The following is a 113,853-nucleotide window of genomic DNA, read 5'->3' as shown; positions in this document are numbered from 1 at the left end:
CCGCCCTGGCGCTGATGGCCAGTGGCAGTGACTCGGTGAGCGCCAGCAGCAGCTGGCCGCTTGCCATGAGCGCCGCTCCCGCAACGATCAGCACCCGCGAGCCGTACCGGTCGAGCAGGATCCCGGCAGGCACCTGGGCGCCGGCATAGACGACGACCTGGAGGACGACGAACGTCGAGAGGAGGCTGGGGCTGGCGTCGAACCGATCGGCCGCGGCCAGGCCGGAAACTCCTAGCGTCGTGCGGTCGAGTACCGCGACGACGTAGGCCAGCAGCCCCGTCGCCCACACCATCCATGCACGCACTCGGTCAATCGTCGCGTACCGACGCACCCGGTGGCCAATCGAAATCAAAACATGACATCGGCGTGCAATTCTCGCAAACTTCTGAGAGGGTCTACAGTAGTTCCATGTTCCGTCGTGCACACGTGGTGATCATGGCTTTGACCGGCAGCTTGGGGGATGTTCCACGTGGTTGAGTATCGGCTCGGCGAGTTGTCCGAACTCTCGGGAGTCAGTGTCCGCAACATTCGCGCCTATCGCGAGCGAGGTCTGCTCGACCCGCCGCGCAGGGAGGGCCGCTCGGCCTACTACGACGACCGTCACCTGACTCAGCTGGGGACCATCAACGAGCTGCTGCGCAAGGGCTACACCTCGGCGCACATCGCGGAATTCCTCTCCAGCATGCGGCAGGGGCACGATCTGGCGGACATCCTCGGCTTGCAGCAGGCGGTCTTCGGTCCGCCCGGTCCGACGCCGACGACCACCGTCGACATCGACGCCGACGGTGACGAGGCGCAGCGGCTGGTGTACTACGGGCTGGCCGAGGTCGTGGACGGACGGCTGACGTTGGTCGACCCGAACATCGCCAAGGTGGTCGGCGGTGCCGATGAGCAACTGCGGTACGTGCAGACCATTCTGCGGGTGGCCGACGGTGTCTCCGATCAGCTCGACCAGCTGGCGAAGTCGGTGGTCGAGTCGTTGGAGCAGAGCCTGCTCGACGGCGACACCGGCCGGGTGACACCCCGCGGCGGCCGCGACGAGCAGCGCCGCGTCGCCACCGACTACCGGACCTTGGGGCGACGGGTCGTCACCGACCGGCTCGAGAACGCCCTCCAGCGGTACCTGACGGTGGCCGAGACGAGCTAAGCCCCCGTCACACCCTGGTGGTGGCCGGGTCGCCGCCGAACCGCTGTGCCAGCCACACCGGGATGACGGCCAACACGGTGAGGGCCGCTGCGACGACGTTGATCACGGGTGCCTGGTTGGGGCGGAACAGGTTTCCGAAGATCCAGATCGGTAGCGTCTGGACGGCCGGTCCTGCCGTGAAGGTGGTCACCACGATCTCGTCGAAGCTGAGCGCGAAGGCCAGGATCGCGCCTGCGACGAGTGCCCCGCGCATCATCGGGAACGTCACGAAGCGAAACGTCTGCCACGACGACGCCCCGAGATCGGACGAGGCGTCCTCGAGATCGGTTCCCAACCGGCGCAATCGGGCCTGGGTGTTGTTGAACACGATGACGATGCAGAAGGTGGCGTGGCCGACGATCACCGTGGCCAGGCCCAGCGTCACTCCGAGCGCGGAGGTGAACGTGGCGTTGAGCGCAATGCCGGTGACGATGCCGGGCAGCGTGATCGGCAGGACGACGAGGAAGCTGATCGTGTTGCGGCCGAAGAACTGATGCCGTTGAACGGCGAACGCGATCATGGTGCCAAGCACCAGCGCGACCGTCGTGGCGCCGAGCCCGACGACGACGGAATTGGCCAGTGACGTCCACATGCCGTCGCTGTTCCAGGCGTCGGCCCACCACCGCAGGGTGAAGCCGCTCGGTGGGAAGGCGAAGGTGCGTGACGCGTTGAACGCGTTGACGACGACGAGAAGCAGTGGTGCATACAGGAATACCAACACCAGCACGGTCCACGTCCGGACCGCCGTGCGAGCCCCACCCGACAACATCAGACGTTCTCCAGGGCACCGGTGCGTCGCATGGCGAGCAGATACAGAATCACCGCGGCGAGCGGGATGATCGACAGCGCGGCGGCCAACGGTTGATTGTTGGCCGTGACGAGCTGCCCGTAGATGATGTTGCCGAGCATCTGCGTCTTTCCGCCGACGATGGTGACGGCGATGTAGTCACCGAGGGACAGCGAGAACGTGAAGATCGATCCGGCGGCGATGCCGGGAAACACCAACGGCGCGACGACCATTCGGAGGGTCGATAGGTCGGAGGCGCCCAGATCCGAGCTCGCGTCGACGAGGTGGTTGGGGACGCGTTCGAACGCCGCGAACACCGGGATGATCATGTACGGCAACCAGAGATAGGTCAGCGTGATGACGGTCGCGACGAGGCCGTAACCGGGCGTGTAGCCGGTGGCCCACGACATCGGACCCTCGGGGGACAGCATCACGCGCCAGGCGTAGGCCTTGACGAGGTAGCTGGCCCACAGCGGCGTCGTCACCGCCACCACCAACGCGAGTCTCGTTCGCGGCGAGGCGACCTTGGCCATGTACAGACCCAGTGGCACCGCCAGCACCGCGCAGAGCACGGTCACCAGCAGCGCCACCCCCACCGTGCGGATGGTCACGGTGCGGAAGACCTCGTCGGTCACCGCGCGGATGACGTTGTCGCCCGTGACGGTGTGTACCACCGCGCCGGTGAACGAGTTGGTGGTCCAGAAGGCCGAAACCAGCAGCACCGCAAGCGAACCGAGGTACGCCACCACCAGCCACGCCATGGGCGGCACCAGCAGGAAGGCCAAACTCAACCGACCGTGCCGGAGCCGCGCCTGCGGTGCCGGGGTTTCGGTGGTCGCCGCCGGCTCCGCCGTCACCCCTTGATCTGCTGCCACTTGCTGACCCACTCGTCGTAGGCCGTGCAGTTGTCGCCGCTACCATCGACGCACTGCTTCTGCGGGGTCGTCCAGTAGTGCAGTTGGGACGCGTAGGCCTCGTCGGTGGCGTGGTAGATGTCGCAGAAGTCCTTCTCCGAGGTGAACTCGCACGCCTTGGTCTGCGCAGGCGCCTCGCCGAAGTACTCGGCCACCTGGGCGTTCACCTTCGGTGAGGTGATCCAGTCCATCCACTTGTACATGCAGTTGGGGTGGGCGGCCTTCGAGGCGACCATCCAGGTGTCCGACCAACCGGTGGCGCCCTCCTTGGGTAGCACCGTGTTGACCTGCACCTTGTTCTCGGCCCCGATGGTGTTGGCGATGACCTGCCACGTGGTGCCGATCACCGACGTGCCCGACTCGAACGCCTGCACTTCCTTGGTGTAGTCCGACCAGTATTCGCTGACGTTTTCGCGCTGCTTGGTCAGCAGGTCGACCGCGGCGTCGAGTTGTTCGGTGGTCAGCGAGTAGGGGTCCTTGATGCCGAGTTCCGGCTTGGTCTTCATCAGGTACAGCGCCGCGTCGGCGATGTAGATCGGCGAGTCGTAGGCGGTCACCTTGCCCTTGTACTTGTCGGAGTCGGTGAACACCGCGCCCCACGAGTCAGGGGCGTCGGTGACCTGAGAAACGTTGTACATCAACAGGTTCGCGCCCCAGCCGTGCGGAATGCCGTACATCTGACCGTCGACCGCATTCCACGGCTTGTCCTTGAGGAACGTCGAGATGGTCGAGTAGTTCGGCACCAGGGCGGTGTTCACGGGTGCGACGTCGCCCGCGTAGATCAGTCGCAGCGTGGCGTCACCCGAGGCGGACACGCCGTCGTACTGACCGGTGCGCATCAGCTGCACCATCTCGTCGGAGGTGTTGCCGACCTTGACGTTGACCTTGCACCCGGATTCCTGCTCGAACGGGGTCACCCAGTCGACCGTCTTGTCGTTGGAACCGTTCTCGGCGTAGCCGGCCCAGGCGATCAGGTTGAGCTGGCCCTCGCCGTTGCCAAGGGAGCCCAGTGCTTCCATCTTGGGCGGTGCGGTTCCGGCGTCTCCACCGCCGGACGGCGAGCTGGAGCAGCCGGCGACGAGGGTGGCGCATGCGGCAAGGGCGAAGCCGGTCCGCAATGCGGTGAGTTTCATGTGTCTCCTCGGGTGTTGGCGTTGGTGTGCTTCAGGTGGAGAGATCGTGGACGGCGCCGTCGGCCCAGGCCAGGGTGATCTGGGTGCCGTGGCCGAGGTCCTCGGGCAATGAGGCTGCGGCGTTGAGCACGGTCGCGGTGAGTGTGACGCCGGGTTGGCCGCCGACCTGGGCCACGGCGGCCACCCGGGTCGTGGGTCCGGCGTAGATGACCTCAGCGACGGTGGCGTCGACGGTGCGGCTGCCCGGCGTCGGGGTTGCCCCCGTCGGCAGTACCGCGATGCGCTCGGGCCGGACGGCGAAAAGGCCGCGTCGGCCGACGAGCGCCTCGGCGGCGTCGCCGTCGAGCACGTTGGAGGTGCCGACGAAGTCGGCGACGAACCGGTTGACCGGGTTTTCGTAGACGTCGCGCGCCTTGCCGATCTGCTCGATGCGTCCGTCGTTGAACACCGCGAGTCGGTCGCACAGTGTCAGCGCCTCGTCTTGGTCGTGCGTGACGATGACGAAGGTGATGCCGACTTCGCGTTGAATTGCCTTGAGCTCCACCTGCATCTGCTCACGCAGCTTGAGGTCCAGCGCGCCGAGTGGCTCGTCGAGGAGCAGCACCTTGGGGCGCCCCACGAGCGCACGGGCCAATGCGACGCGTTGGCGTTGGCCGCCGGAGAGCTGAGCGGGCTTGCGCGGTCCGTAGTCGGCGAGCCGCACCATGTCGAGCGCCTCGGCCGCCCTTGAGCGTCGCTCGCCCTTGGGAACGCCGCGGACCCGCATCCCGTACTCGACGTTCTGCGCCACGGTCATGTGGGGGAAGAGGGCGTACTCCTGGAAGACGGTGTTGACGTCGCGCCGCCGGGCGGGCAGCGCCGTCACGTCGACGCCACCGAGCTTGATGGTGCCTCCGGTGGGCTGTTCGAACCCGGCGATCATCCGGAGCACGGTGGTCTTGCCCGAGCCGGAGGGCCCGAGGATGGCGAACAGTTCGCCGTCGTCGACGGTCAGGTCGGCGCCCGCGACCGCCACGATCGAGTCGCCGAACACCTTGCGAACGCCTGTGAGTTCGATCTGAGGTTCGCCGGGGCCCGATGGCATGGGCTGAATCGTATGGATTGGTCTCTACGGCCGCAGCGCAACGTATGGATTTCGTAGAAGACGACCTTCTGGTCGACGTATTTCGTCGCCACGGCTGCTTCGTCGTCTCGGTGGGGAGTGAAGGCTCGGCAAGCCCATCCAGCTACCCGAGGCCAGGGAGTTATACCAGGATGGCCTGAAAATGATGTCCGCCATCAGTACGGCACGCACGACACCGCCGACTGACTCGGCGGGCAGGCCGCGGGGGGCCGGCACGCCGAGCGGTGCTGGCAACCACACGTCGCGCGGATGGGTCGTGCGGCGCCCCGATCCATGCCTCGATCGTCGCCGACTTCACCCCTGAGCAGTACAAACAGCTGGTGGCGCTCCATCTGCGCGGGTGGGAGGCGGTGCTGGGCCACCGGCGCGTGGGGTCTACGCGAACACCAAGACCGTCGACGGGGCCCTGCCGGACGGCTTCGGTACGTCCTTTTGGCAACCCAACCGGGGTTCGACGAAGGGTTTCACCACCCCGCAGCGCACTTGCGTCAGGTCGAGATGGACGAGCGAAGCGGGGGTGACGTCGGCGTGGATCTCGACTACGTGCCGAAGCCGGGCTCCGGTCAATAGGCCTAACATTACCCATCGGTAAGTTTTGCCAGCTAACTCTTTCGGTGATCGTTCGTTCACCGGTAGACATCGAGCCCGCTCGTGTCGACTTTTCCGGCGATGTCGCCGGAAGGGCGTACGCGTCGAAATTCAACATAACGATTCGGTAACAATACTGCTTTGATCTGCGCTGTTGTAGCTACTGGACCGTAACCACCTGCATGCAGGACGTTTGTCCCGGGAACGGCTTGGGCGGGTGTGGGCCCGTGATATCCAACCCATGGTTACCCGTGCGTAGAACTCGCCAGTAACCATTTAGGGGCCAAAAATGGGCCTAGCTCTTATGACACTCTTAGTACGGCTGGCCTGTGCGCTACGGCCGCCCAGAAGTGACTTGAGCCCGCCCGGCTAGATCCCCGGGCACAGGACCGCGGAACCCGCCGGGCGCGGGGCCTCACCGCCGAGGACGCAGTAGACGCACACCGTAGTACGAGACGTGCAGACGTAGAGAAGCGATACGCGCGAAAGCGCACCGAGGAGATGGCAAGACGTGACGATCAACGAACACGACAGAGTTACCACCGGACGCACGGGTGGTTCGGCCACCACGTCCTCCGGCGCGCACGCGCTCGTCGACCTCCTCAACGCGGGTGAACCGTACGCCGTGGCCTTCGGTGGACAGGGCGGCAACTGGCTCGAGAACCTCGAGGAACTGATCAGCTCCGCCGGCATCGAGTCCGAGCTGAGCGAGGTCATCGGAGAGGCCGCGCTGCTGCTGCAGCCCGTCGCCCGGGAACTCGTCGTCGTCCGTCCGATCGGCTTCGAGCCGATGCAGTGGGTACGCGCGCTGGCCGCCGACGAGCCGCTGCCGACCGCCAAGCAGCTGACCACCGCTGCGATCTCCGGTCCCGGCATCCTGCTGACCCAGCTGGCCGCCATCCGCGCCTCCATGCGCCAGGGTCTCGACCTCTACGGCACGCCGCCCGTGGCGACGGCCGGACACAGCCAGGGCATCGTCGCGTGCGAGGCGCTCAAGGCCAAGGGCACGCGCGACGCCGAACTGCTCGCCATGCTCCAGCTGATCGGTGCGGCCGGCTCTCTGGTCTCGCGTCGGCGCGGCATGGTCGGCCGCGGCGACAAGTCGCCGATGGTGTCGGTCACCAACGTCGACCCCGCCCGCATCGCCGAACTCCTCGAAGAGTTCTCCACCGACGTTCGCACCGTGCTGCCGCCCGTGCTGTCCATCCGCAACGGCCGACGCTCGGTCGTCATCACCGGCACCCCCGAACAGCTCTCCCGCTTCGAGCTGTACTGCAGCAAGATCACCGAGAAGGAAGAGGCGGAGCGCAAGAACAAGCTCCGCGGCGGCGCGGTCTTCAGCCCCGTCTTCAACGGCATCCAGGTCGAGGTCGGCTTCCACACGCCGCGACTGGCCGACGCGGTCGACGTCGTCGACGGCTGGGGCGAGAAGCTCGCCATCGACTCCGAACTGCTGCACCACTTCGCCAAGGCGATCTTCACCGATCCGTTCGACTGGGTCGACGAGGTCGAGCGCCTGCACGACTCCGGCGCCCGCTGGATCGTCGACCTCGGTCCCAGCGACACCATCACCCGCGTCACCGCGCCGGTCATCCGCGGCCTCGGCGTCGGCATCGTGCCCGCGGCCACCAGGGCCGGGCAGCGCAACCTGTTCACCGTCGGGGCCGCCCCCGAGGTCGTCCCGGCGTGGTCGAGTTATGCGCCGTCGGTCATCTCACTGCCGGACGGCTCGGTCAAGCTTTCCACCAAGTTCACCAGGCTCACGGGCCGCTCGCCGATGCTCCTTGCGGGCATGACCCCGACCACGGTCGACGCCAAGATCGTCGCCGCGGCGGCCAACGCCGGTCACTGGGCCGAGCTGGCCGGTGGCGGCCAGGTCACCGAGCCCATCTTCGACAGGCGGGTCGCCGAGCTCACCGAGCTCCTCGAGCCGGGCCGCGCCGTCCAGTTCAACACCCTGTTCCTCGACCCGTACCTGTGGAAGCTGCAGGTGGGCGGCAAGCGCCTGGTGCAGAAGGCCCGTCAGTCCGGCGCCCCCTTCGACGGCGTGGTCGTCAGTGCCGGCATCCCCGAACTCGACGAGGCCGTCGCCATCATCGAGGAGCTCAACGAGGTCGGCCTCGCCTACGTGTGCTTCAAGCCGGGCACGGTCGAGCAGATCAAGTCGGTCATCAAGATTGCCGCCGAGGTCCCCGACCGTGAGGTCATCGTCCACGTCGAGGGCGGCCGCGCGGGCGGTCACCACTCGTGGGAGGACCTCGACGACCTGCTGATCTCCACCTACGGAGACCTCCGCAAGCTGTCCAACATCACGCTGTGCGTCGGTGGCGGCATCGGCACGCCCGAGCGGGCCGCCGAGTACCTGTCCGGTCAGTGGGCGCAGGCCTACGGCTTCCCGATCATGCCGGTCGACGGCATCCTGGTCGGCACCGCCACGATGGCCGCTCTGGAGGCCACCACCTCGCCTGCGGTCAAGCAGCTGCTGGTCGACACCACCGGAACCGAGCAGTGGGTCGGCGCCGGAAAGGCGCAGGGCGGCATGGCATCCGGGCGCAGCCAGCTCGGTGCCGACATCCACGAGATCGACAACGCGGCGTCGCGCTGCGGTCGCCTGCTCGACGACGTCGCCGGTGACGTCGACGCCGTCGCGGAGCGCCGCGACGAGATCATCGCCGCGATGGCGCTCACCGCCAAGCCGTACTTCGGCGACGTGGCGGACATGACCTACCTGCAGTGGCTGCGACGCTACGTCGAGCTCGCCATCGGCGACGGCGACAGCACCGCGGACACCAAGCGCCCCGATTCGCCGTGGCTGGACGGCAGCTGGCGGGATCGCTTCGAGGGAATGCTCAAGCGCGCCGAGGCGCGACTGCACCCGCTGGACTCCGGTCCGATCGAGACCCTCTTCACCACCGACGCGGAAGGTGAAGCGCTGCTTGAGGATCCGGAGCGCGCCCTGACCTCGCTGCTGGCGCGGTACCCCGACGCCGAAGACGTCAAGCTGCACCCGGCCGACGTGCCGTTCTTCATCACCCTCTGCAAGACGCTTGGCAAGCCGGTCAACTTCGTACCGGTCATCGACAAGGACGTCCGGCGCTGGTGGCGCAGCGACTCGCTGTGGCAGGCGCACGACGCTCGGTACTCCGCCGACCAGGTGTGCGTCATCCCCGGCACCGAAGCCGTCTTGGGCATCACCCGCGTCGACGAGCCCGTCGGCGACTTGCTCGACCGGTTCGAGAAGGCCTCGGTCGACGAGGTGCTCGCCTCCGGTGCGGAGCCGACGTCCGTCGTGTCACGCCGTCAGGCTCGCGCCGACGTCACCGGCCCGCTCGCCGTGGTCCTCGACTCGCCCGACGTTCTGTGGGCAGGTCGCGCCGCAATCAACCCGGTGCATCGCATTGGTGCACCAAATGAGTGGCAGGTCAACGAGAATCGGGCCGCGACGCATGCGTCGACCGGCTCGCGCCTCGAACTCAGCGGTGAGCACGTCGTGTTGAGCGTGCCGCTGTCCGACATCTGGATCACCATCCGCTTCACGCTGCCTGCCACCACGGTCGACGGCGGGATGCCCGTCGTCACGACCGACGACGCCTCGGCCGCCATGCGCGCCGTGCTGGCCATCGCGGCCGGCGTCGACGGGGTCGACACCCTGCCGGTCGTGGTCGACGACAGCACCACGGTCACCGTCTCGTGGGATCCCGAGGAGGTCGCCGACCACACCGGTGTCACCGCGACGTTCGGCGCCCCGTTGGCGCCCGGCCTGACGTTGGTGCCCGACGCACTGGTCGGCCGCTGCTGGCCCGCCGTGTTCTCCGTCATCGGCGCGGCGGTCACCGAGACCGGCTTCCCGGTCGTCGAGGGTCTGCTCAGCTTGGTGCACCTCGACCATGCGGCGCACCTGTTGGCGCCCATGCCGACGGCGAAGAGCGAATTGACCGTCACCGCAACGGCTTCCGCTGCGGTCGACACCGAGGTCGGTCGCGTCGTCCCCGTGTCGGTGACGATCCGCGACTCCGAGGGAACCGAACTCGCCACGCTCGAAGAGCGTTTCGCGATCCGTGGCCGCACCGGTGCCGTTGCACTGACCGATCCGGCCCAGGCCGGTGGCGCCATTACCGACAACGCGACCGACACCCCGCGTCGCCGCCGTCGTGACGTGACCGTCACCGCGCCGACGGACATGAGTGCGTTCGCCGTCGTCTCCGGCGATCACAACCCGATCCACACCGACCGCGCTGCCGCTCTGCTCGCCGGGCTGAAATCGCCCATCGTGCACGGCATGTGGCTGTCGGCCGCCGCGCAGCACGTCGTCACCGCCACCGACGGCCGGGCGACCCCGCCCGCCCGTCTGGTCGGCTGGACCTCGCGCTTCCTCGGCATGGTCATGCCCGGCGACGAGATCGACTTCCGTGTCGACCGCGTCGGCATCGACCGCGGCGCCGAGATCATCGAGGTCACCGCGAAGGTCGGCACCGACCTGGTGATGTCGGCGACGGCCCAGTTGGCCGCGCCGAAGACCGTCTACGCCTTCCCCGGCCAGGGCATCCAGTCCAAGGGAATGGGCATGGAGGTCCGCGCCCGGTCCAAGGCCGCCCGCAAGGTGTGGGACATCGCCGACAAGTTTACCCGCGAGACGCTGGGCTTCTCGGTGCTGCACGTGGTGCGGGACAACCCGACCAGCCTGATCGCCAGCGGTGTGCACTACCACCACCCCGAGGGCGTGCTCTACCTGACGCAGTTTACCCAGGTGGCCATGGCCACCGTCGCCGCGGCCCAGGTCGCGGAGATGCGTGAGCAGGGTGCGTTCGTCGAGGGTGCGATCGCGTGCGGTCACTCCGTCGGCGAGTACACCGCGCTGGCCTGCGTGTCCGGCGTGTACCCGCTCGAAGCGCTGCTCGAGGTGGTCTTCCACCGCGGCAGCAAGATGCACGACATCGTGCCGCGCGACGAGAACGGCCGCTCCAACTACCGGCTGGCCGCGATCCGCCCGAGCCAAATCGACCTCGACGACGACGACGTCACCGACTGGGTCGCCGAAATCGCCGAACGCACAGGCGAATTCCTGCAGATCGTGAACTACAACCTCCGTGGTTCGCAGTACGCGATCGCCGGCACGGTGCGCGGTCTCGAGGTCCTCGAGGAAGAGGTCGACAAGCGCCGCGAGATCTCCGGCGGCAAGCGCTCGTTCATCCTGGTGCCCGGCATCGACGTGCCGTTCCACTCCGAGGTGTTGCGCGTCGGCGTCGCCGACTTCCGTCGTTCCCTGGAGCGGGTCATGCCGCGTGACGCGGACCCCGCGCTGCTGGTCGGCAAATACATCCCCAACCTGGTGCCGCGGCCGTTCACCATGGACCGCGACTTCATCCAGGAGATCCGCGACCTGGTGCCCGCCGAGCCGCTCGACGAGATCCTCGCCGACTACGACACCTGGGTCACCGAGCGGCCGCGCGAGCTGTGCCGCAAGGTCGTCATCGAGCTGCTCGCATGGCAGTTCGCCAGCCCGGTGCGCTGGATCGAGACCCAGGACCTCCTGTTCATCGAGGAGGCCGCAGGCGGTCTCGGCATCGAGCGCTTCGTCGAGATCGGCGTCAAGAACGCGCCGACGGTCGCCGGTTTGGCCACCAACACGCTGAAGCTGCCGGAGTACTCGCACAACACGACCGAGGTGCTCAACACCGAGCGCGACGCCGCGGTCCTGTTCGCGACCGACACCGACCCGGAGCCGGATCTGGAGGAGGACACCGCGCCTGCTGCCGCCGCCACCGAATCGGCGCCTGCCGCAGCCGCTCCCGCCGCACCCGTGGCGGCGCCATCGGCCCCGTCCGGTGGCCCGCGACCCGACGACATCTCGTTCGGCGCCGACGACGCGACCCTGTCGCTGATCGCGCTGTCGGCCAAGATGCACGTCGACCAGATCGAGCCGCTCGACTCCATCGAGTCGATCACCGACGGTGCGTCCTCACGACGCAACCAGCTGCTCGTCGACCTCGGCTCCGAGCTCAACCTCGGCGCGATCGACGGTGCGGCCGAAGCCGACCTGGCCGGCCTCAAGGCTCAGGTCACCAAGCTGGCCCGTACCTACAAGCCCTTCGGCCCAGTGCTTTCCGATGCGGTCAACGATCAGCTGCGCACGGTGCTCGGGCCCTCGGGCAAGCGCCCCGCCGCGATCGCCGAACGCGTCAAGAAGGATTGGGAGCTCGGCGACGGCTGGGTCAAGCACGTCACCATGGAACTGGTCCTTGGCACTCGTGAGGGCACCAGCGTCCGCGGCGGCAACCTCGGCCACCTGCACGACGGCGCACTGCCCGACGCGGCCACCGTGGACCGGGTCGTCGACGCGGCCGTCGCCGCCGTCGCCGCCCGTCGTGGCATCGCGGTGTCCCTGCCCTCGGCAGGAGGCGCCGGGGGAGGCGTCGTGGACTCCGCGGCACTGACCGAGTTCGCCGAGAAGGTCACCGGCCGGGACGGCGTGCTCGCCTCGGCGGCCAGGCTGATCCTTGGTCAGCTGGGCGTCGACGCGCCGGTGAACGCCGACGAGAAGGTCAGCGACGCCGAGCTCGTCGACCTGGTGACCGCCGAACTCGGTTCGGACTGGCCACGTTTGGTCGCACCGACGTTCGACGGCCGCAAGGCGGTGCTGTTCGACGATCGCTGGGCGAGTGCCCGCGAGGATCTGGCCCGGCTCTGGCTCAAGGGCGAGGACGAGATCGACGCGGACTGGTCGCGGCTCTCCGAGCGCTTCGAGGCCGCCGGTCACGTCGTTGCCAGCCAAGCGAATTGGTGGCAGGGCAAGGCGTTGGCCGCAGGCCGCAACGTGCACGCGTCGCTCTACGGGCGCGCTGCCGCCGGTGCGGAGAACCCCGGCACCGGTCGCTACAGCGACGACATCGCCGTCGTCACCGGTGCCTCGAAGGGCTCCATCGCGGCGTCGATCGTGGCGCAGCTGCTCGACGGCGGCGCCTCGGTCATCGTGACCACCTCGAAGCTGGACGACGACCGGTTGTCCTTCTACAAGAAGCTCTACCGCGACAACGCCCGCTTCGGCGCGACGCTGTGGGTGGTGCCGGCGAACATGGCCTCCTACACCGACATCGACGCGCTCGTCAGCTGGATTGGCAGCGAGCAGTCGGAGAACCTCGGGCCGAAGTCGGTGCACCTCAAGGACGCCCTGACCCCGACGCTGCTGTTCCCGTTCGCGGCGCCACGGGTCGCCGGTGACCTCTCCGACGCGGGTTCGCGTTCGGAGATGGAGATGAAGGTTCTGCTGTGGGCCGTGCAGCGGCTCATCGGTGGGCTCTCGCACATCGGGTCCGAGCGCGACATCGCGTCGCGGTTGCACGTGGTCCTGCCCGGTTCGCCGAACCGCGGCATGTTCGGTGGCGACGGTGCCTACGGCGAAGCCAAGTCCGCATTGGACGCACTGGTGACGCGCTGGAAGGCCGAGACCTCCTGGTCGCAGCGAGTGTCGTTGGCACATGCCCTGATTGGGTGGACCAAGGGCACCGGGCTGATGGGTCACAACGACGCCATCGTCGGCGCGGTCGAAGAGGCCGGCGTCACGACGTACACGACCGAGCAGATGGCTTCCATGCTGCTCGACCTGTGCGACGTCGAGTCGAAGGTGGCCGCGGCCCGCGAGCCGATCCTCAAGGATCTGACCGGTGGGCTCGGCGAAATCGACATCGACATGGGCGAACTGGCCGCCAAGGCCCGTGAGGACATGGCCGCCGAGAGCAGCGCGAGCCGCTCCGAGGAGGACGACGAGTCGAGCACCATCAAGGCTCTACCGTCGCCCCCGCGCGGTTACGCGTCAGCGCCGCCGCCGGAGTGGGCCGACCTCGACGTCGACCCCGCCGACATGGTCGTCATCGTGGGTGGCGCCGAACTCGGACCGTACGGTTCGTCGCGCACCCGCTTCGAGGCCGAGGTGTCCGGAGAGCTCTCCGCCGCAGGCGTTCTCGAGCTCGCCTGGACCACCGGGCTGGTCAAGTGGGAAGACGATCCGAAGCCGGGCTGGTACGACACCGCCTCGGGCGACCTGATCGACGAGGGCGAGTTGGTGGAGCGCTACCACGACGCCGTCATCGAGCGGGTCGGCATCCGCGAGTTCGTACCGGACGGTGTCATCGACGCGGATCTGTCTGCGCCGCTGCTGGTTTCGGTCTTCCTCGACAAGGACTTCACCTTCGCGGTGTCGTCCGAGGCCGACGCTCGCGCGTTCGTCGGGTTCGACCCGGAGCACACCGTCATCTCACCGGTCCCCGGCAGCGGTGACTGGCAGGTGACCCGCAAGGCGGGCACCGAGATTCGGGTGCCCCGAAAGGTCAAGCTGTCGCGGACCGTCGGCGCCCAGATCCCGACCGGGTTCGATCCCACCGTCTACGGCGTCAGCCAGGACATGGTGAACTCGATCGACCGACTGGCGCTGTGGAACCTCGTCACCACCGTCGACGCGTTCCTGTCGTCCGGCTTCACCCCGACCGAGTTGATGCGGTGGGTGCACCCGAGCCTGGTGGCGAGCACGCAGGGCACCGGCATGGGCGGCATGACGTCGATGCAGACGATGTACCACGGCAACTTGCTCGGCAAGAACAAGCCGAACGACATCCTGCAGGAGGTCCTGCCGAACGTCATGGCAGGCCACGTCGTTCAGTCCTACATCGGCAGCTACGGCGCGATGATCCACCCCGTTGGCGCGTGCGCCACGACGGCGGTCTCCGTCGAAGAGGGCGTGGACAAGATCCGGCTCGGCAAGGCGGAGTTCGTGGTCGCGGGTGGTTACGACGACCTGACGCTGGAGGCCATCATCGGCTTCGGCGACATGTCTGCGACCGCCGACACCGAGGCCATGCGCGCCAAGGGCATCAGCGACTCGAAGTTCTCCCGCGGCAACGACCGTCGTCGCTTGGGCTTCGTCGAGGGCCAGGGTGGCGGAACGATCCTGCTGGCCCGCGGCGATCTCGCCCTGGAGATGGGGTTGCCCGTCCTGTCGGTCGTCGGCTACGTGTCGTCGTTCGGCGACGGCGTCCACACGTCGATCCCGGCACCGGGACTTGGCGCACTCGGCGCAGGCCGTGGCGGCAAGAAGTCGGAACTGGTCAAGTCGCTGGCGAAGCTCGGGGTGAGTGCGGACGACGTCGCGGTGATCTCCAAGCACGACACGTCCACTCTGGCAAACGATCCCAACGAGACCGAGTTGCACGAACGGTTGGCAGGGGCGATGGGTCGCTCACCGGGCAACCCGCTGTTCATCGTCAGCCAGAAGAGCCTTACGGGTCACTCGAAGGGCGGCGCTGCGGCGTTCCAGATCATGGGCATGTGCCAGATGCTGCGCGACGGCGTCATCCCGCCGAACCGGAGCCTGGACTGCGTCGACGAGGAAATGGCGCACGCCTCGCACTTCGTGTGGGTGCGCGAAACCTTGCAGATGCGAGACGAATTCCCGATGAAGGCGGGTTTGATCACCAGCCTTGGCTTCGGCCACGTGTCGGGTCTCGTTGCCCTGGTTCACCCGCAGGCCTTCCTGGCTGCGCTGAGCCCCGAGCAGCGCGAGGACTACAAGGCGCGCGCCAACAATCGGGTTCTCGAGGGTCAGCGGCGGCTTGCGTCGGCGATCGCCGGCGGACCTGCCATGTACGAGAAGCCGGCCGACCGCCGCTTCAACCACGACTCGCCGGAGAAGCGTCAGGAAGCGAACATGTTGCTCGATCCCGCGTCGCGTCTCGGCAAGGATGGTTGGTATGGGGAGTGAGGCCCTGCGGGAGGCTGCTGCGGACTCTCTGCTGCGCTCGGCTAGCGTTCCTGGCATGAGCATCGTCGGGGTCGGCATCGACCTGGTCTCCATATCGGAATTCGCCGAGCAGGTCGACCAGCCGGGCACGGTGTTCGCCGAGACGTTCACTCCCGGTGAGCGGCGTGACGCCGCCGACAAGAGTTCGTCGGCGGCGCGGCACCTGGCGGCCCGGTGGGCGGCCAAGGAGGCCGTGATCAAGGCGTGGTCGGGGTCGCGCTTCTCCAAGCGGCCCGTGCTGCCCGAGGACATCCACCGCGACATCGAGGTGGTCACCGACATGTGGGGTCGGCCGAAGGTGCGGTTGTCCGGCGACATCGCCGAGCACCTGAAGGACATCACCATCCACGTGTCGCTGACCCACGACGGTGACACCGCCGCGGCGGTGGCGATCCTGGAGTCCGCTACTTAGCCATCCCGCGAGCAGACGTAAATGGCCCTCATTCCCAGCGAATGAGGGCCATTTGCGTCTGCTCGCGCAGAGGTGTGGGCACTACGCTCGACGCATGAGCGATATCGTCTCCCGCGTCCAGTCGGTGCTGCCCTCGGTGCGTGCCGACCTCGAAGACCTCGTCCGCGTCGAGTCGGTCTGGGCCGACCACGGCCGCCGCGACGAGGTGCACCGTACGGCCGAGATGGTCTCGAAGTTGTTGTCGGAGGCCGGTTTCGACGACGTCCGCACCGTCAGCGAGGGCGGTGCTCCTGCGGTCATCGCGCGCCGGCCGGCACCCGAGGGAGCGCCGACGGTTCTGCTGTACGCCCACCACGACGTGCAGCCCGAGGGCGACGTGTCCAAGTGGGCCTCGGCGCCGTTCGAACCCACCGAGCGCGACGGCCGGCTCTACGGCCGCGGCACCGCCGACGACAAGGCGGGCATCGCCACCCACCTCGCCGCCATCCGCGCCTTCGGCGACGACCTGCCGGTGGGCGTCACGGTGTTCGTGGAGGGGGAGGAGGAGTCGGGATCGCCGTCCCTGGCCGCCTTGCTCGCCGCGCACCGAGATCTGCTGGCCGCCGACGTCATCGTCATCGCCGACTCGATGAACTGGACGACCGAGGTTCCATCGCTCACGGTGTCACTGCGCGGGCTTGCCGACTGCATCGTCGAGGTCGCCACGCTCGACCACGGTCTTCACTCGGGGATGTGGGGAGGCGTCGTCCCCGACGCGTTGAGCGTTCTGGTGCGCCTGCTGGCCAGCCTGCACGACGACGACGGCAACGTCGCGGTCGAGGGCTTGCACGCGGGTTCGGCCGCCGACGTCGAGTATTCGGACGAGCAGGTGCGCGAGGAGACCGGCATGCTCGACGGCGTCACCCCGATTGGGACGGGTTCGGTCGCCGACCGGTTGTGGGCCAAGCCGGCGATCACGGTCATCGGCCTCGACACCACGTCCATCGAGAAGTCGTCGAACACCTTGATCCCCAGCGCCCGCGCCAAGGTCAGCATGCGCGTCGCCCCCGGCGGTGACGCCCGGCGTCATCTCGAGGCACTGACCCGCCACCTCGAGCAGAACGCGCCGTGGGGCGCCACGGTCACCGTGACGCCCGGCGACATGGGGCAGCCGTACGCCATCGACGCGACGGGTCCGGTCTACGACGCGGCCCGTGCGGCGTTCCGGCAGGCCTGGGGCGCCGATCCCGTCGACATGGGCGTCGGTGGGTCGATTCCCTTCATCGCCGAGTTCGCGGCCGCCTTCCCCGAGGCGAAGATCCTCGTCACCGGCGTCGAAGATCCGGCGACGCAGGCGCACAGCGTCGACGAGAGCCTTGATCTCGGGGTGCTGGAGCGGGCGGCGACGTCGGAGGCGCTGCTGCTGGAGGCGCTCGGGTCGTTGGGTCGCTAGACCGATATGTCGCGGCGCAGCTTCGCGACGTGACCGGTGGCCTTCACGTTGTACTGGGCCACTTCGATCTTGCCCTTCTCGTCGACGACGAACGTCGACCGGATGACGCCCTGAACGGTCTTGCCGTACATGGACTTCTCGCCGAAGGCGCCCCACGCGGTGAGCACGGTGCGGTCGGGATCGGACAGCAGCGGGAACGTCAGCCCCTCGGCGTCGCGGAACTTGGCGAGCTTCTCGGGCTTGTCGGGGGAGATGCCGACGACGTCGAGTCCTGCCTCGTTCAGTTCGGCAAGGCTGTCGCGGAAGTCGCACGCCTGCTTGGTGCAGCCGGGCGTGGACGCGGCGGGGTAGAAGTACACGACGAGCTTGCGTCCGGCGAAGTCACCGAGCGAGATGGTGTTGCCGTCGGCGTCGGGCAGGCTGAAGGCGGGGGCCTCGTCGCCCACCGCGAGGCGTGGGGTGGGTGGCATGTGTCATGTCCCTTCGGTCGGCCGGTGCACGCCGTGGTCGCGTGGCTGCTCTAGGGTAATTCCCCAAGACCGCAACGCGATTGAAGGGGCTGACGTGGCCGACCGGGATCCCGACAAGATCAAGCAGGACATCGACGTGGCACGCGAACAACTCGCCCACACCGTCGATGCCCTTGCCGAGCGGGCGAACCCGGCTCGGATCGCCGACGACGTCAAGACGGGTGTGGTGCAGTTCGCGAAGAAGCCTGCGGTCGCGATGACGCTGGCGGCATTTGGCACCATCTTCGTGGTGCTGACGATCCGGCGGATCACCAACCGCTGAGAGGCGTCAGCGACGGCGGAAGCGGCCGATCCGAAAGAGGTCCAGGAACGAGAATCCTGGCGGATTGGCGGTACGGCCCAGTCGGCTGCAGGTGTAGACCGCGACGACCCGCTCGTCGCCGTCGTCCACCTGGACGGCCGACGGGGCGATGGGTGGGGCCGCACTTGCGGTCGACATCAGCTAAGACCTCGTAACTTTCTCGGAAATCGGGGCGATCGCCCGCCCGTCCGGATGCAGCTAACAGGATCGTAGCAGGTGTGCCATGCGGCGCGCAGGTCGTATCCGATCTGTTTGTGCAGGTTGGGGCGGTCAGTGCGACAAGTTTCGATTAATCCGGTCCCAAAATTTGATCATGGCCGGTGAATTCAGCACACGCCAGACGCTTGATCGGAGTAGCTCCCAGTTAATTCAATATTGCGTTCCTCGCTATCGGGGCTCGGGGGAGGCGTGCGGCGAACGATTTCCGTGCGCCCGTCCCGTCCGCTGACCTGCTGGTCAGCGGACGGTCGGCATTCGGCTGACCGCACCAGGTATTCGTCGGCTGGAGACGAAACTGCGTCACCGCAATGGCGGCGGCATTTCTCCGGCGGTCCACGGTGGGTGTTGAAATTGCGTGTACCGGATTCCCATTCTTGGGAATTGTGATCGGCGGACGAGGGCCGCGCGGGGACTCGTCGGTCTGCGGTGCGGCATCGGCGACATGGCCCTGAAACCAAAGAATCGGGCCGTTGCCGACCCGATTCGTGTGGTGCGCCGTCAGGGTTTCGAACCCCGGACCCGCTGATTAAGAGTCAGCTGCTCTACCAACTGAGCTAACGGCGCGCGTGGAAGACGATAACAGCCCCGGGGCGCAGGATGAAATCGGAATGTCCGACGAGCGTCGACCCGTTGCGACGATCACCCCCGTGTCGCCCGCCTCCCCTAGACTGCTGGCAGATCGGTGGGAATACCTCGTGAATCGTGTTGGAAGGTGTATGAGCATGTCGCAGGCCAAATCGGCGACCCGCCCGCGTCGGATGAGCAGCTGGCTGGTGGCCCTGCTGATGGTTCCCGCGGTCGTATTCGGCGTCAGCGCCTGCAACGGCACGCCCGCGCCTCCTCCGCAGCCCCAGACGATCGACGACAAGGGGACGCCGTTTGGTGATCTCCTGGTGCCCAAGCTCAGCGCCTCGGTGAAGGACGGCGCGGTCGGGGTGACGGTCGACTCTCCGGTGACGGTCAGCGCTGAGGACGGCGTTCTGGGCTCGGTCACGATGACCAACGACGCCGGTGCCACCGTCTCGGGCCGACTGAGCCCCGACGGCCTGCGGTGGATCACCACCGAGCCCCTCGGCTACAACAAGAAGTACACCTTGAGCGCGCAGTCGCTGGGGCTCGGCGGCGTGACGAGCCGGTCGATGACGTTCCAGACGCACTCGCCCGAAAACCTGACGCGGCCCTACCTGCTGCCCAATGACGGCGACGTCGTCGGCGTCGGCCAGCCCATCGCCATCCGGTTCGACGAGAACGTGCCGAACCGTCTCGCCGCGGAGAAGGCCATCACGGTCACGACCAATCCTCCGGTGGAGGGTGCGTTCTACTGGCTGAGCAATCGCGAGGTGCGCTGGCGTCCAGAGGCGTACTGGAAGCCGGGCACGGCGGTCGACGTGGCGGTGAACACCTACGGCGTGAACCTCGGCGACGGACTGTTCGGTCAGGAGAACGTCGCGTCCCGTTTCACGATCGGCGACGAGGTAATCGCCACCGCGGACGACGCCACCAAGACGCTGACGGTGCGTCGCAACGGCGAGGTCGTGAAGACCATGCCGATCTCGATGGGCAAGAGCAGCACCCCGACGGACAACGGGACCTACATCATCGGCGACCGGCTCTCGCACATGGTGATGGATTCCTCGACCTACGGCGTGCCGTCGAACTCGCCGAACGGCTACCGCACGGAGGTCGACTACGCCACGCAGATGTCCTACAGCGGGATCTACGTGCACGCGGCACCGTGGTCGGTTGGCAGCCAGGGCTACAGCAACGTCAGCCACGGCTGCCTCAACGTCAGCACCAGTAACGCCAAGTGGTTCTACGAGAACACCAAGCGGGGTGATCTCGTGCTGGTCTCCAACACCGTCGGGAGCACCCTGCCGGGCAACGACGGCCTCGGCGACTGGAACGTGCCGTGGGAGCAGTGGAAGGCCGGCAACGCCAACGTCTAGGCGCGGGCGTTGGCTGCTAAGTGAAGTCAATTGAGCCCGTTGACTTCACTTAGGTGCCCAAGTGAAGTTGGCACGTGCGGGCGGCCAAGCGATCACTAGAGTCGGTGCAATGGCGCAGCAGAGTAAACCAGGCTTCTCGGACAACGCGTTCGTCCGCACCGTCAACAAGGTGGCGGTGGCCACGATGAAGCTGCCCATCCTGGGCGGGCTGGTGCGTCGCGGACTCGTCGAGATCCGCTACGTCGGGCGCAAGTCCGGCAAGACGTTCGAGATCCCGGTCAACTACCGCCGCTCCGGCGATTCGATCACCATCTGGGTCGGGATGCCCGACAAGAAGAGTTGGTGGCGCAACTTCCTCGGAGAGGGCGGCGCGGTCACCCTCGTCGGGCTCGACGGGCGCGATCGCACCGGCCATGCGGTGGCCACCCGAAGCGACCGCGGTGCGGTGTCGGTGCGGGTCCAGCTGGACGGGTGATCAGCGCGGCTTCACCCACCGCCACTGCCGGGTAGAGCACTCCTGGGCATCGGGCAGCCGATCTCCCACGGCCGCAACCACTCCCGGCCACCACTGCTCGTCGTAGTCGTCACCGGACAACCAGCCTCCCGGCGCCACCTTCGGTAGCCAACCGTCGATGTCGGCGAGCACGCTGTCGTACTCGTGGCGGGCGTCGAGGTGCACCCAGGCCAACGACCCGTCGGCGAACAGGTTCGCAGCCGACGGAGACGGGCTGACCACGAGGTGCACCCGGTCGGCGAAACCACACGCGATGACGTTGCGGTGCAACTGCCCGGCGAAGGTGCCGCCACCTTCGGCCACGGCGGCGGCATGGGAGTCCTTGTCCGCGGTGCCCTCACGCCCGCTGCCTTGGCAATAGTCGACGCCGACGACGGTGAAGTCGCGTTCCGACTCTCCGACCACCTCGGCGAGTGAGCACAAACTGCGGCCGAGGTAGGAACCCACCTCGACGAAGGTGCTGCCGTCGGCGAAGGTCGCCGCGGCCTCCTCCTGCAGGTCGCGCCAGCCAAACCAGCCGTGGATCTGCGACCAGTGCATCACTGCGCGTCCGCGCTGATCTGGCCGTGGTCGCTGACCGCGTCGGTCCAGCGGGTGCCGTCCCACCACCGCAGCTCGTGCCGCCCCGACGGGTCGGGATGCCAGGCGCCGGCGGGCGGTCGGCAGACGACGCCGAACAGCGTTTCGATGTTCTGGCGGTTCTTGCCCCAGTCGACGAGGCCGAATTTCAGGGCCGACGACAGGGTGACCTCCACTCCCGTGGGCAACGGCCGCAGGTGCGCGGTGAGATTCTCGCCCCACGTCGCCAGGCCCATGCTGGTGGACATCTGGATCACCCCGGCAGCCGGGTCGGCGAGTGTCACGGTCATTCCGCTGGACGTGGCGGCATGGCAGACGGCGTGAAACACGCCGTCGTAGGCGCCGGGGACGAGGCGGGTTTCGGAGGTCGAGGCGGGCACGGGAGCATTATCGCGCGACATCGGTTGGCCGGCGTGCGACGAGGGCTACGGTCGAGTGCATGGCCGAGCCCGACGGTTTTCATCCCGACTTCCCGAACGACGCCGCGCAGCGCCCGCCGCGAAACCGGGTGCGCCACATCAAGTCAACCGAACTCGACGCGACCACGGCACAGACGGACGGCATGCGGCGCTTCGCGGCGCTCAGCGCGTCCACCGTCGGCAGCGAGAAGCTGTGGATGGGGGAGACGCTGGCGATGCCGGGCACGGTCTCGGCCAACCACCATCACGGCGATTCCGAGACCATGATCTTCATCCGCAGCGGACACCCCGAATTCGTGTTCTTGGACGGAGAAGACGAGGTTCGGGTGCGCACCAACCCCGGCGACTACGTCTTCGTCCCGCCGCACCTGCCGCACCGTGAGGAGAACCCGGACCCGACCACGCCGGCAGAACTGGTGATTGCGCGTAGCAGCCAGGAGGCGATCGTCGTGAACCTGCCGGCGTTGTACGCGCTCTAGGTCGGACGAAACACCCCGGAAAGCAGAAAGTCGGAGGGCGTAAACGCCCTCCGACCTGCTGGGTGACTGACGGGACTCGAACCCGCGACAGCCAGGATCACAACCTGGTGCTCTACCAACTGAACTACAGCCACCATGTCCGCCTCGCCCGAAGGCTCCGCGGTGTTGTCGATCTTAGCCGGTCGGGTGCGCTGTGTCCGAATCGGTTGTCTGCGCGTCGCCGGTGGGGGGCCCGAGTTCGGCGGCGACGGCGGCAATGTCGCTGGTCGACGGACCAGGAGCGGGCACGAAGGCGGTGCTGCGGTAGTACTTCAACTCGCGAATCGACTCGTGGATGTCGGCGAGCGCGCGGTGCGCGAGGCCCTTTTCCGGCTGTCCGAAGTAGATGCGCGGGTACCAGCGTCGGCACAGTTCCTTGATCGAGCTGACGTCGATCATGCGGTAGTGCAGGAAGTCGTCCAGCGCAGGCATGTCCCTGGCGATGAAGCCGCGGTCGGTGCCGATCGAGTTGCCCGCCAGCGGGGCGGTGTTCGGCTGCTTGACGTGCCCCCGGATGTAATCCAGGACCATCTTCTCGGCGGTGGGCACGTCGACGGTGGACGCACGCACCTCCTCGGTGAGCCCCGACTTGCGGTGCATTGTCGCCACGACCTCGACCATGCCGTCCAGCGCCTCGTCGTCGGCGTGGATGACCACGTCGAGCCCGTCGCCGAGGAGGTTGAGCTCGCCGTCGGTCACCAACACCGCGATTTCGATGAGACGGTCGGCCTTGAGGTCGAGCCCCGTCATCTCGCAGTCAATCCACACCAATTCGTCACGCACAGCGGTCAACAGTATTCGCACAGTCCGACGGTGGCTGCCCAGGCCCGTTTAGAACCCTCCCGATCGGTCCTCGGCCAGTAGTGTCGCCGACATGAGCGACGATGCGACCGCCACGCCCGCACAGAGCATCGCCGCTGGTTATGCCGTCGCCGGGCCAGCTCTGGAGCTCGGCTCCGTGGTGGTGGACGGTGTCGCCGACCCGGCCGCGCTGGTGCGCATCCCGCTGTCGACCGTCAACCGGCATGGTCTGGTCGCGGGGGCGACGGGCACCGGCAAGACGAAGTCGCTGCAGCTCATGGCCGAACAGCTCTCCGCGGCCGGGGTGCCGGTGGTGATGGCCGACGTCAAGGGAGACCTCTCGGGGTTGTCTCGCCCCGGTGCGCCGGGGGACAAGGTCGCCCAGCGGGGCACCGACACCGGCGACAGCTGGACGCCGACCGCGTTTCCCGTCGAGTTCCTGTCGTTGGGCTCCGCTGGGGTCGGGGTTCCCGTCCGGGCCACCATCACCAGCTTCGGTCCGATTCTGCTGTCGAAGGTGTTGGGGCTCAACACAACCCAAGAGTCGACGCTCGGGTTGATCTTCCACTGGGCCGACCAGAAGGGCATGTTGCTGCTCGACGTCAAGGACCTGCGTTCGGTTATCCAGTTCCTCACCAGCGACGAGGGCAAGCCCGAACTGAAGGCACTCGGTGCGGTGTCGACGACTACCGCGGGGGTCATCCTGCGCGCCCTGGTCAACATCGAGGCCGAGGGTGCCGACACCTTCTTTGGCGAGCCCGAACTGGAGCCCGACGACCTGATGCGCATCGACGACCAGGGGCGCGGCGTCATAACCCTGCTCGAGTTGGGTGCGCAGGCGGCCAGGCCGGTGATGTTCTCCACGTTCCTGATGTGGGTGCTCGCCGATCTGTTCACCTCGTTGCCGGAGGTCGGTGACGTCGAGAAGCCGAAGCTGGTGTTCTTCTTCGACGAGGCGCATCTGCTGTTCGACGACGCGTCCAAGGCGTTTCTCGCCCAAGTCGAGCAGACCGTGAAGCTCATCCGCTCCAAGGGCGTCGGGGTGTTCTTCTGCACCCAGCTGCCGACAGACGTGCCCAACGACGTCTTGTCTCAGCTCGGCGCCCGCGTTCAGCACGCGCTGCGCGCGTTCACCCCCGACGACCAGAAGGCGCTGTCGAAGACGGTGCGCACCTACCCTAAGACGGACGTCTACGACCTCGAGGAGGCGTTGACGTCGCTGGGCACGGGGGAGGCGATCGTCACCGTGTTGTCCGAGAACGGCGCGCCGACCCCGGTCGCGTGGACCAGGATGCGGGCGCCCCGTTCGTTGATGGACACCATCGGTCCCGACGCCATCAGCGCCGCGGCCAAGGCGTCGCCGCTGCAGGCCGAGTACGGGCTGACCGTCGACCGTGAGTCCGCCTACGAGCGGCTCAACGCCAAGCTGGCCCCGGCTCCGCTACCCGAGACGCCACAGCCGCTTCCACCCGCCCTGCCGCCGCCCCTCGACGGCGGGCTGGGCTGGGACCCGGGCCCGATTGGCTCACCCCCGCCGGAAGGTCCGAGCTTCGTCGACGAAGTGATCCACAGCTCCGCGTTCAAGAGCTTCATCCGGTCGGCGGCCACGGTCGCCGGACGGGAGATCACCCGCAGCATGTTCGGTACCGGCACCCGCAGACGCCGGCGTCGCTGAGCGAGCTACTCGCCGCCGAGCTTCTTGTAGACCGCACCGACGATCGGCGTGACGATGGACCGCGGGGCGTAGCCGCTTGCCACCGACATCGCCTTGGACGTCACACCGGGGACGACGCGCATCTTGTTGCGCTCCAGCCCGTCCAGCGACAGCTTCGCGGTGTGCTCGGTGGAGATCCAGAGGAAGTCGGGGATCAGCTTCTCGACGAGGGACTGCTCGTCGGGATTCGGCAGTTCGGTGCGCACCGGCCCCGGTGCCAGCACGGTGACGTGGATGCCGAGTGGCTTCACCTCGCCGCGAAGCGATTCGCTGAACGTGTTGACGAACGCCTTGGACGCCGCGTAGGTCGCGTTGTTGGGGATCGGTGAGTTGCCCGCCGCGGAACCGGAGATGAGGATGCCACCGGCGCGGCGCTCGACCATCCCGGGCAGGACGGCGAGCACCAGATCGTGGACGCCGAGGACGTTGAGTTGGACCTGGGCCTTCTCGCCGTCGACGTCCAGGTTGGCGACGGGGCCGAAGGTCGCGGTGCCGGCGTTCGCGCACAGGATGGAGATGTTCCGTTGGGCGAGTTCGGCGCAGAATTCGGCGCGCGCCGCGGGGTCGACCAGGTCGACGGGCCGTACCTCGACGGTGACGCCGTAGCGCTCGGTCAGGGTGGTCGCCAGCGCGGTGAGCACGTCGCCGCGGCGGGCGGTGATGATCAGGTGGTGTCCCCGGGCGGCGAGCTCGGTGGCCAGGGCCTCACCGATGTTCTGCGAGGCGCCGGTGACGACGGCGCGCGCGTCGGGACTGGGAGCAGGTACGGACATGGGCCCAATCGTAGGTACCAATAGAGTGCGTTCATGACCAACCCCGCGGGTACTCGCACCGCGGGGCGGTTCCCCGTCGTCGCGTGGGCGTTGTGGGACTGCGGCGCAACCGGAGTCAACGCGATCGTCGTCACGTTCGTCTTCTCGGTGTACCTCACCGGTGAGGTCGGTGCCGGGCTGCCGGGCAGTACGACGCCGACGGCGTGGCTCGGGTGGGCGTTGTTCGCCGCCGGGCTGGCGGTCGCCGCGCTTGCCCCGGTCACCGGGATCTGGGTCGACGCCGCCCATCGCAGGCGCACCGTGCTTGCGGTTCTGACCGGCGTCGTTATCGTGCTGACGGCGTCGATGAGTCAGATTCGCCCCGACTATCACTACCTTTGGCTCGGCTTGGTGCTGCTGTCGTTGACGGCGGCGTGCAGTGATCTGGCGACGGTGCCCTACAACGCCATGCTGCGCGAGTTGTCGACGCCGGACACGTCGGGCCGGGTGTCCGGATTCGGCGCGGCGTCAGGGTATTTCGGGAGCGTGCTGCTGTTGTTGGTGGCGTACTTCGGCTTCATGGGCGGCGGTGACGGAGACACCCGCGGGCTGTTCGGGGTGTCGTCGCACGACGGGTGGCCTGCGCGGTTGGTGGTGCTCGTCGCCGCGGGCTGGTTCGCCCTGTTCGCGCTGCCGCTGTTGGTCGGCACCCGCACCAAGGCACCGGTTCTCGAGGCTCCGATCTCATCGCCGGGGTTGGGCTGGGCCTACCGGAAGCTGTGGGCCGATCTGAAGGACCAGTGGGACACGGACCGCAACGTCGTGTACTACCTCGCGGCGAGCGCAGTCTTCCGCGACGGCTTGACCGGAATCTTCACCTTCGGTGCCGTGCTTGGTGTCTCGGCCTATGGGGTCTCGGGCGCCGACGTGGTGCTCTTCGGCATGTGCGCGTTGGTCGTCGCGGCGACGGGTGCGGTGTTGGGTGGTCTGCTCGACGACCGCATCGGGTCCAAGCCGATCATCGTCGGATCGCTCGCTGCGATGATCGCCGTCGCCCTGGTGATGATGGCGCTGCACGGGCCGTCGACGTTCTGGGTGTGCGGGTTGCTGCTGTGCCTGTTCATCGGGCCCGTCCAATCGTCCGCGCGGACGACGATGCTGCGAATGTCGGTCGAGGGCAAGGAAGGTGCGGCCTTCGGGCTGTACACCACGACGGGGCGCGCGGCGACGTTCCTGGCGCCGATCCTCTTCACCACGTTCATCACGGTCTTCGGTACCGACCGCGCCGGGATGGGCGGGCTGATCACCGTGTTGGCGCTGGGGCTAGTGGCGATTCTCTTCGTCCGCGTGCCGCGGGTCCCCGCCTGACGGTCGGCTAACGCGAGCCCAGCGCCGTACACAACGTCAGGCCCGTCCCGGTGTTCTGCTGGGTCTCGGTGCCGTCGATGGTGATGGAGCAGGTGAGTTCCCGGCCAACGTTGACGATGCTGACGCTGGCGGAACTGTTGGCCGCCCCGGCGAGCTGAACTTCCTTCTGCCACGGCAGCATGACGTTGAACTCGGTCTGCAGGACTCCGCCGCTGTCGAGGTACAGGATGCTGATGGCCCGGCCCTGGCCTGCGACCGAGTAGACGACGGTGTGGCTGTCGTTCGGGTTGGTCGAGGTGGTCGGCGGGATCACGCCCGGCGTCGTCGGCGTGGTGGTCGGGGTTCGCGTGGTGGTGGGTGTCGGCGTGGTCGTCGATGGTCTGGTTGCGCTGGGTTGGATGGGCGTCTGGGGCGGCGCGACGAGGGTGTCCTGGTGGGAGCTGTCGACGATGACCAGGCCGATCACCATCCCGAGGACGACGAACAGCACGGTGCCAGCCAGGGCCCACAACCACCGCCGCGGGTTGGGTCCGTCCGGCTTCGGCGGCTCGGATGGTGTCCCGCCGGGGGGAGGTCCGTATTGCCCCGTCGCATGGGGGTCGTACCCGTACGGCGAATACGCGGGTAGCTGCTCGGTGGGTCGGTGCTTGTCGTAAGCCGCCCCACCGGAAGTTGGGTACGGCAATTGCTGGCCGTACGTCGAACCGGGAATGGCGGGGTAGTTGTAGGTGCCGGGATGTTCCTGGTCCCGCCCGTCGCGGCGCGATGGATCCGTCATCTCCACCTCATGCCTGCAGGGTACCTGCGTCGGCGGCGGGGCCTCGCTGGCCAGCGTGCGGGGTTTACCGCAATTGTCGGACGGGTAAACGGTCGCGACGCCGCACGGGCGGTCAGCGACATGGAGGTTTACATGCGAGGCAGCGGAATCATCGGCACGATCCTTCTCGTGTGGCTGCTGATCGGCGTGTTCGCCGCCTATCAGCGCGATTACTTCAAGGCTTCTGAAACCAGTTGTGCCACAGCCGGAACGATTGCCTTGACCGTGGTCGCGGGCCCGCTGAACTACGCGGGGGCCAATCCCAAGGTTGCCGATTGCAACATCAACGTGCCCCAGCCCAGTCAGTAGAGCTGCACCAGTAAGGAGTCAGGAGTAGCCATGATCGCCATCGGTGTCATTCTCGTGATCCTCGGCCTGTTCTTCGGCATGCCGGTGTTGACGTATGTCGGCGTCGTCGCCCTGGTCATAGGCGCGGTGTTCTGGTTGCTCGGCGCGCTGGGCCATGCGGTAGGCGGCCGGCGCGTCTGGTACTAGCGCCGACGGGTGAGCGCGGCCAGGGTCATGGCCCGCAGGATCGCCCGTGACGAGTCGCGGACCGTGCCCGGTCGGACGCTGTGTGGAGTTGAGTTCAGGAGTCCGAACGCGGCGTGGGCCATGAGTCGCGCTTCGCTTTCGTCTAGGTCCGCGTCGAGTGCGCGGAGAACGTCGACCCATGTTTCGACGTATTGTCGCTGAGCGCGGCGCACCTGACGCATGGCCGCAGCCGGTAGTTGTGCCAGGTCGCGATCCTGAATTCGGATCAAGTCGGGCTCGGTGAACACGAAGTCGAGGTGGAAGTCGACCAGTCCGTCGAGCGCGTTGGCGGGTGTGTCGGCCTCGGCCACGACGTCGGCGGCGCCGGCGAGCAGCCGGGTGCTGATGCCGACGAGGAGCTCGACGAGGAGCGCTTCCTTGCTGGGGAAGTGCCGGTAGATCGCGGGTCCCGACACTCCGGCCGCGGCACCGATGTCCTCGAGGCGGACGCCGAGGAACCCGTGTTCGGCGATGAGCTGCTCGGCCGCGGCGATCAGTTGGGATCGGCGATCGGATTTCGCCTGACTGCGCTGCGTCGTCGACGTCTTCGCCGTAGACACCTTTCCCCCTTGCCGTTTGCGTTTCTCAGTTAATGATGACTAACGTAGCATCAGTTAGTGACGATTAACTAAAACGGACGGAACGGCCATTGCCCACGCAGACGACCCATCGTGACCAGCATCTGACGTTGGTGGCAGAGCTGCGCGAGAAGCTCGCGACCGCCGCACTCGGCGGTTCGGAACGTTCCCGGGAACGCCACGTGAGCAGGGGCAAGCTGCTGCCGCGCGACAGGGTCCTTTCCCTGCTCGACCCCGGCAGCCCGTTCCTGGAGGTCGCGCCGCTGGCCGCTGACGGGATGTACGACGACGAATGCCCCGGGGCGGGGATGATCGCGGGCATCGGCCGGGTCTCGGGCCGGGAATGCATGATTGTGGCCAACGACGCGACGGTCAAGGGCGGCACCTATTACCCGATCACCGTCAAGAAACACCTTCGCGCACAAGAGATTGCGGCGCAGAACCGACTGCCCTGCCTCTATCTCGTCGACTCCGGTGGGGCCTTCCTCCCGCGCCAGGACGAGGTCTTCCCCGACCGCGAGCACTTCGGCCGCATCTTCTTCAACCAGGCCAACATGAGCGCCAACGGCATCCCGCAGATCGCCGCGGTGCTCGGCTCGTGCACGGCGGGCGGCGCCTACGTCCCCGCCATGAGCGACGAGGCCGTCATCGTCCGCAACCAGGGCACGATCTTCCTCGGTGGTCCGCCGCTGGTGAAGGCCGCCACCGGCGAGGTGGTCACGGCTGAGGAACTCGGCGGCGGAGACCTGCACTCGAAGGTCTCCGGTGTCACCGACCACTTGGCGAACGACGACCGCGATGCGCTACGGATGGTGCGCCGCATCGTGGACACGTTGGGTCCGCGTACACCCACGCCGTGGGACGTCATCCCGACCGTCGACCCCATTGCCGACCAGGCCGAGCTCTACGACGTGGTGCCCACCGACTCACGCGTACCCTACGACGTCCACGAGGTGGTCACCCGCCTCGTAGATGGTGCTGACTTTGCCGAGTTCAAGGCCGAATACGGCACGACCCTGGTCACCGGCTTCGCCCGCATCCACGGCCACCCCGTCGGCATCGTCGCCAACAACGGCGTGCTGTTCGGCGAATCGGCAGTCAAGGGAGCACATTTCATCGAGCTGTGCGACAAGCGGTCCATACCGCTGCTGTTCCTGCAGAACATCGCCGGCTTCATGGTGGGCCGCGACTACGAGGCGGGCGGCATCGCCAAGCACGGCGCCAAGATGGTGACGGCCGTCGCCTGCGCGCGGGTGCCCAAGCTGACCGTCGTGATCGGCGGTTCCTACGGCGCGGGCAACTATTCGATGTGTGGGCGGGCGTATTCGCCGCGGTTCCTGTGGATGTGGCCGAATGCGCGCATTTCGGTGATGGGCGGTGAGCAGGCCGCGTCGGTCTTAGCGACGGTACGCGGTGACATGAGCGCGGAAGAGGAGGAAGCCTTCAAGGCCCCGATCCGCGAGCAGTACGAACACCAGGGCAACCCGTACTACTCCACCGCGCGGTTGTGGGACGACGGCGTGATCGATCCTGCCGACACCAGAACCGTTGTCGGGCTGGCACTCTCGGTGGTCGCCCAGGCGCCGCTGGAACCGGTCTCCTACGGCGTTTTCAGGATGTGACGGAATGACCACTAGCAGCATTTTCAGCACCGTCCTGGTCGCCAACCGCGGTGAGATCGCCGTGCGCGTCATCCGCACGTTGCGGGCCATGGGAATTCGTTCCGTGGCCGTCTACAGCGACGCCGACGCCGGAGCGCGCCATGTCGCCGAGGCCGACGTGGCGGTCCGGCTTGGTCCGGCACCGGCCCGGCAGAGCTATCTCGACATCGCGGCGGTGGTGCGGGCCGCTCAGCGCACCGGCGCCCAAGCCGTCCACCCGGGGTACGGATTCCTCTCGGAGAACGCCGAATTCGCCGCCGCGCTCGGGGCGGCGGGCATCGCGTTCATCGGACCGCCGGTCGGTGCGATCCAAACCATGGGGGACAAGATCGCCGCGAAGGCCGCGGTGTCGGAGTTCGGCGTGCCGGTGGTCCCCGGCATCTCGCGTCCCGGTCTGACCGACGAGGATCTGATCGCCGGTGCCGGCGACGTCGGATTCCCCGTCTTGGTCAAGCCGTCCGCGGGTGGTGGAGGCAAGGGCATGCGGGTGGTACACCACGCGTCCGAACTGCCCGCCGCACTGGTGTCCGCGCGGCGGGAAGCGGCGTCGGCGTTCGGTGACGACACCCTGTTCCTCGAGCGATTCGTCCTCAACCCCAGGCACATCGAGGTGCAGATCGTCGCCGACGGTGACGGCAACGTCGTCCACTTCGGAGAGCGCGAATGCAGCCTGCAGCGGCGCCATCAGAAGGTGATCGAGGAGGCGCCGTCACCGCTGCTGGACGCGGCGACCCGGGCCCGCATCGGCGTGGCGGCGTGCGACACCGCCCGCAGCGTCGACTACTCCGGCGCGGGCACCGTCGAGTTCATCGTCTCCGCCGACCGGCCCGACGAGTTCTTCTTCATGGAGATGAACACCCGGCTCCAAGTCGAGCACCCGGTCACCGAACTCGTCACGGGTGTCGACCTGGTCGAGCTGCAGGTACGCATCGCCGCGGGCGGCTCGCTGCCCCTCGGTCAGGACGACGTGGTCATGACGGGGCATGCCGTCGAGGCCCGTGTGTACGCCGAGGACCCGGCCCGCGACTTCCTGCCGACCGGCGGCACGGTGCTCGACGTCGTCGAATCATCCTCCGCGCGGGTCGATTCGGGCATCCGGGCCGGCACTGTCGTCGGCAGCGACTACGACCCGATGCTCGCAAAGGTCATCGCCTACGCCGAGGATCGTCCCGCTGCGCTCGCCGCCTTGGACAGGGCGTTGGCCGAAACCGCCGTGCTTGGCGTGACCACGAACGTGGACTTCCTGCGCTTCCTGCTCGCGGACCCCGACGTGGTGGCCGGTCGGCTCGACACCGGTCTGCTCGACCGGCGGACACCCGACTACGTCGGCGTCGCGGCCACCGACGACGAGTTCGTCGCGGCTGCGGCCTACCGGTGGCTGTCGCGCTGGCCCGCCACGCCGGGCGACCCGTGGGCCGACCCGTCGGGTTGGCGCACCGGTGTCCACGCGCCGACGACGATCCGGCTGCGGGCGGGGGAACGCACCGAGCACGTGCACGTCTGCGGCACTCCGCAGCGGGCGACGGCCCGGATCGAGGACGGCGAGACCCGCTCGGTGGCAGCGAGTCTCGACGGGCGAATGCTCACCGTCACCGTCGGCGGGTTGCGCTCGCAGTACGTCGTCGCGGCCGCGGACGGCGTGATCTGGTTGGCCGGCGGCGGGCGGACGGTCTCGGTCGACGAGGTGCGCGAGGCTCCGGTGCGGGCCGACGCCGCGCATGCGGGTGACGCCGAACTCGTCAGTCCCATGCCGGGATCGGTGGTCGCAGTGGGGGTCGAGGACGGGGCGCAGGTCGCCGCGGGTGACGTCGTCGTCACCGTCGAGGCCATGAAGATGGAACACGCGCTGTCGGCACCCGTCGACGGCGTCGTCGAACTACTCGTCGCCGTCGGCGACCAAGTCAAGGTGGGCCAGCCGATGGCCCGAATAAAGGCATCGATCAAGGAGCCCCAGCCATGAGCGAATTTTTGTCCACCGGAACACTTCCCGACCACTATGAGCAGCTGGCCAAGACGGTCCGTGACTTCGCGCGCACCGTCGTCGCGCCGGTCTCGGCGAAGCACGACAAGGAGCACTCCTTCCCCTACGAGGTCGTCGCGGGCATGGCCGACATGGGCCTGTTCGGGCTGCCGTTCCCCGAGGAGTACGGCGGCATGGGAGGCGACTACTTCGCCCTGTGTCTGGCACTCGAGGAACTCGGCAAGGTCGACCAGAGCGTGGCGATCACGCTCGAGGCCGGGGTGTCGCTCGGCGCGATGCCGGTGTACCGCTTCGGAAACGACGCACAGAAACAGGAATGGCTGCCGCTGTTGGCGTCGGGCAAGGCGCTCGGTGCGTTCGGTCTGACCGAGGCGGGCGGCGGTACCGATGCCGGGGCGACTCGGACCACTGCCAGACAGGATGGTGATCACTGGATCATCAACGGCTCCAAGCAGTTCATCACCAACTCGGGTACGGACATCACCAAGCTGGTCACGGTTACGGCGGTCACCGGTATCGACCACCGGCACAAGGACATCTCGGCGTTCCTGGTGCCGGTGCCCACCAAGGGCTTGACCGCCGAACCCGCCTACGACAAGGTCGGCTGGAACGCCTCCGACACCCATCCGCTGAGCCTCGACGACGTCCGGGTGCCGCGGGAAAACATGCTCGGTGAACGTGGTCGCGGCTACGCGAACTTCCTGAAAATCCTCGACGAGGGTCGCATCGCCATCGCCGCAGTCTCCGTCGGCGCCGCCCAGGGCTGCGTCGACGAATGCGTGAAGTACGCCAAGGAGCGGGAGGCATTCGGCTCACCCATCGGCAGGTACCAGGCGATCGCATTCAAGATCGCCCGAATGGAGGCGCGTGCACACGCGGCCCGTGCGACCTATTACGACGCGGCGGCACTCATGTTGTCCGGCAAGCCCTTCAAGAAGGCCGCCGCGGTGGCCAAGCTCGTCGCCAGCGAGGCCGCGATGGACAACGCCCGGGACGCCACCCAGGTGTTCGGCGGCTACGGCTTCATGAACGAATACCCGGTGGCGCGGCACTACCGGGACAGCAAGATCCTCGAAATCGGCGAGGGCACGACCGAGGTGCAACTGATGCTGATCGCACGCGAGGCGGGCCTGTAGATGGAGAAGCGGGTCGTCACCCAGCGCGGGCTGTGGTTCGAGGAGTTCGAGACCGGTGTGCTCTATCAGCACCGGCCCGGGCGCACCATCACCGAGGCCGACAACGTCCTCTTCACCACACTGACCATGAACACCCAGGCGCTGCACCTCGACGCCGCGTTCGCCGATGCGCTGCCGCCGTTCAACCAGCGGCTGGTCAACTCGATGTTCACGCTGTCGACGATCGTCGGGCTCTCGGTCGCGCAGCTGACCCAGGGCACCATCGTCGGGAACCTGGGCTTTGGCGACGTCGCGTTCCCGAAGCCGCTGTTCCACGGCGACACGCTCTACGCCGAGACCGAGGTGACCGACAAGCGGGAGTCGAAGAGTCGGCCGGGGGAGGGCATCGTCACCTTCGCGCACACCGGACGCAACCAGCACGGCGACGTCGTCGCCACGGCGTCGCGAAAGACCATGGTGCGCAAGCGTTCCGAGGAGGACATCTGATGGCGCTCGGTGTGAACGGTCCCGGGTGGCTGTTCTGCCCCGCCGACCGTCCGGAACGCTTCGGGAAGGCCGCCGCCGCGGCGGACGTCGTGATCCTCGACCTCGAGGACGGGGTCGCGGCCACGGACCGCGAGTCGGCGCGCACGGCGCTGCTCGAGACCCGGCTGGACCCGGCACGGACGGTGGTCCGCGTCAACCCGGTCGGCACGCCGGACCACGCCCTGGACATGACGGCCCTTGCCGAGACCGACTACACCACGGTGATGCTCGCCAAGACCGAGACCGCCGAGCAGGTGCGGTCGCTGGCGCCGCTGGACGTCGTCGTGCTCGTCGAAACTCCGCTGGGGGCGCTCGCCGTCTCCGAAACGGCCCGGGTCGACAACACCGTCGCGGTGATGTGGGGCGCCGAGGACCTCTTCGCCGTGCTCGGCGGCACGTCGAACCGTCACGCCGACGGGAGCTACCGCGACGTCGCCACACACGTTCGCTCACAATGCCTTCTGGCCGCCAAGGCGTACGGCAAGATGGCGCTGGACTCGGTGTACCTCGACATCGGTGACCTCGGCGGGTTACGGGCCGAGACCGACGACGCCGTCGCCGTCGGCTTCGACGCGAAGGTGGCGATCCACCCGACGCAGGTCGCGGTGATCAGGTCCGGTTACACCCCGACCGACGACCAGGTGCGTTGGGCAAGAACGGTTTTGGACGTCGCCCGTTCGGAGCGTGGCGTCTTCCAGTTCGACGGTCAGATGGTGGACATGCCGGTGCTGCGGCGCGCACAGCGCATCGTGGCGCTCGCGCCGGGAGGCTGAGCGCGCTACTTGCGCTTCGCGGCGGCCAATCTCGCTGCGAAATCGGGTGATTCGATCGACGTCGCCTGCGGGCCGATCTCGACGTCGACCGCGACCCGGTGCTGCTCGGAGTCGAGGAACCCCGGATTCGCCGTCGCGCGCATCGACGCCTTGGTGGCGATGACGACGTCGCGGGGGGCGGCCGCAGGCCCGGCGGCGAGTTCACGTGCCGCGGCCACGGGATCGTCGGCGACCCGCAGGGCGAGGCCGTACTCCACCGACGCCTGCGCGTCGAACCGCATGCCGAACAGCAGGGACGCCCGCGCCACCTGCGGTCCGACGGCGCGTTGAAGCATCCACGTCGCGCCACCACCCGGGTGGATGCCGAGCTTCTGGAAACGTGGGTCGTACATGGCGGCTGGGCCCGAGATCCGGACGTCGGCGGCCAGCGCCAGGTTCAGACCGGCACCCACCGCGGCGCCGTTGACCGCGGCGATGGTCGGCAACGAGCAATTCGCCACGGCGAGGAAACCGTCGTAGATCACCCGAAGGCCGTCCTCGGCGGCGGCGCCAAGCGCCGTCAGGTTCGCTCCCGCGCAGAACGCCTTGCCCGCGCCGGTCACGATCACCGCGTGGACGCCAGGATCGGCTTCGGCGGCGTCGACTGCGGCGCGCAGTGCCGCGGAGATCTCGGCGGTGACCGCGTTGCGGCGGTCGGGGTCGTTGACCGTGATTAGCGCAACGCGGTCTTCGACCTGCGTCAGTACGAGATCGGACACGGGTCGACAGTAGTGGATCGTCGGTACGCCCGGTGGCATGCGTACGCTCGGGGTGAGCCGTCTCGCGCCGCCCGACGGCCCTTCTTCAATCGAAGGATGGCACTCGATGGCCCGAACCACTCGCGCGGCGTCGTCGAGGACCGCGGCATGACGGCGGTTCGTCGAACTGCAAGTCCGGTCCGCCTGATGCTGCGTGAGCAACTCGGGCAGCGGGTCGACGGCGCGTGGTGGCCCCACACCAATCGGCTCGCCAACGAGCTTCCCGAGTTGGTCGGCGTCCTGAGTGGGCGTCTCGGTGAGGTGGTCGACATCTCGGTCAACTGGTCGCTCTCGGAGAACCTGCCGGACTTGAATTCGCGGCACTGGCAGAACAAGCACCAGCATCTGATGGCCATCACCGGTCGCGATGCCAGCGCCAATCTCCTGGTCATCCCCAGCCTGACGCCGGGCAGTTTGGCGGGACTGCTGCTGAGAATCGCGGCGGGGTTGCCCCTGACCGAAGCGCATCAGGACACTCCGCTGTTCCGTACCGCGACCGAAATCGTCGATGCCGCACGGGGTCACGGAGCGCTGAAGGCGCCGGCCCCCGCACCGCGGGAGCGCCGGCGGCGCGGCTAGTCGGTCTAGTCGACGAGGGACAGTGCGTGTGCGCGGCGCAGCTTCCCAGACGGTGTCTTGGGGATGACGCCGGGTTGGAGTACGACGACGTTGCGGGGCCGGACGTCGACGTCGGCGAAGACCTCGTGGGCCACCTGACGCTCGATTCGACGGACCTCGTCTGGCTTGTCGTAGTCGTTGGATTCGACAGCCACGGCGAAGGTTTCGCGTGACAAGCCCGCGTTGAGGCGCACCGCGACCGAGCACCCGGCGCGCACGCCTGCCACCCGGGTGGCGGCGCGTTCGATGTCGGTGGGGTAGATGTTCTTGCCCGCCATGATGATGACGTCCTTCACCCGGCCGCAGACGACGATGTCGCCGACCTCGGTGAGGTATCCCATGTCGCCGGTGTCGTACCAGCCGGCCTTGTCCTGCGCGCCGATGAACCCGGCCATCGTGATGTAGCCCTTGGTGACCGGCTTGCCGCGGACCTGGATCACGCCGACCGCACGCTCGCCGAGCATGTTGTCGTCCTCGTCGACGATGCGGACTTCGAGTCCGTCGATCGGCTTGCCCAGCGCGACGAGTCGGCGGGTGTTGCCCTTGGTGGCGGGGACGGCGCGGTGCAGCACGGCCAGCAGGTCGGCGTCGATCTCGTCGACGACCATGCCGACACCGCACTCGGTGAACGACACCGCCACCGTGGTCTCGGCCATGCCGTAGGCGGGCACGATTGCCTCGCGCCGCAGCCCGAAGCGGGCACCGGCCTCGCACAGGTCCTCGACGTCGACCGGGTCGACCTGTTCGGCTCCGGAGAGGGCCCAGCGCAGCGACGACAGGTCGAACTGACCCTCTTCTGCCTGCCTGCGCAACCGCTTCGCGAAGAGGTTGTAGGCGAAGTTGGGCGCCGCGGTCATGGTGCCCCGGTACTTGTCGATCAGCTTGGCCCACAGCAGGATGTCGCCGAGGAAGTCCATCGGGGTGACCTTGACCAGTTCGGCGCCGAAGTACATCGGCACCGTCAGGAAGCCGGTCATGCCCATGTCGTGGAAGCAGGGCAGCCAGCTGACGATCACGTCGGTGTTGGTGTCGAAGTGGGCGCCGACGAACATCGCCTCGGCGTTGGCCACGACGTTGGCGTGCGAGATGCAGACCGCCTTGGGGAAGCCGGTGGATCCCGACGTCAGCTGCATGAGTGCGAGGTCGTCCTCGTGGGTCTCCACGGGGTCGATCGGCTCACTGGCCAGCAGTTCGGAGACGGTCAGCACGCGGATTCCGCGCTCGGTCAGGACCGGCGCGGCGGGGGTGAACGGGTCGGAGACGATGACGACCTTCGCCTCGATCATGCCGATCACGTCCATCGTCTCCAGCGCCCAACGCTGCAGGTCGGTGCGCGGGGTGGGCTGATGCAGCATGGTGAGGCTCGCGCCGCGCATCCAGATGCCCTGGGCCGCGGGGGCGATCTCGACCGGGGCGCCTGCGAGCACGGCCACGGCGTCGCCGTGTCCGATGCCTGCGGCGGCGAGTCCGCCCGAGATGCGACGGGCCCGTTCGTACACCTCTTTCCAGGTGTGCCGAACCGGTGCGTGCGGGTCGCCGGTCGTCATTCCGTTGCGACTCGTGTGCGCGTTGGCGAACATCGTCTCGGTGAATTTACTCACGAAAGTCCCTTTGGCTCTGGCGCGTTGGCGGCGATGCTTCTTCGATCGTCGTGCAGTCGTCCCTCTGTCGAGCACCTTCAAGAGGTAGCGCGGGGACTAGGCGCCATTGCCGCATGAGCAGCACGGTGTTGTCCATCATCGACCATTGCGGACGACGACGACGGGGAAAGCGTGAACTCCTCGGCGTCGGCTGGACGCACTGACTGTACAGACCAAACCCCGGCGTCGGCCCCTGCCGCATCGATCGCAAGCGGATCGACGCGTCTCCGTCACCTCGAGACGCCCAAGACGGGTGGTCAGGGTGTTTTGCGGTCGTCGTCACATCAAGGCTGATTTCTGCTCGGCGGGGTCGGGCGACGTCATCGTCGCGAGCCCATGGTCGACGTCGCGTGGCCGCGTGGCGCCGCGCCGCGCCGCACGGTGATCAAAAAGTGATGGGGCGCAGAAGTTTGCCGTTACCGAGCCGGGGACCCGCGCTTCGTGGCGGTCCAGCCGGAGCTGATCAGGGCGGTGAGGTCGTCCACCCACGCGGCGTCCAGCGGGGCGTCGTGACGTACGAGGATGCGGAAGATGGCGCTGCCCACCACGACTTCGGCGAGCAGGGGCAGGTCGCCGGACGGGTCGGGTTGGTCGATCCTGGTCCGGAACGTGGCGAGGCTGCCGGCGAATCGCGAGATCATCGCGCCGTGTACGTCCTGGTCGGCCACGGTGTCGGCGATCAACGCCGGTAGCGCGATCCGGACCTCCGGGCGGTCGAACATGGTGCGGGTCGCCTCCACGAGTGCCCTGACGTCTCCTTCGGCGTCACCGGATGCACTCGGCATGGCCATCACCTCGGCGGGCAGGATCGCTTCGTGGACGAGTTGGGCCTTGCCCGACCAGCGGCGGTAGATGGCCGCGGTGGTGGTGCCCGCCCTGGCCGCGATTGCCGACAGGGAGAGCGCGGAATAGCCCGTCTCGAGCAGCAGGTCGCGGGTGGCCTCGATGATTGCGGCGTCGATTCTGCCGTCGCGCGGTCGACCCGCGGACGACCGGACCGAGTCCTTGTCATCCTCGGGCCGATCTGTTCTCATGATTCCAATATAACCCGCATCGTATCGTTATTGGAGTCACGTGTTCCTGAGCCCGCTCGACGAGTACCCAATCCACCAGGCGGCGGTGCCCATCAGCGCCCCGGCCACCTCGGACCGCAACTTCTACGATCGCTCCTACTTCAACGTGCTCGAGCGCGACGGCCGCTTCATGATGCTGACCGGCATCGGCTACTACCCCCGGCTCGGAGTCAAGGACGCCTACGTACTGATCCGTCGCGGCGACACCCAGACGGCCGTCCGCTTCAGCGACGCGATCGACGACGACCGCATGCACCAGAACGTCAACGGCTACCGTCTCGACGTCGTCGAACCGCTTCAGGAGCTGCACCTGACCGTCGCCGAGACCGAGGGCGTCGCGGTCGACCTGCGGTGGACGGGCAGGTTCCCCGCCGCCCTGGAGCACCCGCATCACATGCACACCGATCGGCGAGTCACCCTGCAGGCCTGTCGGTTTGCCCAACTCGGCACGTGGGAGGGGTGGATCGACGTCGACGGCGACCGTCTGCAGGTCGACTCCGCCAACTCGGTGGGCAACCGCGACCGGTCCTGGGGCATCCGGCCCGTCGGCGAGGCCGAACCCGCAGGCCGGCCCGACACCGCATTCAGTGGAATGTGGTGGCTCTACCTGCCGCTCGCCTTCGACGACTACCAGATCTTCCTGATCATCCAGGAGGATCCCGACGGCCACCGCAGCCTGTACGACTGCACCCGACGCTGGGCCGACGGCAGGGTCGAACAGCTCGACGGCGTCCGCGCGAACGTCCACTACGCGCCGGGCACCCGGATTCCCTCGGGAGCACACGTCGAGATGATGACGCGGTCAGGAGGCAGACTTCAGCTCGACGTCGAGTCGAAGCTGTTCGCGCCCATCGCCTTTGGCTCCGGCTACGGCGGGGACTCTTCCTGGGCACACGGCACCTGGATGGGCGGTCCGTCCGCAGAGCGCGTCTCCTACGACCTGACCGATCCAGAGGTCATGGCGCGAGCCCCCTTCAGTCTGATCGACCACGTCGGCCGAGCGGTCTGCACCGAGCCCGACGGCAGCACGCACGAGGGCGTCGGGCTCTTCGAGCACGCCGTCATCGGCCCGCACCACCCGTCGGGCTTCCACGACTGGACCGACGTCCAGGCCGGGGTCACGGCATGAAGGTCATGACCGCGCTGTTCAGTCCGACCGACGCCGTCGAACGAGCGGCACTGCTGCGGGAGGCCGGAGCCTCCGGAGTGTTCACCTTCGAGGGCCCGCGCGAAGTCTTCACCCCACTGGTGTTGGCGTCGACGGTCAAGGGCCTGGACCTGATGACCAACGTGGCGATCGCATTGCCCCGCAATCCGATTCAGCTGGCGCACCAGGCCAACGACCTCCAGGAGATCTCCGAGGGGCGCTTCATCCTCGGACTCGGCACCCAGATCCGCGCGCAGGTCGAGAAGCGGTACGGCGCCGAGTTCGACCACCCGGTGGCCCGGATCAAGGAGATGGTCGGCGCGCTGCGGGCCATCTTCGCCACCTGGAACGACGGCGAGCGGCTCGACTTCCGCGGCGAGTACTTCCGGCACACCCTGATGACGCCGACCTTCAACCCCGGCCCCAACCCGTACGGGCCGCCGCCGATCTACCTCGGCGCACTGGGTCCCCGGATGACCCGTGCGACGGCCGAAGTGGCCGACGGCCTACTGGTAATGCCGTTCGGCTCCAAGAAGTACCTGCACGAGAGGACCATGCCCGCCGTCCGTGAGGGGCTGGCCGCGGCGGGACGAAGCGCCGAGGACCTCGCGGTGGTACCCGAGATCATCGTGTCAGTCGGGGAGGACCACTCGTCGACGCGAATGCTGTTGGCGTTCTACGGTTCCACGCCCGCCTACCGGCCGGTGCTCGACGCGCACGGCTGGGGCGACCTTCAACCCGAGCTCAACGCCATGTCCAAGCAGGGCCGGTGGCAGGAGATGTCCACGCTGATCGACGACGAGGTACTGCACACCATCGCCGCCTGCGGCACCCCGGCGGAGGTGGCCGCGCACATCAGGGACCGGGTCGACGGCATCTCCGACCGCATCTGCCTGTACCAACCCGGACCCATCGCCGTGGAGTCGCTGGCCGAGATCATCGACGCGCTGGTCTGACGAATGCACACCACCACGATCGAGTTCGACGACGTCGTCGACGACCGCTTCGGCGGAAAGGCGTGGGGACTCGCCGAGCTGACACGGCTCGGACATTCCGTCCCAACGGGTTTCGTCGTCGCAGGCGTCTCCCAGTCACCCCTTCCGGACGAGGTGACCGAGCGCTTCGCGCGGATGCAGGCACCGGTGGCCGTCCGGTCGTCCGCCACCGGAGAGGACGGCGTCGAGCACTCGTTCGCCGGGCAGTACGACACCGTGCTCGGCGTCGTGACGCCCGAGGACTTCGCCGCCGCCGTCGGTCGGTGCGCCGGCTCGGTCGGGTCCGACCGCGCCGCCGCCTACGGCGGTGCCGAGCCCGTCGAGATGCACGTGGTCGTCCAGCGGATGGTCGACGCCCGCGCGGCAGGCGTGGTGTTCACCGCGGACCCGACGACCGGACGCCGCGATCTGATGGTGATCGACGCGATCGCCGGGTTGGGGGAGGCGCTCGTCGACGGGTCGGCCGTCTCCGACCACCTCGTACTGACCTCGGACGGCGCCCAGGCGGTGCGCGACGTCGGGGAGACCTCCGTGCTGAGCGACGACGAGGTAGCCCAAATCCGCACTGGCGCAATGCAGGCCGCGGAGCACTGGGGTCGGCCGATGGATCTGGAGTGGGCGGTCGACCAGGCAGGCAAGCTGTGGTGGCTGCAGGCCAGACCGGTCACCACCCTGCCCGGTGACCTCAACGAGATGGACACCCCGGTCACCGGCGCCACCGACGTCTACACGCGCTGCAACATCGGCGAGATGATGCCGGGCGCCTTCTGCCCGCTCACCGCGTCGGTGTCGGGGCACGCGATCGACTACGCGATGCAGATGACCCAGGTGGTGGCCCGGGCGCAGCCACGCTACGAGACCCCGTGGCTTCAGGTCGGGTACTTCTACGGACACATGTTCCTGAACATGACCGAGGGCACGGGCCTGAGTTCGGGCATCCTCGGCAACTCCCTCGAGCAGTTCTCGATGTCGATCTGTGGCCGGGTGGTCGACGAACTCGAACCCAAGCCGCCAAAGCCGTTCGCCGACAAGCTGGTCAACACCGTCAGGCTGACCTCCCATGCGCTGTCCGCCGGGCCGGCGATACGGCGCCTCGGCCAGCAGATCGCCGCGTATCCCATCCCCACCAGTCGCGATGCCGAAGAAGTTCTGCGACAACTGGAGTCGGGCGTCGAGCTGTACTGTCACGTCACCCTGGTCCACGTCCGGTCCTCGTCGCGCGCGGCGGTCGGCGCGAACGTCCTGGAGAGTTACCTGGTGCGTCAGGCGGTCAAGGACGGTCGCGACGAGAGCGAGGGCCAGGCCGACGCGGCCCGGCTGATGGCCGGTGCGGCCGACGTGGAGAGTGCGTTGATGGTCGAGGAGCTGCACCAGGTGGTGCGGAAGGTTGCGGCCGACGACGTCGCCACGGGGTGGTTCCTGGCCGCGGCGCCTGCGCAGGCTCTGACGCGGCTGCGGAGCGACGCGGGACCAGGCGGAGTTGCGTTGCGGGAGTTCCTCAGTCGACACGGGCACCGCGGCTACCGTGAACTGTGCATGCGAGACCCCGCGTGGGCACAGGACGCCGACGGCCTCGGGTCGATGATGCAGGCCATGGTGCAGTCGGCCCGCGACTCCACCGTGACGCCACCCCCTCGACGACCCGGCGACGTCCCCGCCTCCCGGACGGTCCGGCTGCTCGCCCGATTGGCACAGGGCGGCGCGCGCGGACGCGAGGAGACCAAGTCGAAGATGGCCTTGATGGCGCACCGTCTCAAACTCGGATACCACCATCTCGGGGAGGTGCTGGCCGCCTCGGGGCGCCTGCCCGACGCCGACCTGGTCTTCTTCTTCGACCGCGCCGAGCTGCACCGGGTGGTTGGTGACGGCGACGTCGCCGAGCTCGTCGACCGGGCGCGGCAGCGACGCGACGCGCTGGCCTTTCAGCAGGCGTTGGAGTTCGACGACGTCTCCGTCGGACGGCCCGCGCCCATCCTGTCTCGAGCGCCCGGCACCATCACCGACGACGAGATCCTGGGTCGCCCCGCAAGCCGTGGGATCGCGGAAGGCGTTGTCCGGGTGGCGAAGTCGATTCAGGATGCGCGTGACGTGCAGCGCGGGGAAATCCTCGTCGCCCCCGTCACCGACGTGGGCTGGACGCCGTACTTCACCGTGATCGCCGCTCTGGTCACCGACATCGGCAGCTCGGTTTCGCACGGTGCCGTCGTCGCGCGAGAGTACGGATTGCCCTGCGTCGTCAACACCTTGGTGGCCACGCAGGTGCTCAAGACCGGCGATCGCGTCAGGGTGGACGGCGACCGCGGGTTGGTCACCCGACTGGAGTCGAGCTAGTCCCGGGATCATTTACGTGGGGGGCCGCCGAGGTGCACTATGACGTGATGGACATCTCTGCCTCCGTTGCACTCGTCACCGGTGCCAACCGTGGGCTCGGTCGACACTTCGCCCTCGAACTGCTCGCGCGTGGCGCCAAGGTGTATGCCGCGGCGCGCAATCCGGATTCGGTCGACGTCGACGGGGCCATTCCCCTTGCCGTCGACGTCACCGATCCGGCCGCGGTGGCCGACGCGGCACAGCGCGCTGGCGACGTGACTCTGCTGGTCAACAACGCCGGCATCGCGGCGGACGTGAACCTCCTGACCGGCGATCTCGACGGTGCACGCCGTGAGATGGAGACCAACTACTTCGGCACGCTGTCGATGGTTCGGGCGTTCGCCCCGGTGATCGAGGCCAACGGCGGTGGCGGCATCCTCAACGTGCTGTCGGTGCTGTCCTGGGTGAGCAGCCCGGACCACAGCGGCTACTGCGCCTCGAAGTCGGCGGCGTGGTCGATGACCAACGCGGTGCGGCTGCAACTGGCTGAGCGCGGGATCGTGGTGACCGCACTGCACGTCGGTTTGATGGACACCGACATGGGGGCGATCTTCGACGCACCCAAGTCCGATCCCGCCGTCGTCGCGGCCCTCGCGGTCGACGCCGTCACGGCCGGAGACTACGAGGTGCTCGCCGACGACACCAGCCGTGGGGTTCGCGCCGGTTTCGCGGGCGGCGTCGAAGCCCTCTATCCGCAGCTGGCCAAGTGATCACCATCTGGTGGGGGTCCTTCGGCTATCCGCAGCTGGCCAAGTGACCACCATCTGATGGGAGTCCTGCGAACCCCCGACGACCGATTCGCCGACCTGCCCGGGTTCCCCTACCCACCCCATTACGTGCAGGTGCAGACCGGAAAGCTCGACCCGCTCCGCATGCACTACGTGGACGCCGGCCCCAAGGACGGGCCCGTGGTGCTGCTGATGCACGGCCAACCCACGTGGTCCTACCTGTACCGCAAGGTGATCCCGGTCCTCGTCGAGGCAGGACTGCGGGTCGTCGCACCCGACAACATCGGCTACGGACGCTCCGACAAGCTCACCGACCCAACCGATTACACGTTCGCCCGCCACGTCGACTGGCTGCACGGCCTCGTCGCCGCGCTGGACTTGCGCGACGTCACCCTCGTCGCCCAGGACTGGGGCGGGCCGCTCGGCCTGAGCGTGTTGGCCCGCGACGAAAGCCGCTTTGCGCGCGTCGTGGCCGCCAACACCATCCTGCACACGTGCGATCCGGCGTTGGATGGCGAACTCGAGTGGGCCCACCACGGGGTGGGTGACGGCCGGATGATGTTGCAGGAGACGCTGCTGGACTACGTGGCGTTCTACCAGCGTGCACCGAAGATCGTGCCAAGCTTCTTCCTCGACGCGGTGGCCGGGCCCCTGCCTGCGGACGTCCTGGCCGCCTATGACGCACCCTTTCCCGACCGGTCGTACACGGCTGGCCTCCGCCAGCTGATCGCCCTGATCCCGTTGACGCGCAACGACCCTGGGGCCGCCATCGGGCGCGAGACCATGGCGGTGCTGGAGCAGTGGCACAAGCCGTTCCTCACCGCCTACTCCGACGGCGACCCCGCGACGAGGGGCTGGGACGGGGTGTTCCAGCGGCGGGTGCCCGGTGCGCGCGGACAGAACCACGTAACGATCGCCGGCGCGGGCCACTTCGTTCAGGAGCAGCGAGGCGAGGAACTCGGCGGGATCGTGGCGGACTTCGTCGCTCACAGCTCCTAGACAGCGATCCAACAGCGCGCCCTGGCAACCTCACTGGTGAATCGTCGATGCGCGACGAGCTGTCAGGAGGTGAGGGTGGCCGCCGTGTCCCGCCTCGTCGTCGCGATGCTGACCGTGGCGGCGCTGGCCGTCGGCGGATGCGGGGTCGCCGCGCTTCGGGTCGCCGGTACCGACAGCGCCATGGCCAAGCTCGCCGAATGGGGCCGTAGCCACGGCCTCAACGACGAAGTCACCTGGCTCGAGAAGCAGGTGTACCTCCGGAATCAGCCTGCCCTCGGCGGTGAACCTCCCGGCGGGATTCCCGCCGTGGCCGGAGCGGTACCCCAGGTTCCCGGTTCGGCGACCCTGCCGTCCACGCCCCTAGCGCCGCTGAGCGGTGATCCTCCGCTTCCCGGCGAGGGCAGCTGGCACACCGTGGTGACCGCGCACGGCAAGCCCGCGGTCCAGGTGGCGGCCCTGCGCCCCGACGATCAACACACCTCGTTCGTGGTCGGCGTGCTGCGGATGGACCCCGCCCTGGTGCGCGGTGAACTGCGTCCCGGCACCACCGATCCCGGTGGCAGGTGGGCGACGGCGCCGTCGCTGGTACCCGCCGACAGGGACGACGTCGCCGTCGCGTTCAACGGCGGGTTCCGGCTCACCGATCCCAGCCGCCCCGGCTATTACAGCCAGGGGCGCACCGTCACCCGGCTGGTCGACGGCCAAGCCAGCCTGGTGCTGAGGGCCGACGGCACCGCCGACGTCGGACGGTGGAATCAGGAGGTGCGGATGGCACCCGACGTGGTCAGCGTCAGACAGAACCTGGTGCCCCTCGTCGACGGTGGCGCGCTGAACCAGACCTGCGCCACCGGTGGCACCAAGGAGTGGGGCACGACCATCGGGCAGACGGCCTTCATCCATCGGTCCGGATTCGGCGTCACCGCAAGCGGAGTCGAGGTCTACGTGGCGGGTCCGGCCCTGTCGGTGTGCACGCTGGGGCGCATCCTGCAGGACGCCGGCGTCGTCCGGGGCATGGAACTCGACATCAACCCGGACTGGGTGAGCGGGGCGTACTTCCATCCGCGCCCCGGCGGTCCCCCGCAGGGCTTCGCGCTCTTCCCCGACGAAAAGGTCTCGCCGCAGCACTATCTCACGCCGTCGTCGCGTGACTGGTTCGCCTGGTTCACCCGCTGAGGGTCAGTCGGCGCTGATGGCCTCGACGATGTCGAGCCGCGCCGCCCGCACGGCGGGCGGTATGGCGCCGAGGAGGCAGATCGCCAGCGCCCCAACACCGATGGCAATCATCGACGGGTTCGGCTGCCATGCGACGTCGATGCTGAGGACGTTCGTCAACGCGACGGACGTCAGGTATTGGATCGCGGCACCGAGGATTAGGCCGAGTACGGCACCGACGATGCCGATGCCCGCGGCCTCGGCGAGGATCGCCTTTAGAGTGAACGCCCTCGTCGCGCCGATGGCCCGCAGTACGCCGATCTCGCGGCGCCGGTCGAGGACCGACAGCATCAGCGTGTTCAGCAGTGTCACGGCGGAGACCAGGACGACGATCCACGCGATGACGGTGATGACGGCGATCACCTGATCCAGCGCGCTCGCGACACCGTCGAGGGCCTCGTCACCCGAGTAGACGAAGGTCTCCGGGGAGACGACCTTGCGGATCGCGGCCGTGACCGCGGCCGGGTCGGCGCCGGGGGCGAGCGTGACCTCCAGGTCGCTGGCCCCGGCGCGGTCGAACCAGCCCTGCATGGCGTCCAGGCTCATCGCGACGGTGCCCGTCATCCCGGAGAAGTACGGGACCAGTGCGAGTACCCGGACGGTGCGCGGTCCGGTGGGGGTCTGCAGCGTGATCTGCTCGCCCGCAGTCACGTTCATGGACTTTCCGAGGTCACGCGACAACGCCACGCCGTCGCCGGCAAGCAGTTTCTTGCGGTCGGCAGGCGCCAGGGACGTGTAGATGTCGCGGTGGGAGTCCGCCGCGATGCCGAGCAGCATCACGCGCGAATCGCCGACGGTGGCGAAGGCCATCTGGTCCGGCACGACGCGTTCGACACCGGGGACCGCAGCCACGTCGGCCGCCGTGGTCGGCGGCAGCAGCGTCGACGAGTAGTCGGTGGCGGCAGCCGAGCTGACCCACACGTCGGCGTCGGCGATGGACGCGAAGGATGCGACCGTGGAGTCGACGGCGTTGCCCGTCGCACCGGTGACCGCGACGGTGGTGACCACGGCGGTCAGCACCGTCATCATCGCGACCCACATGCGCCGCGGTGCGCGCTCGATGGTCGCCGCGCCGAGCACGCCGGCCGGTCCGAACCGCCGGGCCACCGCGGCGGCCGCCTTGATGATGAACCCCGAGAAGGCGAAGCACAACGCGCTGAACCCGATGAACGACAACGCTATCGACGCGATGGCGATCTGTCCGAGGTCGGCGGTGACGACGCCGACGGTGACGGCCAGCAGCACCGTCCCGGCGATTCCCGCGGCGATCCTGAGCCGCCGCGAGCCGGGGTCGGCGGTGGTTGCGCCGTTCGGCGCCAACGCCTCGATCGGCGCGACGGTGTGGATCTGCCGGGCGGCCAACGCCGAGGCGCTGACGCTGGCGAGTACGCACGCGGCGACGGTCAGCGGCACCACCCACGCCGGGAGCACGTACTCCAACCGGGCGTCGAGGGTTTGCACCAGCGTCGATGGCAGCTCCCCAATGGCGAAGTAGCCGATCAGGATTCCGAACGCCGACCCGAGGAGACCACCGAGGAAACCGACCAGCGCGGCTTCGGCCAGCATGTCGGACATGATGGTTCGTCGGCGACCGCCGAGCGCCCGCATCGTGGAGATGACGGGCCGTCGTTGGGCGATCGCGATGCTCATCGCGTTGTAGCTCAAGAACGCGGCCACCACCAGCGACACCGAGGCGGCCAACAGGGTCATCGCCTGCAGGATGGCGAACGAGCTACTCGCCTGCGCGGCGCGGAAACTCGGCGTCGCGACCACCGCCCTGCCCTGCAGCGCCGTCGTCACCCCGGCTCGCACCGCAGCCTGATCCGCGCCGGGGGTGGTGAACACCAGGATCGAGTCGAGTCGTCCTTGCCGGCCCGAGATCCGTTGGGCGAGAGCAAGTGGCGCGATCACGAAGTGGGCGTCGTTCAGCCGGCGGGCAGCTGGCCCGTCGACCACCGCCACCGCGGTGAGCTCGGTGCCCGCGACCAGGAACCGGTCGCCCTTGGACACTCCGAGCCCGGCGCCGACGACGACCCCGTCGGGCGCCGACGTCACGGGTGACCCCTGCTCCAGCTGGTCTTGGATGGCCGTTTGCAGGTCGGAGTGCAGTTCGGAGGCGTTCTGGCCGAGGCCGACGAGTAGGGCGGGTTGCCCGTCGGCTGTGATTCTCGTGCGGACCAACGGCACTGCGGCGCGGACGTTCTCGGTGCCGGCGACCGTGGTGAGCATGGTGTCGTCGACGCCCTCGCCGGTGATGCCGGAGACCTCGAGGTCGGCGTCGCCGCCGATGCTGGTGGCGAGGCGGTCGATCGATCCGGTGATCGAACCGGAGACGCCGAGGACGGCGACGAGCAGTGTCGCCGACACCGCGACGACGACGATCGAGGCCACCGCGCGCCCCCAGTGGGTGCGCAGTTCACGGACGTTGAGGACCTTCAGTCTGCTGAAGACCGCGAGAAGCACTGCGCTACACCCGGTGCGCGGAGTGTTTGCCGCGTCGCCGTGGTGGGTCGGTGGTCACGATCGGGAAGACGTCGGTCGGCTGATCGCGACTGCCTGTCGAGTGCCGTCCATTCCGTCGCGCGGGCGGGGACGGGGGCACCGCCCTGGTTCGCCCTGCAAGGTCGGACTTCACCGCACCGTCCTGCACCGTGATGACGCGATCGGTCTGCGACGCGGCCCCCAGGTCGTGGGTGACCATGACGACCGCTCTGCCTGCGCCGTCGGTGCGCGAGACGTCGCGCAGAAGTTCCATGATCGCGGCGCCGGTGGACGAATCGAGGTTGCCGGTGGGTTCGTCGGCCAGGATCAGCGGCGGGTCCATCATCAGGGCCCGCGCCACGGCCACCCGTTGCATCTGCCCACCGGACAGTTCGGCGGGGCGATGGTCGATCCGGTCGCCAAGCCCCACGCGGTCGAGCAGCGCGACGGCATCGGACCGCACCTGGCGCAGCCGCCTCCCGTCGAGCAGCATCGGCAGGGCCACGTTCTCCCACGCCGTCAGCGTCGGCAGAAGATTGAAGAACTGGAAGACGAACCCGACCTGGTGACGTCGAAACGTCGACTGCTGTTCGTCGGTCATCGTGCCGATCTCGGTGCCGTTGAACTGAATCGAGCCGGAGTCGGGGGAGTCCAGCGCTCCGAGGAGCTGCAGCAGTGTGCTCTTGCCTGCCCCGGACGGGCCGACGATCGAGGTGAATTCGCCACCGTTGATCCGCAACGTCACCCGGTTGAGGGCCCGGACGGTGTGCCCACCGATGCGGTATTCGCGCACCACATTGGTCAGGTCGACTGTCAGCGCCACGTCACGTCACCGGGCGGCGAGCTGTTCGGGGCTGGGCAGGGCCTTGTCGGCGAAGCTGGCTCTGATCCGTTGTCCCACTTTGCGATTGCGTCTACCGGCCAATCCGAGCAATGACGGCACGTGGGCGTAGACCGCCTGGTTGTTCGGTGCGTCCATGTGGGTGAACGGGGGCGTCCCGGCGAGCGGGATCAGCGGTAGCCCGAGGATGTCGCGCGCCACCCTGACGACGGGTGCGTCGAGGACGGCGACGAAGTGCTCAATGTCCTCCCGCATGGCGGCCAGCGCCATGATGCGCATCAGGTGGACGTGCGTGGCGGCAAGTTTGCGGCGATACCGGCGGGGGATGGCCGCGGTGGCTCCGTCCCAGCAGCGGTCGAGGTCGTCGATTCCGTGGTGACGCATGACCTCGTCGGCCGGGATCGCCGTCGGTGCGATGGGCGACTTGCGGCAGTCGTCGAGGTCGACGATCGTCTTGAGTCCGGCCGGGGAGTTGCGGATCATCCGCAGGGCGGCCGCGGGCACCTTGTCGTGCGTGTCGACGACCATGAAGAACAGGCTGCTCTCGTCATACGGGCCGTATTCCTGCTTCATGGTGGCGGAGTCGTTGCCCCAGGAGGCCTCGAAGACCTCGCGTTCGAGTTGCCGGGCAATGTTGGCGAACGGGTCCGTGCCCTCCAGGGCGAAGCACGCGAAGCGGTTGCAGCCCACTCTCTTGGTGCTCAGGAATTGCTCGGTCAGCGCGTCGCGTTCGGGGTCCGACATGTCGTAGACGTACTCCGTCACTCGCCGGTGCTCCCACCTATCAGCATGCATTTCGACTGGCAGAATGCCGTCGCGGAGGTCACCCGTCTGCGGGTTGCGAATGACCATGCCATCGAGGGGGATGAGACGCAAACGCCTCGGGGAGGTTCCCAGCGGTCTCCCGTCGACGCCTCAGGTGTTCAGCAACCTCGCAACCGCGGCGGGTTAGCGGGGCGCCGGATGTGGCAAACACGAGCACGTCAGGCGGCCGACGAAACGACTACCGCCGTGGCATACAGATCCACCATGGCGTTCCTGACGTCGTCGCGCTCCCGGCGGCGCCGATCCCGCCGGTCGAGGTCTTCGCCGCGGCGACCGTCGAGGGTCTGCAGCGCAGTGGTCGCGGCGCGATGCAGGCCGGCTGCGTCGAGGCCGTCGGGTCCGTAGCCGTATTCCAAGGTGCCGTGCTGTTCGGTGAAGAAGCCGCAGTCCGGGGTCAGGACGGTCGTCCCGGCGTCGTGGAAGGCCTCGACCCACCCGGAGTGGGTGCCGAACACGTAGGGCAGCACGGCAACGTCGACCTCGGTCAGGTACCCGATCAGTTCGGTGTCACTGAAGCGCGGGTGCACCCGGACGTCCACCCCGGCCCGTCGGTAGCGGTTCACGTGATCCGCCGTTCCGGTGACGGCCATGGCCCCGTCGTCGAGATCCAGTCGAAGGCGGTGAGTGGGGAGGGCGCCGTCGAGCAGTGCGTCCACGATCGGCCATGGCCGGATGTTGGCGCGCAACCCCTTTCCGTGCACCGCGACGACGGGGTCGGGGCGCGACGCGCGCGCCGCGCCGACGGCGTCGATCGGCAGGACGTGGGGATGGGGGAGCACGACGGCGTCCCGAGCCCATCGGCGACGGATCTCCGCGGCCGCCCCGTTGGTCAGGGTGACGACCGTGGCTGCCGCGGGAACGAGGACGTCCAGCTGAGCCAGGTGCAGCGTGCGATCGGCGAAGTGCGGGTTGTGCAGGTCGTGCACCGTCAGCACCAGCGGGACGTCGCGCTGGCCTAGGACGTCGACGACCTCGAGTAGGGCGTCGACGGAGATGGCCTCGAAGCCGAAGTGCACGTGCAGCACGTCGAAGGTGCCGACGTGGCGTCTGAGGTACTCAGGGTCCAACAGCCGGGGCGGCCACCACTGCCCGGGCACGGTCGCTCCCAGCGGAACCGGATCGGGCAGCAGGCTGATGCGCGAGGTGTCCACCACCGACTGGACGTAGGGGTGACTTGCAGGAACCGAAGCCACAGTTAGCACGAGGTGGCTCTTACCCCGTCTGCGCGGACTCACTCCGACGGATAACGTGACGTCGTGCACCAACCGTCACCGAGGACGCGGCACTACGGTGACTTCTACGGCGTCGACCCACCCCGCGACGACGAGTCGCGCCCGCTGTGGCTGGTGGTCGGAAACTGTCAGGCCGAGGCGCTCCGGCTGGTGCTCGACGGCGTCGACGACCGGCCGTACACGACGGTGAGGATGCCGCCGGTGCACGAGTTGGAGCGCTCCGACCTCGACCACCTGCGGGCGTTGCTCGGCCGGGCCGCGGTGTTGCTGTGCCAGCCAATCAGGGACGGCTACCGCGACTTGCCGCTGGGCACGGCGGAGCTTGCCGCCGAACTACCGTCGACCGCGCGAGTCATTCGGTGGCCGGTGATCCGCTACGCCGGTTTGCATCCGTTCCAGGCGATCGTGCGCCACCCCGCCGACCGGAGCGTCGTGCCGCCGGTGGTTCCGTACCACGATCTGCGCACCGTGATCGCCGCGCGGGACGGCAAGACGGTCGACGACGACTGGGACGTGGACGTCGACGACGCGGCGTTCGTCGCGGTCGCCGACGCGAGCCAGGCCGAGCTGGCCCGCCGGGAGAGTCTGCAGTGCGACGTCGGAGTGTCGGATGTGTTGGGGCCCAGCGGCGCTCACGCCGCGCACACCGTCAACCACCCCGGGAACGGCGTGCTGACGGAGTTGGGTCGACGGGTCCTCGCCGCGACGGGCGTCCCGCGGTCGGTTCCCGTCCCCGCCAGGACGCTGCTCGGCTCGGCGATCGCGCCGCTGGAACCCCGCGTGCTCAAGGCGCGGAACATCTTCGCCCCAGGCCGGGTCGACTGGTGGTTCGACGGCGCGGAGATCACGCCGGGCGACGTGCATCGAACCCAATTGCAGTGGTACTACGACAATCCCGACTTCGTCGGCCTGGCCCTCGAGCGGCACGCCCACACTCTGGACCTGCTTGGTCTTGGAGCGGCGGCGGCGCGGTGACGGCCACGCATCTCGTGGTCGGACCGGCGCGCCACGGCGTCGTGTCCTTCGCGCTCGACCTCGCCGCGTCGCTGCGGGGTTCGGACGGTCCGACGAACGTTGTCCGCCTTGACCATTGGCGTGATCTCGACGGCACCCTCCGACGGTGTCACGGGGTCCATCTGAACTTCACCGACAGGTTGTTCGGCGCTACGCCGGCCGACGCCGCACACCGGGTGGTCGCCCTCGTCCGCGACGTCGAGGCCACGGGTTCGCGGGTGACGGTGACGCTGCACGACGTGCCTCAGCCGTCCGACGGTGGCAACTACGCGCAGCGGACCGACGCCTATCGGACGGTCTGCGCGTCAGTGCACGGCCTCGTCGTCAACAGCGCCCACGAACGATCGCTGCTCGAGGAGTCCCGCATCGCCGACTCCGCGGACGTCGTCGTCATCCCGCTCCCGCTCGACGTGGCCGACGCTCCGCCGCGGCGACCGGCGGTCGGTGACCGCAGCGTCGGTGTCTTCGGCTTCGTTTATCCCGGAAAGGGACACGACGAGGTCCTCGCGGCGATGGTGGACCTGCCACCGTCGGTGGGGTTCGTGGCCGTCGGTGAACCCTCGGCCGGGCACGACGATCTGATCGAGAGCCTGGCGAAAACCGCTGAGCGCGAAGGCCGCCGGTTCTCCGTCACGGGGTACGTGCCCGACGAAGCGCTGACCGGCGTCCTGCAGGACGTGACGGTGCCGGTGGCGCACCACCGGCACGTGTCGGCCTCGGGGTCGATCAACACCTGGATCGCCGCGCGCCGACGGCCGTTGGTTCCCGTCAACCGCTACACCGTCGAACATGCCGACCGGCACCCCGGAACCCTGACGCCGTATCCCGACACCGCTCGCGGGCTGCGGTCGGCACTCGAATACGCCATGGCCCATCCGGATTCGACGTGGATCGCAGCGGGAACCGTCAGCGGATCGCCGTCTCGTGCCACAGCGCAGCGGTACGCCCGAGCATTGGCCCGATGGCATGACTGATCCCCGCACGACGCCGGTCGCGTTGTCCGGCGGTCGATTCGCCGTACCGGGCAACCGATGGGACCTGCTCGACGACCACCCGGGGTTGCCGGTGCGCGTCGCGGTGGTCATCCCGTTTTACGAGCAGCACGACCAGCTCGCCCTGACGTTGGCCGCGCTCGAGCAGCAGACCTACCCGCACGACCTCATCGAGGTGGTCGTCGCCGACGACGGGTCGGCGCAGGCGCCCCGGCCGAACTCGACGCTGAACGTGTCGGTGGTCAGCCAGGGCCGCAACGGTTTCCGGGCCGCGGCGGCGCGCAACATGGGAGTGCGGACGAGCACCGCCCCGATCCTGTGCTTTCTCGACGCCGACACCCATCCCGACCCCGACTACGTCCGCAGGATCGTGCGGCTGCCGTCGGTGCTGCCCGACGCCCTCGTGGTCGGCCGCCGCAGACACGCGGCGCTCGACGGCTGGACGCCGGAAAGGTGGCGGTCGTGGCAGGCGGGCGGTCCCGGTCCCGACGTGCTCGAGGAACCGCAGTGGCTCCGCGACGAATACAGCCGGTCCCGACAGCTGCTCGACGTCGACCACCGGTCCTACCGCTACGTCATCAGCTCGGTGATGTGTTGCAGCCGTGAGCTGTTCGAGGACGTCGGTCGTTTCGACGAGTCCTTCACCCGTTACGGCGGGGAGGACTGGGAACTGGCCCATCGCGCGATGAGCAGTGGTGCCGTGCTTCGCCACGAGCCGCTCGCCGTGGCGTGGCATTCTGGGCCGGACTGGGCGGGCCGTGACGTCGCCGAGCGGACCGCGGCCAAGAACCAGGAGGCCCTTGCGGTGGCTCGGCTGGTCCCGGACCCCGACGCCCGCCGTCACGGGTTGCGGTATGCGATTCCGGAGGTGGCCGTGGTCGTCGACGTAACCGGCCACACCGCAGGCTCCATGGTCGCGACGCTGGCCTGCTTCCTGCATCTGGACGTGGGAATCTGGCTGCGCGGCCTAGACGCCGAGCGCCTCCGCGCCGAATTGCGGGACGACGATCCGCGCATCCACGTCGGCACCCCGCCGCCGGAAATCTTGGCACGGTGCCGCTTCGTTCTCTCAACCCGCGGCCGACCGGTGCTGTCTCAGACCGCGGTGAACCGACTCGTCGACGCATGCGGGAGACCGGGCGTCGGCGAGGTAAGCGTCGAGGGTGACGGCGTCGCCGTGACGTGCAACTCGTCGTGGGCGCTGAACCGGACCCGGCGCTGGACTGCCGGGTCCCGTCCCGTAGCCGAGTTACGCGGTCTCTACGAGACCAAGCGGTTTACCCCAGCCGAACTCGAACTACGGGACAGCTCGCCGGACACGTCGCTGGCCTGGTGAGCCGGCAGACTTAGTCGCCGGCGCGGCTCAGCAGCTTGGACCCCAGACCGGCCAGCACCTGCGTCGACCGCTGCTGCTCACCCTGTTGGGAACCGAGGACGATGATCGCGCCGGTCAGAACCGGCAGCGCCCACTGGAGGTACTTGAGCTGGCGCTGGGCCGCGGCAACGTCGTCAGGGGTGGCGGCCGTCGGCTCGGTGGCCCCGGCCACCGAATGTCCGTCGCCCTGAGCGGTCTTCGCGCCGAGCGCGCCGCTGTAGAACGTGGCACCCACGGCGGCACCGGTGAGGATCAGCTTGGTGACGGTGTTGGCGGTGACGCCTTCCTGATTCTTGGCGCGACCCTTGTTCGCCCTGAGGATCCCCGCGCCTCCGATCAGGTGCGCCCCCATGGCGACGAAGTTCACGGGCGCCCACTTTCCCCACCCGACGGCGGCGATCTTCGCGCGCTCCCTTGGGTCTTGGACGGCGGCCGCGGCTCCGTTGACGCCCACCGCGCCCATGAGCGATCCGCCGAACCAGGCGGCGATTCCGAGGTCGTGAAGTGATCGGACGACGGTATTGCGTTGTGACATGTGGTGTTTCCTCCAATTGGGACAGTGCTTTTCGTCGAGTGCTCGGTCGGCGGGGGCTTGAAACGCGTCAGACGCTTACGGTTTCGGGGTGGACCGCCCGGGTATCAGCGCCCGAAGACAACGGATGGCATTCAGCGAAAGGGGACGGCCATGACGCAACCCGATCAGGGTCGGCACGAAGAACACCTCGACGCGTCGGAGGACGACGGCTCGGCCGAACTGCAACCCGAGGACGGCGGCACGGCACCGTCCCCGCCGAACGACGGTTCGTCCAACCATCGGCGGTAGTCGGAGTGCAAACTCTCATGTGAGGTGAGAGTAGAGTTCGGTGCGCTGGCGGCCGCCCGGTCGTCGCGTCACGTGAACGGACTGACTTTGACCTCTCCACCGACTTCGCCTGCGCCCAACGTCCGGCAGGCGGGCGATCCCAGCACCTCGGTCATGGCGGCGTTGCGTTCGCCGCGGCGACTCAAGACCGAGATCCTCGCCGGATTGGTCGTGGCCCTCGCGCTGATCCCCGAGGCCATCTCGTTCTCGATCATCGCCGGCGTCGACCCGCGGGTAGGGCTCTTCGCGTCGTTCACGATGGCCGTCACCATCGCCGTCACGGGCGGTCGACCCGCCATGATCTCCGCCGCGACCGGTTCGGTTGCCCTCGTCATCGCGCCGCTGGTACGCGAGCACGGCCTCGACTATCTCATCGTCGCGGTCCTACTCGGCGGCGTCCTGCAGGTGGTGCTGGCCGCCCTCGGGGTGGCCCGGCTGATGCGGTTCGTCCCGCGCAGCGTGATGGTCGGCTTCGTCAACGCCTTGGCCATTCTGATCTTCCTGTCGCAGCTGCCCTACCTGATCGGGGTGCCTGCGCTGGTCTATCCGTTCGTCGCGGTCGGCCTGCTGATCATGGTGCTGCTACCGAGGTGGATCACCGCGATCCCCGCCCCGCTGATTGCGATCGTGATCCTCACCGCGGCCGTGCTGGTGTTCTCGGTGCACATCCCCAACGTTGGCGACGAGGGCGAACTGCCGACGAGCCTGCCGACGCTCGTCGTCCCGCACGTGCCGTGGACGCTGCACACGCTGGCGATCGTCGCGCCCTACGCACTTGCCGTGGCGCTGGTCGGGCTGTTGGAGTCGCTGCTGACGGCCAAGCTCGTCGACGACATCACCGACACCCACAGCAACAAGACCAGGGAGAGCTGGGGACAGGGCGTGGCCAACGTCGTCACCGGTCTCTTCGGCGGCATGGGCGGCTGCGCGATGATCGGCCAGACGATGATCAACGTCAAGGTGTCCGGCGCGCGCACCAGGATCTCGACGTTCCTCGCGGGGCTGTTCCTGCTGATTCTCGTCGTCGGACTTGGCGACGTCGTCGGTCTGATTCCCATGGCGGCGTTGGTCGCCGTGATGATCATGGTCTCCGTCGGCACGATGGACTGGCACAGCATCACCCCGTCGACGCTGCGCCGGATGCCCCGCAGCGAGACCCTGGTCATGGTCGCCACCGTGGCCGTCACGGTGGCCACGAGCAACCTCGCATACGGCGTGATCGTCGGCGCGGTGACCGCGATGGTGCTGTTCGCGCGGCGGGTCGCGCACCTCGTCACCGTCGAAAGAGTCACCGGCACAGACGAACTCGGCGACACCGTCGTCTACCGCGTCACCGGGGAATTGTTCTTCGCCTCGAGCAACGACCTCGTCTACCAGTTCAACTACGCCGACGATCCCGACAACGTCGTCGTCGACATGTCCGAATCGCACATCTGGGACGCCTCCACCGTCGCCGCACTCGACGCCGTGACCACGAAGTACCGGGCGAAGGGCAAGAACGTCGAGATCATCGGACTTGACGACGACTCCGCCGACCGGCACGACCGGCTCTCCGGAAACCTGGGCTCCGGACACTAGGCGTGCAGATGCAGATTGGTCAGGTGGCCACGCAGACGGAGCTGTCGATCGCCACGGTGCGGCACTACGACGAGGTCGGGCTGGTGACGCCGTCGGCGCGATCGGCGGGCGGGTTCCGGCTCTACACCGAGGCCGACGTCGAACGGCTCCTGGTGATCAGGCGGATGAAGCCGCTTGGCTTCAGTCTCGCGGAGATGAGGGACCTGCTCGACGCGGTCGACGTCCTCGCCGCCGGTGACGCATCCGAGGAACAGCGGCGCTTGGCGGCCGAGAAGTTGCGGGAATGCCACGCCGCCGCCGAGGAGAGCGCCGCGAAACTGCGCAAACACCTCGCGTACGCCGACGAGCTGCGCGGCCTGCTCGCTGACCTTGCCGACGGCGTGGCCGACTAGCGAGCTCGGCCTAACCTGGCGCCCCCGGCAGGGATCGAACCTGCGACCAACCGCTTAGAAGGCGGTTGCTCTATCCACTGAGCTACGGAGGCAGCGCACACACTTTAGCCGAATTGCCGCGAATCGCCTGACGCGTGACTCCCTACGCTCGAAGGCATGGGGGTGCACTTCACCAAGGACAAGGGCGACCTCGGCGTCGCGAAGGTGCACGCCGATTTGGCCGGAAAGGGCTTCACGGTTCTCTTTCCGGTGACCGAACACGCGCCGTTCGATCTGGTCGCCTACGCCCGCGGTGAGTTTCATCGGCTCCAGGTGAAGTACCGGTCTGCCCGGGCCGGCGCCGTCAAGGTCCACTTTCGCTCCACCTGGGCGGATCGACACGGCACCCATACGACGCCGATGGACAAGGACGTCGTCGACTTCGTGTCTGTTTACTGCCCGGAAACTGACCGGTGCTACTACGTCCGTCCCGGTGCTCATGGCACGTCGGTAACCCTTCGGATCGCCCCAAGCCGGAATGGTCAGCAGGCCGGGGTGCTGTTTGCCGATTCGTTTCGCGACCTTCCGAGCCAGCCGATGGGCGACGGCTGAGAACGGAGCTGGCAACCGCCTCACAACACCGGTATTGCGACCCGCGGTATCGGGTGGCGGACTAGCGTGGACCCCGCATCCGGGGTGACGACGGCAGGAGATCGACAGAAGATGAGCGACGTGCCGGACAACGCCGCGGCCGGACTCCCCGAGGAATTGAGTGCGGTCGACCAGCTGTTGCACCGCGGCGAGGCCAACCCGCGCACGCGGTCGGGGCTCATGGGCGTCGAGCTCCTCGACGCGACACCCAACTGGGAACGGTTCCGGGCGCGCTTCGAGAACGCCTCCCGCAAGGTGTTGCGGCTGCGTCAAAAGGTCGTGATGCCGACCCTGCCGACGGCGGCGGCGCGATGGGTCGTCGACCCCGACTTCAACTTGGACTATCACGTGCGACGGGTCCGCGTCCCCGCTCCTGGCACGCTGCGCGAGGTGATGGACCTGGCCGAGGTGGCGCTGCAATCCCCGATGGACATCTCGCGACCGCTGTGGACGGCCACGCTTGTCGAGGGTCTCGCCGACGGCACCGCTGCGACGATGCTGCACCTGAGCCACGCGGTCACCGACGGTGTCGGCGCGATCGAGATGTTCGCCAACATCTACGACGTCGAACGCGACCCGCCACCGGCCAAGGTTGCGCAGCTGCCGATCCCCGAGGACCTCTCGCCCAACGACCTCATGCGCGAGGGATTCAACAAGCTTCCCGGCTCGATCGCCGGTGGCATCATCGGCGCCATCGGGGGAGCGGCGTCCCTTTTTGGCAGGGTGGTCCGCGATCCAGTGTCCTCGGTCGGCGGTGTCGTCAACTACGCCAGGTCGAGCGCCCGTGTCATGGGGCCGGTCGCGGATCCGTCGCCCCTGCTGCGTAGGCGCAGCATGTCCTCGCGCACCGAGGCGATCGACATCAAGTTCAGCGACCTGCACAAGGCGTCGAAGGCCGCGGGCGGCTCCATCAACGACGCGTATCTGGCCGGGCTGTGCGGCGCGCTTCGGCTCTACCACGAAGCCAAGGGCATTCCCGTCGCCACACTGCCGATGGCGGTGCCGGTCAACTTGCGGTCCGACGACGACCCCGCTGGCGGAAACCGTTTCGCCGGAGTGAATCTCGCGGCTCCGGTCGGCATCGTCGACCCGACGAGACGCATCGCGAAGGTGCGCGCCCAGATGATGCGCAAGCGGGAGGAACGGGCAATCGACATGGTCGGGGCCATGGCGCCGCTGATCAGCCTGCTGCCCGACTCCATCCTCGAATCCGTGGCCGGCTCGGTGGTCAACTCCGACGTGCAGGCCAGCAACGTGCCGATCTACCCGGGGGACACCTTCATCGCTGGCGCAAAGATTCTGCGGCACTACGGTATTGGGCCGCTACCCGGCGTGGCCATGATGGTGGTGTTGGTGTCCCGCGCGGGCTACTGCACGATCACCACCCGCTACGACCGGGCAGCCGTCGCCGACGAGGCGTTGTGGGCCAGGTGTCTCCGGGACGGCTTCGACGAGGTGCTCGCCCTGGGCGGCGAGGGCCGGTCGACGCCCGCGTCCTTCACTGCCGATCCACCCGCGCCGTCGCCCGCGGCGCCGCAGACTTCACCGTCCACCTCGGCCAATGGGAGTGCCGCGCAATGACTTCGCAGAACGGACAGCCCGAGCGCCAGGGCGACAACGTGATCCTTCGACTGCCCGGCTCGGTCGCCGAAATCGAGGCCAGCCCGGAGGGCCCCGAGGTCGGCGCCTTCTTCGACCTCGACGGTACCCTGGTGGCCGGCTTCACCGGGGTCATGATGACCCAGGACAGGCTGCGGCGCGGCCAGATGAGCGTCGGCGAGTTCATCGGTATGGTGCAGGCCGGGCTCAACCATCAACTGGGTCGCTCGGAGTTCGAGGACCTGATTGGCAAGGGCGCCAGGATGTTGCACGGCAACTCCATCAGCGACCTCGACGAGCTCGGTGAGCGACTGTTCGTCCAGCACGTGCAGGGGCGGATCTATCCGGAGATGCGCGCGCTGGTGCGCGCCCACATGGCCCGCGGCCACACCGTCGTCCTCAGTTCGTCGGCGCTGACCGTGCAGGTCGAGCCGGTCGCCAAGTTCCTCGGCATCGACAACGTGCTGAGCAACCAGTTCGAAACGGACGACGACGGCTTGATCACCGGTGAGGTGCGCACGCCCATCATCTGGGGTCCCGGCAAGGCCCGTGCGGTGCAAGCATTCTCGGCCAAGAACGGCGTCGACCTGACCAAGAGCTACTTCTACGCCGACGGCGACGAGGACGTCGCGTTGATGTACCTGGTCGGCAACCCGCGACCGACGAATCCCGCTGGCAAGCTGCGCGCCGTGGCCGTCAAGCGGGGTTGGCCGATCCTCCAGTTCACCAGTCGCAGCGGCAGCAGCCCGGTGGCCCAGCTGCGCACCGTGGCCGGTATTGCCTCGTTGCTGCCCGCAGCGGCAGGCGGTTTGGGCCTCGGGCTCCTCACCCGCAACCGCCGCACCGGAGTCAACTTCTTCACCGCGGCGTGGACCCGACTGCTGATGACGTCGATCGGCATCGAACTCAACGTGCTCGGGGAGGAGAACCTGACGGCCAAGCGGCCCGCGGTCTTCCTCTTCAACCACCGCAACCAGGCCGACCCGTTCATCGCGGGCCGGCTGATCAGCGACAACTTCACCTCGGTCGGCAAGAAGGAGCTGGAGAAGGACCCGTTGATGGGCACCGTCGGCCGCGTGCTGGACGCCGCCTTCATCGACCGCGACGATCCCAAGGCCGCCGTTGAGGGCCTGCGCAAGATCGAAGAGCTTGCCCGCAAGGGGATTTCGGTTCTCATCGCGCCTGAGGGCACCCGCTTGGACACCACCGAGGTGGGGGACTTCAAGAAGGGCCCGTTCCGGATCGCGATGGCGGCCGGCGTCCCGCTGGTGCCAATCGTCATCCGCAACGCGGAGGTCATCGCCGAACGCAACTCGAGCACGTTCAACCCCGGCACCGTCGACGTCGCGGTCTTCCCGCCGATCTCCGTCGACGACTGGACCTCAGAGAACCTGTCGGAGCGCATCGCCGAGGTGCGCCAGCTCTACCTGGACACGCTCAAGGACTGGCCGACGGGCACGCTTCCCAGTGCACCGCTCTACGACCGCGTCGCCAAGCCCGTGAAGAAGGCGCCGGCCAAGAAGGCACCGGCGAAGAAGGCTCCCGCTAAGAAGGCCGCTGCCAAGGCAACTCCGGAGAAGAAGGGGCGGCCGTGAAGGTAACCGCCGAGGCCCTGCACAGCTTCACTCCGACCGGGGACGCGCTGGTCCTCGCCGCGGTCGACTCGCCCGCCGAGGTCGAGATGCTCGACGATTGGCTGGCCGACCAACGCAAGGAGCACCCGGGCTCCAACATCGAGGTTCTGCAACTTCCGACTGACGGCGACCCGCCACCGGCCGCCCTCGCCCGACTGGTCGAGCTTCTCGACGTCGACGAGGACCGCTCGGTGGTTCCCGTCCGCGTGTTCTGGGTTCCCGGCGGTCTGCCCACCCGGTCGAAGGTGGTGTCCTTCATCAGCGGCCGCGACACCTACCGACCACCGAAGCTGTTGCAGCGCAACATCCTCCACAAGAACCCGGCCCGGGCACGAGTAGTGGCCGGCGAACCCGCCAAGGTCTCCGAGCTGCGCCAGCACTGGAGTGACACCACCGTCGCGGAGAACCCCCGCGACTTCGCCCACTTCGTGGTGCGACGCGCGGAGCTGGCGATCGGCCGCGTCGAGTTGCGGCTGCTCGGCCCGGAATACAAGTCACCCCGCCTGATCAAGCCGGAGATCCTGTCCTCCAACCGATTCCGTGAGGGTCTGAAGAAGATCCCCGGAGCCACGTTGGAGTCCGCCGGCGACATGCTCGACGAACTGTCGACGGGGTGGAGTCGGTTCTCCGTCGACCTGATCCCGTCACTCGGTCGGGCGGTCTTCAGCAGGGGCTTCGACCCGAACATCGACTACGACAGCGCCGAGGTCGAGTCGATGCGCGGTGCGCTCGAACGACATCCGGCCGTGCTGCTGTTCTCGCACCGGTCCTATCTCGACGGTGTGATCGTGCCGGTCGCGATGCAGGAAAACCGGCTGCCGCCCGTACACACCTTCGCCGGCATCAATCTGTCGTTCGGCTTCATGGGTCCGCTCATGCGCCGTTCTGGTGCCATCTTCATTCGCCGCAAACTCGACGACCCCACCTACAAGTACGTGCTCAAGGAGTTCGTCGGCTACATCGTCGAAAAGCGCTTCAACCTGAGCTGGGCCATCGAAGGAACGCGCTCGCGTACCGGAAAGATGTTGCCCCCCAAGCTGGGTCTGCTCGCGTACGTCGCCGACGCCTACCTGGCCGGCCGCAGCGACGACATCCTGCTGCAGCCCGTCTCGATCAGCTTCGACCAGTTGCACGAGACGGCGGAATACGCCGACTACGCCCGCGGCGGCGAGAAGACCCCCGAGGGGGTGTCCTGGCTGTACAACTTCATCAAGGCTCAGGGCGACCGCAACTACGGCAAGATCTACGTCCGCTTCCCCGAGGCGGTCTCGATGGCGAAGTACCTCGGCGAGCCGCACGGGCCGATGACCACCGACGAGGCCGCCAAACGTCTGGCCATGCAGAAGATGGCCTTCGAGGTCGCATGGCGCATCCTGCGCGTAACACCGGTCAACGCAACGGGATTGGTGTCTGCCCTGTTGCTCACCACCAGCGGGGTGGCCCTGACGCTGGACCAGCTGCATCACACGATGCAAGATTCGCTGGACTACCTCGAGCGCACCAAGACTCCGATGACCAACAGCGCGCTGCGACTGCGCACCACCGACGGCGTGCGGGCAGCCGTCGACGCGCTATCCGGTGGGCACCCGGTGACCCGGGTCGACGGTGGCCGGGAGCCGGTGTGGCGCATCGCTCCGGAGGACGAACATCAGGCCGCGTTCTACCGCAACACCCTGATCCACGCGTTCCTCGAGACCTCGATCGTCGAACTGTCGCTGGTGCACGCCGCCCGCGCGCAAGGGGACCGCGTCGAGGCGTTTTGGAAGCAGGCGATGCGACTGCGCGACCTGTTGAAGTTCGAGTTCTACTTCGCCGACTCCGCCGCGTTCCGCGAGCACATCGCCGAGGAGATGTCGTGGCACGAGGATTGGGAACGACACGTCGCCGCGGGCGGTGACGAGATCGACGCGATCCTGCGGGCGAAACGGCCACTGGTGGCGGGCGCGATACTTCGGCCCTTCATCGAGGCGTACGAGATCGTCGCCGACGTCCTTCGGGGCACACCCCCGGAGATCGGCGAGAAGGACCTCACCGCCCTTGCCCTCGGCGTCGGTGGTCAGTACATCGCGCAGACGCGGGTCCGCAGCAACGAGTCGGTGTCGGCGCTTCTGTTCGCCACCGCGCGACAAGTGATCGCCGACCAGAACCTGCTGAAGCCGGCCGCCGACCTCGAGGAGCGTCGCGCGGCGTTCCTGGCGGAACTGCGCGACATCCTCGGGGACATGAGCAAGGTCGAGAAGTTCTCCCGAGACCAGTTCTTCCTCCGCGAGTTGGCCATGCGCAAGGAGAACGGCTGACGGCAGCGTTTTAGCGAAGTCGGCGACGCGCCATACCCTGGAGGCATGACCACCACGACGGCGCGGGCGCAGACCCGCACCAGCGCAGTGTGGCCGATCCTCTTTGGTGTCGGTCTGCTGGCCGGCGCGACCGCCGCCGCCATCGCCGCGCTGTCGCTGGCGGATGCGTTGACCGCGACCGGCCTGCCCGATCCCGGCCCCGTGACCAACTACGGACTGCCGTTCGTCAGAGCGGCGGGGGAGATCGCCGCCGTCGTCGCGGTGGGGTCGTTCCTGCTCGCCGCCTTCCTGGTCCCGCCGCAGCGCAACGGCGTGCTCGACGCGGCGGGGTATCGCGCGCTGCGAACGGGGACCTTCGCCTCGGGTGTCTGGACCGTGTGCGCGGCCATGCTCGTCCCGTTGACCGTCTCCGACGTCACCGGTCAACCGCTCACCAGCCGCATGGATCTCTCGGCGATCTGGTCGGTGGCGAGCCTGGTCGACGTGGCGGGGGCCTGGCGGTGGACCGCACTGTTCGCCGCGGTCGTGACGGTGCTCAGCATCCCGGTGCTCCGCTGGTCGTGGACCCCGCTGCTGGTGGCTGGCTCGCTGGTCACCCTGCTGCCGCTGGTGCTGACGGGACACTCCTCGGCGGGTGGGTCTCACGATCTCGGCACCAACAGCCTGTTCGTACACCTGGTTGCGGGTGCCCTTTGGGCGGGCGGTCTGATGGCGTTGCTGGCGCATGCCCTTCGTGGCGGTGAACACGCCGACCTCGCCGCCCGCCGGTTCTCCGTCGTCGCGCTGTGGTGCTTCGTCGCGATGGCGGTCTCCGGGGTGGTCAACGCGCTGGTGCGCGTCCGCTTCGAGGACCTCTTTCACACCAACTACGGCTGGCTGCTGGTCGGCAAGGCCACGGCGCTGATCGTCCTCGGCGTGCTCGGGTGGCAGCAACGTCGGCGCGGCGTCGCGGCGTTGCGCACCGATGCGAACGCGCGTGGTGCCCTGATCCGGCTGTCGTTGATCGAGGCCGGGGTCTTCGGCGTGACGTTCGGCATCGCCGTCGCACTGGGCCGCACCCCGCCGCCTCCGCCGGCGATCTTCAACCCGTCGGTGACGGCGGTGGAGATCGGCTACGACCTCGCGGGCCCACCCACCGTCGCGCGGATCCTGTTCGACTGGCGCTTCGACCTGATCCTGGGGACGGCGGCGATCGTGTTCGCCGGCCTGTACCTGGCCGGGGTGTGGCGGCTGCGCAAGCGCGGTGACGCCTGGCCGACCGGGCGGATCGTCGCCTGGCTGTGTGGCTGCGCGGTGCTGCTGTTCGCCTCGTCGTCCGGCATCGGCCGCTACATGCCCGCGATGTTCAGCATGCACATGGCCGCGCACATGCTGCTGTCGATGTTGGTGCCGGTGCTGCTGGTGTTGGGCGCGCCCGTGACCCTGGCGCTGCGGGCACTGCCCGCGTCGCGCGGCGACGATCCACCCGGCCCCCGTGAATGGCTGTTGGCGGCGTTGCACAGTCGGGTGTCACGGTTGTTGACCAACCCCATCGTCGCCACGATCATCTTCGTCTCGGGCTTCTACGGTCTCTACTTCGGCGGCATCTTCGACGTGGCGGTCACCAGCCACGCCGCCCACGTCGCCATGAACCTGCATTTCCTGCTGACGGGTTATCTGTTCTATTGGGTGGTGATCGGTGTCGACCCGACACCGAGGCCGATCCCGCCCATCGCGAAGCTGGCGGTGGTGTTCGCATCGCTTCCGCTGCACGCGTTCTTCGGTGTCGTGCTGATGGGTACCAAGGCCGTGCTCGCCGGCGACTTCTACAAGTCCTTGCAGCTGCCCTGGCACACCGACCTGCTGGCCGATCAACGGCTCGGCGGTGGAATCGCTTGGTCGGCAGGCGAAGTCCCGCTGGTTCTCGTGCTCATCGCGCTGTTCATCCAGTGGCGTCGCAGCGATCAACGGACGGCCGTGCGGTTGGACCGTGCCGCCGACCGCGACGACGACGCCGACCTTGCCGCGTACAACAACATGCTCGCGAAGCTGTCCAAGCTCGAAGAGCGCTAGCGTCCATCTGGCGCGCTTGCGCGCCAGATTCTTGTCGGACCCCGCTCCTATGATGGTGGTATGTCCACGGCGACAGCGTCTTTGAGCTCGAAGGAGCGCTTGGACGTGTTGTTCTCCGAGATGGAGGAGTTGGCGGGGCAGCGCAATGCGATCGACAGCCGGTTGGTGGAGATCGCTGCGGAGATCGAGGGTGACGGGATCTGGGGTGCGACCGGCTGCCGGTCGGTGCCGGCGTTGGTGGTCTGGAAGCTGGGTGTGTCCCCGCACAATGCGGAGACGATCGTGACCGCCGCCCGCCGTCTTGACGAGTTCCCGCGGTGCGCGGCGATGATGCGCGAGGGCCAGCTGTCGTTGGATCAGGTGGCGGTGATTGCCGAGCGGGCCGGGGCGGGGTCCGACGAGCACTACGCCCAGTTGGCGTCGGTGGCCACGGTGACCCAGCTGCGGATGGCGATCAAGCTGGAGCCCCGTCCCAAACCGGACCAGAAGCCCGAGCCGGAGCGGTCGGTCCGCAAGACCGTCGGCGAGACCCACACCACCTACCGGATCACGCTGCCGAAGCTCGAGGCCGCGAAGTTCGACGCCGCGCTGGAGTCTCATCGGGACGCGTTGGTGGCGGAGTGGAAGCGCGACCGCGGCGACGCGGGCGAGACTGATATCGCCAGCGATATCGAAGCCAGCGAGGTCTACGGCGGGGCTCGGCACGGTGAGAATCCCGAGGGCCCGTCGGTGCAGGTACCGCCGTTCCCGAACGCCGCGGATGCGTTGATGAGTGTGGTGGAGGCCGGGTGGGACGCCGATGTGGCACGTCGGCCGCATGGTCAGCACACCACCGTGGTCGTGCATCTGGACGTCGAAAGCCGAAACGCCGCTGTGCATTTGGGGTCGTTCTTGTCCGAGGAGGACCGCCGGTATTTGATGTGTGAGGCGGACTGCGAGATCTGGTTGGAACGCCACGGTCAGGTCATCGGCTCCGGGCGGGCGACCCGCCAGATCAGCCGCCGCCTTCGCCGAGCCCTCGAACACCGCGACCGCTGCTGCGCCGTCCCCGGCTGCGGGGCCACCCGCGGATTACACGCCCACCACATCAAGCATTGGGAGGACGGCGGAGCTACTGAGCTCGACAACTTGGTGCTGCTGTGTCCGTTCCATCACCGCCTGCATCACAGTGGTGGCATCACCATCACCGGGCCCGCCGGGCACCTGGTCGTGACCGACGCCGACGGCAACACCCTCAACCCGGGTTCACTCGCGCGGCCACCAACCCAACCCCGCCCATCGGTGAAACCGTGCCGCGGCCCGTTGGGGGAACGCGCCGAATGGTGGTGGTACACACCATTCGAACCTCAGCCGCCACTGCCGGCCAACTAGCGGTCTGAGCCATCGTTCCCGGTGTGTGATCCGGGCGCGGTCGACGCGTGCGTCGACCTGCTCGGCAAGGCTGTCGACAGTGGAATCGATTGCCCAGCGAGCGAAGTCAGGTGGTGACGAGGTCCACGTGTACGGCGAGTCCCGCTGACTTCATCACCGCGTCGAGGATGGTCCTCTCGGTATTGAGGAGGTGCTCGGCGCACGCTACCGCGGCGGTGTCCGGGTCGGCGTCGACGATCGCTCGACAGAGGACGAGATGCTCGTCGAGTGACTCGGCGAGGCGTTCGGGAGAATGGGCAATGATGCGCAGCCGGGCGCTGTGCGGGCGAAGCTCGGCGATCGTCCGCGACAGGTACTCGTTCGCCGCATACGTGATGACGGCCTGGTCGTACGCCTCGGTGAGTTCGTAGAAGCGGACGCGGTCCGCGGACCCGTCGCGCATGACTGCTGAGAACTGGTCGTGAAGTTCGTCGAAGGCCCGCCGCACCCGGTCGTCGTCCCGCGCGATTGCGGCGACCTGCCGAGTGGCCTTAGCTTCCAACAGCGTCCGCATTTCGAAGAGGTCGCGGACGCTACGGACCGAGACCGATGACACCCGGGCTCCCTGGCGGTCGACCAGTGAGATGAGCCCTTCCGACTCCAAGCGCACGAAGGCGTCGCGCACCGGGGTGCGGGACGCGCCGAAGCGTTCTGCGATCTTGAGGACGCTCAAGGATTCCCCGGGCCGCAGCGCGCCGTCGAGGATCTCGTCACGTAAGGACCCGTAGACCTGAGCGGCTTTGTTGTCACGTGCCACGCATGCACTTTAACATTCGCCGCGGGATTCCCTATTGCATGCTCTATGGTATACCGTGATGTACGCCATAAACTCCAGGAGGAGCGATGCTCGTCATACTCGGCTTTTCCATGATCACGGTCTTCATGTACCTGATCATGACCAAGCGAATCACCCCGGTCGCGGCACTGATCTTGGTGCCCACCATCTTCGGCTTGTTCGCCGGTGCGGGCCTCGGTCTGTCGGACATGATCATGGACGCGTTGCTCAAACTGGCGCCGACCGCTGCGCTGCTGTTCTTCGCGATCACGTTCTTCGGGATCATGATCGACGTTGGGTTGTTCGATCCGTTGATCCGTCTGATCCTGCGGTTCGTCAAGAACGACCCGATGCGCCTAGTCGTCGGCACGGCGCTCTTGACCTCGATCGTGTCGCTCGACGGCGACGGGTCGACGACGTTCATCATCGTCACGTCGGCGTTCCTGCCGATCTACTACAAGCTGCGGATGAGCCCGGTGGTGTTGACCGTCGTGGCGGCTACGGCAAACGGCGTCCTGAACACGGTGCCGTGGGGCGGTTCCACCGCCAGGGCGGCCGCCGCCTTGAACGTCTCGCCCATCGACATCTTCGTGCCGATGATTCCTGCGATCGCGTCCGGCATCGTCGCGGTCTTGGTGCTCGCCTACTTCCTTGGGCGCCGGGAGCGAAACCGATTGGGGCTATTGGTCTTCGACGAGGGGGATGTCGACGACGCCGCAGTTGAACCGCTCGGTGCCAAGTCCCAACAGATGGCCGGCGTGGCGACCGGATCGAACTCGATCACGCCCGTCGCCTCCACCAACGCGGAATCGGACCAGGCCGCCCTGGATCATGACGAGATATCGGACTTCGCCGAGTTCCCCTCGGATGCAACAAAACACCTATACCGACCCAACGCTCGACCGAAGCTGGTGTGGCTGAACTTCGCGCTCACCGCCGCGGTCATGGTGATGCTCGTGTGGGGTCTCGTCGAGCCGCCTTTGATCCTCATGGTCGGCGTGGGTCTCGCGCTGGTGATGAACTTCTCCCGTGTCGCCGAACAGTCCGAGCAGCTGAAGGCGCACGCCGCCAGCGTGGTGTCCGTCGTGGCGCTGGTGTTCGCGGCGTCGGTGTTGACCGGCGTGCTCAAGGGCACCGGCATGGTCGACGCGATGGCGTTGTGGATCGTCGACGTCATCCCCGCGAGCTTCGGGCCGCACCTGGCCACCATCGCGGGCGTGCTGAGTCTGCCGCTGACGTTCTTCATGAGCAACGACGCATTCTTCTTCGGTGTGCTGCCGGTACTCACGAAAGCGGCGTCGCACTATGGCATCACCGCCGAGGAGATGGCTCGCGCCGGAATCATCGGGCAACCTCTGCACACGTCTAGTCCGTTAGTCGCCTCGTTCCTGTTGCTGGTGGGTTTGGCCAAAGTCGAACTCGGCGACCACATGCGCAAGGCGATCTGGCGCGCGTGCGTGGTCGGTTTGGTCATGCTCGCCGTCGGAGCTCTCACCACTGCCTTCCCAATCTAGGAGACACGAACATGGGCACATACGTCGTTCTGGTCAACGAGCGTCCCGAGAGTCGCGCCGCGTTGGACTGGACCTTGAACACCATCGCGATGCAGCCACGCGCAGAGGGCGTCACGTTGCACGTCGTCCTCGGCCCGGGAACCGACATTCCCGGTGGACCTCGCTACGTATCGCCGGCGCTCGGGGTGGAAGTCGCCGAAAGGCTGCGTTCCACTGCAATTGGTCACGAAATCTGCATGGAGACAGACGATCCTGCGCACAAGGTGATCACGCTGGCCGAGGAAGTCGACGCGGACCTCGTCGTCATAGGTCTCCAGAACCGAAGCGCGACACTCAAGGTTTTCATCGGCAGCCACGCCCGCGACATCCTGGTCGACGCGCCATGTCCCGTCGTCACCGTCAAGGAGAACCCGCGCACCTAACGCGTACCAAAGCACTACGTCGAAGAAGCCCAACATGATTGGAAGAACATGAAGATTGCCATGCTGCCCGGCGACGACATCGGACCCGAGATCAGCGACGCCACCCGCCACGTCCTGGACGTCGCCGACGAACACTTCGGTCTCGGTCTGGAATTCGACGTTCACGAGGTCGGAATGTCCTCCTTCCGCCGCAACGGCACCACGCTGCCGGAAGCCGTCGTCGAGGCTTGTGTGGCCGCCGACGGCGTCCTGCTTGGTCCCGGCGGCATGACGCTCTACCCGCCAGTCGACGAGGGCGGGATCAACATCCCGGGCACCATCCGCAAGCGGCTGGACCTGTACGCGAACCTCCGCCCCTCGCGATACAGGGCTGGTGTTCCGTTGAGCCGCAAGGGTCTCGACGTGCTCATCGTGCGAGAGAACACCGAGGGCTTCTACGCTGATCGCAGCCTCTTCGAAGGGTATGGCGAATTCCGGCCGACCGCGGACACCGCATTGTCGCTGCGACTCATCACGGCCAAGGCATCTCGCCGGATCGCCGAGGTCGCCTTCGAGCAGGCCCGTCGCCGCCGCGGGCATGTGACCGTCGTCGGCAAGCGACACGTCATGAAGGTCACCGACGGATTGTTCGTCTCCACTGTGGAGGAGGTGGCCGCGGGCTACCCCGACGTCGAGCTGCGCGAGATGGACGTCGACGCGATGGCCGCCGATCTCTATCTGCGGCCAGAACGCTTCGACGTGTTGCTCACCACCAACATGTTTGGCGACATCCTCTCCAACGAAGCGTCCGCACTGGCGGGTGGCCTCGGTCTGGCCGGTGCTCTCAACGTCGGTGACCGCCACGCCGCGGCCAATGCGGGTCACGGATCGGCCCCCGACATCGCCGGCCTGGGCATCGCCAACCCCACCGGCCTGCTGGTCTCAGCTGCGCTGCTGTTGGCGTGGTGGAGCAGCCGCACCGATCACCGCGCCTACCTCGACGCGTCTGCGGCCATCGAAGCTGCCGTCGACCACACGTTGGTCGAAACCGGGTTGTGCACTGGCGATCTCGGCGGAACGGCCAGCACCAGCCAATACGCGGAGGCGGTCGGGTCGGCTCTGACTCGGGTGGTTCCCCGGTTGCCGCGTGAGGCCGCCCGCTGACGTCACCCGCCCGCCATCCACTCGGCCGACGTCTTGGCCCTGGTCAGAAAGCACCCATGAATTCTCATCCTCCACTGGTCGCGGTGATCAGCGCTGTCGCCGCTGCGATCCCACCGGCGCGTGCCGCCTTCGACGCGCTCCTCCCGGACGCCACCGTCTGGAACGTGGTCGACGACCGACTCGTCGACGACGCCGACGGTGAGATCACCCCGCGCCTCGCCGCCCGCATGCGACGGCTCATCGATCACGTGGTCGTCGAGGGCGCCGATGCGGTGCTGCTGTCGTGCTCGATGTACGCAGGGGTCGCCCACCGCGTGGACGCCGACGTCTTGATCCCCGTCCACGGTCCCGACGACGGGCTGTTCGGTGCCGTGGCGGCCGGCGGATTCCATCGGATTGCGTTGGTGTCGCCCGCCGCCGATCCGCTCGCCGACTCGTTGGCGCGGATGCGGATGGTCGTCGGAAGTGACGTGACCGTGGTCGGCGTCGTGGCCGATGGCGCGCCCGCCGCCGCGCGTGCCGCGGACGTCGACGCGCTCGTCGACGCCGTCGTCAGCGCGGTGAGTCGCGTGTCGCCGAAGCCCGACGCAGTCGTTCTCGGGCAGTATTCGCTCGCGCCTGCCGCCGCCGGCGTGCAAGCAAGCCTCGGCCTCCCAACGCTGTCCGCACCGGAACATGCGGTGCGCCGGCTGCAGACCTTGGTCACCAGGGACGCGTCGTGATCGGGGCGATCGCCGACGACTTCACCGGCGCCACCGACGTCGCAATCGCCTTCCGGCGTTCCGGCCTGCGTGTCGTGGTGCTGTTCCACGTCGACGACGACACCGAACTACCGGACAATGACGTCACCGTCGTCGCGCTCAAGTCACGCACCATCCCGGCAGCCGACGCCGTCGAACACTCACTGCGCGCGGTGCACTGGCTGCGAGCCAAGGGCGCAACGCAGATCTTCTTCAAGTACTGCTCGACGTTCGACTCGCGCCCGGACGGCAACATCGGTCCGGTCGCAGACGCACTGGCAAGAGCGCTGGGAACCGAACGGACCGTGTTCGTACCGGCCTCGCCGCAGCATCTTCGCACCCAGTACATGGGGCACCTGTTCGTCGACCGGGTCCTGTTGTCGGACTCGCCGATGAAACACCACCCGCTAACCCCGATGACACGGTCCTACCTCCCCGAAGTGCTGCGGGAGCAGACCGCCCACGAGGTAGGCCTGATCGACATCCGCGACGTTCGCGTTGGCTCTCAGCGCATCAGGCACCTGCTCGACGCGGCGGAGCCCTACCTGTTCGTGGACGCTCTCGAGGCCGACGACCTCCGCCTGATCGGTGAAGCCTGCATCGACGACGAGTTGGTAACCGGGGCAGCAGGATTGGCAGCGGGGCTAGGTGCCGCGCACGCTGCCCGCCGGGCCCGGCCTTCCCTGAACGGCCACGTCGACGTGGCCACCGCATTCGGTGCGACAGGTGTCGCGCTGGCCGGCAGTTGCTCCGCGCGAACCATCGAACAGGTTGAACACATGAAGTCCGTCGGACACCCGTGGTGGCGCCTCGACGCGCTGCGCACCCCCGACGCCGTGGTCCTGGCCGAGGACGCACTCGAATGGTTCGACCGACAGCCCCCGGGATCGAGTCCGCTCGTCTACTCGTCGACGCCACCCGACGACCTTCGCCGAGCTCAACGTTCCTTGGGCACCGACACCGCGGCGACGATCCTGGAAACCGCCATGGGGCTGATTGCCCGCGGCTTGGTCGACCGCGGTGTCACTCGTCTCGTCGTCGCGGGCGGCGAGACGTCCGGTGCGGTCGTCACCGCACTCGAGATCTCGGGCGGTGTCATCGGCGAAGAGGCCGCCCCCGGCGTGCCATGGATTCACGTCGCGGACCCACCCGTCGATCTGCTCCTCAAATCGGGGAACTTCGGTGACGTCCAACTGTTGGCCCGCGCCGCGGGGGCGACGGCGTGATGGGGGACCGGTTGCGCGACAGCAGCGTTCGAGACCAGATCGTAGAACTGGGCGCGTCGTTCTTCCGTCGCGGCGTGACGTTTGGGCGCACCGGAAACCTCAGCGCGCTCGACGAGGACGGCGTCATCCTGATGACGCCCACAGGAATCAGCCTCGAACGGTTGCAGCCCGAGGCCCTCTCTCGGGTGGCCCTCGACGGTCGCCACGTCGACGGCCCGCCGCCCACCAAGGAGGCGTTCCTGCACTTGGCCGTCTACCGCGCACGGCCCTCGGCTCGCGCCGTGGTGCACACGCACAGCACCCATACGGTGGCGGTCTCCTGTATGCGAGACGTCGACCACGGCAACGCATTGCCGAATCTCACGGCCTACTACGCGATGCGGGTCGGCAGCCTTCCCTTGCTTCCCTATCACGCACCTGGCGACGGACGGCTCGGCGCGCTCGCCGAACTCACCGCGGTGCGCCACCACGCCCTGCTGCTCGCCAATCACGGAGCCGTCGTGGCGGGTGCCGACCTGGCGTCGGCGGCCGACGCGCTCGAAGAGATCGAGGAGACGGCCAAGTTGTATCTACTGCTGCAGGGACACGCAGTGGCACCCCTGACCAACGACGAAGCCCGACGGCTACAAGGAGTTTCCCAATGAACGGCACCACTACGGCACGGCGCTTTGACGCCGACGATCTCGTCGACCTGGCGGCCCGGATACTCGGCGCCCATGGGGTGCCCACCGACGACGCCCACCTCGTCGCCGAATCCTTGGTGACAGCGGATCTGTGGGGCCACGCGTCCCACGGCCTGCTGCGACTGCCCTGGTATGTCGCCCGAATAGTGTCCGGCGCCATGCGGCCGGGCATTGAGCCCGAGGTCGTGAGTTCCTTTGCCGCCGTAGCGGTTATCGAAGGGCACGACGGCGTCGGCCAGGTCATCACCGACCGCGCGGTCGACCTGGCGGCCCAGGCGTCCCACCAGTACGGGGTCGGAGTGGTGGCCGTACGGAACAGCAACCACTTCGGGACCGCCGCCTACTGGACTCGTCGGCTTGCCGAACGTGGCTGCGTCGGCATCCTGACCACCAACGGCAGTCCGGCCATGGCGCCGTGGGGTGGATTGCAAAAGATGGTCGGCGCGAATCCCTGGTCGATCGCCGTGCCGAGCGGTAGCCATGGGTCGGTGGTTCTCGACATCGCCAACACGGGAGTGGCCCGCGGAAAGGTGTACGCCGCCAAGGAGCGCGGCCAAAAGTTACCCGACGGTTGGGCCGTCGACGCCACCGGCTTGCCGACCAACGATCCTCAAGCCGCGATCGACGGACTCATTTTGCCGATGGCCGGACACAAGGGATATGCGATCTCCTTCATGATGGACGTCCTGTCCGGCGTGCTGACCGGGAGTTCCTTCGCCACCGATGTCGTCGGCCCCTACGTTCCCGACGAGCGCAGCGGCTGCGGCCATCTCGTCATGGCGATCGACATCGCGGCGATCATGCCGCGCACTCAGTTCGAACAACGGATGGATGCGTTGATCGCCACCATGAAGTCCTGCCCCACCGCACAGGGCACCGAGATCCTGATCCCCGGGGAGCTGGAAAGCCTTGCCGCACAACGCGCGGCGGGATCGGTCACCTTGCCCGCCAGCACCGTCGCCGAACTCGACGCCTTGACTGCCGCCGTCGGCGTCACGGCCCTGACCTGAGGAGAATCCATGCACACACTATTCGTCACCCTCGACGTTCACCCCGACAAAGTGGCCGAATTCGTCGAGGTCATGACCGTCAACGCCGCTGCGTCGTTGCGAGACGAGCCAGGATGTCTGGCCTTCGACGTCCATCAGGACCTCGAGACCCCCACCCGGTTCTACCTGTACGAGATCTACACCGACGAAGACGCATTCAGGGTCGCCCACCGCGGCACCCCGCACTACGCCCGCTGGCAGGAGGCCGCCAAGGCGGTCATAGTGCCTGGCGGGCAACACAACACCTTCGCGAGACCGGTCCGCCTGGGCTCGATCGCGGTACCCCATTCGACGTCGACACCATGAAGGCGAGTCCCTTGTCCACGATCACCACCGTCAATCCGGCCACCGGCCAGACGCTTGCGACCTACACCCCGATGAGTGACGCCGACATCGGTGGCGCCCTCGATGCCGCCACTGTCGCGCAGCGACACTGGGCAACCGAGACCTTCGAGCACCGGGCAGACATTCTCCGATCAGCTGCCGCAGAACTGCGCCACCGCAGCAAGGCGCTCGCGTTGCTCGTCACCCGGGAGATGGGCAAGCCGATCGGCGAATCCGAAGCGGAGGTGGAGAAGTGTGCGGTCGGCCTCGAGTACTACGCGGACCACGCGGAGAGCTTCCTTGCCGACGAGCAGGTCGACACCGACGCCGATCGCAGCTGGGTCTCGTATGAGCCGGTGGGTGTCGTCCTGGCCATCATGCCGTGGAACTTCCCGCTATGGCAGGTCTTTCGGTTTGCGGCCCCCGCGCTGATGGCCGGGAACGCCACCCTGCTCAAGCACTCCTCCAACACCACCGGGACGGCCGTCGAGTGTGAGGACGTCCTCAGCGCCGCGGGCCTGCCCCCGGGGCTCTTCACCGCCTTGATCGTGGCCGACTCCGACGTTCCCAGCGTGACCGAGAGGCTGATCTCCGACCCGCGCATCGGAGCAGTGACCATCACCGGAAGTGAAAGGGCCGGGAGCTCCGTGGGATCCATCGCCGGACGCGAGGTCAAGAAATCGGTCCTCGAACTCGGTGGGTCCGACCCGTTCATCGTGCTTGCCGACGCCGACCTGCCGAGGGTCGCCAATCTGGCGGCCCGCGGACGCTTCCTCAACGGCGGCCAGAGCTGCATTTCTCCAAAGCGATTCATCGTCGACGAAGCCGTCGCGCCGGCCTTCACCGAGCTGCTCGTCGAATGCGTCGCCAACCTGACCGTCGGTGATCCCGAAGATCCCGACACGCAGGTCGGCCCCCTGGCTCGATCAGACCTGCGCGACGCCATCGCGCGTCAGGTCGACTCGTCCGTCGCCGCGGGGGCCACCCTGTTGCTCGGGGGCGCCCCGCTGACCGATCGTCCCGGAAACTTCTATGCACCAACGATTCTCGCCAACGTCTCTGCCGGGATGGCAGTTTACGACGAGGAAACCTTCGGCCCCGTTGCCACGATCATCACGGTCAAGGGTGCAGACGAGGCGGTTGCCGTCGCCAACGACACGCCGTTCGGGCTCGGCGCCAGCGTGTGGGGGACCGACGTCGACGCCGCCATCGCCGTGGGGAGGGGGATCCGCTCTGGTGCGTGCTTCGTCAACGCCCTGGTCGCATCCGACGCCCGAATGCCCTTCGGCGGCACCAAGCGCAGCGGTTACGGTCGCGAACTGGCCTCGGCGGGCATTCGCGAATTCGTGAACGTGCGGTCCTGGTGGGCCATGACGAAGCCACTCGACCACGCCCCCGCCTCCGAATGACCACCCTTCCGACCTCTTGAGGAGTTCAACCCGATGACTGACACCACCATCTCGGCAGCGCCCGGACGCCTCGTCACCGACAGCGCGGGGGACGACGGCCGGCCCGCGGTGATCCTGCGCTCCGGTGACATCCCGGCCCGCCAACGCGGCGGCGGCGCCAGCACCATACCCCTGGTGTCGCAGCAGGTCGGATCAACGCAATTCCTCAACGGCATCACGGTATTCGCGCCCGGCGCATCGATCGCCGAGCACATCCACAATTGCGACGAGAACGTCCTCGTCCTCGCGGGATCCGCCGTGGCGCACGTCGACGGGGTCGAGTATCCCGTGACCGCGGGCGACAACTCCTTCATCCCCGCGGGCATCCGCCACTACTTCCACAACACCTCGGCCACCGAGGAGATGCGGATCTTCTGGACCTACGCCTCCATCGACGCCACGCGCACCGTCCTCGCCACCGGTGTCACCACCCGCATCGACGAGGAGCACGGCACCTCGGTCCGCTAACTGCGGTCTTCCTTCATCCACAGTCCGCACTTCATCCACAGGGCGCCCGGCCACTCGCCCGTCGTCGGCACCCCGTGTCGGGGGTCGGACGGTGAATGGTCTCGGGCAGCACGACACGGGCTGTCGAAGGAAGAACCGATGAAGGGAAGCGCAATGTTCGAGACCCCGTTCCACATGGTCGGCACCATCGTCACCGATCCGATCCTCCGCCGCGTCGGCGATCAGCAGGTGTACAAGTTCCGCGTCGCCAGCAACTCGCGCCGTCGCACCGCCGAAGGCAACTGGGAGCCGGGCAACTCCCTGTTCGTCAACGTCAACTGCTGGGGCCGGGTGGTCGACGGCGTCAGCGGGGTGCTGATCAAGGGGGACCCGGTGGTGGTGGTGGGCACCGTCTACACCAGCGAGTACGACGACAAGGAGGGCAACCGGAGGTCCTCGGTCGAGGTGCGAGCCACCGCGGTCGGGCCCGATCTGACGCGCGCCACCGTGCGCATCGAGCAGCGCAAGCGCACGGAGGACGAGGTGGAGCCGAGTGCCGAGCCGACGACCGACGGGGACCCCTCCGACGGCGACGAGGACCCGATCGAAGGCGAGGCCCTGCCACTGACGGCGTAGCCGTAAGCCGTCGCGCCTAGGATGGTCAGCTGAGCGATACCCGCAGACCGGAAAGGCACTACCCAAAGCATGGCTGAGTTCATCTACACGATGAAGAAGGTCCGCAAGGCGCACGGTGACAAGGTCATCTTGGACGACGTCACGCTGAACTTCCTCCCCGGAGCCAAGATCGGCGTCGTCGGTCCCAACGGCGCTGGTAAGTCGAGCGTCCTGAAGATCATGGCCGGCTTGGACAAGGCCAACAATGGTGACGCGTTCCTCGCCACCGGGGCCTCCGTCGGCATCCTCATGCAGGAGCCGCAACTCGACGAGTCCAAGACCGTTCGCGAGAACGTCGAGGAGGGCGTGCCGATCAAGGCGAAGCTCGCCCGGTACAACGAGGTGGCCGAGTTGATGGCCACCGACTACACCGACGAGCTCATGGAAGAGATGGGTCAGCTGCAGGAGGAGCTCGACGCGGCCGACGCGTGGGATCTGGACTCCAAGCTCGAGCAGGCGATGGACGCGCTGCGTTGTCCGCCGCCCGACGAGCCGGTCACCCACCTCTCCGGTGGTGAGAAGCGCCGCGTCGCGCTCTGCAAGCTGCTGCTGTCGGAGCCCGACCTGCTCCTCCTCGACGAGCCCACCAACCACCTCGACGCCGAAAGCGTCCTGTGGCTGGAGCGGCACCTCGCCGACTACAAGGGCGCCATCCTCGCGGTCACCCACGACCGGTACTTCCTGGACAACGTGGCCGAGTGGATCCTCGAGCTCGACCGTGGCCGGGCGTACCCCTACGAGGGCAACTACTCGACCTACCTGGAGAAGAAGGCCGAGCGGCTCGCCGTCCAGGGTCGCAAGGACCAGAAGCTGCAGAAGCGGTTGGTCGAGGAGTTGGCGTGGGTGCGCTCCGGCGCCAAGGCCCGCCAAGCCAAGAACAAGGCGCGCCTGAGCCGGTACGAGGAGATGGCCTCCGAGGCGGAGAAGACGCGCAAGCTCGACTTCGAGGAGATCCAGATCCCGACGGGCCCGCGGTTGGGCAACATCGTCGTGGAGGTGGATCACCTCGACAAGGGCTTCGACGGACGCATCCTGATCAAGGATCTGTCCTTCACGCTGCCCCGCAACGGCATCGTCGGCGTCATCGGTCCCAACGGTGTCGGCAAGACCACGCTGTTCAAGACCATCGTCGGTCTCGAGGATGCCGACAGCGGCATCGTCAAGGTCGGCGAGACCGTCAAGCTCAGCTACGTCGACCAGAACCGCGGCGGCATCGACCCCAAGAAGAACGTCTGGGAGGTCGTGTCCGACGGACTCGACTACATCGAGGTCGGGCAGAACGAGGTGCCGTCGCGTGCATACGTGTCCGCGTTCGGCTTCAAGGGACCCGATCAGCAGAAGCCGGCCGGGGTGCTCTCCGGTGGTGAGCGCAACCGGTTGAACCTCGCGCTGACCCTCAAGGAGGGCGGCAACCTGATCCTGCTCGACGAGCCGACCAACGACCTGGACATCGAAACCCTCAGCTCGCTGGAGAACGCGCTTCAGCAGTTCCCCGGGTGCGCGGTGGTCATCTCGCACGACCGGTGGTTCCTCGATCGCACCTGCACCCACATCCTGGCGTGGGAGGGCGACGACGACAACGAGGCCAAGTGGTTCTGGTTCGAGGGCAACTTCGGCGGCTACGAGGAAAACAAGCTTTCGCGGCTGGGTGCGGATGCTGCTCGCCCGCACCGGGTTACTCACCGCAGGCTGACCCGCGACTGATCTGACGGGGTTGAACCGCGTCGACGCCACGGGCAACTAGTGTCGAATCCGCGGGCCACTTGGCCGCTTCGGCGACCACATCCAACGGCGGACGGCACGCGCGTGAGGCAGGAGCGTTCGGTATGACGACGGTTAATCCTGGTGTTCCAGGAAGACAACGCAGCGACGGATCGGCGGTGATCGACACGGCTCCCGGCAGTTCCATCGCCGAGGCCTACGTCGCGACCCACCAAAGCCCGCAGGGTGACGCACCCGCCGTCGACGCCGCGCTGACGATTCCGGTCGACGCCGCCGGGACCGTGTCACCGGCGCTGCTCGCGGCCCACGGGATGGTCGGGCAGCAGCGCGCCACCGGCGACACGAAGGTCGCGGTGCACGCGTCCGACGATCCCAGCGGAATCGGCCCCGCGATCCAGATCGTCACCGACCAAAGCGGGATGCTGACCGACACCGTGACGGTGCTCCTGCATCGTCTCGGCGTCGCCTACACCGCGATCATGAACCCGGTGTTCCGCGTCCGCCGCGACCCGGCGGGGGGACTGCTGGACGTCCACCCCGTCAACGCGCCCGACGCCCCGAGGGACGGCGTCGACGAGGCCTGGATTCACGTTCAACTCTCGCCGACCGCGGATCCCAAGGCCGTCGCCGAAGCCGTCGAGCTTCTGCCAAGCGTGCTCGGCGACGCCCGGCAGGTGGAACTCGATTCGGCCGCGCTGGACGCTGCGTTGGTCGTGTTGGCCAGCCAGTTGGATTCGGACCGCAAGGGCCACTTCCCGTCGTATGACCGTCGCGACGTGGCAGCGCTGTTGCGCTGGCTCGCCGACGGACACTTCGTGCTGCTGGGCTACCAGCGCTGCTCGGTGGAGGACGGGACGGCCACCGTCGACCCGACCAGCCGGCTCGGTGTACTGCGGCTGCGCACCGACGTGTTGCCGCAGCTGACGGAGCAGGACGACCTGTTGGTGCTGGCGCAGGCGACCATGCCCAGCTACCTGCGCTACGGCGCCCACCCTCACATCGTGGTGGTCCGCGAGACGATGCCCGGCCAGGACGCCGCCGTCGAGCATCGGTTCGTCGGCTTGTTCACCGTTGCCGCGTCGAATTCGAACGTCCTCGAAATTCCGCTGATCTCGCGTCGCGTCCGGGAGGCGTTGGCGCTGTCGCACGGCGACAACAACCACCCCGGTCCGCTGACGTTGGACATCATCCAGACGATCCCGCGTTCCGAGCTGTTCTCTCTCAGTGCCCAGCAACTGTTGGACATGGCCAACGCGGTGGTCGACCTCGGCTCCCGCCGCCGGGCGCTGCTGTTCTTGCGGACCGACCAGCTGTCCCACTTCGTGTCCTGCCTGGTGTACCTGCCGCGTGATCGGTACACCACGGTGGTGCGCCTGGAGATGCAGGACATCCTCGTCCGCGAGTTGGGTGGCGAGAGCCTTGAGTACACCGCGCGGGTCAGCGAATCACCTTGGGCGGTAGTGCACTTCACCGTTCGACTGCCCGACGACAGCAAGCCCGAAGACGTCGACACGTCCGAGGAAGCCGAGACCAGGATCCAGAATCTGTTGACCGAGGCGGCCCGCACCTGGGGTGACCGGTTGATGGGGGCTGTCCCGACGGGTGCGATCTCCCGTGCCGACGCCGAGCACTACGCGGCGGCGTTTCCCGAGGTCTACCGGCAGGCGTTCACCCCTCACGACGCCATCGGCGACATCGCGATCATCGAACAGCTGCAAGACAATTCGGTCAAGCTCGTCTTCGCCGACGGCGGAGAAGGGCAGCCCGCCAACCTCACCTGGTACCTCGCCGGCCGATCCGCGTCGCTGAGCGTGCTGTTGCCGATGCTGCAGTGCATGGGCGTCGTCGTGCTCGAGGAACGGCCGTTCTACGTCAACCGCGCCGACGGCATGCCGGTGTGGATCTACCAGTTCAAGATCTCGCCGCAGAAGTCGATCCGCGAGGAAGACGACGCCGTCGAACGCGAAGCCACCGCCATGCGGTTCGCCGACACGGTGACCGCGATCTGGCACGGCCGGGTGGAGATCGACCGCTTCAACGAACTGGTCATGCGCGCCGGTCTGACCTGGCAGCAGGTCACCGTTCTCCGCAGTTACGCAAAGTACTTGCGGCAGGCGGGTTTTCCCTACAGCCAGTCCCACATCGAGACGGTCGTCAACGACAACCCGGCGACGGCCCGCGCACTCGTCGAACTGTTCGAGGCGCTCTTCGATCCGGACGACGCGCAGTCGGAGTCGGGGGAGAAGAAGCGCGACGCGTCGGCGGCGGCCACCGCGGTCGCGGTCGGCATCGACGCACTGGTCAGCCTCGACACCGACCGGGTGCTGCGCGCGTTCGCGTCGATGATCCAGGCGACGCTGCGTACCAACTACTTCGTCACCAGCCCGGCCTCCGCGCGCAGCCAGGACGTGCTGTCGATCAAGGTGAATCCGGGACTCATCGACGAATTACCCTTGCCGCGACCGAGATACGAGATCTTCGTGTACTCGCCGCGGGTCGAGGGCGTCCACCTGCGGTTCGGAAACGTCGCCCGCGGCGGCCTCCGCTGGTCGGACCGCCGTGAAGACTTCCGCACCGAGATCCTCGGCCTGGTCAAGGCGCAGGCCGTCAAGAACGCCGTCATCGTGCCCGTCGGCGCCAAGGGCGGTTTCGTGGTGAAGAACCCGCCGGCGCCCACCGGTGACGCCGCCGCCGACCGCGACACCTTCCGCAACGAGGGCGTCGCCTGCTACCGGCTGTTCATCTCCGGCCTGTTGGACGTCACCGACAACGTCGACACGGCCACCGGCGCCGTCACCACCCCGGCGGGTGTGGTGCGACGCGACGGCGACGACGCCTATCTGGTCGTCGCCGCCGACAAGGGCACCGCGACGTTCTCCGACATCGCCAACGACGTCGCCAAGTCCTACGGATTCTGGCTCGGTGACGCGTTCGCCTCCGGTGGGTCGGTTGGCTACGACCACAAGGCGATGGGCATCACCGCCAAGGGTGCGTGGGAGTCGGTGAAGCGACACTTCCGCGAGATGGGCGTCGACACCCAGACCGAGGACTTCACGGTCGTCGGTGTCGGCGACATGAGCGGCGACGTGTTCGGCAACGGCATGTTGCTGTCCAAGCACATTCGCCTCGTCGCCGCGTTCGACCACCGCCACGTGTTCCTCGACCCGAACCCCGACGCGGCGACCTCGTGGGTGGAACGCGAGCGGATGTTCGCGTTGCCGCGCTCCAGTTGGGACGATTACGACCGCAGCCTGATCAGCGAGGGCGGCGGCGTGTACAGCCGGGAACACAAGTCGATCCCGATCAGCCCGCAGGTTCGCGAGGCACTTGGCCTCGACGACGGCGTCGAGGAGATGACGCCGCCCGCGTTGATGAAGGCGATTCTGCAGGCGCCCGTCGACCTGTTCTGGAACGGCGGCATCGGCACCTACGTCAAGGCCGAGTCCGAGTCGGACGCCGACGTCGGCGACCGAGCCAACGACGCCGTCCGTGTCAACGCAAACCAGATGCGCGCCAAGGTGATCGGCGAAGGTGGCAACCTCGGCGTGACGCAGCGCGGCCGTATCGAGTTCGAGCTCAGCGGCGGGCACGTGAACACCGACGCGCTCGACAACTCCGCAGGCGTGGACTGCTCCGACCACGAGGTCAACATCAAGATCCTCGTCGACTCACTCGTCACCGGAGGGCAGGTGAGCGCCGAGGAGCGCACGCCGCTGCTGATGTCGATGACCGACGAGGTCGGCGCACTCGTGTTGCAGGACAACGCCGCTCAGAACGATCTGATGGGCACCAGCCGGGCCAACGCGGCGGGTCTGCTGACCGTGCACGCCCGCCAAATCAAGGGTTTGGTCGCCGAGACGGGACTCAACCGCGAGCTGGAGGCACTGCCGGCCGACAAGGAAGTCCGCAGGCGCATCGAGGCGGGGCTGGGTCTGACGTCGCCCGAGCTGTCGACGCTGATGGCGTACGTGAAGCTGGCGCTGAAGGACCAGCTCCTCGGCAGCGAGCTGCCCGACCAAGAGGTCTTCGCCGCGCGGCTGCCCGAGTACTTCCCGCATCAGCTGCGCGACCGGTTCGGCCCCGAGATCCGCACCCATCAGCTTCGTCGGGAGATCGTCACGACGATGCTCGTCAACGACTTGGTCGACACCGGGGGGATCAGCTACGCCTACCGCGTCGCCGAGGACGTCGGCGTCGGGCCGGTCGACGCGGTGCGCGCCTACGTGGCCACCGACGAGATCTTCCAGGTCGGCGAGGTCTGGCGGCAGATCAGGGCCGCGGGTAACGCAGGGGTGGCCGTCGCCGTTACCGACCGGATGACGCTCGACCTGCGTCGCCTGATCGACCGCGCCGGACGCTGGTTGCTCAACTACCGTCCGCAGCCGCTGGCGGTCGGCGCGGAGGTGAATCGCTTCGCGGCGAAGGTGGCGGACCTGACGCCGCGGATGTCGGAGTGGTTGCGTGGCGACGACCTCGCCATCGTGGCCAAGGACTCCGGAGAGTTCATGGCCCAGGGCGTTTCCGAGGACCTGGCGACGATGGTGGCGACCGGGCTGTACCAGTACAGCCTGCTCGACGTCATCGACATCTCCGACATCGTCGAGCGGGACGCCGTCGAAGTGGCCGACACGTACTTCACGTTGATGGATCACCTGGGCATCGACCCCTTGCTCACCGCGATCTCGCAACTGGCTCGCGACGATCGCTGGCATTCCTTGGCGCGCTTGGCGATTCGCGACGACATCTACGGCTCGCTCCGGGCTCTGACCTTCGACGTCCTCGCCGTCGGTGAACCCGACGAGACGGGCGAGCAGAAGATCGAGGAGTGGGAGCTGTCCAACAGCTCACGGCTGGCGCGGGCGCGGCGCACGCTCAGTGAGATCAAGGAAGACGGCGAGAAGGATCTGGCGACGTTGTCGGTGGCGGCGCGTCAGCTCCGCAGCATGACCAGGACGAGCGGAACGGGATCGACCGGGTGACGGAAAGATGGGTTTCTCCAGTGCCGGTGCGCTGGAGTGACATCGACATGTACCAGCACGTCAACCACGGCACCATGGTGACGATCCTCGAAGAGGCGCGCGTGCCGTTCCTCACCGAGCCGTTCGCCAACGACTTCGACACCATCGGACTGCTCATCGCCGAGGTGCGCGTGATCTACAAGGGGCAGCTGCGGCTCGCGGATTCGCCTCTGCAGGTGACGATTTGGGTCAAGCGCTTGCGCGCGGTCGACTTCACCCTCGGCTACGAGGTGCGGTCGGCGCTGGCCGACCCCGACTCCAAGCCTGCGGTCATCGGCGAATCGCAGCTGGCCGCGTTCCACATCGAGGAGCAGCGGCTGGTCCGGTTGGCGCCGCACCATAGGGACTACCTCCAGCGCTATCAGCGATGAGCGCTTGCGCGAAGAGCAGAGTGGCCCGATGAGCACGAGCGAACGTGGCTTGTGGCTCGACGACGTCGCCCACCGGGAAGACTTGGCGACCTTCGTCGACCGGGCGATGCGACTCGACGACGCCAGCGTCATCCGCCTGCGGCAGCGGTCGGAGGGCCAGGTCGTCGCTTGGCTGGCAACGGGTTTCGACGTGCTGGCGAGCCGAGTCGTCGGTGGGCGCGTGAACCCGGCGGACCTGTCGGTAGGGGCCGACGCGTTGGCGTCGGCGCTTCCGTCGATGGATCAGTCCGGTTTCGTCGACCCCGGTTTTGCGATGGACTCCGCGTGGCGCGGAATGCTGCCGCCGGAGTCGGGTTTCGTCCACCTCGACGACGTGCCGGCCCGGGCGGTGCTCGACCTCGCGCAGCGCGGTGTGGCGTTGGCCAAGGAGTACGGCAGTGCCCACGGCCCGCCGGCGTCGTTGCTGGACCAGGAAGTCGTGGCCGTCAGCTCCGGTGACACTAGCGTCGGGATCCCGATGCGATGCGTATTCGCCTTGACGGCAATGGGTTTCCTGCCGCAGGCGGCGACCACCGACCAGTTCGCCCCCGAGTCCGTCGCGGCCGACGAAGTGGTGCGGGTCCGCGTCCTACCGACGTGGTTGCGGGTCGACGCCCGCTTCGGAACCGTCTACCGCCGCCGCGGCGACCCCGCCGTCGTCCTGCGCTAGAACGGCGAGTTGACCATCGACTGCGCGGCCATCTCCAGGTAGTTCAGCAGCACCTGGCGGTGCGCGGCGTCGAGGATTCGCGAGTCCACCTCGGCAACCGCGGTGTGCATGCAGCGCAGCCAGGCGTCGCGTTCCAGCGGGCCCACCTTGAACGGCGCGTGCCGCATCCGCAGCCGGGGATGCCCCCTCTGGTCGGAGTAGGTCCGCGGGCCGCCCCAGTACTGCTCGAGGAACATCCGCAGTCGCTCTTCGGCGCCGTCGAGATCGTCCTCGGGGTACAGCGGTCGCAGAATCTCGTCCTCGCGGACCAGTTGGTAGAACGTCGACACGATGGCTCGGAACGTCTCGGCGCCGCCGACTTCGTCGTAGAACGACGTGGGTTGTTCCGTCACGTGCTCCATTGTCCCTTCTCGCCGCGTGAGCGTCCGCGACGGGGGACCGGCACGGCGCCGTCACTGGATGTTCATTGGAGTGACCTGCGAACACCGCCCAAATTGCCGTGCGATCGGCGGCGATCCGTGGTGCACTATCACTCGGAGGACCTATGTCGCAGCGAAGGAAGAGCCGCGGGCATCTGACCGCGGCCAGTTCATCTGGCGCCTCGGTGCTTGCTGCGCAGACCTTGCCCCTCCCCGGCGTCGATGCGCGCCCACCGGTCACCGACGGCAGTGTCTGGGGTCGCCGCAGGGTGCTCCTGCTGAATTCGACGTATGAGCCGCTTGCCGCGCTGCCTGCCCGTCGCGCCGTGGTCATGCTGCTGTGCGGCAAGGCTGACGTGGTGCACGCCGACCCCGGTGGCCCGGTGATCCACTCGGCAACGCGCGCCATCACGGTGCCCTCGGTGATTCGACTGCGGTCCTTCGTGCGGGTGCCGTACCGGGCCCGGGTGCCGATGACCAGGGCGGCCCTCATGCACCGTGACCGCTTCCGGTGCGCGTACTGCGGGTCCAAGGCCGACACCGTCGACCACGTGGTGCCGCGCAGCCGCGGTGGCGCGCATACGTGGGAGAACTGCGTGGCGGCCTGCGCCGGGTGCAACCACAAGAAGGCGGACCGGCTGCTCACCGAATTGGGGTGGGCGCTGCGTTCGACACCCCTTCCGCCGAAGGGTCAGCACTGGCGGCTGTTGTCGTCGATCAAGGAACTCGATCCGGCGTGGGTGCGGTATCTGGGTGAGGGAGCGGCCTGAGTGGGCAGCCCTAGTGGGTTCGCGCGTGAGTATTGAGATACGGTTTGCGACGTGAGCACAGCACTTACGCATTCGCTGCTCGGCGGGGTCCCGCTGCTACTGGCCCTGGTTCTGGCTGCCTTGATCTTCCGGCGCAAGGGCCCGCACCCAGCGACGTACACGTTGACCGACGAGTGGACCCACGAGCCGATTCTGTGGGCCTCCGACGAACCGGCCGATCACGGCCACGGATCGCATCTGACGGTGGGGGGTGGCGCAAGTGGCAAGTGGTAGCGATCATTCGACCGAGGTCGCGAAGCGGGAGTCCGAGGTACTGCCCTACGGCTATGCCTACACCTCGAGCGGCCGCATCTCCGGCGTCACCGAGCCCGGTGAGCTGTCGGTGCATTACCCGTTCCCCGTCAAGGACCTCGTCGTCCTCGACGACGCGTTGAAGTACGGCTCGCGGGCGGCCAAGGCTCGCTTCGCGGTCTACGTGGGCGGGCTCGGCGCTGACACCGCGGCCACCGCGCGCGAGATCCTGGCCAAGGTGCCGACGCCGGACAATGCCGTGCTGCTGGCCGTCTCCCCGAACCAGAAGGCCATCGAAGTGGTCTACGGGTCCGAGGTGAAGGGCCGTGGCATCGAAGAAGCCGCCCCGCTCGGCGTCTCGGCAGCTGCCGCGTCGTTCCGGGAGGGAAACCTGATCGACGGGCTGATCAGCGCCGTGCGCGTTCTCAGCGCCGGCGTCTCACCCCGCTAAAACGCTTTAAAAACGACGAAAGCCGGTGACCTTCTGGTCACCGGCTTCTGCGTTGTGTCTGCGTCAGTTGGTCTCGTCGTAGCGCTGCGCAATGGCGAGCAGCTCTTCGCGGACGGTCGAATCGGGGAGTGCGTTGATCCGCGCGTAGAGGCGGCGACGGTTCATCGAGCGGGTCAGCTCGGCACGAAGACGTGGGAATGGCATGGTGGTGCTCCTTCGTTGTGCCCTGGATCACAGGGCAGGGGTTGCTGTGTGGCCGCCAACACGGGGATCACCCCCGCTGGCAGGCCCCCTAATCGTCCATGTTAAATCCACGTAAATCAAACTCTGACGTGTGATGTTGCGCTCACCGAAGGACTCGGCGCAGGCATCGACGGCGCGCGTCGAACCGCCTAGATCGACGTGACGTCGTCCGCAGATAGATTTGCTGCAGAGCTGACGAGCTCGGCTCGGATGCGGACGTACCGCTCGAGAAAGGCCCGCTCGTCGAGCCGCTTGCGGCGCAGCCAGGCGGTCACTTCGTCGTTGCACTTGCTGGCGTTGCACGCCGCGCACGCGGGCACCACGTTGTCGAGGGTGTACCGCCCGCCGCGGGAGATGGCCATGACGCAGTCGCGCTGCAGCGGACGATCGGAGGCCCCGCAGTAGGCGCAGCCGTCCCAGAGGGCCCTGATCGCCGCCCATTCCTCGGTGGTCAGGTCGTTGACGACGGCCTTCACGCGCCGCGTGCGCCTGCGCGCTGCCCGCGCCCTCCGGCTGTTGGTACCCGCCATCGCAACATCATGAGGCGTGAGCGTGCGCGAACTCCGACACCGCCGCGGCGTGTTGCCCGCAGACGCGCACGCTCGCCGAAAAGGGCGGTTAGGACGCGTCGAACGCGCGCGCCCTCAGTGCCCGCTCGACGCCGGCGCGGCCCTCGATGACCAACCGGCGCAGCGCTGGCGGGATCTCACCGGCCAGGAAGCGGTCGGCCGCGTCCAGGCCTTCCTGGCTGACGTCCGAGGACGGGTACAGGCCGATGACGACCGTTTGGGCCACCTCGCTGGACCGTCGCTCCCACACCCCGAGGATCGCGTCGAAGTACTTCTCGCCGAACGGCTTCAGCAGCGCGGCCTGGCCGGGCTGCACGAAACCGCTCACGATCGCGCGGGTGGTGATGTTGGCCAACGTGTCGTCCTCGATGACCTGCTGCCACGCCGCGTCCTTCACGGCCGCCTGCGGGCGGGCGGCCGAGGCTGCCGCCGCGTTGCGGCGTCCCGCGGCGGTGGGGTCCCGCTGTGCCTCCGCGTCGATGAACGGAGTGTCGGTGCCGTGCTCGTCGACGTCGCCGCCGGCGGCCAGCGCGGTCACGATGCGCCACCTCAGGTCGGTGTCGACGGTCAGGCCCGGCAGCTCCAACTCGGCGGGGTCGGTGTCGAGGAGGGCCGCCAGCACGGCGGTGTGCCGCAGCGACAACGCCGAGGTGCACAGCGCGTTGACGTACGCCAGCTGGAAGTCCGAGCCCGCCTCGGCAGCCCGTGCCAGCTCCAGGAGGCGGTCGGCGAACGCCGGCCAGCCCTGCGAGCACGCCCAGTCCGGATCGGCGTACGCGTTGAGCGCGGTCTGCGCCTGCAGCAGGAGGCGTTGCGCCACACCGACTTCGGTTTCGGCGTGCACGCCGCCCTTGACGAGCTCGACGAAGTCGCGGGCCTTCATCTCGGCCTCGCGGGTCATCTCCCATGCCGCCGACCACGCGAGAGTGCGGGGGAGGGAGTCGGCGATGTCGGCGATGCGGGTCAACACCGTCTGCAGCGACACCGGGTCAAGGCGCAAGGAGCAGTACGTCAGGTCGTCGTCGTTGACCAGGATCAGCTGGCCCCGCGACACGCCCTGCAGCGCGGGCACGTCGGTGCTCGAACCCTCGACGTCGAGTTCCTCGCGGTGGGTGCGCACCAACTTGCCCGAGCCGTCGTCGTCGTAGATGCCGACGGCCAGGCGGTGGACGCGGGTCTCGCCGGCGCCGGGTGCCGCGCCGCTCTGGTCGATCGCGAACCGGGTGAACGTGCCGTCGCCGTCGACGTCGAAGTTGGCCCGCAACGTGTTCAGGCCGGTGGTCTTGAGCCACTGCTGGCCCCAGTGCGACAGGTCGCGTCCTGACGACTTCTCCAGCGCACCAAGCAGATCCCCGAACGTGGCGTTGGCGAAGGCGTGGTCGCGGAAGTAGTCCCGCAGGCCCGCCAGGAACGCCTCGAGGCCAACGTATGCGACGAGTTGCTTGAGGACGCTGGCGCCCTTGGCGTAGGTGATGCCGTCGAAGTTGACCTCGACGGCGTGCAGGTCGGGGATGTCGGCGGCGACCGGATGGGTCGACGGCAACTGGTCCTGGCGGTAGGCCCACGACTTCTCGACGTTGGCGAACGTGGTCCACGCGGCCTTGTATTCGGTTGCCTCGCTTTGGCACAGCACCGAGGCGAAGGTGGCGAAGGACTCGTTGAGCCACAGGTCGTCCCACCACTGCATGGTGACCAGGTCGCCGAACCACATGTGCGCCATCTCGTGCAGCACCGTCTCGGCGCGGCGTTCGTAGCTGTAGCGCGTCACCTTCGACCGGAAGACGTAGTCCTCGAGGAACGTCACGGCGCCGGCGTTCTCCATGGCGCCGGCGTTGAACTCCGGGACGAACAGCTGGTCGTACTTGCCGAATGCGTATGGCACGCCGAAGTTCTGGTGGTAGAAGCCGAAGCCCTGCTTGGTCTCGGTGAACAGGCGCTCGGCGTCCATGTACTCGGCCAGCGAGCCGCGGCAGAAGATGCCGAGCGGGATGTCGCCGTGCTCGTCGGAGTACACGTCGTCCCAGCGGGCGTACGGACCGGCGATGAGGGCGACGAGGTAGGTGCTCATCCGCGGGGTGGTCGCAAAGGTGTGCACACCGTTCTCTACCGAGACCGTCGCGCCGTTGGAGATGACCTGCCAATGCGCGGGCGCGGTGACCGACACGTCGAAGGTGGCCTTGAGGTCCGGCTGGTCGAAGCACGCGAACATCCGCTTGGCGTCGGCGGTTTCGAACTGCGAGTACAGGTACACCTCGTCGTCGACCGGGTCGACGAACCGGTGCAGGCCTTCGCCGGTGTTGGAGTAGCGGCAATCCGCCTCGACGACGACGACGTTGTGTTCGGCCAAGCCGACCAACGGGACGCCCGTGGACTCGTCGTAGCCGGAGACGTCGATCGCCTCACCGTTGAGCGTCGCGCTGCGGACGGTTCCTGCCGCCACGTCGACGACGGTGTCCGAGCCGGCGAGCGCGTCGAAGGTGATGGTGGTCGTCGACCGGAAGGTGTTCTCGCCGGGCGCGCCTGCCCCGTCGGTCAGATCGAGCACGATCCGGTAGTTGTCAACGGTGACGAGCGCCGCGCGCTCGGCCGCCTGGTCGCGAGTGAGGTTGGGAAGTGCCACGTCGGCCAAGCCTAGACGTAGTTCGGGAACACGGGCAGGGCGTGCATAGTTGTGCTGAACGGAGCTGTGCCCAGATCTGACCCGTACCCCTGCCGAGAGGATTCGATGATGGCCAAGAAGGATGTCGCCGGTTTCTGGTTCGACCCCCTGTGCCCCTGGTGCTGGATCACGTCACGCTGGATCCTCGAGGTTCAGAAGGTCCGCGACATCGAGGTCGAATTCCACGTGATGAGCCTCGCCGTGCTCAACGAGGGACGCGACCTGCCCGACGAGTATCAAGAGATGATGAAGAAGGCCTGGGGCCCGGTGCGTGTCGCGATCGCGGCCGAACAGGCCAAGGGCAGTGAGATTCTCAGCCCGCTGTACACCGCGATGGGCACCAAGATCCACAACCAGGGCTACCGCGAGACCGACCCCGACTTCGAGCGGGTCATCGCCGAGTCGCTCGAGGAGGTCGGGTTGCCCGCCGAGCTGGCCGAGGCGGCCACCAGCGACAAGTTCGACGAGGCGCTCCGCAAGAGCCACCACGCGGGCATGGACGCGGTCGGCGACGACGTCGGCACGCCGACGATCCACGTCAACGGCGTCGCGTTCTTCGGGCCCGTGCTCTCGCGCATCCCGCGTGGCGAGGAAGCCGGCAAGCTGTGGGACGCCTCGGTGATCTTCGCCGCGTACCCGCACTTCTTCGAGCTGAAGCGCTCCCGCAACGAGTCACCCGAGTTCGACTGAGCTGACCTCGACGGGGCTGGTCAGGCGGGGTCTGATTACGCGACGGTGAAGATCATCGACTGCCAGCCCGTCGAGCCGTCCGGCACCGGGCCGGGGTTGATCAACCGCAGGCGTTCCTCGGCCTGCATCACGCCGTCGCCGTCGTAGGCGCGTGACGTCACGGTGTGTTGGCCGGGGGACAGGGGCGTCGTCAGTTTGAACATCCGCCAGGTGTTGCGGTTGACCTCGGTGCTTAGTTCGGCTGGCTGCCAGTCGCCCCCGTCGACGCGTAATTCGACGCGGCTGATGCCCCGGCCTTGCGCCCACGCGGTGCCCGCGACGGTGACCTGGGGACCGGACACCTGCTGGAAGGCCGTCGGTGCGTCGATGCGCGACGAGATCTTGATCGGCACGACGCCCGGGGGTTGGCCGTCCCAGCCGCGCTCGACCCAATAGGGCTTGACGTCGTAGGTGGCCAGTTCCAGTTCGGTGAGCCACTTGGTGGCCGACACGTACCCGTAGAGCCCGGGGACGACGGTCCGCATCGGGAAGCCGTGTTCGGGAAGCAGTGCCTCGCGGTTCATCCCGATCGCGAGCATGGCCTGCTTGCCGGTCGCGCGGAGCATGTCCAGCGGCGTGCCGAGGGTGAAGCCGTCGACCGAATGGCCGACCACCTGCTGGGCCCCGCTCTGGATGCCGGCCCGGTCCAGCAGGTCCAGCAGTGGCACCCCGATGAAGGTTCCGGTCGAGACGTAGGGTCCGCCCACCTCGTTGGACACGCACGTCATCGTGATCGTCTGCTCGGTCAGCGGCATGGATCGGATCTCGTCGAAGGTGAACTCGAGCGGCTCGTCGACCAGGCCGGTGATGCGCAGCGTGGCATCCTCGGCGCGTAGCTGCGGTACCTCCAGGTTGATGTCGATTCGGTAGAAGTCCGCGGCAGGGGTTAGGAACGTCGGAGTGCCCAGTTCGGGGAACGCGGCGCCAGGGGGGATCGGGGGTGCCGGTGTGGTCGGCACCAGCTCGCCGACCGCCTGTCGTGACGCGGTGACGTCGACCCGGCGCGCCAAGGCGATGCCGCCGGCCCCTGCGACGACGGCGCCTACCGCCGCTGCGACGGAGCTCAACAGGAAACGGCGTCGCCCCAACGTCTTTCGCGGTGCGTCGGCGGTGGCGGGCGGTCGGGCGCGGCGGTGCAGCCACCAGAACGCGCCAACCCCGGCCACCAGTGAGGCTGCGGGGGCCAGGAGCCCGAGGGCTCCGATCGACTGTTCGTGCACCGCCAGTGCCCCGACTAAGCCGATGACGACGATGGCCACCAGACCGGGAATCGCGCTGCGGCGTGACGCCAGCCCAAGCACCACCCCGACCAGGGCCAACACGACGGCCATGCCGATCAGCAGCGCCGGCTTGTCGTTGGTACCGAAGTTCTCGACTGCGAAGTTCTTGACCGGGGTGGGGGTCCGGTCGATGGCTGCGTTGCCCACCGCGAAGAAGGGTGACGCCGCGGGGGTCAGCAGCAACCCCGCGACCAGGTGTCCCGCCCCGAGCGCGGCGAGGACGGCGAGCACCCCGGCGGTTGCGGCGCGGACGGCCGGGAGGCGCGGGGTCGGGGAGGTCATGGTGGTTATTCGTTGCCGGTGCGTCGGCGGACGACACCGCGTCGAGTTGCGGCGATGCGTACCTCGGGCGACGCTGTGCCGATGACGGTGCATTCATGACCACGGCCGAGCCCACCACCGACGGCTCCTACCGCAACAAGATCGTCGCGGTCGAGCCCGGCGGCAACGAATTCATCGCCGAGGCCGACCGCCACGGCAAGCCGAGCCAGTTGTTCTGGACGTGGACGTCGCCCAACCTCGAGTTCGCGACGATCTTCGTCGGGGTGCTCGCCGTTTCCGTCTACGGCATGAGTTTCTGGCAGGCCGTCACGGGCATCGTCATCGGTACCGGCCTCGGCGCACTCGCGCACTACTTCCTCTCGGCGCGCGGTCCCTTACACGGAGTGCCGCAGATGGTGTTGGGGCGCTTGCCCTTCGGCTTCAAGGGCAACGGACTGCCCTCGGTTCTGATGTCGGTGACGGCGGGGGTTGGCTGGTTCGCGACCAACAGCGTCAGCGGTGCCTACGCCTTGGCCGCCCTGTTCGGCATCGGCCCCCTCGTCGGCCTGATCGTCATCGTGCTCGTCCAGACCGGTTTCGCGTTCTTCGGGCACAACCTGGTGCAGGCCTTCGAACGGTGGTCGTTCCCGGTGCTGGCCGTGATCTTCGCGGTCGCCTCGGTCGCGATCCTCACGAAGTCCAACTTCGGCGCGCCCGCGCTTGAACCGTTCGTCGGCGACGGCTCGATGGGCGGTTTCCTGCTCACCGTCGGCACCGCGTTCGGGTACGCCGCCGGGTGGACGCCGTACGCGGCGGACTACACCCGCTACCTTCCCTCGACCGTGTCGACGGCACGGACGGGGTTCTTCGCCTCCGCCGGGCTCTTCCTGTCCTGCGTGGTGCTCGAGACCGTCGGGGCGGCATCGGTCACCATCGGGCCTGCGCTGTCGGAGAATCCGACCGAGGCGTTCGTCGGCGAGCTGGCCTCTCCGATCGCCAAGGCGACGCTGCTGGCCATCGCGATCGGTGCGATCGCCGCCAACTCGATCAACATCTACTCCGGCGCCATGGCGTTCGTGACGATCGGCGTCAAGCTGCCTGCCCACATCGCCCGCGCGCTGGTGACGGTGTTCTTCGGGGTGGCCGGGTTTCTGGTGGCCTGGTGGGCGCTTCCTGACGCCGCCGCAAGCTACGAAGCCTTCCTGTTGATCATCGCCTACTGGATCGGGCCGTGGCTCGGGGTGGTGTTCGCCGACCAGTACCTGCGGCGGGGGCAGGCGATCGCCGGCTTCCTCTACGACCGGTCCTACGCGAACTGGCCCGGCCTGGCGTCGTTCGCGATCGGCCTCGTGGTGTCGGTTCTATTGTTCTCCAACCAGGAGAAGTTCGTCGGGTTCATCGCGCGCGGAGCTCCTCAGCTGGGCGACATCACGTTCTTCGTCGGATTCCTGATTGCCGGCGGCGTATACCTAGTGGCATGCAAATCCAAGATCTCCGCGGAACGTCTGGCGGTATGACCCCTGAGGAGATGCTCGACGTCGCCGTCGAGGAGGCTCGAAAGGGCTTGTCGGAGGGTGGAATACCGATCGGGGCCGCCCTGTTCAGTCGGGACGGTGTGCTGCTCGGCAGCGGGCACAACCGGCGAGTGCAGGACGACGACCCGTCGGTGCACGGTGAGACCGACGCGTTTCGGGCGGCCGGGCGGCAACGTAACTACCGGTCGACCATCATGGTCACGACGCTGTCGCCGTGTTGGTATTGCAGCGGCCTGGTGCGGCAGTTCAACATCGGCGCGATCGTCGTCGGGGAGGCCAAGACCTTCAGCGGCGGCCACGACTGGTTGGCCGAGAACGGGGTCGACGTCACCGTGCTCGAGGATGAGCGGTGCATCCAGATGATGACGGACTTCATCGAGGCGCGGCCGGAACTATGGCTGGAGGACATCGGAGAATGAGTGTGATTGCGACCGTTGACATCTCGCGTTGGCGTGCCGGCGGAGCCGCTGCCGCCGCCGTCGCCGCGGAGGTCGACCAAAGCCTGCAGCAGGCGGGCTTCATCCTGGTCACCGGCCACGGCGTCGACCCGGATCTGGCCGCCGCGGCGCGCAAGGCCAGTCGCGAGTTCTTCGCCCAGCCGGTGCAGACCAAGCAGCGGTACAGCGTGCCGGTCGGTGGGCACGGCTGGATCGGGCCGGGGGCCGAGGCGAACGGTTACGCCGAGGGCACCGAGACGCCACCGGACCTCAAGGAGAGCTTCAGCCTGGGTGCCGAGACCGCGACGGGTGACGATGACGTCGACCGAATCTGGTTCGCGCCCAACGTGTGGCCGGCCGAGGCACCTGGCTGGCAGGAGCTGGTCGCGGAGTACACCGACGCGGTGCGCCGACTCTCCGACGACCTGTTGGCGCTGTTCGCGCACGCGTTGGGGCTGCCGGCCAATCCCTGGGCGGCGCTGGCGGATCGACCCACCTGGACGATGAACATCAACCACTACCCGCCCGTCAGCGTCGTCGGCGAGCCGGAGCCCGGGCAGTTCCGCATCGGGCCCCACACCGACTTCGGCACCGTCACCGTTCTGGACCGCGAGCCGGGAGCCGGTGGGCTGCAGGTGTATTCGGATGTCGGCGGGTGGGAGGACGCCCCGTACGACCCCGAGGCGCTGACGGTGAACATCGGTGACCTGCTGGAGTATTGGAGCGGTCGGCGCTGGCCGTCGGGCAGGCACCGCGTCCTGCCGCCGCAGCCCGAGGCTCCTGAGGAAGACCTGGTGTCGCTGATCTACTTCTACGAGGCCAACCACGACGCGCTCGTCACGCCGCTCGCACCGCCGATCGGAAAGGTCGACGGGCTGGCGCCCGTCACCACGTCGGACTTCATCAAGGAACGTCTCGACGCCATCACCGTCGGCTGACTACCCCTGCACCGTGGGACGGATGGACAGTTCGCCGATCTCGACCTCCCAGGGTTGGTCGACGACGAACTGAACGGCCCTGGCGACCGCGTCGGGGTCGAGGGCGAAAGACTCCATGCTGCGGCCGATTTCGGCGCGGACGGCCGGGTCGGTGATGGTGTCGGCGAACTCGGTGCGGACGTAGCCCGGTGAGATTGCCGTGGTCTTCAGCGTGCCGTCGGTGGACTCTTGCCGCAGCCCCTCCAGCACGGTGCGGACGGCGTTCTTGGTCGCCGCGTACACCGCCATCGTCGGGACGATCTTCAGCCCGGCCGTGGAGACGATGGTGACGAAGTGGCCTCGGCCCTGGCGCTCGAAGATCGGCAGGGCGGCGTCGATGCCGTTCAGGACGCCGCGCAGGTTGACGTCGATCATCGCGTTCCAGTCGGTGCGCCGGCGGGCGGACATGGGGGAGATCGGGCCGATGCCTGCGCTGCTGACCAACACGTCGAGCCGGCCGTAGGTGGAGACGGCGGTCTGGGTGAGCAGCTGGAGGTCCTCGGCGCGGGTGACGTCGACGGTGACCGCGGTCGCCCGGCCGCCGTCGGCCCGAATCTGGGTCGCCAGTGACTCGAGGTGGTCGGTGCGACGGGCGCCGAGAACCACTGCGGCGCCCGCGTCGGCGAGGCGGCGGGCGGTGGCCGCGCCGATGCCGCTGCTGGCGCCGGTGATGGCGATGACCTTGTCCTCGAGTGGGCCCATGACTAACCTCCAGAGAGTGAAGCGGACGAACTGTCCACTTCAGTCAAGCGGACAGTTTGTCCACTTGCAAGGGGGCGGCATGACCGAACGCAGTGACGCGGCGCGCAACCGCGCGATGATCGTCGACGCCGCCCGGGAGCTGGTCGCCGAGCCGGGCGAGCTCAAACTCAGCCTCGTCGCACGGCGGGCCGGGGTGGGGCAGGGCACGCTCTACCGCCACTTCGCCACCCGCGACGAGCTGATCCGGGCCCTCTACGACCAGGAGATCGACGACCTCGTCGCCCTCGCGCACGCCCTGCTCGCAGAGTGCGGCCCCGACGTCGCCCTCGAAAAGTGGTTCGCCCAGCTCGCGGCGTACGCCCGGGTCAAGTTCGGGGTAATCGCCGCCGTGGAAGCCTCGGTGTGGCAGGACATCTCGGCCCAGACGATGGGCAAGCTCGCCGAGGCGCTCACCGCGCTCCTCGACGCAGGCCGCGAACGGGGTGTGCTCCGGGGCGACGTCGACGCCCGTGACGTCATCCTGCTGTCGTGGTTCCTCGCCCACGTCGAGCGCGACGAGTGGGACGAGCGGACGCCGCGTCTGCTGAGCGTGCTGCTCGACGGGTTGAGAGTGAGGTAGGCGAGAAGCCAGGGCGCGGACGGGCCGGTTAAGGTGTCCGCCATGCGCGTCTACCTCGGCTCTGACCATGCCGGATACGAACTCAAGCAGGCCATCGTCGAGCACCTCGAGTCGAGCGGCCACGAGCCCGTCGACTGCGGCGCCCTCGCCTACGACGCCGAGGACGACTACCCCGCCTTCTGCATCGCGGCGGCGGAGCGGACCCTCGCCGACCCGGAGAGCCTCGGCATCGTCATCGGCGGCTCCGGCAACGGCGAGCAGATGGCCGCCAACAAGGTGCCCGGCATCCGATGCGCCCTTGCCTGGAGCGTCGAGACGGCCTCCCTGGCGCGTCAGCACAACAACGCCCAGGTGATGAGCATCGGCGGCCGGATGCACACCGTCGCCGACGCACTCACCTTCGTCGACGCCTTCCTGACCACCGCGTGGTCGGACGCGCCGCGGCACCAGCGTCGCATCGACATCATGTCCGAATACGAGCAGACGCACGTCGCGCCACCCGTCCCGGGCGCCTAGGGCATGCCCGAGGGGCACACCCTCCACCGGCTGGCCCGCCTGCACCAGAAGCGGTTCGGAAAGGCGCCGGTCGTGGTGACCAGTCCGCAGGGCCGCTTCGCCGACTCCGCAGAAGCGGTCAGCGGACGGGTGTTGCTCGCCGCCGACGCGTGGGGCAAGCACCTGTTCCACCACTACGAGGGTGGCGCGGTCGTGCACGTCCACCTCGGGCTCTACGGCAAGTTCACCGAGCACCCCCTGCCCCTGCTCGACCCGGTCGGACAGGTGCGGATGCGGATGGTCGGCGCCGAGTACGGCACCGACCTGAGGGGTCCCACCGTCTGCGAGGTCATCCACCAGGTCGAGGTCGACGACATCGTCGCCCGGCTCGGACCCGATCCGCTGCGCCGCACCGCCGACGCCTCCCTCGCGTGGGTGCGAATCAGCAAGTCCCGCAGGGCGATCGGCGCACTCCTGATGGACCAGAAGGTCATCGCCGGAGTCGGCAACGTCTACCGCAGCGAGTTGCTCTTCCGGCACCGCATCGAGCCGCACCGTCCCGGCACCCTCCTCAGCGAGGAGGAGTTCGACGCCGCGTGGACCGACCTCGTCGCCCTCATGAAGGTCGGCGTGAGCCGCGGCAAGATCATCACCGTCCGGCGCGAGGACGACAAGGGTATGCCAGGACTTCGCGGCCGACCGCGGAGCTACGTGTACCGGCGGACGGGGGAGCCGTGCCGGGTGTGCGGGACGCCGATACGCACCGAGGTGATGGAAGCCCGCAACCTCTTTTGGTGCCCCACCTGTCAGGTGTAGCGCGACGGTCGGGTGCGCACTGCCCGGCGTTTGACGGGACAATCGGCGGGTGGAACTCATCCTCGTCGTCGTCGGGGCGATCATCGTCACCGCCATCGCCCACCACCGAGGTCTCGAACCCGCGCTGATCATCGTCGTCATCGGCATCGCGGCGTCGTTCGTCCCAGGCTTCGAGGCGCCCGAACTCGACTCGCACATCCTGCTGACGGTGGTCCTGCCGCCGCTGCTCTACTCGGCGGCGCTGAACTTCTCGTTCCCGACGTTCCTGCGCAACATCCGACCGATCCTCGGTCTTGGCGTCGGCCTGGTCGTGGTCACCGCCTTCACCGTGGCGGCGGTGTCGTCGTGGCTCGTCGTGGTGCCGCTGACGTTCGGCACGGCCCTGATCCTCGGCGCGATCGTCGCCCCGCCGGATGCCGTCACCGCCGTTGCGGTGGGCCGCAAGCTGGGGTTGCCGAAGAAGGTGATGGCCATCCTGACCGGCGAGAGCCTCATCAACGACGCCGCCGCGCTGACGTTGTTCACCATCGCGGTGGCCCAGGTTGCGGGCAGCCACACCTTCATCGAGAACCCGTTCCTGTTGTTCGGGTACAGCGCAGTTCTTGGCCCGATCGTCGGCGCCGCACTGGGATTGGTGACGCTGTGGATCCGCAAGCGACTGAACAACCCGGGCCTGGAGACGGTGCAGGGTCTGGTGGTGCCCTTCGCGGCCTTCATCGCGGCCGAGGAGTTGCACGCCTCGGGCGTCCTCGCGGTCGTCGTGGCCGGCTTCGTGGTCGGCAACGGAACCCTCGGCGCGGGCTATCAGACCCGGCTGCAGGAACGCTACGTCTGGAACTCGGTCGACGTGCTGTTGGAGGCCTTCGTCTTTGCCTACATCGGTCTGCACCTGCGATTCGTGCTCGAAGACCTCCGCGAGGCCCACGAGTCACTGGGCGAGGTGGCCGTCGCCTCGCTGATCGTGCTGGTCATCGTGATGCTGATCCGGCCACTGTCGGTGCTGGTCATGTTCGGTCGGAGCAAGTTGTCGAGCCACGTGGAGAGCAGGCTGAGCGTGCCCGTCCCGGCCGTTGGCGGGCGAGGAGCACTCGGCACCCGCCGCCGTGGAAAGCCGCCGGGCAAGTGGCGTTCCGTCATCGACCGCCGGTCGCTGAGTTGGCAGGAGAACGTGGTGGTCTCCTGGACCGGCATGCGCGGCGTGGTGACGTTGGCCGCCGCCGCGGCGATCCCGGTGACGACGGCGGCCGGCGAGCCGTTCCCCGAGCGCGCCACCATTCAGGCCGTGGCGTTCGTCGTCAGCGTCGGCACCCTGCTGATCCAGGGCAGCACGCTGCCGTTCCTGATCAGCAAGCTGAACCTGTCGGCGGAGGCCTCCGACTACGAGCGCGAGCAGACGCTGAAGGCCGAGCGGGTGGTCCACGACGCCGCCGACGAGGTGCTGACTGAATTCAGGGCGAATCCACCGGAAGGCCTCGACCCGGCGGTGCTGGCCGAAATCCGGACCACGATCGCGCGGCACTCGCAGGACGCCGACGAGCTGCCCGATCCGGCGACCCACACCTTGCGCGCCGAGGTGTTCGGAGCGCTGTATCTGCAAGTGCTGCAAGCGCAACGGGCCGCCCTGATCGCCGAGCGCGACGAGGGGCAGATCGAAGACGAAGCGGCCCGCGCGATGCTCGACCGGCTCGACCTTCAGGAGGCTGGGGTGTCGGCGCGGCTCGAGAGTCGCTTTTAGTTCTGGTTCGGGTGAGAAGGGCCGGCCCAGCAGTGCTCGCTACCTAGAAGCCGCCGAAGTCCCCGCCACCGAAGTCGCCACCGCCGCCGAAGTCGCCGCCCCAGCCACCGGAGTCACCGCCGCCCCAGCCTCCGCCGGAGTCTCCACCCCAGCCGCCGCCGTCGCCGCCACCGGTGTCGCCGAAGTCCTGGCCGCCCTGGTCGCCGCCGCCGTCGAGCTGGCCTTGGTCCATGCCGTCCTGATAGCCGTCGCCGTATCCGTTCTCGAAGCCCTGCGCGTCATAGCCGACCCCGCCCATGCCGGAGAACATCGCGCTGAAGAGCAGCACCGAACCCATGCCCCAGGCGCCTGCCACCAGGGCGGGCTTCCACCACGGCTCGGAGTACCAGCCGGCGGGGACGGGACGCCCGGCGACCCGGCCGCCCGGGTAGTAATTCGGGGTGCGTTCGGAGGGCGACGGCGAGGCCTCGATGTCGCGGCCCTCGAACTCCACCCGGCGTGCCTCGGTCACGGTGCCCGCCGAGTTCTGTCCGGCCAGCGACTCGAGCTCCGGTCCGGGATCCATGTTCATCGCAACCCGGGCCGCGCGGATGTAATACAGACCCTCCATCGCGGTTTCCTTGGCGAGGTGGGCCTGCTTGGCGGTGGTGGCCTGCTCGATCTGAGAGCCTGCCGCGGTAAAGCGCTCGGAGGCGTCGGCCAACGCCTGCTTGGAGGCGTCGTCGGTGCCGGTCAGGTTGATCACCTGACCGCCGAGGCGGTCGATCGCGCGCCGGGCGTCGGCCTTGGCGTCGTCGAGCGACGCCGCGTTGCGCTTGCCGGACGCCTTCGACGAAGCGACGACGGCGAAGGCGATGACGGCGATGAGAACCACGATGAGCACCAGCAGAAAGCTGTTCATGGCGCCCAGCCTACCGACAGGAAACGGTGTGGAACCGGGTCGGATGAGGGCTTTCTCAGAATGCGCGCAGTCCGGCTTCGGCGCAGGCGGCGTCATCCTCCGCGCTGGCACCGCTGACGCCCACCCCGCCGACGATCCGCCCATCCGACGTGATCGGCACGCCGCCACCGAAGATGACGAACCGGCCACCGCCGTTGGCATGTAAGCCGAACAGTTCGCCGCCAGGGGCGGCGAGGACGGCGAGTTCGGCGGTCGAGATGCTGTTGGCGACCGCCGTGTAGGCCTTGTCGACCGCCAGGACGGGCCCGGCGATCTCGGCGCCGTCCATCCGGCCGAAGGCCACGAGATGACCGCCCGCGTCGACGACGGCCGCCGACACCAGGATCGACCGCCGTGCCGCCTCGGCGTGCGCGGCCTCGACGATGCGGTTGGCGGCTGCGAGATCGGGAGTCACCTGGTCATTCTGGCCCGGCGTCGCCGTCCCCGCTGCCCGTGCTTCCCGTGTCGTCGTCCTGGCTGGCGGCCGGTGTCGTGTCCGCCTCGGGGGCCGGCGTCGCCGAGGCGCTCTTATTGGGCTTCGGGGTGTCGTCCTCGGTGCCTGCCGGTTCGACCTTGTTGCCAGTCTTCATGACGTCGGTCGCCACGGTCTTCTCGACGTCGTTCTTCTTGGTGTCGGTCGTCGACTTGGGCTTGGTGGCGGGCTCGTCGTCGTCCGGCTCGGGTGCACTGTGGCGCGCCGAGGTGATCGGAGACTCCGAAACCTCTTGAATGGCAGTCGGTTTCGCGACGGTCGCGGTGTGCGGCGGGGCGACCGCCGCGTCAGGGGTGATCGGCGGCAATTCGTGCAGCGGCGTGCCGATCAAGGGCCCGCCGCCGAGGATGTGCTGCACCGCCACCACGACGGGGTTCTCGAAGATGCCGTTCACCAGGCCGATGACGACCGGATTTCCCTTGGCGGCGGCGATCAACCTCCGCTGCACGACGGCGATGGGTCCGCCGCGATAGTCGGTGACCTCGTCGGGGAAGAACGCGATGATGGCGGCCCGCTGGCCGGGGTCGGCCGTCGCGTCGAGCAGTCGGTTGCGGACCACCTGGATGAGGCCGCCGGTGACGAAGTCGCTGATGAACTGGTGCTGGTCGGGGTCGGTGAACAGCTGCAGGAAGCGGTGGGCCTCCGACTGGAACACCCCGCCCTCGAAGAAGTCGTTCAGGATCTGGGTTTGGTCGGGGCTCGTGAGCCGTGAGGTCGCCTGCTTCTTGAGGACGCCGGCGATTCCGCCGTGGAAGAAGTCGCCGATCACTTCCTGCTGCTGCGGATCCCGAAACGACAGGAGCAGCTGGCGGTAGACCGCTGTCGAGAGATGCGCCAAGACCGGGGTGACGGCCGGGTCGAAGAGGGTGCTGACCGGTGGTGCCGTGACCGCCGCCGCGAGGCCGGTCGACCGGGCGGCCAGTGCCACCTCGGTGGCGTGGACGAGGTGAACGTCCTTGGGCGCCAACGGCGCCGCGACGGTGGTCACCGAGGCAACGGTCAGTGCTGCGGCGACGACGCCGGCCCACCGGGGCGGCGACGTGCGCCGGTGGCGGGGTGTGCGTACCTGTGGTGAACGGCTCACGGTGGGCTCCCTCGCCGGCTATGTCAACAATTGGTGACATGACCGTATGCGGAGGTGCCCACCGTGTCAACGGTTGATGACTTAGCCGTGCCTGTGGCCGATCGCCCCGCTGAGCTCGTTCGGTTCTCGCGGCAGCGTCGCCGACTTGGCGATCGTGCCGCCTTGCAGATCGATCACGTGAATCTGCTTGGTCGCCGGGTCCGTGACGTACACGGCGTCCTCACGGGTGAACACCGTCGGGCGCGGTTCCTGCCAGTCGTCGGGCTCGGTCCACGGCTCGGTGACGTCGACCGCCTTGACGGTGGCTCCGGTGGCCGGGTCGACGACGCGTAGCTTGCCGTCGGTGCCCAGAACGAGTGCCTCGGCCCCGGGTCCGCGCGCCAGCGATCGGAACGAGTAGCTCACCGACGGCGGAAGCGCGACCACCTTCATCTGGTTGGTCGCGGTGTCGACCAGGGAGAACTGCTCCGGGCGTTCCAGTTCGGCGTCCGCGTCGACCTTCATGTCGCCCAGCACGACGGTGGACGCGTCGTCGCCCTTGGTGGTGCCGATCCGTCCGTACGGGGTGGGACTGGCAACCTTGGTGAAGGCGCCGTCTGCGAACTCCAAGGCGCCGTTCTCACAACCGAACACGACCGTCTCGTCGGCGGCGATCGTCTCGCCGTGAATGCCGGGGCAGTCCTCGCTTCTGGCGATCTCCGCACCCCCGCGAAGGGCGACCGCACCGCTACGGCTCTCGGGGTCGCCGATGCTGTGCAGCATCGTGCCGTCGTTCAGGATCACCGCAACGCCGTGGTGCGGCTGCGGTGTCGTGAACCGTTCGGTCGCGGGCTTCCCGTCGGCCAGAGCGTCGGGGTCGAACGTGGTGATCTCGCCGGTCCCGTCGGCGAACAAGACGGTCCGATCACCGTGCGGCACCACGTGGCCGGCCTTGGCGGCGGCGAACGTGTCGTCGGTGAGTCGTCCGCCCGCGGCGTCGAGCACGCGGAAGCCTTCGCCGGTGGTCACCAGGACGTGCCCGTCGTCACCGGCCGGGTTGACGCGCAGAAAGCCGTCCAACGGAATGTCGGCCTTGAGTTCCAGGGTCTTGCCGTCGAGCACGTAGAGGCCGCCGTCGTATGTCGCGACGAGCGGGTCGTTGATCGGCGCGCTCGCGGAACTCCCCGCCCCGTCGTTCGACGAACACGCGGCGAGCGCGGCGACCGTGACCGGCAGCACCGTCAGGCGATACAGCCAGTGCGTGTGAATCATGTCTTCTCCCTTGGACAGTGGTCTGCGCCTATCGCAGACCGGAAACGATGGCGTTGGTGTTGGCGCGCATCATGTCGAGATACGTGGCACCGGGTGTGCCTGGTGGGCTGAGGGATTCGCTGTAGAGCGGGACGATGCGCACGGTCATGCCCGTCTCGTCGGCGAGCACGTTGGCCAGGCGTTCCGGCTGCGACGAGTCGACGAAGATCGCCGGCACTCTTGCCGTCTGGATTGCCGTGACGAGGGAACTCAGATCCTTCGAGCTCGGTGCGGCCAGCGTCGTGCCGCTGGGCACGATGGCGCCGAGGACGGTGAAGTCGAAGCGGTGGGCCAGGTAGCCGAGAACGTGATGGTTGGTCACCAGCTTCCGACGTTCGGCGGGAATTCCGTTGAACGACTGGACCATCCACGTGTCGAGGCCGCGGAGTTCCTCGCGATAACGCTCGGCGTTGCGTGTCACCACGGCACGGTCAACGACGTCCACGTCACGGATGACGGCCTCTTCGATGGCGTCGACTGCGCCGATGATCCGGCGCGGGTCGGTCCAGAAGTGTGGATCAGGATTGCCCGCGGACTCACCGTCGACGTAGGGGAGAGGGTCGACGGACTCACCGACGGGCAGTGTCGAAACACCCTCCGCCGCGGCAGTTTCGACGTTGCCGGTGACACCTTCTTCGAGTCCGAGGCCGTTGTACACGATCAGCCCGGCGCTCGACATGGCGGTGGCGTCCTTCGCCGAGACTCCGAACGAGTGCGGATCCGCGTTTGGCTGCATCAGCACGTTAACGGTGGCCTGGTCACCGACGACGTTGCGGACGACGTCGCCGAGGATGTTGGTGGTGACGACGACCGTGCCTGCCGCGGCCGGCGAGTTGCCGCACGCCGTGAGCGTGGCGGAGACCAGGAAGACGATCCAGACGAGCGGCCATCTGGTCACCGTCCCGCCTCCAGCATCAGCAGGGGCGCCACCGTGGTGCGCAGCGTTCGCGCGATCCGCAACTCGTCGGCGTAGTCGACCTCGTAGACCTCGTGCGCGGCGGCGTTGTTGACATACGCACGGTCGGAGTCGACTTCGATCACCGGGAGCGGGGCGCGGTCGGGAACTCCGCCGTTCAGCAGCGGGACCCGGGCCGTCTCGGAGCGTGACCGCACGTCCCACGACGCCAGCGTGCCGTCTCGGTGCAGGACCAATACCGTGCCGTCACCGGCGGTGTTCACCGCCACGGCGTCGGGCACCGGAAGAAGGGTCCACGACGACTTGCCGCTGTCTAGCACCCACACCGTTGCGTCCGTCAGGCCGGCGAAGACGTCCGCGCGGTCGCGGTGCTCCATTCGCTCGGGGCGCTGCGCCGGTGCGCCAGGGGGGAGCGGTATCGCGGTGACGGTCGGGTTGCCTTCGCCCCCGGTGACCCTGACTGCACCGTCTTCACACCCGATGACCACCGCGCGCCGGGTCGTCGCCGTCCACGACGGGGCTGGGCAGCGGCCGGCGAGATCCGATGCGCCGTGCTCGTCGACGACTCGCATGCGGCCGTCGTCGCTCGCGGTGATCAGCCTGCTGCGGTAGGGCACAGCCGCGGTGGTGCCCGGGTCGACGCGGAGATTTTCTACTGGCGTTGCCGTCCCGTCGCCTAACGCCTCACGGTTCAGCAATTCGACGGCGCCCGAGTAGGATTCGAGTGCCACCACGGAGTTGCTCGCCACGACAGACGCCACTTGTGTCGGCACCGACGCGACGACCGCGGCTTCCGTCGCGAAGTAGTGATAGTGGTCGCCGTGGTCGAACGTCCACGCGCCGGCGTCGACGACCGCCGTGCGGTCCGTGCCTCGGATGTATGCGAACCGGCCGTCACCGCTGATCGACGAGACGGGACCGCGTGAGCCCAGAGGTGTCTCGGATTCGTCGACGGCGTCGTAGACCGAGGTGTCGCCGGTCGAGGAGTCGACCAACACCAACTTGGTGAGTGGGCCGTCGAGTTCGCGTGCTCCGTCGACGACGACCTCGTCGTGACCGGCGGCCGGAGCCGGTGCGGCGGCCGGCGTGGCGCCACCGGCGCATCCGGCCACCACCGCGGCCGAGGCGGCCACTGCGGAGACGTGCCGCCACTTCGTGCGGGCGAGCGAGAGGAGCGTGGAGGCGAAGAACAACAGAACGGCGACGCCGGCGATGGTGGCGCCACCGGCGGTGCCGGCATGCCAGGAAACAATGAGACCGAAATAGACTGCCGCCGAACCGATTACCGCAGACAGCAGCATGATCCGCGGGATTGAATGGGCCCACGCCAGTGCGGTGGCCGGTGGCGCGACCAGCAGGGCGAGCACCAGCAGGGTCCCGACGACGTGAAACGACGCGACCATGGCGACGGCCATCAGCACCGTCATCGCGGGGACGGCCAGCGCGGGCCGCAGGCCGAGCGTTGCGGCCTTGCGGGGGTCGAACGTCACGGCGACGAACGCTCGGTGACCGACGGTCACCGCGATCAGCGTCACCGCGAGACCGACGCTCAGGACGGCGAGATCGTCTGTCCGGATGGCGAGTACGTCGCCGAAGAGGAACGAGGTGAGGTCCACGGCGAAGCCCTGTGAGCGCGACACGACGATCACGCCGAGGGAGAGCATGCCGACCAGCAGAAGTCCGATGCTGGTGTCCGACGACAGCTTGGACGACCGCCCGATCGCCGCGATGCCGACGGCCATGACCAGTGCCGCGACGAGGCCGCCGACGATCAGGCTGGTGCCGACGAGCGCTGCGAACGCGACGCCGGGCAGCATGCCGTGTGCCATCGCTTCGCCGAGAAAGACGCTGCCGCGCAACAACACCCAACACCCTACGGTGGCGCAGAGGCAGGCCGCGATCACGCCGGCCGCCAGTGCCCGCAGGACGAGGTCCGCCGCGAACGGTTCGGTCAGCCAGTGCGTCATGGCGTACAGTCGTACCAGTAATGACATTCATTTTCAATAAGAGCGACGTGGCCGAGGGCTCGCCCAGACTGGTCGGCGTCGATTTCGGTTACCGGCGGACCGACGTGTTTCGCGACCTGACGGTGTCCTTCGAGCCCCGGGCGCTCACGGCGGTCGTGGGGTCGAACGGCTCGGGAAAGTCGACGCTTTTGAGCCTCCTCGCGGGGGTCGAGCGACCGCGCCGCGGCGCAGTCCGCCGCAGCGCCGCCGAGGTCGCCTTCGCGGTGCAGCGCAGCGAGGTTACCGACGCGTTCCCGATCACCGCCGCCGAGGCGGTCATGATGGGGCGCTGGCGTCGACTCGGGCTGTTCCGCCGCCCGGGCGCGGCCGACCGCGCCGTCGTCCAGCACTGGCTGACCGAACTCGACCTCGGCGACCTGCGGCACCGGACCCTCGGCGAGCTCTCCGGCGGACAGCGCCAGCGCGTGCTGCTGGCGCAGGCGTTCGCCCAGGAGGCGCCGCTGCTGCTGCTCGACGAGCCCACTACGGGTCTGGACGGCGACGCCGCGGACGGCGTCACGGCGCACCTGCGTCGACTCGCCGACGCGGGCACGACCGTCGTCGCCGCCACCCACGACGCCCGGGTGGTCCGCGCGGCGGATCGCTGCGTCGACCTGGACGTGGTGGCACGCGGGGTCGGATGACGGCTTGGGCTGCTACGTGTGGAGCGGCGACGGAAATCGAATCAACTCAGCTAGTTGAAGACTCTTGTCGTGCCTGTGCAAGCCAAATCGCGCCGTAGGTCGGCGGCCCCCGGGTCGGCTACGGGGCCGCTACGCATCGGCATCGCCCCGCCGTCGTACCCGCGTCGGTTCGCCCACGCGCGAGCGACCGATAGGGGACGGGCCGAGGGATCGAACGCGCTTGAGCCGAGCAATCCCGAGACCGACGCACCGGTCGCCCGACCTGTGTCTCGGCGACCGTGCACCGCACGAACTGCTCGACTTCTTCGCGGGCGCCCACGCGTGACGAACGCGACTCGAGTCACCACGCGCTGCCGTCGTCGGCGCTAGGCCTCCGGGCCGGCCCCGAGGCGCTCGCAGATCAGCAGCGGAATCTCGCGGTCGGTGTTGCGCTGGTATCCGGCGTACCCCCGGTATGCCTCGACCACCCGTGGCCACAGGTCGGCACGCTCCGCGGCGGTCGCCGTGCGGGCGTGCATGGGGAGCGTCTCGTCGTTCACGGTCACGGTCACATTGGGGTTGGCAATTGCGTTCTTGTACCAGTCGGGGTGGTCCTGATGGCCGCCCTTCGACGCCACCACGACGATGCGGGCGTCGTCGTGGACCGGACTGGTCAACAGATTTGCGTAGGGCTTGCCGGATTTGCGGCCGACGGTGTGCAACTCGACGGTCAGCATGCCCATCACGGTCCGGGGGTACCGGCCGCCAGTGAGCGTGAGGAGAACGCGATGGCCGCTCTCGAGGAGCCAAGCAGCGGCTTCGGTGACGCGATCGGGTGTATGCATTTCGGCCCCCGGGAATGTCGTTTGGCTCGATGCTAGCCGTGGCGGGGCGGTGTTTGAACAAGCTCGCCTGGGCTCTGGACTCAGCGCGACCCCGTGACTGACGCGAAGTCGCCCATGCCCTGCGAAAGTGACTCGGCGGTCGGCAGTTCGTAGAGGTGGCTCATGACGATCATGCCTGGCATCAGCGTCACGAGCAGGCTCGTCAACGCATGCGGATCGGTGCCCTCGGCCAAGGTCCCCTCACGCATCCAGCGTTGAGTCAACTCCGTGAAGAGGCTGGTGACGTCGGCGTAGAACTGGTGAACGACGTCGTGCATCTCGGGGCGCCGTAGCGCCTCGGCCCAGGTCGCCATGGCGATCTTCGTCAGGTCGTACTCGTCACCTTGCCTGCTTCGCAGGTTGTCCAGGAGGGTCGTGAGCGTCTCGGCAGGCCCTGGTGTCGACTCCTGCTCGAGCAGTGCGGCCAGCGACGAGTACGTCTGGGCCATGGTGTCCTGGGCGGCAGAGTCGATGAGCTCTTCCTTGCTGCGGAAGTATCGGTAGACCGAACTGGACGACATGCCGGTCTCGGCGATCACATCGTCCATCGACGTGACATGAAAACCCTGTCTGGAGAAGCATTTCCATGCACTGGCCAGGATGCTGGCGCGAACTTCCAAGCGTGCGGCCTCGCTGATCTTCGGCATCCCACCACCTTAAAGGCGAAACGATCGTTGCGGTACGCCCGCGATCGCGCTACCTTGGTCCAAGCGAAACGTTCGTTTCGTTTTAAGGAGGAAGCGCCCCGTGGCGAATCGGTCGTCGGCACCTAGTCTCTCCGGATTCCATCACCTCAAGATTCCGGTCGTCGACCTAGATGCCAGTCTGGCTTGGTACCAACGGGTTCTCGGCGCCGATCACTTGACGGGACTCGACCACGTCGACGGTGGCGGAACCAGGTACGCCACGATGCTTGCGGTTCCGGGGCTTTCGGTCCTGATCGAACTGCGCTGGGCACCAGCCGCTGCGCACGCGCTACGCGAGTGCGACCTGATCGTTCTCGCCCTCGACACCGACGAACAATTCGACGAGTGGATTGAGCACCTCGACGCCCACGGCGTCGAGCACTCACCGGTTCTCGCCGGAGGCGGCGGCCCGATCATCGTGATCGTCGACCCCGACGGCAAATTCATCCGGTTGATGAAGCAGCCACCCGGTGGGCTGGCCTCGCAAACGATGCCGGCCAACCCCCCAGATCCCGAGGGGCCCTGGCTCGACGCGCCCCCCATGCGCCATCCGAGGCCCACGGTCCGGGGAAGTTGAGAACCGATGCCAGAGAACGTCATTCAACACGTACTACGCCGCTTGAGGGACATCGGGATCGACGCCGTGTTCGGTGTGCCCGGTGACTTTGCCTTTCCCGCTCACGACGCGATCGTGGACACCGACGGGCTTGAATGGATTGGGTGTTGCAACGAACTGAACGCGGGGTACGCCGCCGACGGGTATGCGCGGTTGCGCGGTGCCGCGGCCCTGAGCACCACTTACGGAGTCGGTGAGCTCAGTGCCATCAACGCGATCGCGGGAAGCTACGCGGAGAATCTTCCGGTGTTCCACTTGACCGGAATGCCCGCCATGCCGGTGCAAGGCGCACGCTCCTTGGTTCACCACACGCTGGGTGATGGCGAGTTCGACCTGTTTCACCGGATGGCTCAGCCGGTCGTGTGCGGAAGCGCCATCATGACACCGCAGAACGTCGCCCAGGAGACCGAGCGATTGATCGCCGCCGCGCTCTATCACCGCAAGCCCGTCTACATGGCGTTTCCGGCCGACCTGGCTACCGCGCCGGTCCTCGGACGCGCGGAGATCCTCGACCCACCCGCAAGCGATCCAGAGAACCTGACAGCTGCCGTCGACGCCGTCATTGCCGCGTTGGAGGACGCGAACACCGCCTGCATCCTGCCCGGCATCCTTGCGGTGCGCATGCAATTGCGCGGCGCGCTAGCCGAATTCGTCGATGCCAGCGGGCTGCCGGTGGCCACCATGTTCGCCGACAAGTCCGTCATCGACGAGAGCCACCCACGGCACCTGGGCATGTACGACGGCAAGCTCGCCAACGATCAACTCGGAGCCTTCGTCGAGTCCTGCGAACGGGTGGTGCGGGTGGGTACGTCGATGACGGACTTCAACTCCGGGGCATTCACCGCCGCTCTGGATCCCAACCGCACCATCGACATTGGCCGCACCGTCACGCGGGTGGGATCGGCGATCTACACCAGCGTCGAGATGCGTGACATGCTCGCCCAACTAACCCGGCGAATCACGACCCGCAGCCCCGTGTCGACACCGACTCCCTCGACGATGGGACCCGTCGTGGGGACGGGTGACGATCCGATCACCGCCGAGGCCCTCTATCCGCGCTGGGAGCGCTTCTTCGCCCCAGGTGACGCCGTCGTGGCTGAGACTGGCACGGCGTCAATGGGTTTGGCCTTCGCCAGACTCCCAAAGGGGGCCACCTTCCACAATCAGACGCTGTGGGGGTCGATCGGTTGGGCGACACCCGCGGCGTTCGGCGCCTCGGTCGCCGGTCACCCGGGACGCGTCGTCCTCATCACCGGTGAGGGCGCGCATCAACTGACCGTGCAAGAGGTCGGCCAGTTTGGCCGTCGCGGGCTCAAACCGATCATCTTCGTGCTCAACAACGACGGCTACCTCATCGAGCGGCTTCTGTGCGCGAATCCCGACACTGCCTACAACGACGTCGCGCCGTGGGACTACACGGCTCTGCCCTCCGCCCTCGGCTGCTCGGATTGGTATACCGCCCGGGTCAGCACCTGCGGCGAACTGGACGACGCGATGGCGACGGCCAGGACTCACGACGGCGGTGCCTACGTCGAGGTGGTAACCGACCGCTACGCGGCACCACCCTTGGCCAAGAGGTTGCACGACAACCTAGCCACCCTCTACGGCAGCTGACGCCGGCGGACCCGACGACGAGGAGATGACATGAAGTTGGTTGCCTACCAGGATGACCGCGGCCGAAGCGACGTCGGCATCCAACTCGACGGCGGCATCTTGCCAACCGGCCACGTCGACCTCACCGCGCTCATCACAGCAGGATCCGACGAATTGGACCGGCTTCGGCTGGCCAGTCAGAATCCCGACCGCCTGGTCCACCCCACGCGACTGAAGGCTCCCCTTGGTGCCACTGCCTCCTTACTTCTCGCAGGTGGCAATTATCAGGACCACCTCGACGAGACCGGGCTAGCGCCCAAGGAGCCGGTGTTCTTCGCCAAACTCCGCTCGGCGGTCGTCGGGCCCGACGAAGCCATCCGGATCCCGACCCGTGACACGAACACCGACTGGGAGGCCGAGTTGTGCGTCATCATCGGCAAACCTGCCTATCGGGTGCGCGCCGAAGACGCGCACGAGTACATCTTTGGCTACACGATGATCAACGACGTCAGCGCGCGCGACGTGATGGCCCGCGAACCGTTGCAGATCACTCTGTGCAAGTGCCCGGATACCTTCGCGCCGGTGGGTCCGCACGTCGTCACGGCTGACGAGGTGCCCGACCCCAACACCAATCCGCTGGAGATCTCCACCCGAGTCAACGGGGTCTACAAGCAGCGCACCACCACCGACACCATGATCTACTCCATTCCGACGCTTCTGGAGTTCCTCACCCAGTCCGTGACGCTGCAGCCCGGTGACCTGATGAGCAGCGGTACCTGCGGCGGCACCGGAGGCGGCCGTACTCCACCGGAATTCATGCACCCCGGCGACACGGTCACAGTTGGTGTCGAGGGAGTCGGCTACCTAACCAATCCTGTCCGGGCAGGCTGGAACGAGTGACGGAAGACCAGGCCGGCGCGAGCGGCCGGAGCCGGCGTTAGTACTCCTCGCCCGTGGGTGTTGGGCCATCTACTGCGTGGGCGAGTGTCGGTCATCGTTCCCATCGGCACGGTGACGCGCATGAGAGATGTGAAAGGCCGTGCGCAACATGGGCCTCATTGGTCGCAGGGGAGTTCACCTGCAACATCCGGTAGGTGTTTCAGCGGCCGTCCCGAGGTACGACGAAGGCCGCCGAACTGTCGTTCGACGGCCTCTGCGCTGGTACGTGGTGGAGCGGGCGACGGGAATCGAACCCGCGTAGCTAGTTTGGAAGACTAGGGCTCTACCATTGAGCTACGCCCGCGTTAGCACTGCACGGGAGACTGTACCGGCGAGGACGTATTCAAATCCAATTGATGCCCGCGCAAGGCCAGCCCGTAGTATTCCGACGGCAGTGAAGCACGGGGTGTAGCGCAGCTTGGTAGCGCATCCGCTTTGGGAGCGGAAGGCCGCAGGTTCAAATCCTGTCACCCCGACCGGAACGTCGACACCCGTCGAAGAAGACACAGACATGCAAGGAGTAACGCCGTGAAGAGCACCGTCGAGAAGTTGAGCCCGACCAGGGTTCGCATCAACGTGGAGGTGCCGTTCACGGAACTGCAGCCTGACTTCGACCAGGCATTCAAGGAGCTGGCCCGGACCATCCGGATGCCAGGATTCCGCCCGGGCAAGGTTCCGGTGAAGCTGCTGGAGTCGAAGATCGAC

Annotated in this window: 102 protein-coding genes, 5 tRNA genes and 1 pseudogene (2 of these 108 cut by a window edge); 68 read left to right on the top strand and 40 right to left on the bottom strand. The window is 67.7% G+C overall.

Translation table 11 applies throughout. The features are described 5' to 3' along the window. On the bottom strand, nucleotides 1-304 hold the 5' portion of the coding sequence (locus tag ASD37_RS19910) for a nitrate/nitrite transporter (protein WP_056555100.1). The gene continues 968 nt to the left of window position 1, outside the view; only the first 304 of its 1,272 coding nucleotides appear in the window; it begins with the start codon at nucleotides 302-304; its stop codon lies off the left edge, out of view. 156 nt (nucleotides 305-460) lie between these two features. On the opposite strand from ASD37_RS19910, the gene ASD37_RS19905 reads away from it, so the two are divergent. Further along, nucleotides 461-1,147 carry a MerR family transcriptional regulator gene (locus tag ASD37_RS19905; protein WP_235568473.1) on the top strand — a complete coding sequence of 229 codons (687 nt, stop codon included), beginning with the start codon at nucleotides 461-463 and terminating at the stop codon, nucleotides 1,145-1,147. A 7-nt stretch (nucleotides 1,148-1,154) separates the two neighbouring features. On the opposite strand, the gene ASD37_RS19900 is transcribed toward ASD37_RS19905, so the two are convergent. From ASD37_RS19900 to ASD37_RS19885, 4 genes are all read right to left on the bottom strand, one after another. After that, a complete protein-coding gene (locus tag ASD37_RS19900; protein WP_056555097.1) occupies nucleotides 1,155-1,955 on the bottom strand; it encodes an ABC transporter permease in 801 nt (266 codons plus the stop codon). Further along, complete coding sequence (locus tag ASD37_RS19895; RefSeq protein WP_082570299.1) at nucleotides 1,955-2,734, bottom strand: ABC transporter permease; 780 nt, start codon at nucleotides 2,732-2,734, stop codon at nucleotides 1,955-1,957. The genes ASD37_RS19900 and ASD37_RS19895 overlap by 1 nt, the downstream gene beginning before the upstream one ends. A 92-nt stretch (nucleotides 2,735-2,826) precedes the next feature. Continuing rightward, nucleotides 2,827-4,020 carry an ABC transporter substrate-binding protein gene (locus ASD37_RS19890; RefSeq protein ID WP_056555092.1) on the bottom strand — a complete coding sequence of 398 codons (1,194 nt, stop codon included), beginning with the start codon at nucleotides 4,018-4,020 and terminating at the stop codon, nucleotides 2,827-2,829. A 31-nt stretch (nucleotides 4,021-4,051) separates the two neighbouring features. Beyond that, nucleotides 4,052-5,104 carry an ABC transporter ATP-binding protein gene (locus tag ASD37_RS19885; RefSeq protein WP_056555086.1) on the bottom strand — a complete coding sequence of 351 codons (1,053 nt, stop codon included), beginning with the start codon at nucleotides 5,102-5,104 and terminating at the stop codon, nucleotides 4,052-4,054. Between the two features lie 1,138 nt (nucleotides 5,105-6,242). Here ASD37_RS19885 and ASD37_RS19880 point away from each other — a divergent pair. The 3 genes from ASD37_RS19880 to ASD37_RS19870 all read left to right on the top strand — a co-directional run bounded on the left by ASD37_RS19880 (nucleotide 6,243) and on the right by ASD37_RS19870 (nucleotide 17,365). After that, nucleotides 6,243-15,482 carry a type I polyketide synthase gene (locus tag ASD37_RS19880; RefSeq protein ID WP_056555083.1) on the top strand — a complete coding sequence of 3,080 codons (9,240 nt, stop codon included), beginning with the start codon at nucleotides 6,243-6,245 and terminating at the stop codon, nucleotides 15,480-15,482. A 55-nt stretch (nucleotides 15,483-15,537) separates the two neighbouring features. After that, a complete protein-coding gene (locus ASD37_RS19875; protein ID WP_056555080.1) occupies nucleotides 15,538-15,933 on the top strand; it encodes a holo-ACP synthase in 396 nt (131 codons plus the stop codon). 94 nt (nucleotides 15,934-16,027) lie between these two features. After that, nucleotides 16,028-17,365, top strand: a complete 1,338-nt coding sequence (locus ASD37_RS19870; protein WP_056555078.1) for a dipeptidase — start codon at nucleotides 16,028-16,030, stop codon at nucleotides 17,363-17,365. Here ASD37_RS19870 and bcp read toward each other — a convergent pair. After that, on the bottom strand, nucleotides 17,362-17,835 hold the full coding sequence (gene bcp / locus ASD37_RS19865; protein WP_056555075.1) for a thioredoxin-dependent thiol peroxidase: 474 nt from the start codon (nucleotides 17,833-17,835) through the stop codon (nucleotides 17,362-17,364). The genes ASD37_RS19870 and bcp overlap by 4 nt on opposite strands. Nucleotides 17,836-17,929: 94 nt before the next feature. On the opposite strand from bcp, the gene ASD37_RS19860 reads away from it, so the two are divergent. Further along, a complete protein-coding gene (locus ASD37_RS19860) occupies nucleotides 17,930-18,157 on the top strand; it encodes a DUF3618 domain-containing protein (RefSeq protein WP_056555066.1) in 228 nt (75 codons plus the stop codon). Between the two features lie 6 nt (nucleotides 18,158-18,163). Here ASD37_RS19860 and ASD37_RS31565 read toward each other — a convergent pair whose 3' ends face one another. Together ASD37_RS31565 and ASD37_RS19855 are read right to left on the bottom strand one after the other, a co-directional pair. Next, nucleotides 18,164-18,334, bottom strand: a complete 171-nt coding sequence (locus ASD37_RS31565; RefSeq protein WP_156720976.1) for a hypothetical protein — start codon at nucleotides 18,332-18,334, stop codon at nucleotides 18,164-18,166. A 569-nt stretch (nucleotides 18,335-18,903) separates the two neighbouring features. Beyond that, nucleotides 18,904-18,979: transfer RNA gene (locus ASD37_RS19855), tRNA-Lys, on the bottom strand. Between the two features lie 158 nt (nucleotides 18,980-19,137). Between ASD37_RS19855 and ASD37_RS19850 the strand changes: the two genes are divergently transcribed. Next, nucleotides 19,138-20,361 carry an Ig-like domain-containing protein gene (locus ASD37_RS19850; RefSeq protein ID WP_056555537.1) on the top strand — a complete coding sequence of 408 codons (1,224 nt, stop codon included), beginning with the start codon at nucleotides 19,138-19,140 and terminating at the stop codon, nucleotides 20,359-20,361. Between the two features lie 109 nt (nucleotides 20,362-20,470). Beyond that, nucleotides 20,471-20,836: a hypothetical protein gene (locus ASD37_RS19845; RefSeq protein ID WP_056555063.1), complete on the top strand. Its 366-nt coding sequence runs from the start codon at nucleotides 20,471-20,473 to the stop codon at nucleotides 20,834-20,836. Here the strand turns inward: ASD37_RS19845 and ASD37_RS19840 are convergent, their stop codons facing one another. Next, the gene (locus tag ASD37_RS19840; RefSeq protein ID WP_056555061.1) at nucleotides 20,837-21,415 is read right to left on the bottom strand and encodes a class I SAM-dependent methyltransferase; all 579 of its coding nucleotides are present in this window, start codon (nucleotides 21,413-21,415) and stop codon (nucleotides 20,837-20,839) included. Next, nucleotides 21,415-21,834 carry a DUF2510 domain-containing protein gene (locus ASD37_RS32735; protein ID WP_056555059.1) on the bottom strand — a complete coding sequence of 140 codons (420 nt, stop codon included), beginning with the start codon at nucleotides 21,832-21,834 and terminating at the stop codon, nucleotides 21,415-21,417. Before ASD37_RS32735 ends, ASD37_RS19840 begins: the two co-directional genes overlap by 1 nt. 59 nt (nucleotides 21,835-21,893) lie before the next feature. Here ASD37_RS32735 and ASD37_RS19830 point away from each other — a divergent pair, with 59 nt between their 5' ends. Beyond that, the gene (locus tag ASD37_RS19830) at nucleotides 21,894-22,352 is read left to right on the top strand and encodes a cupin domain-containing protein (protein ID WP_056555056.1); all 459 of its coding nucleotides are present in this window, start codon (nucleotides 21,894-21,896) and stop codon (nucleotides 22,350-22,352) included. A gap of 61 nt (nucleotides 22,353-22,413) precedes the next feature. Here the strand turns inward: ASD37_RS19830 and ASD37_RS19825 are convergent. Both ASD37_RS19825 and orn read right to left on the bottom strand, forming a co-directional pair. Next, nucleotides 22,414-22,486 (bottom strand) — tRNA-His (locus ASD37_RS19825). A 40-nt stretch (nucleotides 22,487-22,526) separates the two neighbouring features. After that, entirely contained in the window at nucleotides 22,527-23,174 is a 648-nt protein-coding gene (orn, locus tag ASD37_RS19820; RefSeq protein ID WP_056555053.1) for an oligoribonuclease, read from the bottom strand. Between the two features lie 91 nt (nucleotides 23,175-23,265). Here orn and ASD37_RS19815 point away from each other — a divergent pair, with 91 nt between their 5' ends. Then, the gene (locus ASD37_RS19815; RefSeq protein WP_056555049.1) at nucleotides 23,266-24,867 is read left to right on the top strand and encodes a helicase HerA-like domain-containing protein; all 1,602 of its coding nucleotides are present in this window, start codon (nucleotides 23,266-23,268) and stop codon (nucleotides 24,865-24,867) included. Between the two features lie 5 nt (nucleotides 24,868-24,872). Here the strand turns inward: ASD37_RS19815 and cmrA are convergent, their stop codons facing one another. Continuing rightward, nucleotides 24,873-25,679 carry a mycolate reductase gene (cmrA, locus tag ASD37_RS19810; RefSeq protein WP_056555046.1) on the bottom strand — a complete coding sequence of 269 codons (807 nt, stop codon included), beginning with the start codon at nucleotides 25,677-25,679 and terminating at the stop codon, nucleotides 24,873-24,875. A 33-nt stretch (nucleotides 25,680-25,712) separates the two neighbouring features. On the opposite strand from cmrA, the gene ASD37_RS19805 reads away from it, so the two are divergent. After that, nucleotides 25,713-27,026, top strand: a complete 1,314-nt coding sequence (locus ASD37_RS19805; RefSeq protein ID WP_056555043.1) for an MFS transporter — start codon at nucleotides 25,713-25,715, stop codon at nucleotides 27,024-27,026. Between the two features lie 7 nt (nucleotides 27,027-27,033). Here the strand turns inward: ASD37_RS19805 and ASD37_RS19800 are convergent, their stop codons facing one another. Continuing rightward, entirely contained in the window at nucleotides 27,034-27,804 is a 771-nt protein-coding gene (locus tag ASD37_RS19800; protein ID WP_056555534.1) for an MmpS family transport accessory protein, read from the bottom strand. Between the two features lie 120 nt (nucleotides 27,805-27,924). On the opposite strand from ASD37_RS19800, the gene ASD37_RS19795 reads away from it, so the two are divergent. Both ASD37_RS19795 and ASD37_RS32020 read left to right on the top strand, forming a co-directional pair. After that, complete coding sequence (locus ASD37_RS19795; RefSeq protein WP_200959947.1) at nucleotides 27,925-28,152, top strand: hypothetical protein; 228 nt, start codon at nucleotides 27,925-27,927, stop codon at nucleotides 28,150-28,152. Between the two features lie 30 nt (nucleotides 28,153-28,182). Next, nucleotides 28,183-28,338, top strand: a complete 156-nt coding sequence (locus ASD37_RS32020; protein WP_200959932.1) for a DUF6131 family protein — start codon at nucleotides 28,183-28,185, stop codon at nucleotides 28,336-28,338. On the opposite strand, the gene ASD37_RS19790 is transcribed toward ASD37_RS32020, so the two are convergent. Continuing rightward, nucleotides 28,335-28,937: a TetR/AcrR family transcriptional regulator gene (locus tag ASD37_RS19790; RefSeq protein ID WP_056555040.1), complete on the bottom strand. Its 603-nt coding sequence runs from the start codon at nucleotides 28,935-28,937 to the stop codon at nucleotides 28,335-28,337. The two genes, ASD37_RS32020 and ASD37_RS19790, sit on opposite strands and share 4 nt — an antisense overlap. Nucleotides 28,938-29,026: 89 nt before the next feature. On the opposite strand from ASD37_RS19790, the gene ASD37_RS19785 reads away from it, so the two are divergent. Genes ASD37_RS19785 through ASD37_RS19765 form a run of 5 tightly spaced genes read left to right on the top strand, consistent with a single transcriptional unit; the run spans nucleotide 29,027 to nucleotide 35,031 of the window. After that, the gene (locus tag ASD37_RS19785; protein ID WP_056555036.1) at nucleotides 29,027-30,577 is read left to right on the top strand and encodes a carboxyl transferase domain-containing protein; all 1,551 of its coding nucleotides are present in this window, start codon (nucleotides 29,027-29,029) and stop codon (nucleotides 30,575-30,577) included. 4 nt (nucleotides 30,578-30,581) lie between these two features. After that, entirely contained in the window at nucleotides 30,582-32,576 is a 1,995-nt protein-coding gene (locus tag ASD37_RS19780) for a biotin carboxylase N-terminal domain-containing protein (protein ID WP_056555033.1), read from the top strand. Continuing rightward, nucleotides 32,573-33,733 carry an acyl-CoA dehydrogenase family protein gene (locus ASD37_RS19775; protein WP_056555030.1) on the top strand — a complete coding sequence of 387 codons (1,161 nt, stop codon included), beginning with the start codon at nucleotides 32,573-32,575 and terminating at the stop codon, nucleotides 33,731-33,733. The genes ASD37_RS19780 and ASD37_RS19775 overlap by 4 nt, the downstream gene beginning before the upstream one ends. Next, nucleotides 33,734-34,219, top strand: coding sequence for a MaoC family dehydratase (locus ASD37_RS19770; RefSeq protein ID WP_056555027.1), 486 nt, complete (start codon nucleotides 33,734-33,736; stop codon nucleotides 34,217-34,219). Then, nucleotides 34,219-35,031, top strand: a complete 813-nt coding sequence (locus tag ASD37_RS19765; RefSeq protein WP_056555023.1) for a CoA ester lyase — start codon at nucleotides 34,219-34,221, stop codon at nucleotides 35,029-35,031. The genes ASD37_RS19770 and ASD37_RS19765 overlap by 1 nt, the downstream gene beginning before the upstream one ends. Nucleotides 35,032-35,036: 5 nt before the next feature. Here ASD37_RS19765 and ASD37_RS19760 read toward each other — a convergent pair whose 3' ends face one another. Beyond that, nucleotides 35,037-35,789: an enoyl-CoA hydratase gene (locus ASD37_RS19760; protein WP_056555020.1), complete on the bottom strand. Its 753-nt coding sequence runs from the start codon at nucleotides 35,787-35,789 to the stop codon at nucleotides 35,037-35,039. Between the two features lie 96 nt (nucleotides 35,790-35,885). Here ASD37_RS19760 and ASD37_RS19755 point away from each other — a divergent pair, with 96 nt between their 5' ends. Next, complete coding sequence (locus ASD37_RS19755) at nucleotides 35,886-36,407, top strand: DUF5994 family protein (protein ID WP_056555017.1); 522 nt, start codon at nucleotides 35,886-35,888, stop codon at nucleotides 36,405-36,407. 5 nt (nucleotides 36,408-36,412) lie between these two features. Here the strand turns inward: ASD37_RS19755 and ASD37_RS19750 are convergent, their stop codons facing one another. Then, the gene (locus ASD37_RS19750) at nucleotides 36,413-38,047 is read right to left on the bottom strand and encodes a fatty acyl-AMP ligase (protein ID WP_056555015.1); all 1,635 of its coding nucleotides are present in this window, start codon (nucleotides 38,045-38,047) and stop codon (nucleotides 36,413-36,415) included. A 455-nt stretch (nucleotides 38,048-38,502) separates the two neighbouring features. Continuing rightward, nucleotides 38,503-39,120, bottom strand: a complete 618-nt coding sequence (locus ASD37_RS19745) for a TetR-like C-terminal domain-containing protein (RefSeq protein ID WP_056555012.1) — start codon at nucleotides 39,118-39,120, stop codon at nucleotides 38,503-38,505. 40 nt (nucleotides 39,121-39,160) lie between these two features. Here ASD37_RS19745 and ASD37_RS19740 point away from each other — a divergent pair, with 40 nt between their 5' ends. The 6 genes from ASD37_RS19740 (at nucleotide 39,161) to ASD37_RS19715 (ending at nucleotide 46,571) form a co-directional block, all read left to right on the top strand. Beyond that, complete coding sequence (locus tag ASD37_RS19740; protein WP_056555010.1) at nucleotides 39,161-40,288, top strand: hypothetical protein; 1,128 nt, start codon at nucleotides 39,161-39,163, stop codon at nucleotides 40,286-40,288. Continuing rightward, a complete protein-coding gene (locus ASD37_RS19735; RefSeq protein ID WP_056555007.1) occupies nucleotides 40,285-41,262 on the top strand; it encodes a TIGR03617 family F420-dependent LLM class oxidoreductase in 978 nt (325 codons plus the stop codon). Before ASD37_RS19740 ends, ASD37_RS19735 begins: the two co-directional genes overlap by 4 nt. Before the next feature lie 3 nt (nucleotides 41,263-41,265). After that, the gene (locus ASD37_RS19730) at nucleotides 41,266-43,632 is read left to right on the top strand and encodes a PEP/pyruvate-binding domain-containing protein (protein WP_056555005.1); all 2,367 of its coding nucleotides are present in this window, start codon (nucleotides 41,266-41,268) and stop codon (nucleotides 43,630-43,632) included. 47 nt (nucleotides 43,633-43,679) lie between these two features. Beyond that, nucleotides 43,680-44,381, top strand: a complete 702-nt coding sequence (locus tag ASD37_RS19725) for an SDR family oxidoreductase (protein WP_056555001.1) — start codon at nucleotides 43,680-43,682, stop codon at nucleotides 44,379-44,381. Nucleotides 44,382-44,438: 57 nt separating this feature from the next. After that, the gene (locus ASD37_RS19720; protein WP_056554998.1) at nucleotides 44,439-45,398 is read left to right on the top strand and encodes a haloalkane dehalogenase; all 960 of its coding nucleotides are present in this window, start codon (nucleotides 44,439-44,441) and stop codon (nucleotides 45,396-45,398) included. A 75-nt stretch (nucleotides 45,399-45,473) separates the two neighbouring features. Further along, nucleotides 45,474-46,571: a hypothetical protein gene (locus ASD37_RS19715; protein ID WP_056554995.1), complete on the top strand. Its 1,098-nt coding sequence runs from the start codon at nucleotides 45,474-45,476 to the stop codon at nucleotides 46,569-46,571. A gap of 3 nt (nucleotides 46,572-46,574) precedes the next feature. Here the strand turns inward: ASD37_RS19715 and ASD37_RS19710 are convergent, their stop codons facing one another. The 4 genes and pseudogenes from ASD37_RS19710 to ASD37_RS19695 all read right to left on the bottom strand — a co-directional run bounded on the left by ASD37_RS19710 (nucleotide 46,575) and on the right by ASD37_RS19695 (nucleotide 51,950). Next, nucleotides 46,575-49,073: an FtsX-like permease family protein gene (locus ASD37_RS19710; RefSeq protein ID WP_056554991.1), complete on the bottom strand. Its 2,499-nt coding sequence runs from the start codon at nucleotides 49,071-49,073 to the stop codon at nucleotides 46,575-46,577. A 151-nt stretch (nucleotides 49,074-49,224) separates the two neighbouring features. Then, nucleotides 49,225-49,908 (bottom strand): annotated as a pseudogene (locus ASD37_RS19705) (ABC transporter ATP-binding protein); the annotation flags it as partial. Between the two features lie 12 nt (nucleotides 49,909-49,920). Further along, complete coding sequence (locus tag ASD37_RS19700) at nucleotides 49,921-50,697, bottom strand: hypothetical protein (protein ID WP_235568471.1); 777 nt, start codon at nucleotides 50,695-50,697, stop codon at nucleotides 49,921-49,923. Between the two features lie 218 nt (nucleotides 50,698-50,915). Continuing rightward, a complete protein-coding gene (locus ASD37_RS19695) occupies nucleotides 50,916-51,950 on the bottom strand; it encodes a hypothetical protein (protein WP_156720974.1) in 1,035 nt (344 codons plus the stop codon). A 63-nt stretch (nucleotides 51,951-52,013) separates the two neighbouring features. Between ASD37_RS19695 and ASD37_RS19690 the strand changes: the two genes are divergently transcribed. Genes ASD37_RS19690 through ASD37_RS19680 form a run of 3 tightly spaced genes read left to right on the top strand, consistent with a single transcriptional unit; the run spans nucleotide 52,014 to nucleotide 55,331 of the window. Continuing rightward, nucleotides 52,014-52,964: a WcbI family polysaccharide biosynthesis putative acetyltransferase gene (locus ASD37_RS19690; RefSeq protein WP_056554983.1), complete on the top strand. Its 951-nt coding sequence runs from the start codon at nucleotides 52,014-52,016 to the stop codon at nucleotides 52,962-52,964. Next, nucleotides 52,961-53,977 (top strand): hypothetical protein, encoded by a 1,017-nt coding sequence (locus ASD37_RS19685; protein WP_056554980.1) that lies wholly within the window; start codon nucleotides 52,961-52,963, stop codon nucleotides 53,975-53,977. The genes ASD37_RS19690 and ASD37_RS19685 overlap by 4 nt, the downstream gene beginning before the upstream one ends. Then, nucleotides 53,970-55,331: a glycosyltransferase family 2 protein gene (locus tag ASD37_RS19680; RefSeq protein WP_056554977.1), complete on the top strand. Its 1,362-nt coding sequence runs from the start codon at nucleotides 53,970-53,972 to the stop codon at nucleotides 55,329-55,331. The genes ASD37_RS19685 and ASD37_RS19680 overlap by 8 nt, the downstream gene beginning before the upstream one ends. Nucleotides 55,332-55,341: 10 nt before the next feature. On the opposite strand, the gene ASD37_RS19675 is transcribed toward ASD37_RS19680, so the two are convergent. After that, on the bottom strand, nucleotides 55,342-55,905 hold the full coding sequence (locus ASD37_RS19675; RefSeq protein ID WP_056554974.1) for a hypothetical protein: 564 nt from the start codon (nucleotides 55,903-55,905) through the stop codon (nucleotides 55,342-55,344). A 150-nt stretch (nucleotides 55,906-56,055) separates the two neighbouring features. Between ASD37_RS19675 and ASD37_RS31560 the strand changes: the two genes are divergently transcribed. The 3 genes from ASD37_RS31560 (at nucleotide 56,056) to ASD37_RS19665 (ending at nucleotide 58,202) form a co-directional block, all read left to right on the top strand. After that, nucleotides 56,056-56,193 (top strand): hypothetical protein, encoded by a 138-nt coding sequence (locus tag ASD37_RS31560; protein WP_156720973.1) that lies wholly within the window; start codon nucleotides 56,056-56,058, stop codon nucleotides 56,191-56,193. 153 nt (nucleotides 56,194-56,346) lie between these two features. Beyond that, nucleotides 56,347-57,810: a SulP family inorganic anion transporter gene (locus ASD37_RS19670; RefSeq protein WP_156720989.1), complete on the top strand. Its 1,464-nt coding sequence runs from the start codon at nucleotides 56,347-56,349 to the stop codon at nucleotides 57,808-57,810. An 8-nt stretch (nucleotides 57,811-57,818) separates the two neighbouring features. Beyond that, on the top strand, nucleotides 57,819-58,202 hold the full coding sequence (locus ASD37_RS19665) for a MerR family transcriptional regulator (protein WP_056555525.1): 384 nt from the start codon (nucleotides 57,819-57,821) through the stop codon (nucleotides 58,200-58,202). Nucleotides 58,203-58,218: 16 nt separating this feature from the next. Here the strand turns inward: ASD37_RS19665 and ASD37_RS19660 are convergent. Next, nucleotides 58,219-58,294, bottom strand: a tRNA-Arg gene (locus ASD37_RS19660). Nucleotides 58,295-58,358: 64 nt separating this feature from the next. Between ASD37_RS19660 and ASD37_RS19655 the strand changes: the two genes are divergently transcribed. The 6 genes from ASD37_RS19655 (at nucleotide 58,359) to ASD37_RS19630 (ending at nucleotide 67,785) form a co-directional block, all read left to right on the top strand. Continuing rightward, nucleotides 58,359-58,793 carry a group I intron-associated PD-(D/E)XK endonuclease gene (locus ASD37_RS19655; RefSeq protein WP_056554971.1) on the top strand — a complete coding sequence of 145 codons (435 nt, stop codon included), beginning with the start codon at nucleotides 58,359-58,361 and terminating at the stop codon, nucleotides 58,791-58,793. Nucleotides 58,794-58,904: 111 nt separating this feature from the next. Further along, on the top strand, nucleotides 58,905-60,413 hold the full coding sequence (locus ASD37_RS19650) for a wax ester/triacylglycerol synthase family O-acyltransferase (RefSeq protein WP_056554968.1): 1,509 nt from the start codon (nucleotides 58,905-58,907) through the stop codon (nucleotides 60,411-60,413). Beyond that, on the top strand, nucleotides 60,410-62,026 hold the full coding sequence (locus ASD37_RS19645; protein WP_056554966.1) for an HAD-IB family hydrolase/lysophospholipid acyltransferase family protein: 1,617 nt from the start codon (nucleotides 60,410-60,412) through the stop codon (nucleotides 62,024-62,026). Before ASD37_RS19650 ends, ASD37_RS19645 begins: the two co-directional genes overlap by 4 nt. Further along, entirely contained in the window at nucleotides 62,023-64,362 is a 2,340-nt protein-coding gene (locus ASD37_RS19640) for a glycerol-3-phosphate 1-O-acyltransferase (RefSeq protein ID WP_056554963.1), read from the top strand. The genes ASD37_RS19645 and ASD37_RS19640 overlap by 4 nt, the downstream gene beginning before the upstream one ends. Before the next feature lie 45 nt (nucleotides 64,363-64,407). After that, nucleotides 64,408-66,414 carry a cytochrome c oxidase assembly protein gene (locus ASD37_RS19635; protein WP_056554960.1) on the top strand — a complete coding sequence of 669 codons (2,007 nt, stop codon included), beginning with the start codon at nucleotides 64,408-64,410 and terminating at the stop codon, nucleotides 66,412-66,414. A gap of 60 nt (nucleotides 66,415-66,474) precedes the next feature. Then, complete coding sequence (locus tag ASD37_RS19630) at nucleotides 66,475-67,785, top strand: HNH endonuclease signature motif containing protein (RefSeq protein WP_056554957.1); 1,311 nt, start codon at nucleotides 66,475-66,477, stop codon at nucleotides 67,783-67,785. 106 nt (nucleotides 67,786-67,891) lie between these two features. On the opposite strand, the gene ASD37_RS19625 is transcribed toward ASD37_RS19630, so the two are convergent. Next, a complete protein-coding gene (locus ASD37_RS19625; protein ID WP_056554954.1) occupies nucleotides 67,892-68,581 on the bottom strand; it encodes a GntR family transcriptional regulator in 690 nt (229 codons plus the stop codon). Nucleotides 68,582-68,667: 86 nt separating this feature from the next. On the opposite strand from ASD37_RS19625, the gene ASD37_RS19620 reads away from it, so the two are divergent. The 15 genes from ASD37_RS19620 to ASD37_RS19550 all read left to right on the top strand — a co-directional run bounded on the left by ASD37_RS19620 (nucleotide 68,668) and on the right by ASD37_RS19550 (nucleotide 86,090). Continuing rightward, on the top strand, nucleotides 68,668-70,113 hold the full coding sequence (locus tag ASD37_RS19620; RefSeq protein ID WP_056554951.1) for a CitMHS family transporter: 1,446 nt from the start codon (nucleotides 68,668-68,670) through the stop codon (nucleotides 70,111-70,113). An 11-nt stretch (nucleotides 70,114-70,124) separates the two neighbouring features. Further along, complete coding sequence (locus ASD37_RS19615) at nucleotides 70,125-70,535, top strand: universal stress protein (protein ID WP_056554948.1); 411 nt, start codon at nucleotides 70,125-70,127, stop codon at nucleotides 70,533-70,535. Nucleotides 70,536-70,583: 48 nt separating this feature from the next. Further along, a complete protein-coding gene (locus ASD37_RS19610) occupies nucleotides 70,584-71,678 on the top strand; it encodes an isocitrate/isopropylmalate dehydrogenase family protein (protein ID WP_056554946.1) in 1,095 nt (364 codons plus the stop codon). A gap of 56 nt (nucleotides 71,679-71,734) precedes the next feature. Further along, the gene (locus ASD37_RS19605) at nucleotides 71,735-72,400 is read left to right on the top strand and encodes a hypothetical protein (protein WP_056554943.1); all 666 of its coding nucleotides are present in this window, start codon (nucleotides 71,735-71,737) and stop codon (nucleotides 72,398-72,400) included. Further along, nucleotides 72,397-73,644 carry a 3-oxo-tetronate kinase gene (otnK, locus tag ASD37_RS19600; RefSeq protein WP_056554940.1) on the top strand — a complete coding sequence of 416 codons (1,248 nt, stop codon included), beginning with the start codon at nucleotides 72,397-72,399 and terminating at the stop codon, nucleotides 73,642-73,644. Before ASD37_RS19605 ends, otnK begins: the two co-directional genes overlap by 4 nt. Then, entirely contained in the window at nucleotides 73,644-74,288 is a 645-nt protein-coding gene (otnC, locus tag ASD37_RS19595; RefSeq protein WP_056554937.1) for a 3-oxo-tetronate 4-phosphate decarboxylase, read from the top strand. Before otnK ends, otnC begins: the two co-directional genes overlap by 1 nt. Further along, nucleotides 74,285-75,337, top strand: coding sequence for an Ldh family oxidoreductase (locus ASD37_RS19590; protein ID WP_056554932.1), 1,053 nt, complete (start codon nucleotides 74,285-74,287; stop codon nucleotides 75,335-75,337). The genes otnC and ASD37_RS19590 overlap by 4 nt, the downstream gene beginning before the upstream one ends. Before the next feature lie 9 nt (nucleotides 75,338-75,346). Then, complete coding sequence (locus tag ASD37_RS19585) at nucleotides 75,347-75,682, top strand: antibiotic biosynthesis monooxygenase (protein ID WP_056554928.1); 336 nt, start codon at nucleotides 75,347-75,349, stop codon at nucleotides 75,680-75,682. After that, nucleotides 75,679-77,109 carry an NAD-dependent succinate-semialdehyde dehydrogenase gene (locus tag ASD37_RS19580; RefSeq protein ID WP_056554925.1) on the top strand — a complete coding sequence of 477 codons (1,431 nt, stop codon included), beginning with the start codon at nucleotides 75,679-75,681 and terminating at the stop codon, nucleotides 77,107-77,109. The genes ASD37_RS19585 and ASD37_RS19580 overlap by 4 nt, the downstream gene beginning before the upstream one ends. A gap of 33 nt (nucleotides 77,110-77,142) precedes the next feature. Continuing rightward, nucleotides 77,143-77,616, top strand: a complete 474-nt coding sequence (locus ASD37_RS19575; RefSeq protein WP_056554922.1) for a cupin domain-containing protein — start codon at nucleotides 77,143-77,145, stop codon at nucleotides 77,614-77,616. 153 nt (nucleotides 77,617-77,769) lie between these two features. Next, on the top strand, nucleotides 77,770-78,231 hold the full coding sequence (gene ssb / locus ASD37_RS19570; protein ID WP_056554919.1) for a single-stranded DNA-binding protein: 462 nt from the start codon (nucleotides 77,770-77,772) through the stop codon (nucleotides 78,229-78,231). 69 nt (nucleotides 78,232-78,300) lie between these two features. Then, nucleotides 78,301-79,974, top strand: a complete 1,674-nt coding sequence (gene ettA / locus ASD37_RS19565) for an energy-dependent translational throttle protein EttA (RefSeq protein ID WP_056554916.1) — start codon at nucleotides 78,301-78,303, stop codon at nucleotides 79,972-79,974. 122 nt (nucleotides 79,975-80,096) lie between these two features. Continuing rightward, complete coding sequence (locus ASD37_RS19560; RefSeq protein ID WP_056554914.1) at nucleotides 80,097-84,971, top strand: NAD-glutamate dehydrogenase; 4,875 nt, start codon at nucleotides 80,097-80,099, stop codon at nucleotides 84,969-84,971. Further along, on the top strand, nucleotides 84,968-85,381 hold the full coding sequence (locus tag ASD37_RS19555) for a thioesterase family protein (protein ID WP_056554911.1): 414 nt from the start codon (nucleotides 84,968-84,970) through the stop codon (nucleotides 85,379-85,381). The genes ASD37_RS19560 and ASD37_RS19555 overlap by 4 nt, the downstream gene beginning before the upstream one ends. A gap of 28 nt (nucleotides 85,382-85,409) precedes the next feature. Beyond that, complete coding sequence (locus ASD37_RS19550) at nucleotides 85,410-86,090, top strand: hypothetical protein (RefSeq protein ID WP_056554909.1); 681 nt, start codon at nucleotides 85,410-85,412, stop codon at nucleotides 86,088-86,090. Here ASD37_RS19550 and ASD37_RS19545 read toward each other — a convergent pair. Continuing rightward, entirely contained in the window at nucleotides 86,087-86,491 is a 405-nt protein-coding gene (locus ASD37_RS19545; RefSeq protein ID WP_162253283.1) for a globin, read from the bottom strand. The genes ASD37_RS19550 and ASD37_RS19545 overlap by 4 nt on opposite strands. Nucleotides 86,492-86,634: 143 nt before the next feature. Between ASD37_RS19545 and ASD37_RS19540 the strand changes: the two genes are divergently transcribed. From ASD37_RS19540 to ASD37_RS19530, 3 genes are read left to right on the top strand one after another with little or no spacing between them, the layout of a single operon-like run. Next, complete coding sequence (locus ASD37_RS19540; RefSeq protein ID WP_056554906.1) at nucleotides 86,635-87,279, top strand: HNH endonuclease; 645 nt, start codon at nucleotides 86,635-86,637, stop codon at nucleotides 87,277-87,279. 51 nt (nucleotides 87,280-87,330) lie between these two features. Further along, on the top strand, nucleotides 87,331-87,552 hold the full coding sequence (locus tag ASD37_RS19535; protein WP_056554903.1) for a hypothetical protein: 222 nt from the start codon (nucleotides 87,331-87,333) through the stop codon (nucleotides 87,550-87,552). Then, on the top strand, nucleotides 87,539-88,021 hold the full coding sequence (locus ASD37_RS19530; protein WP_056554900.1) for a DUF5130 domain-containing protein: 483 nt from the start codon (nucleotides 87,539-87,541) through the stop codon (nucleotides 88,019-88,021). Before ASD37_RS19535 ends, ASD37_RS19530 begins: the two co-directional genes overlap by 14 nt. Before the next feature lie 63 nt (nucleotides 88,022-88,084). Here the strand turns inward: ASD37_RS19530 and ASD37_RS32015 are convergent, their stop codons facing one another. The 3 genes from ASD37_RS32015 to pepN form a co-directional block, all read right to left on the bottom strand. After that, on the bottom strand, nucleotides 88,085-88,225 hold the full coding sequence (locus ASD37_RS32015; protein WP_200959931.1) for a hypothetical protein: 141 nt from the start codon (nucleotides 88,223-88,225) through the stop codon (nucleotides 88,085-88,087). 188 nt (nucleotides 88,226-88,413) lie between these two features. Further along, nucleotides 88,414-88,794: an HNH endonuclease gene (locus tag ASD37_RS19525; protein ID WP_056554897.1), complete on the bottom strand. Its 381-nt coding sequence runs from the start codon at nucleotides 88,792-88,794 to the stop codon at nucleotides 88,414-88,416. An 88-nt stretch (nucleotides 88,795-88,882) separates the two neighbouring features. Continuing rightward, the gene (gene pepN / locus ASD37_RS19520; protein WP_056555519.1) at nucleotides 88,883-91,453 is read right to left on the bottom strand and encodes an aminopeptidase N; all 2,571 of its coding nucleotides are present in this window, start codon (nucleotides 91,451-91,453) and stop codon (nucleotides 88,883-88,885) included. 108 nt (nucleotides 91,454-91,561) lie between these two features. Between pepN and ASD37_RS19515 the strand changes: the two genes are divergently transcribed. Then, nucleotides 91,562-92,182: a DsbA family protein gene (locus ASD37_RS19515; RefSeq protein ID WP_056554894.1), complete on the top strand. Its 621-nt coding sequence runs from the start codon at nucleotides 91,562-91,564 to the stop codon at nucleotides 92,180-92,182. A 35-nt stretch (nucleotides 92,183-92,217) separates the two neighbouring features. On the opposite strand, the gene ASD37_RS19510 is transcribed toward ASD37_RS19515, so the two are convergent. After that, nucleotides 92,218-93,783: a molybdopterin-dependent oxidoreductase gene (locus ASD37_RS19510; protein WP_156720972.1), complete on the bottom strand. Its 1,566-nt coding sequence runs from the start codon at nucleotides 93,781-93,783 to the stop codon at nucleotides 92,218-92,220. A gap of 95 nt (nucleotides 93,784-93,878) precedes the next feature. On the opposite strand from ASD37_RS19510, the gene ASD37_RS19505 reads away from it, so the two are divergent. From ASD37_RS19505 to ASD37_RS19495, 3 genes are read left to right on the top strand one after another with little or no spacing between them, the layout of a single operon-like run. After that, a complete protein-coding gene (locus tag ASD37_RS19505) occupies nucleotides 93,879-95,279 on the top strand; it encodes a cytosine permease (RefSeq protein ID WP_056554891.1) in 1,401 nt (466 codons plus the stop codon). Continuing rightward, nucleotides 95,276-95,716 (top strand): nucleoside deaminase, encoded by a 441-nt coding sequence (locus ASD37_RS19500; RefSeq protein ID WP_056554888.1) that lies wholly within the window; start codon nucleotides 95,276-95,278, stop codon nucleotides 95,714-95,716. Before ASD37_RS19505 ends, ASD37_RS19500 begins: the two co-directional genes overlap by 4 nt. Continuing rightward, complete coding sequence (locus tag ASD37_RS19495; RefSeq protein WP_056554884.1) at nucleotides 95,713-96,672, top strand: isopenicillin N synthase family oxygenase; 960 nt, start codon at nucleotides 95,713-95,715, stop codon at nucleotides 96,670-96,672. The genes ASD37_RS19500 and ASD37_RS19495 overlap by 4 nt, the downstream gene beginning before the upstream one ends. Here ASD37_RS19495 and ASD37_RS19490 read toward each other — a convergent pair whose 3' ends face one another. Continuing rightward, complete coding sequence (locus ASD37_RS19490) at nucleotides 96,673-97,413, bottom strand: SDR family oxidoreductase (protein ID WP_056554881.1); 741 nt, start codon at nucleotides 97,411-97,413, stop codon at nucleotides 96,673-96,675. A 79-nt stretch (nucleotides 97,414-97,492) separates the two neighbouring features. Here ASD37_RS19490 and ASD37_RS19485 point away from each other — a divergent pair, with 79 nt between their 5' ends. Genes ASD37_RS19485 through ASD37_RS19470 form a run of 4 tightly spaced genes read left to right on the top strand, consistent with a single transcriptional unit; the run spans nucleotide 97,493 to nucleotide 101,078 of the window. Further along, complete coding sequence (locus ASD37_RS19485; protein WP_056554880.1) at nucleotides 97,493-98,032, top strand: TetR/AcrR family transcriptional regulator; 540 nt, start codon at nucleotides 97,493-97,495, stop codon at nucleotides 98,030-98,032. Nucleotides 98,033-98,074: 42 nt separating this feature from the next. Then, nucleotides 98,075-98,548, top strand: coding sequence for a ribose-5-phosphate isomerase (locus tag ASD37_RS19480; protein WP_046361227.1), 474 nt, complete (start codon nucleotides 98,075-98,077; stop codon nucleotides 98,546-98,548). A gap of 3 nt (nucleotides 98,549-98,551) precedes the next feature. After that, nucleotides 98,552-99,343, top strand: a complete 792-nt coding sequence (locus tag ASD37_RS19475) for an Fpg/Nei family DNA glycosylase (protein ID WP_056554877.1) — start codon at nucleotides 98,552-98,554, stop codon at nucleotides 99,341-99,343. 49 nt (nucleotides 99,344-99,392) lie between these two features. Continuing rightward, nucleotides 99,393-101,078: a sodium:proton antiporter gene (locus ASD37_RS19470; protein ID WP_056554873.1), complete on the top strand. Its 1,686-nt coding sequence runs from the start codon at nucleotides 99,393-99,395 to the stop codon at nucleotides 101,076-101,078. 43 nt (nucleotides 101,079-101,121) lie between these two features. Here the strand turns inward: ASD37_RS19470 and ASD37_RS19465 are convergent, their stop codons facing one another. From ASD37_RS19465 to aztB, 6 genes are all read right to left on the bottom strand, one after another. Beyond that, complete coding sequence (locus ASD37_RS19465) at nucleotides 101,122-101,979, bottom strand: hypothetical protein (RefSeq protein ID WP_056554870.1); 858 nt, start codon at nucleotides 101,977-101,979, stop codon at nucleotides 101,122-101,124. Between the two features lie 55 nt (nucleotides 101,980-102,034). Continuing rightward, nucleotides 102,035-102,433 carry a heme-binding protein gene (locus ASD37_RS19460; protein ID WP_056554866.1) on the bottom strand — a complete coding sequence of 133 codons (399 nt, stop codon included), beginning with the start codon at nucleotides 102,431-102,433 and terminating at the stop codon, nucleotides 102,035-102,037. A 4-nt stretch (nucleotides 102,434-102,437) separates the two neighbouring features. Beyond that, on the bottom strand, nucleotides 102,438-103,595 hold the full coding sequence (locus ASD37_RS19455; RefSeq protein WP_156720971.1) for a hypothetical protein: 1,158 nt from the start codon (nucleotides 103,593-103,595) through the stop codon (nucleotides 102,438-102,440). Between the two features lie 81 nt (nucleotides 103,596-103,676). Continuing rightward, the gene (gene aztD, locus ASD37_RS19450) at nucleotides 103,677-104,846 is read right to left on the bottom strand and encodes a zinc metallochaperone AztD (protein ID WP_056554861.1); all 1,170 of its coding nucleotides are present in this window, start codon (nucleotides 104,844-104,846) and stop codon (nucleotides 103,677-103,679) included. A gap of 28 nt (nucleotides 104,847-104,874) precedes the next feature. Continuing rightward, nucleotides 104,875-105,783, bottom strand: coding sequence for a zinc ABC transporter substrate-binding protein AztC (gene aztC, locus ASD37_RS19445; RefSeq protein ID WP_056554859.1), 909 nt, complete (start codon nucleotides 105,781-105,783; stop codon nucleotides 104,875-104,877). After that, a complete protein-coding gene (gene aztB, locus ASD37_RS19440; RefSeq protein WP_056554857.1) occupies nucleotides 105,780-107,768 on the bottom strand; it encodes a zinc ABC transporter permease AztB in 1,989 nt (662 codons plus the stop codon). The genes aztC and aztB overlap by 4 nt, the downstream gene beginning before the upstream one ends. A gap of 20 nt (nucleotides 107,769-107,788) precedes the next feature. On the opposite strand from aztB, the gene aztA reads away from it, so the two are divergent. Beyond that, nucleotides 107,789-108,451, top strand: coding sequence for a zinc ABC transporter ATP-binding protein AztA (gene aztA, locus ASD37_RS19435; protein ID WP_056554854.1), 663 nt, complete (start codon nucleotides 107,789-107,791; stop codon nucleotides 108,449-108,451). Nucleotides 108,452-108,816: 365 nt separating this feature from the next. Here aztA and ASD37_RS19430 read toward each other — a convergent pair whose 3' ends face one another. After that, the gene (locus ASD37_RS19430) at nucleotides 108,817-109,275 is read right to left on the bottom strand and encodes a nitroreductase/quinone reductase family protein (protein WP_056554852.1); all 459 of its coding nucleotides are present in this window, start codon (nucleotides 109,273-109,275) and stop codon (nucleotides 108,817-108,819) included. Between the two features lie 80 nt (nucleotides 109,276-109,355). After that, nucleotides 109,356-109,961 carry a TetR/AcrR family transcriptional regulator gene (locus ASD37_RS19425; RefSeq protein WP_056554849.1) on the bottom strand — a complete coding sequence of 202 codons (606 nt, stop codon included), beginning with the start codon at nucleotides 109,959-109,961 and terminating at the stop codon, nucleotides 109,356-109,358. Between the two features lie 100 nt (nucleotides 109,962-110,061). On the opposite strand from ASD37_RS19425, the gene ASD37_RS19420 reads away from it, so the two are divergent. From ASD37_RS19420 to ASD37_RS19410, 3 genes are read left to right on the top strand one after another with little or no spacing between them, the layout of a single operon-like run. After that, a complete protein-coding gene (locus ASD37_RS19420; RefSeq protein WP_056554846.1) occupies nucleotides 110,062-110,577 on the top strand; it encodes a VOC family protein in 516 nt (171 codons plus the stop codon). A gap of 6 nt (nucleotides 110,578-110,583) precedes the next feature. Further along, nucleotides 110,584-112,230 (top strand): alpha-keto acid decarboxylase family protein, encoded by a 1,647-nt coding sequence (locus ASD37_RS19415; RefSeq protein WP_056554842.1) that lies wholly within the window; start codon nucleotides 110,584-110,586, stop codon nucleotides 112,228-112,230. A gap of 30 nt (nucleotides 112,231-112,260) precedes the next feature. After that, on the top strand, nucleotides 112,261-113,109 hold the full coding sequence (locus ASD37_RS19410; protein WP_056554841.1) for a fumarylacetoacetate hydrolase family protein: 849 nt from the start codon (nucleotides 112,261-112,263) through the stop codon (nucleotides 113,107-113,109). Between the two features lie 269 nt (nucleotides 113,110-113,378). Here ASD37_RS19410 and ASD37_RS19405 read toward each other — a convergent pair. Next, a tRNA-Gly gene (locus ASD37_RS19405) sits at nucleotides 113,379-113,452 on the bottom strand. Nucleotides 113,453-113,550: 98 nt separating this feature from the next. Between ASD37_RS19405 and ASD37_RS19400 the strand changes: the two genes are divergently transcribed. Then, a tRNA-Pro gene (locus ASD37_RS19400) sits at nucleotides 113,551-113,624 on the top strand. A gap of 52 nt (nucleotides 113,625-113,676) precedes the next feature. Beyond that, a protein-coding gene (tig, locus tag ASD37_RS19395) for a trigger factor (protein WP_056554837.1) crosses the window boundary here: on the top strand, nucleotides 113,677-113,853 show its beginning. Its footprint extends 1,254 nt past the window's final position; 177 of the gene's 1,431 nt are visible here — the first part of the coding sequence; it begins with the start codon at nucleotides 113,677-113,679; its stop codon lies off the right edge, out of view.

The organism is Mycobacterium sp. Root135, assembly GCF_001426545.1.
Taxonomy (GTDB): Bacteria; Actinomycetota; Actinomycetes; order Mycobacteriales; family Mycobacteriaceae; genus Mycobacterium.
This window is presented reverse-complemented; position numbering and strand designations above follow the sequence as displayed.

Excerpts from the sequence above, each read along its gene's own strand:
- ASD37_RS19525 (WP_056554897.1), bottom strand. The coding sequence starts at position 88,794 with ATGGCGGGTACCAACAGCCGGAGGGCGCGGGCAGCGCGCAGGCGCACG.
- ASD37_RS19425 (WP_056554849.1), bottom strand. The coding sequence starts at position 109,961 with ATGCCGAAGATCAGCGAGGCCGCACGCTTGGAAGTTCGCGCCAGCATC.
- aztA (WP_056554854.1), top strand. The coding sequence starts at position 107,789 with ATGACATTCATTTTCAATAAGAGCGACGTGGCCGAGGGCTCGCCCAGA.
- bcp (WP_056555075.1), bottom strand. The coding sequence starts at position 17,835 with ATGCCACCCACCCCACGCCTCGCGGTGGGCGACGAGGCCCCCGCCTTC.
- ASD37_RS19875 (WP_056555080.1), top strand. The coding sequence starts at position 15,538 with ATGAGCATCGTCGGGGTCGGCATCGACCTGGTCTCCATATCGGAATTC.
- ASD37_RS32015 (WP_200959931.1), bottom strand. The coding sequence starts at position 88,225 with ATGCCATTCCCACGTCTTCGTGCCGAGCTGACCCGCTCGATGAACCGT.
- ASD37_RS19900 (WP_056555097.1), bottom strand. The coding sequence starts at position 1,955 with ATGTTGTCGGGTGGGGCTCGCACGGCGGTCCGGACGTGGACCGTGCTG.
- ASD37_RS19680 (WP_056554977.1), top strand. The coding sequence starts at position 53,970 with ATGACTGATCCCCGCACGACGCCGGTCGCGTTGTCCGGCGGTCGATTC.
- ASD37_RS19495 (WP_056554884.1), top strand. The coding sequence starts at position 95,713 with ATGAGTGTGATTGCGACCGTTGACATCTCGCGTTGGCGTGCCGGCGGA.
- ASD37_RS19560 (WP_056554914.1), top strand. The coding sequence starts at position 80,097 with ATGACGACGGTTAATCCTGGTGTTCCAGGAAGACAACGCAGCGACGGA.
- ASD37_RS19505 (WP_056554891.1), top strand. The coding sequence starts at position 93,879 with ATGACCACGGCCGAGCCCACCACCGACGGCTCCTACCGCAACAAGATC.
- ASD37_RS19620 (WP_056554951.1), top strand. The coding sequence starts at position 68,668 with ATGCTCGTCATACTCGGCTTTTCCATGATCACGGTCTTCATGTACCTG.
- ASD37_RS19580 (WP_056554925.1), top strand. The coding sequence starts at position 75,679 with ATGAAGGCGAGTCCCTTGTCCACGATCACCACCGTCAATCCGGCCACC.
- ASD37_RS19415 (WP_056554842.1), top strand. The coding sequence starts at position 110,584 with ATGCCAGAGAACGTCATTCAACACGTACTACGCCGCTTGAGGGACATC.
- ASD37_RS31560 (WP_156720973.1), top strand. The coding sequence starts at position 56,056 with ATGACGCAACCCGATCAGGGTCGGCACGAAGAACACCTCGACGCGTCG.
- ASD37_RS19490 (WP_056554881.1), bottom strand. The coding sequence starts at position 97,413 with ATGGGCCCACTCGAGGACAAGGTCATCGCCATCACCGGCGCCAGCAGC.
- ASD37_RS31565 (WP_156720976.1), bottom strand. The coding sequence starts at position 18,334 with ATGTCGACCGCAAGTGCGGCCCCACCCATCGCCCCGTCGGCCGTCCAG.
- ASD37_RS19485 (WP_056554880.1), top strand. The coding sequence starts at position 97,493 with ATGACCGAACGCAGTGACGCGGCGCGCAACCGCGCGATGATCGTCGAC.
- ASD37_RS19545 (WP_162253283.1), bottom strand. The coding sequence starts at position 86,491 with ATGGAGCACGTGACGGAACAACCCACGTCGTTCTACGACGAAGTCGGC.
- ASD37_RS19840 (WP_056555061.1), bottom strand. The coding sequence starts at position 21,415 with ATGCACTGGTCGCAGATCCACGGCTGGTTTGGCTGGCGCGACCTGCAG.
- ASD37_RS19830 (WP_056555056.1), top strand. The coding sequence starts at position 21,894 with ATGGCCGAGCCCGACGGTTTTCATCCCGACTTCCCGAACGACGCCGCG.
- ASD37_RS19575 (WP_056554922.1), top strand. The coding sequence starts at position 77,143 with ATGACTGACACCACCATCTCGGCAGCGCCCGGACGCCTCGTCACCGAC.
- ASD37_RS19430 (WP_056554852.1), bottom strand. The coding sequence starts at position 109,275 with ATGCATACACCCGATCGCGTCACCGAAGCCGCTGCTTGGCTCCTCGAG.
- ASD37_RS19615 (WP_056554948.1), top strand. The coding sequence starts at position 70,125 with ATGGGCACATACGTCGTTCTGGTCAACGAGCGTCCCGAGAGTCGCGCC.
- ASD37_RS19730 (WP_056555005.1), top strand. The coding sequence starts at position 41,266 with ATGCACACCACCACGATCGAGTTCGACGACGTCGTCGACGACCGCTTC.
- aztD (WP_056554861.1), bottom strand. The coding sequence starts at position 104,846 with ATGATTCACACGCACTGGCTGTATCGCCTGACGGTGCTGCCGGTCACG.
- ASD37_RS19755 (WP_056555017.1), top strand. The coding sequence starts at position 35,886 with ATGGCACTCGATGGCCCGAACCACTCGCGCGGCGTCGTCGAGGACCGC.
- ASD37_RS19480 (WP_046361227.1), top strand. The coding sequence starts at position 98,075 with ATGCGCGTCTACCTCGGCTCTGACCATGCCGGATACGAACTCAAGCAG.
- ASD37_RS19630 (WP_056554957.1), top strand. The coding sequence starts at position 66,475 with ATGTCCACGGCGACAGCGTCTTTGAGCTCGAAGGAGCGCTTGGACGTG.
- ASD37_RS19650 (WP_056554968.1), top strand. The coding sequence starts at position 58,905 with ATGAGCGACGTGCCGGACAACGCCGCGGCCGGACTCCCCGAGGAATTG.
- ASD37_RS19515 (WP_056554894.1), top strand. The coding sequence starts at position 91,562 with ATGGCCAAGAAGGATGTCGCCGGTTTCTGGTTCGACCCCCTGTGCCCC.
- ssb (WP_056554919.1), top strand. The coding sequence starts at position 77,770 with ATGTTCGAGACCCCGTTCCACATGGTCGGCACCATCGTCACCGATCCG.
- ASD37_RS19845 (WP_056555063.1), top strand. The coding sequence starts at position 20,471 with ATGGCGCAGCAGAGTAAACCAGGCTTCTCGGACAACGCGTTCGTCCGC.
- ASD37_RS19745 (WP_056555012.1), bottom strand. The coding sequence starts at position 39,120 with ATGAGAACAGATCGGCCCGAGGATGACAAGGACTCGGTCCGGTCGTCC.
- ASD37_RS19410 (WP_056554841.1), top strand. The coding sequence starts at position 112,261 with ATGAAGTTGGTTGCCTACCAGGATGACCGCGGCCGAAGCGACGTCGGC.
- ASD37_RS19725 (WP_056555001.1), top strand. The coding sequence starts at position 43,680 with ATGGACATCTCTGCCTCCGTTGCACTCGTCACCGGTGCCAACCGTGGG.
- ASD37_RS19540 (WP_056554906.1), top strand. The coding sequence starts at position 86,635 with ATGTCGCAGCGAAGGAAGAGCCGCGGGCATCTGACCGCGGCCAGTTCA.
- ASD37_RS19665 (WP_056555525.1), top strand. The coding sequence starts at position 57,819 with ATGCAGATTGGTCAGGTGGCCACGCAGACGGAGCTGTCGATCGCCACG.
- ASD37_RS19885 (WP_056555086.1), bottom strand. The coding sequence starts at position 5,104 with ATGCCATCGGGCCCCGGCGAACCTCAGATCGAACTCACAGGCGTTCGC.
- ASD37_RS19655 (WP_056554971.1), top strand. The coding sequence starts at position 58,359 with ATGGGGGTGCACTTCACCAAGGACAAGGGCGACCTCGGCGTCGCGAAG.
- ettA (WP_056554916.1), top strand. The coding sequence starts at position 78,301 with ATGGCTGAGTTCATCTACACGATGAAGAAGGTCCGCAAGGCGCACGGT.
- ASD37_RS19735 (WP_056555007.1), top strand. The coding sequence starts at position 40,285 with ATGAAGGTCATGACCGCGCTGTTCAGTCCGACCGACGCCGTCGAACGA.
- ASD37_RS19780 (WP_056555033.1), top strand. The coding sequence starts at position 30,582 with ATGACCACTAGCAGCATTTTCAGCACCGTCCTGGTCGCCAACCGCGGT.
- ASD37_RS19670 (WP_156720989.1), top strand. The coding sequence starts at position 56,347 with ATGGCGGCGTTGCGTTCGCCGCGGCGACTCAAGACCGAGATCCTCGCC.
- ASD37_RS19770 (WP_056555027.1), top strand. The coding sequence starts at position 33,734 with ATGGAGAAGCGGGTCGTCACCCAGCGCGGGCTGTGGTTCGAGGAGTTC.
- ASD37_RS19585 (WP_056554928.1), top strand. The coding sequence starts at position 75,347 with ATGCACACACTATTCGTCACCCTCGACGTTCACCCCGACAAAGTGGCC.
- ASD37_RS19510 (WP_156720972.1), bottom strand. The coding sequence starts at position 93,783 with ATGACCTCCCCGACCCCGCGCCTCCCGGCCGTCCGCGCCGCAACCGCC.
- ASD37_RS19475 (WP_056554877.1), top strand. The coding sequence starts at position 98,552 with ATGCCCGAGGGGCACACCCTCCACCGGCTGGCCCGCCTGCACCAGAAG.
- ASD37_RS19465 (WP_056554870.1), bottom strand. The coding sequence starts at position 101,979 with ATGAACAGCTTTCTGCTGGTGCTCATCGTGGTTCTCATCGCCGTCATC.
- ASD37_RS19795 (WP_200959947.1), top strand. The coding sequence starts at position 27,925 with ATGGAGGTTTACATGCGAGGCAGCGGAATCATCGGCACGATCCTTCTC.
- ASD37_RS19850 (WP_056555537.1), top strand. The coding sequence starts at position 19,138 with ATGTCGCAGGCCAAATCGGCGACCCGCCCGCGTCGGATGAGCAGCTGG.
- ASD37_RS19800 (WP_056555534.1), bottom strand. The coding sequence starts at position 27,804 with ATGACGGATCCATCGCGCCGCGACGGGCGGGACCAGGAACATCCCGGC.
- ASD37_RS19610 (WP_056554946.1), top strand. The coding sequence starts at position 70,584 with ATGAAGATTGCCATGCTGCCCGGCGACGACATCGGACCCGAGATCAGC.
- cmrA (WP_056555046.1), bottom strand. The coding sequence starts at position 25,679 with ATGTCCGTACCTGCTCCCAGTCCCGACGCGCGCGCCGTCGTCACCGGC.
- otnC (WP_056554937.1), top strand. The coding sequence starts at position 73,644 with ATGGGGGACCGGTTGCGCGACAGCAGCGTTCGAGACCAGATCGTAGAA.
- ASD37_RS19905 (WP_235568473.1), top strand. The coding sequence starts at position 461 with ATGTTCCACGTGGTTGAGTATCGGCTCGGCGAGTTGTCCGAACTCTCG.
- ASD37_RS32020 (WP_200959932.1), top strand. The coding sequence starts at position 28,183 with ATGATCGCCATCGGTGTCATTCTCGTGATCCTCGGCCTGTTCTTCGGC.
- ASD37_RS19890 (WP_056555092.1), bottom strand. The coding sequence starts at position 4,020 with ATGAAACTCACCGCATTGCGGACCGGCTTCGCCCTTGCCGCATGCGCC.
- ASD37_RS19805 (WP_056555043.1), top strand. The coding sequence starts at position 25,713 with ATGACCAACCCCGCGGGTACTCGCACCGCGGGGCGGTTCCCCGTCGTC.
- aztB (WP_056554857.1), bottom strand. The coding sequence starts at position 107,768 with ATGACGCACTGGCTGACCGAACCGTTCGCGGCGGACCTCGTCCTGCGG.
- ASD37_RS19550 (WP_056554909.1), top strand. The coding sequence starts at position 85,410 with ATGAGCACGAGCGAACGTGGCTTGTGGCTCGACGACGTCGCCCACCGG.
- ASD37_RS19590 (WP_056554932.1), top strand. The coding sequence starts at position 74,285 with ATGAACGGCACCACTACGGCACGGCGCTTTGACGCCGACGATCTCGTC.
- ASD37_RS19775 (WP_056555030.1), top strand. The coding sequence starts at position 32,573 with ATGAGCGAATTTTTGTCCACCGGAACACTTCCCGACCACTATGAGCAG.
- ASD37_RS19720 (WP_056554998.1), top strand. The coding sequence starts at position 44,439 with ATGGGAGTCCTGCGAACCCCCGACGACCGATTCGCCGACCTGCCCGGG.
- ASD37_RS19870 (WP_056555078.1), top strand. The coding sequence starts at position 16,028 with ATGAGCGATATCGTCTCCCGCGTCCAGTCGGTGCTGCCCTCGGTGCGT.
- ASD37_RS19605 (WP_056554943.1), top strand. The coding sequence starts at position 71,735 with ATGAATTCTCATCCTCCACTGGTCGCGGTGATCAGCGCTGTCGCCGCT.
- ASD37_RS19645 (WP_056554966.1), top strand. The coding sequence starts at position 60,410 with ATGACTTCGCAGAACGGACAGCCCGAGCGCCAGGGCGACAACGTGATC.
- ASD37_RS19635 (WP_056554960.1), top strand. The coding sequence starts at position 64,408 with ATGACCACCACGACGGCGCGGGCGCAGACCCGCACCAGCGCAGTGTGG.
- ASD37_RS19895 (WP_082570299.1), bottom strand. The coding sequence starts at position 2,734 with ATGGCGTGGCTGGTGGTGGCGTACCTCGGTTCGCTTGCGGTGCTGCTG.
- ASD37_RS19500 (WP_056554888.1), top strand. The coding sequence starts at position 95,276 with ATGACCCCTGAGGAGATGCTCGACGTCGCCGTCGAGGAGGCTCGAAAG.
- ASD37_RS19675 (WP_056554974.1), bottom strand. The coding sequence starts at position 55,905 with ATGTCACAACGCAATACCGTCGTCCGATCACTTCACGACCTCGGAATC.
- ASD37_RS19815 (WP_056555049.1), top strand. The coding sequence starts at position 23,266 with ATGAGCGACGATGCGACCGCCACGCCCGCACAGAGCATCGCCGCTGGT.
- ASD37_RS19765 (WP_056555023.1), top strand. The coding sequence starts at position 34,219 with ATGGCGCTCGGTGTGAACGGTCCCGGGTGGCTGTTCTGCCCCGCCGAC.